We start from the raw sequence: 113,791 nt of genomic DNA, 5'->3' as shown, positions 1-113,791 counted from the left end.
CGCGGGGCACGAGCACGCCCGCATCTTTCAGCATGTCTTTGGTCCGGTTCTTATTGCCGGCCACTTCTACCCCGGCGTGCGAGGTGTAGCTGGTGGTAGTGGCCCAGATGCGCTTCTGGTTGACGCCGTAGCCCAACTGGATGATGTTGCTGTTTTTGAGCGCGATGTAGGGAATGTTGCGCGAGGCCGCTTCGGCCACGATGCTGTAGGTGCTGGGCCCGATGAATTCTTCTTCCCGGATTTCGTGAAGCTCGTCGATGATGGGCTTCAGCTCAACTTTCTCCTTTTTGCAGGCCGCCTCCACAATCTCCACGGCCGCCTCGATGGCCCGGCGGCCGGCGCGCTCCTCCTGGTAGGCAAACACCACGTACTCCACGCCCTCTTCCCGGGCCGGGTACGACTTGCCCCAGTACACCGGCATGCCGGCCAGGCGCTGCAGCTCCAGGGCAATGTGGTAGATAACGTGGCCCAAGGGCTCGCCGTCGTTGAGCTGGTCCAGGTCCAGGGGCGGGCGCTTGGCCAGCTGCTTGCCGCCGCTCATGCCGTTGGGCTGCGGCTGGCCGATGTTGGGGAACAGCTTCATCAACCGGCCGCCCAGCCCAGGCACCGTATTCGACCACTTCCCGGCGAATTCTTCCAGGTCAACTTTGGCAACAATAAGCTTGGTGTGTTTTACCGACCAGTAGCTTGGTCCGCGCATGGTGCGCAGGTCAATAATTTTCATATTCAGAAAGAAGAGGCGTTTGGAGCCGCGTACGTAAGTACGTCGGGCTTGGCTGCTAAATTTAGGCATTAAAGCGGCTAAAACGCTTAGTTTCCTTTTCCCACAGTTTGCTTTGGCCACAAAAAAGCCCCGAATGCGCTGAGCAAACGGGGCTTCTTCCTTGGTAATCAGAGGTGACGGGCGGATTCGAACCGCCGTAGGAGGTTTTGCAGACCTCTACCTAGCCACTCGGTCACGTCACCAGTAGTGGTCTTTTGGGAGCGCAAAGGTAAGCAGCCGGTTTGGGGTGGGCAAGGCAAAAGCACAAAAAAGCCCCGGCGTTGCGGCCGGGGCTTTTTCCTTATGCGAAGCTAAGCGTTAGGCTTTGGCTTCGTCGTCCTTTTTGTCGGCGTCGTCACCAGCAATCAGGTCTTTGGCTTTGTCAACCAAGTTGCCGGCTACATCTGAAGCTTTTTCGAAAGCAGCAGAGTGGGTTACGGCGTCTACAGCGTCGGTTGCAGCGTGCTTCACTTTGTCGAAGGTTTCGGTGTTCGAAACAGCTTCGGCAGCGTCAGCGGCTACTTCCTTCACTTTGTCGAAGGCAGCGGTAGCAGCACCGGCGATGCCAGCGAGCAAACCACCTTCTTCAGCAGCGGGAGCTTCTTCGGCCTTAGCAGCCTTGGCCTTAGGAGCCTTGGCAGCAGGAGCTTCTTCAGCAGCGGGCTTGGCAGCAGCAGCGGCAAGCTTCTGCTCACCGGCCTTGCGCTCGTTGCCCATCATCTGGTCGCGCAGGGCGCTCAGGGCGTCGAGGTCGCCGAGGGTCGACTTCTCGTCGTTCTTCTTCAAGTCGCTGATTTTGCCTTCACCCTGGGGCTCGCCCGCTTTGGTGTTGGTTTTCTTCTTGAACTTGGCGTTGCGGCTGTCGTCTTCTGCAGCAGCTTCTTTGTTGAAGATAGCCGTGTGCGACAGTACAATGCGACGGTCATCCTTCGAGAACTCGGTTACGCGGAAGTCCAGCTGCTCGCCGTTCTCGGCGCTCGAGCCGTCTTCCTTCACCAACGACTTGGGGTAAGCGAAGCCCTCGATGCCGTACGGCAGCTCGAGTACTGCGCCACGCTCCGACTTCTCGGTGATGGTAGCCTTGTGTACCGAGCCGGGGGTGAACACCGTCTGGAAGGTATCCCAGGGGTTCTCCTCGAGCCTGCTTGTGGCCCAGTGCCAGGCGACGGGCGCCCAGGTCCAGCTCCAGAACAACTACATCCAGCTTGTCTCCCACCTTCACCATTTCCGATGGGTGCTTGATTTTCTTGGTCCACGACAGGTCCGACACGTGCACGAGGCCGTCTACACCTTCTTCCAGCTCAACGAACAGGCCGAAGTTGGTCAGGTTGCGCACGAGGCCGCTGTGCTTGGTGCCCACGGCGTACTTGTCGCCGAAGTCGCCACGCGTCCAGGGGTCTTCGGTGAGCTGCTTGATGCCGAGGCTCATCTTGCGGTCTTCGCGGTCGAGCGTCAGAATCTGCGCTTCTACCGTGTCGCCCTGCTTGATGAAGTCCTGCGGGTTGCGCAGGTGCTGGCTCCAGCTCATTTCCGAAACGTGGATGAGGCCTTCTACGCCCGGTACCACTTCCATGAAAGCGCCGTAGTCGGCCACGTTCACGATGCGGCCCGATACTTTCGAACCCGGCTGCAGGTCGGCGGGCAGCGAATCCCATGGGTGGGGAGTCAGCTGCTTCAAGCCCAGCGAAATACGCTTCTTGGCTTCGTCGAAGTCCAGAACCACGATGTTCAGTTTCTGGTCCAACTGGAGTACTTCGCTCGGGTGAGCGATGCGGCCCCACGAGATGTCCGTGATGTGCAGCAGACCGTCGACACCGCCGAGGTCGATGAACACGCCGAAGTTGGTCATGTTCTTAATGTTGCCTTCCAGAATCTGGCCTTTCTCCAGGTTGTTCAGGATGGCCTCACGCTGCTTCTCGAGGTCTTTCTCGATGAGTACTTTGTGCGAAACCACTACGTTGTCGAAAGCGGAGTTGATTTTCACAACTTTCACTTCCATGCGACGGCCAACATAAATATCGAAGTCGCGGATGGGCTTCACGTCGATTTGCGAGCCGGGCAGGAAGGCTTCTACGCCGTCGAGCTCCATGATGAGGCCGCCTTTGGTGCGACGCTTCACTACGCCTTCGAGGATGGTATCCAGCTCGAGGGCATCGTAAATGGCCTTCCAGGCCTGCTTGATTTTAGCTTTCTTGCGGCTCAGGATGAGCTGGCCGTTGGCATCTTCCTGGTCTTCGATGAACACCTCTACCTCGTCGCCGATTTTCAGGTCGGGCAGGTCGCGGAATTCGGTAATCGACACCAAGCCATCGGATTTGAAGCCGATGTTCAGGATTACGTCGCGGTCGGTGATGCCAACCACGGTGCCCTTCACTACTTCTTCTTCCTGTACGGTCGTGAGCGTGTCGCCGTACATTTTCTCCATCTCGGCACGCTGGTCAGCCGAGTAGTTTCCACCAAAACCGGTGGCTCCGACATTATCCCAGTCGAAATCGTCAATCAATTCTGCCATAAATAGCTGTTGGGCACCTCTTGGATAAACGTAGCGGCCGATGCCCGGGCCATTACGCGGTTCTTGTTGAACACCTTGCCGTTGTGGAGCAAGGCCCGCCACCCTGGCGGGGCCGCAAAGGTAGGAATTTTAGGGCGTTTTTGCTAACAACAATCACCTTAGGTTGAGCTGGAATAGCCACTATTGGACCATTGGGCCCTTTATAAGCTGGCCTGGACGATTATATCACCAAGGTTACCGGGCGGCGATGGGAGCAATGCAGCCTGTTTTTTGAAGCAAGCCCATTCGCATTCTCGCTCTGAAAGCAGAAGCGCACTACGAATGCTACCTGGAATGGGACTGGTTTGCCTTGGTAGATGGCTGGCAAGAAGCTTAATGAAACTGGCTCCAAGGCGCGGATTACTTCATTGCCCAGCGTAGTGCTCGAAGCATTGGTGACCTTTCCATCTACCACATTTCCCTTCTCATCAATTTTAACAGTGACAATGACAGTCCCCGAAGTACGGGCGCGCATATCCCCCATCGGATAACGCAGTCGCCGCTGTAGCACCGAAAGAACTTCTGATTTGCTCCCAATCAGGCGCGGGGCACGACTCGGGTGCACTAGCTGCCACCTGCCATCTATTTGCACCAAGTACCGACTTGTATCAGGCCGTACATATTGAGCCCGACCGGAATCATAATCGAAGCGCAACCCTAGGTCTTTGCCATCATAATATTCCCATACCCCCACGGGCTTTTTGTCTTTCAGTTTACCCCGTTGTGACTGGCCTTGAGCTAAAAGTGGATGAAATAATATGGCAGACAGGAATGCACAGAGTATCAAACGCAGCATAAATGACAAGAACGAGGGGTAGTAATTAGTGAAAATCGTCGCAACCTACTCGCTTATTGTCGCAAGTCATAATCTTAACCACACCCAGAACAACTTCACCTAGCGCCATGTAGTAGAGAAAGAAGTTTATTCATCTATAACTCCTCTCACGCATGGCCATCCTAAAAGCAGGAACCGATACCGCCGGGCATCCGGTGAACATTTTTTACGAAGACTGGGGCCAGGGCAACCCCGTGGTGCTGATTCACGGCTGGCCGCTCGACCACACCATGTGGGAACACCAGATGGTGGAGCTGCCCAAGCACGGCCTGCGCGTGGTGGCCTACGACCGGCGCGGTTTCGGCAAGTCGTCGCGGCCTTGGACGGGCTACGACTACGACACGCTGGCCGCCGACCTCAACGCCCTGCTCGAAGAACTGGACCTGAACAACGTAACGCTGGTGGGCTTCTCAATGGGCGGCGGCGAAATAGCCCGCTACATCGGCACTTACGGCGACGCCCGCATTGCCCGGGTGGCCTTCGTCAGCGCCGTGACGCCGTTCATGCTCAAAACCGACAACAACCCCGAAGGCGTGCCGCAGAAGGTATTCGATGGCATGGCAGATGCTATGAAAAAGACCGGTTCGACTTCCTGCAAACCTTCGCCAAGAGCTTTTACGGCGTGGGCATGATAAGCCACCCCGTGAGCCAGGGCGTGCTGGATTGGAACTTCACGGTGGCCTCGCTCGCCGCGCCAAATGCCACGCGCGATTGCGCCACGGCCTTTTCCAGCACCGATTTCCGGGCCGATTTGCAGGAAATAAAGGTACCCACTCTGGTGATTCACGGCGACGAAGACGCTACCGTGCCCATCGAGGCCAGCGGCGCCCGTACCGCCAAAATGATTCCGCAGGCGGAATACAAAGTGTACAAAGGCGCGCCCCACGGCCTGTTCTTCACCGACAAAGACCAGCTGACGGTGGACTTGCTGGCATTTGCCGGGAGGTAATGAATTAAGAACGTCATGCTGAGCGCAGTCGAAGCATCTCGCCTGTGGTAGTAACTCAATCGTTGAACGATGAGAGCGAGATGCTTCGACTGCGCTCAGCATGACGTTTCTAATTAAAAAAGCCCCGACGCAGCTGCGTCGGGGCTTTTGTTTATCAGTTTAGCTCAATTTAGGCGGCGCGGCCCATCTGGCGGAGGAAGCCGACGTGCGAGGCGATGGCCGAGCGGGTGTGACGGTAGTTGTTGTACGTCACGTCGAACTCGCTGCATACCTGCTGCACAATCTTGCTGATGGCGGGGTAATGCACGTGCGAAATCTTGGGAAACAAGTGGTGCTCAATCTGGAAGTTGAGGCCGCCCACGAGCCAGCTTACCACTTTGCTGTCGGTAGCAAAGTTGGCCGTGGTGCGCACCTGGTGGATGGCCCACTCGTCTTCGAGCTTGGCCGTGACGGGGTGAGGAACCGGGAAGGCCGCATCCTCTACGGTGTGGGCCAGCTGGAACACCATGCTGAGCACCAGCCCGGCTACCGACGTGCTGAGCAAAAAGCCCGCGAGCCACGGCAGGAAACCAACCATGTAAATGGGCAGAGCCACGTAAAGCACCAGGTTCAGGGCCTTAAAACCCCAGAAGCTCACGTGCTCACCGGTGTTCATGGGCTTGAGGCCGATGGCACCGATTTGGCGGGTGAAGTACTTCTGGTAGTCCATGGCAAACACCCAGGACAGGTAGAGCAGGCAATACAGCACCCAGAAATAGAAGTGCTGGTAGCGGTGCAGCGCGTGCTTGGGCTGGTCGGGCGTCATGCGCATCCAGGGGCGGATGTCGATGTCGTCGTCGTGGCCGTCAATGTTGGTGTAGGTGTGGTGGATGAGGTTGTGCTTGGAGTTCCACATGTAGGGACTGCCGCCCAGCACACCCAGCGTGTACGCGGCCAGCTTGTTCATCCAGGAATAGCGCGAGAAGGTACCGTGGGCGCCGTCGTGCATCACGTTGAAGCCAATGGCGGCGATGGTGCAGCCGGCCAGCACGCATTCGAGCAGGGCCCAGCCCGTGGCCGGCGTAAAGAACACCAGGTGCACGTAGAAGGCCACCAACAGGCCCACCAATAGGATGGCTTTTATCAGGAGGCTGGTATCACCCGTCATTGGCCGGCCCGTCTCCTCAAAGTATTGATTAATGCGAGTTTTTAGCTCGGTATGAAAGGAGCGGGTAGCAGCGAATCTGGGTAAGGCCATGGGCGGGATGATGGGGGAGAAAGCACAAAGGTACCCTTCCCCAACGGCGCACGGTCCAACTTAGTTTAAACTTACTGCTCAGCTCAATTCAGATAGGCGTGCCAATTCTGGTCGATGGTGCCCGCCGAGAGCTTGAGAAAGCCGGCCAGCGTGGGCTTCTTGGGCTGCTGCCGAATGGCGAGCCCGGCCTCGTGGGGCGTGCGGTGGCCCTTGGCGTGGTTGCAGCGAGCACAGGCCGTGAGCAAGTTAGTCCACGACGACTCGCCGCCACGTGAGCGCGGCACCACGTGGTCGAGCGTCAGGTTTTTGGTTGAGCCGCAGTACTGGCACTCGAAATGGTCGCGCTTAAAAATATTGTGGCGGCTCAGCGCTATTCCTTTGTAAGGCACGCGCACATAGCGCTGCAAGCGGATGATGCTCGGCTTGGGATAGGCGTGGGAAATGGTGCGCAAGGTGCCGTGCTCCGACTTGGCCACCATTTCAGCTTTGTCGAGGTAGAGGAGCACAAACGCCTTTTGCACGCTGCACAGGGTGATGGCGGTATAGTCGCCATTCAGCACTAACACTTTTTGGTCCATACACGCTTTTGGGCTCGGATAACCCGCCGAAAGCTAGCGGTTTCCAAGCAAATAAACAAGCGGTATTGGGTTAAGTTCAGTGAAGCGGAGGACTGAAAAAAGAACGTCATTCAGAGCGCAGCCAAGGGCACCTCACCCCGGCCCCTCTCCCGCGGAGAGGGGAGCCAAGGCATAAAGGTTAGCTCAATTTTAAAGAGAAAGCCAAGCTCAAAATTGAGCTTGGCTTTCTCTTTCGGATTACTATAACGTCAGGCTCCCCTCTCCGCGGGAGAGGGGCCGGGGTGAGGTTTACGCGAGAGGTTTCGCTGCGCGCTGCATGACGGTCAACCAGAATGACAGCTCAATGGCCCTCCCCTACTCCGGCAGCAGGCGCTTGAGCAGGCGCAGCTTGTGCGAGTAGCGCTGCCGGTCGCGGTTGTAGATGCCGTTGTGGTCGAGGGGGTCGAGGCGCACTTCGCCGTGGGCGTGCAGGATTTGGCCTTCATCCATCACCATGCCCACGTGCACGATGCGGCCTTCGGCGTTGTCGAAAAAGCTAGGTCACCGGGCTTGGCCTGGGCCACGAAGTGCACGGGCTGGCCATGGTCAATCTGCTGACGGGCGTCGCGCGGGAGCTGAATGCCGACCATGCCGTAGAGCTGCTGGCACAGGCCCGAGCAGTCGAGCCCGAAGACGCTTTTGCCGCCCCACACGTACGGCGCCTTCAGATACAAAAGGGCCATTTTGCGCAGCAGCGCGGCCTGGCGTACCGGGTCGGGCGCCGCGGCGGGGTTGGTAGCAGCGCCGTTGAAAAAGAACTGCCGGTGGCCGAGGCGCAGGTTCATGCCGTCGAAAAACGGCAGGCGACTGCCCAGCGTGAGCGGGATTTTGGTGGTGGCATCGCTCACGGCCTGTACCACGTCGAGCACGCGCGGGTGGTCCTGAGCGCACCAATCGTTGTAGTATTCCGTCGAAACGGGCGTGTGCTGCTTGGCATCCATCCAGCCCACGTAGCCGTCGGCGGCAAGCTGCACCTGCAGCCAGCTTTCCTGGGTGACCAGCACCTGGTAGCACTCGCCAAAAATGAGTTGGGTAACCAGGCTCGGCCCGGTCGTTGGGCTCAGCGCGGGCGGGGACAGCGCTCAGGGCGCAGATACCGGGATTCAAAAGAGTGACGGAGTGAAAAAGTGACGGAGTAGCGAGTGACTGAGTGCCAGAGCGACTAAGTGATTTATGGCAAAGAAAATTATTGCAAAGAAAAGCGAAAGCCCGATGCGGCCCGACGACTGAGCGGTATAAGCTCCACTCAGTCACTCAGCCGCTCAGCCACTCCCTAGAGGCGTTCCATGTCGCGCTTTTGGGCTTTTTCCTTGAGGTCGTTGCGCTTGTCGAAGAGCTTTTTGCCCTGGGCCAAGGCGATTTCGATTTTGGCAAAGCCGCGGTCGGTCACGAAGAGGCGTAGGGGCACGATGGTCAGGCCCTGGTCCACGCTTTTGCCGGCCAACTGCTTGAGCTCGCGCTTGTTGAGCAGGAGCTTGCGCTCGCGCATGGCGTCGTGGTTGTTGTAAGTACCTAAGGAATAGGGCGCGATGCGCACGCCGTGAATCCAGAGGCTGCCGTCGGTGTGGAACAGGCAGTAGCCGTCCTGCAGGTTCACGTTGCCGTCACGGATGCTCTTGATTTCGGTGCCTTGCAGCATCACGCCCGCGTCGTACTTGGCCAGGAAGGTGTATTCGTGGCTGGCGCGGCGGTTTTTAATATTGATAATGGCGGGTTTATCGTCTTTGGCCATGCTAGTGGTTCGGTTCAGGATGTGCGGGGGCCGCGGCTTCGGCTTGCAGCGCGGCGAAGCGGGCCGCTAGTCGGGCGCGGTTCACGATGCGTTGGCCGGTGTGGCCGGTGGCTACGAGGCGTGGTCCCACCCGGGCTTCTACGGCACAACGCAACGCGGGGCCGTCGAGGGCTTCAAAGGTAGCCGTCAGCACGACGGTTTCGCCCACGAAGGCTGGGGCGTGGTGCTGGATGAATAATTCGGTGCCGATGCCTTCTTCGTCGGCCTCCTTCATTTCCAGCACAAAAAGCCGGGCGGCCCACTCCATTTCGCGGCCCAAGGCAAACGTGCTGAGCACGGCATGCACCAAGCCGCCGGTAGTGGGCCCGAAATCCGCAAAGTCTTCGGGCCGCACGGTGTAGCGGTGAACTTTGGTGGCACCGGGGAGAAATGAATTGGTCATAAGAAGTAGCGCGGACTTTGTAGTCCGCGTCCCTGACAGAAACTCGAACGACCGCCAAGTTGCGCGGAGACTTGAACTACAAAGTTCGCGCTACGTCAGCTTCAGGCGCGGGTCGGGGCTGGTAAGCTGGGTGGCAAAGTCGCCGGCCTCGTACTGAAAATGCGCCGTCATGGCCACCATGGCCGCGTTGTCTGTGCAGAAGGCGAAGTCCGGGATGAATACCTCCCAGCCCTGGGCCACAGCTTCGGCCTCCAGCGCCGTACGCAGGCCGGAGTTGGCCGCTACGCCGCCGGCCAGGGCCACTTGCGTGAGGCCCGTATCGGCGGCGGCGCGGCGGAGCTGGCGCAGTAACGTGGCCACGATGGTATGCTGAATGCTGGCGCAGAGGTCGGGCAGGTTTTCGGCCACGAAGTCGGGGTTGGCAGCCGTTTCCTTCTTCAGGAAATACAGCACTGAAGTTTTCAGCCCACTGAAGGAGAAGTCGTAGCCCGGCATGGCCCCGACGGGGAAGGCAAACCGCTGCGGGTTGCCCTGGCGGGCCAGTTTGTCGAGGTGCGGGCCACCGGGGTACGGCAGGCCGAGAAGCTTGGCGGTTTTGTCGAACGCCTCGCCGGCCGCGTCGTCGATGGTCTGGCCCATCACCTCCATTTCCAGTGCTGATTTTACCACCACCAGTGGGTGTGGCCGCCGCTCACGGTGAGGCAGAGGAATGGGAAACTGGGCTTGGGGTCGCGCAGGAAGTGAGCCAGAATGTGGGCCCGCATGTGGTTCACGGCAAGCAGGGGCTTGTCGAGGGCCAGGGCCAGCGTCTTGGCAAACATCCCCCTACTAATAAGGACCCCAGCAGGCCGGGGCCCTGGGTCACGGCCACGGCGTCGAGGTCGTGTTTGGTAATGCCGGCTTGCTGGAGGGCGGCAGTGACCACGGGCAGCATGTGCTGCTGGTGGGCGCGCGAGGCGAGCTCGGGCACCACGCCGCCGTACTGCTCGTGTACTTTTTGGGTGGCCACCACGTTGCTCAGGAGCTGGCCGCCGGCCAATACGGCCGCGCCCGTGTCGTCGCACGAAGATTCGATGGCAAGAATGATGGGATGAGCGGGCATGGGCAGTAGCGCTAAGGAAAGCTTAGCAGGCTCAACAATCGGTAAGAAGAAAGATTCGAACAGGCGCCACCCAAACTCGTGGGCAATGCACGGCGGGAGATGGCCTTTTCGGTCCTGCAAAGGTAGCAGCGGGGCCGCACGGGCCAGCCCACGGGGGTGAACCCGCTCCTATCTTGGGCCGTTCCCTTGGCGTGATAGTTGGTTGAACTGTTTTGCGGTTGTCGCAAACAACTAAAAAACCGCAACTTTGCGGATTGCCCCGCGTTTCTCGCTTCATTCCCTCCTGCCCCGGTGCGTAGTTTCTTCTCCGTTTTGCTAAAAGTGCTGCTGGGCCTCGTCTTGGTGGTGGTGCTGGCCATCGTGGGGGCGCTGGTGGCGCTGCGGGTGCCCAGCGTGCAAACCCGGCTGGCCCACAAGGCGGCCGAGGTGCTTTCCAGGAAGTTGGGGCAGCGCGTCACGATTGGGCGGGTGGATGTGCGGCCGTTTTCGCGGGTGCTGCTCGACGGCGTACAAGTGCAGGACCGGCGCGGCGGCGAGCTGTTCAGCATTGGCCGGGCCGACGCCGACATTTCTTTGTTCTCGGTGTTTGACCCGCGGCACCTGCACGTGAGCAAGCTCACGCTCAACGAGCCGCGCTTTGTGCTCAAGAACCTGGCGGGCCAGCCCGACTCCACCACGTTCAACCAGTTTATGGCGGCCGTGAAGCGGCTGATGGGCCCTTCCGACACCACCAAATCGGCCCCTTTCGACTTTAAGATTGCGGCCGTGGCCCTGCGCAACGGCCACTTTGCCATCGAAAAGCAAGACGTGCCGCGGGCGAAGACCTACGGCAAAAGCATCGATTACGACCACTTGGTGGTGGACAGCATCTACGCCGACGTGTCCAAAATCCACCTGGGCGACACGCTGGGTTTGCGCATCAGCAACCTGCACGCCGTGGAAACGCCGTCGCGAACGCAGCTACGCGAAATCACGGCCGACATGCTGTACCACCCGCATTTCTGGGAGTTCAAGAACCTGAGCCTGCGTGTGGGCCGCAGCCAAATCAAAGACTATCTGCGCTTTGAATACCGCGTGTTCAGCAACTTCACCGATTACAACGACTCGATGAAGACCATTACCCGGCTGCGCGGCTCGGAGGTCTTCACCGACGACATTGCCAAGTTTGCCCCGCAGCTGGCCACGCTGCACGAGTCCATCAAGATTTCCGGCGACGCCTCGGGCTACGTGCGCGACTTCAAGGTAAACAACCTGGATTTGCGCTACGGCAAGGGCACGCACATTGTGGCCAAGCGCGCCCACGCCGACAACCTGCCCAACTACAAGGAAAGCTTTATTGACCTGCGCCTGATGCCGTCGGTGGTACTGGCCAGCGACCTGAAGCCCTGGCTGCCGGCCTCGGCCAATAAGATTGTGCAGCGCCTGGGCCGGGTGAAGCTGCAGGGCCAGGTGCTGGGCTTCTACAACGACTTTGTGGCCAATGCCTCCTTCGACACGGCCCTGGGCTTCGTGGCCACCGATGTCAACCTCAAGACCAAGACCGACCTCATGCACGCCGCCTACAAGGGCACGGTGCGGGCCAATGCCTTCCAATTGGGCAAGTTTCTGGGCGATGAAAGCGTGATTCGGGACGTGACGCTGAACGGCAGCGTGGCCGGCGTGGGCTTTGTGCCGCCCTACGCCCGCGGCCAGGCCAAGGCCACGGTGCCCAGCATCTGGCTCAACGGCTACCGCTACCGCAACATCGATTTCGACGGGGACTACCACCAGCGGGCCTTCAGCGGGCACATGCGGGTGAACGACCCGGCGCTGCGCATGCACGCCGACGGCCGCATCGACCTGGACCGGGCGCACGAAGACGTGGACATCAAAACCAAAATTGAGCACGCCAACCTGCGCACCCTCGGCCTCACCTCCCAGAACTTCACCATCGCCACCACCGGCGAAGTGAAATTCCGCGGGGTGCAGCTTGACTCGCTTATCGGCCACGCCTACCTGCGCAAGTCCCGCTTTACCCTCGACGGCCGTCGGCTCAACCTCGACACGCTCGACGTGGTGAGCACCCGCAACAGCCGCAACGAGCGCCGCGTGACGGTGCGCTCGGAGGCGCTCGATGCCAGCGTGGCCGGCACCTTCAACACCTCCGACGTGGTGCGCGACGTGCAGACGCTGCTCACCGAGTACCGGCTCAACTTCGAAAGCAACGCCACGGCCACGGCCAACTACTACCGCCGCAAGCGCCAGCGGGTGCTGCCGGTGTATCAAATTGACTTACAGCTCAATTTGAAGAAGTCTAATCCGGTGCTGACGCTGTTTGTGCCCGAGCTGCGGGTGGCCGACGGCAGCCGCATCGACGGCTCGTTTCGGAGCGGCGAAACATCGATTTTCCAGCTGGGCGGCCACCTCGACAGCCTGCGCTACGGCCCCGTGCGCACGGTGAACACCGACTTCGATTTCCTGACCTCGAAGCTGCCCTACAAGCCCGACATCCTGGCCCAGGCCAGCATCACGAGCGACCAGCAGGTGCTGCCCACGCTGGGGCGCACCGAGAAATTCATCCTGGAAGGCGTGTGGGACCAGCAGCGCATCAACTTCTCGACCTCGCTGGCCCAAACGGGCACCACCAACAAGGCCACCATCAACGGCTCGCTCGGTTTTTGCCGCGCGCCATCGAGGTCGTGTTTCGGCAGTCGGCCCTGCACCTGCTGGACAAAGACTGGACCATTGCGGCCAACAACTCGGTGCGCATCAGCGACTACGGCCGCGAGTTCGATATTAAGAACCTGACGTTCAGCAACGGCGTGCAGTTTGTGGGGGCCCAAGGGTTCATCTCGCCCGATGCGAGCAAGCCGCCGCTGGAGCTGCTGGTGAAAGACTTTGAGCCTGGCCACGCTGAACACCCTGACCGGCCAGCGCCTGGGGGCCGCGTGAACGCCCAGGGCACCATGAAGGGCGTGTACGGCCCGCTCACCATCAACAGCACGCTGGGCGTGGACTCGCTCACGTACGACGGCACGCTCATCGGGCAGGTGGCCGGGCGTGGCGACTGGGACAATACCGCCAGCAAGCTGCGCGTGAACCTGGACGTGGCCCGCGCGGGCCAGTCGGTGCTGACGGTGCTGGGCGACATTGCCCCGAGGGACGACACCAACCAGTTCAACCTCACGGGCACCCTTAACGATGCGCCCATCGTGCTGGCCCAGCCCTTCCTGGGCACGCTGTTCCGGAACCTGGGCGGCACCGGCCGGGGCGAGTTGCGGCTCACCGGCAAGTTTGCGGCGCCCAACCTGCTGGGCCGCGTCGACGTGAGCAACGGCCGCCTCACCTTCGGGTACCTGGGCACCACCTACACCTTCGCCGACCGCATCACCTTCACCAACCGCTCCATCGAGTTCCGCAACATCCGGCTGCGCGACGTGCTGGGCAACACCGGCACCGTGGACGGCGTGGTGAGCCATCGCGGCTTCAAAGACATGAGCCTGGATATTGCGGCCAGCTTCCGTAAGATGCAGGTGCTCAACACCACGCGCAAAGACAACGAGCTGTATTTCGGCACGGCGTACTCCACCGGCACGGCCCGCATCACCGGCCCCACCGACGATTTGAACATCACCGTGCGGGCCAGCAGCGAGGCGGGCACGCGCATTTCGCTGCCGCTCGACAACGCCGCCCGGGCCCAGAAAGCCGGCTACATCAGGTTCGTGAACAACAACATTGTGGGCGATACCGTGCTGCTGAGAAAAGTGCAGGCGGCGTCGGCGCAGGAGAAAATCGACCTCTCCGGCATCACGCTCAACATGAACCTGACCATTACGCCGGAAGCCTACCTGGAAATCCTGCTCGACGAAAGCACCGGCGACGTGATTCGGGGCTCGGCGGCCGGGCAGCTGCGCATGGCCATCGACACCCGCGGCGAGTTCAACATGTTTGGGCAGGTCGAAATCGTGCGCGGCGCCTACAACTTCACGTTGCAAGGCCTGATTAACAAGGAGTTTGTGGTACGGCCCGGCGGCATCATTTCCTGGAACGGCGACCCGCTGGCCGGCGAGATGAACGTGACGGCTATTTACACCCAGCGCACCTCGCTGGCGCCCGTGCTGGAAACCGGCTCATCAGGCAGCGTGGCCGTGGTGCCCGTGACGGCCGTGATGAACCTGACCGGCCCGCTGCTGCTACCGGCCATCAGGCTGAACCTGGAGTTCAACGACGCGCCGGGCACTTTGCAGGGCGAACTGGCCGCTTTCGTTGCCTCCCTGCGCAACGATGAGCAGGAGCTAAACCGACAAGTATTTAGTTTGCTGGTATTTAAGCAACTCTCGCCCCGCGGCAGCTCGCTGGGCAGCACCATTTCGCTGAAAGGCCAGGACAACTCCGTGCAGAACAGCCTGGGCCAGATTCTGAGCACCCAGGCTGGGCCTGCTGACCTCGCAAATTGACCAAAACCTGGAAATCGACTTCAACATCAACGGCCTCACCGCCGAGCAGCTCCAGGCCCTGCAGGTGCGCCTGAGCTACTCCTTCATGAACGGGCGGCTGCGCGTGACCCGCGAAGGCGGCTTCACCAGCAACGCCAACCTGGTGAATGCCGGCTCCACGACGCCCACCTCCGGCAACACGGCCGGCCAAGCCTCCCTCCTAGGCGACCTGAGCCTGGAGTATTACCTGCGGCCCGACGGCAAGTTCCGGACCAAGCTGCGCTACGAAACCACGCCCCGCGACCTGGAAACCATCAACCAGCCCCGCGCCGGCCTCTCGCTGCTGCACACCGAGCAGTTCAACACGTTCGGCGAGCTGTTCAGCCGCAAAAACCCGAAGAAGCGCGAGCGCAACACCCAAAAAGCCCGCGAAGGGCGCGAAGTGCTGAACGTAGACGAGGACCCGCGGACGAATTTGTAGGCGGTCAACTCCCCTTCTCAGTTGAGGAGGGGACGCTCAACTGCCAAGTTGAGTGGGGTGGTTGCCCTCGTTGAACGATGCTAGCCCAAGCCGTTCTGTGGCTAGTCGTTCGGGTATCGTTCAACGAGGGCAACCACCCCGTTTGAGCTGAAGCTCAAACATCCCCTCCTCAACTGAGGAGGGGAGTTGTCGTTCGGTTCTCTCTCATCGCCTCTCCGCCCCTACCTTTGCCAAAATATGGCCACTCTCACCACCCGCAAGAAAAAGCTCGGCTCTTACCCTACTTTACTCGTGGTGTTCAGCATCACGCTGGCGCTGGTGGTCATTGGCTTGTTTGGGCTGCTGCTGCTTCATGCCCAAAAGCTGTCGGAGGTGGTGCGCGAAAACCTGGAGGTGCAGGTGTACCTCGACCGCGACCTGCCCGAGACGGAGCTGCTGCGCCTGCAGCAGGACCTGGGCCAGCAGCCCTTCGTGGCCGAGAAAGCCGGCCGGCCCCAAATCCGGTTTGTGAGCAAGGAAGAAGGCGCCCGCCAGCTGCTGCAAAGCACCGGCGAAGACTTCCGCCAGTTTCTCGGCGACAACCCGCTGCGCGACGCCTACGTGCTGAAAATCAAACCCGAATACACCGACACCATGCACCTGCGCCAGCTGGAGCGGAGCATTGCCACCCAGCGCGGCGTGTTTGAGGTGCAGTACCCGCAGGACCTGTTTACGAGTATCAACAACAACCTGACCCGGGTGAGCCTCGTGCTGCTGGGCTTCGCGGCGGTGCTAGTGCTGGTGGTGGTTATTCTGATAAATAATACCATTAAGCTGGCGCTGTTCTCGCAGCGCTTTCTTATCCGGTCCATGCAACTGGTGGGCGCTACCCGCCTCTTTATTCAGCAGCCGTTTTTGCGGCGCGCCACCTGGCAGGGCCTGGCCAGCGGGTTGCTGGCGGCGCTGCTGCTGGTGGCGCTGCTGCAGTACGCCTACCTCGAAGTTGAGCCGCTGCGCCTGCTGCGCGATGACTTCCGGTTAGCTATTCTGTTGCTTTCGGTCATTGCCCTGGGCGTCATCATCGGCTTTCTCAGCTCGGTTCGGGCCGTGCACAAGTACCTCAACATGTCGCTCGACGACCTCTATTAATTTTTTAGTTGTCGGTTTCTGGTTGCTAGTTGTTGGTTTTTAGCACTTATCGCTGACAATGAACATCTAACAACTGCCAACCAGCAACTAGCAACCAGCAACTAACATATGACCCCCAATTCCCCCGCTCCCCGCTTCGCCTTCGGCCCCCGCAACTACCGCCTGATGTGGATTGGGCTGGCCGTGCTGGCCGCCGGCTTCATCACTATGATGTTTGGCGACAAGGAAAACTACGGCGAGGATTTTGTCGGCATCACGCTGGGGCCACTGCTGCTCATCGCTGGGTTCCTGGTTGAATTTGCGGCCATTATGGTGCGTGATAAATCTCTGGTTGCGCCAGCCCCAACAGCAACTGCCGCGACGCCCGCTCAAGTGGCGACGCCCGCCGCCACGACCGCCCCGGCCCCGGCTGCTCCGGCTTACAAGCGCCTGTAATTACCCTCCTGCATGACTTATTGGGACGCGCTGCTCCTCGCCATTGTCGAGGGCATCACCGAGTTTTTGCCCGTATCGAGCACGGGCCACATGATTATTGCCTCGGCGCTGCTGGGCATTCCGGCCACACCCTTCACCAAGCTGTATCTGGTGGTGATTCAGCTGGGGGCCATTCTGTCGGTGTTTGCGGTGTACTGGCGCCGCTTTTTTCAGAGCTTCGACTTTTACCTCAAGCTGCTGGTGGCCTTTCTGCCGGTGGTGGTGGTGGGGCTGCTGCTCAAGAAGTACATCGACGCCCTGCTCGAATCGGTGGGCGTAGTGGCCTTTATGCTGGTGCTGGGCGGCGTCGTGCTGCTGTTCATTGACCGCTGGTTTCCGCAGGAAGACCCGAACGAGGGCGGCCACCCCGTCACGAACCCGGGCTGGCGCGAGGCTTTCGTGATTGGCGTGTTTCAGTGCCTGGCCGTGGTGCCGGGCGTGAGCCGCTCGGCGGCCACCATCATCGGCGGCCTCACCCAGAAGCTCACGCGCCGTGCGGCGGCGGAGTTTGCCTTTTCCTGGCCATGCCCACCATGGCGGCCGCGGCGGCCAAAGACCTTTACGATTTCTACAAAGACAGCCAGGTTGGACTGTCGATGGTGGAAGTCAAGCAGCTGCTGTTCGGCAATGCGGTGGCGTTTGTGGTGGCGCTGCTCGCCATTCGGCTGTTCGTGGGCTTTGTCACGAAGTACGGCTTCCGGGCCTTTGGTATTTACCGCATTATTGTGGGCGGCATTCTGCTGCTTATGTTGGGTCTGGGCATCAACTTACAATTGGTATGAGCACGAAAACCTTAGCCGATTACGATTTTGAGGCGGGCGAAGTCCTGCTGCTCGACAAGCCGCTGACATGGACGTCGTTTGACGTGGTGCGCAAGGTGAAAAACGCGCTGCGCATCAAGAAAATCGGCCACGCCGGCACCCTCGACCCCTTGGCCACCGGCCTGCTCATTCTGTGCACAGGGAAGAAAACCAAGGAAATTGACCTGATTCAGGCCCAGGAAAAAGAGTACGCCGGCACCTTCCGCCTCGGCGAAACCACGCCCAGCTTCGACCTGGAAACCGCCGTGGACATGGCCCGTCCCTACGCGCACCTCACGCCCGAGCAGATTGTGGCGGCCACCTTGCCATTTGTGGGCACCATTCAGCAAACGCCGCCGCTGTTCTCGGCCGTGAAAATCGACGGCAAGCGCGCCTACGAAATTGCCCGCAACGGCCAGGAAGCCGAAATCAAGGCCAAGACGGTTGAGATAAAAACGTTTGAGATTACGCGCATTGAGCTGCCCGAGGTGGACTTCCGGGTGGTGTGCTCCAAGGGCACCTACATCCGCAGCCTTGCCCGCGACCTGGGCGTGGCCCTAGGCTGCGGCGCTCACCTCACCCGGCTGGTGCGCACACGCATTGGCGAGTACCGGGTAGAAGATGCGTTTTCGCTGGAGGCCATCGAGGCCCTGCGCCCGCCCCGCCCCGAAGGCGAAGCTTCTCCCCGGCGGCCCCGCATCGAGCGCCCGCGTACGGCCCCCAACCGGGCTGGCCTGCAGTACTATGCGGCTCTCCAGGCCGATGCCCTGGCCGCCAAGCACAACCACGAGGAAGCCGACTCGGCGTCTACGCCGCTGGAATCGGCGCCGGAATAAGCCAGCGCCCTGACTCCGTAGCCCACAGTAGCGAGGTGCTTAGTTGCCCTCGTGGCGGCGCGCAGTTCGGGGTAGCGCCCGTTACCTTCGCGGCGCTACTTTTCTCATCACACGCTTTCCGGCGCCCCCATGCACGTCATCCGCGACCCGGCTCAATTTCCTTTTCTTGGCAATGCCGTCGTCACGAGCGGCACCTTCGACGGGGTGCACGTGGGGCACCAGCGTATTCTGAGCCGGCTGCGCGAGGTGGCGCAGGCCAGCGGCGCGCCGTCGGTGGTTATCACCTACTGGCCGCACCCGCGGCTGGTGCTGGGGCCGCCACCCTCGCACCCCGAGCTGCTGGAGCTGCAGCTGCTCAATACCTTAGACGAGCGGATTGACAAGCTGGCGCACTTGGGCGTAGACTACCTGCTCATCGTGCCGTTTACCAAGGAGTTTGCGCAGTGGACCTCAGAGGAATACATCCAAAAGCTGCTGCTGCAGACCGTGGGGGCCAAGCAGCTCGTCATCGGCTACGACCACCGCTTTGGCAAAAACCGGGAAGGCGGCTTCGATTACCTGAGCCAAAACGCCGACCGCTACGGCCTGACGGTAGAGGAAATCCCGCGCGAAGACGTGGACGCCGTGGGCGTGAGCAGCACGCGCATCCGGCAGGCGCTCCGCCAGGGCGACATCGCCACCGCCAACCGCTACCTCGGCTACCAGTACCCGCTCACCGGGCTGGTGGTGCACGGCCAGAAGCTGGGCCGCACCATCGGCTACCCCACGGCCAACCTGGCCACCACCGAGCCGCTGAAGCTGGTACCGGCCCGCGGCATCTACGCAGTGTGGGCCATTACGGCAGCCGGCACGCGGCACCCGGCCATGCTCAGCATTGGCGTGCGGCCCACCATTGGCAACGATTTGGCGCAGACCATTGAAGTGAATCTGCTCGACTTCAACGGGGACTTATACGACCAACTGCTGACGCTCGAGTTTGTGGCCTGGCTACGGGCCGAAGAAAAATATGATGGCTTGCATGCGTTAACGGCACAATTATCGTTGGATGCGCAAGCTACTAGGGCGGCGCTGGCGTAATCCGCCTCTCGTCCGTCATCACTTTATCAGATTATCAATGAGTTATTTCCGGTTATTGCTAATGTGCTGCTTGTGGCTCGGGGCCGCGGGCGCAGCCCAGGCCCAGGGGAAACTGAGCGGCGTGGTCTTGGATTCGGTAACGCACGAGCCGCTGGCGTTTGCCAGCGTGTTTCTGGCCAACACCACCCTGGGCGCTACCACCACCGAGCAGGGCACCTTTGAGTTTCCGCGCGTGCCGGCCGGGACTTACGACGTGGTGGGCTCCTACGTGGGCTACCGTCTGGCCAAGCAGAGCATTACCGTGGGCCCCACGCCCCAAAAGGTGACGCTGAACCTGGCCCCCACCGGCAACCAGGCGGCCGAAGTGGTGGTGAAGCCGGAGCCCAACAAGCCGAAAGACTACAAGAAATTCGCGGACCTATTTCTGGGCGGCTCCTCGTTTTCGGAGCAGTGCCACATCAGCAATCCCGACCAGGTGCGGGTGATGTACGACGAGGATACCAAGGAGCTCACGGCGCGGGCCAAGCAGTTTGTGCAGGTCGACAACGACGCCCTGGGCTACCGCCTCAAGTACTACGGAATGGAGTTCGCCTACAACGCCGAGGACCAGACCATTTCCTACTACGGCGAGCCGGTGTTCGAAGAAATGACCCCGCGCGACGACAAAGAGCGGGAGAAGTGGCTGGAAAACCGCGCCACGGCCTACACGGGCTCGTTTATGCACTTCCTGCGCAGCGTGTACACGAACCGCCTGCAGCCCGAAAACTTCCTGGTGCAGCAGGTGCGCGTGGGGCCCACCCCGGCTACGAGCGCGCCCAAAGCCGCCGCAAGGCCCTGCTGGCCCGCCGCCCCAACGGCGGGTTTACCAAGGCTGAGAAAGACTCCCTGGCCCGCTGGGACCGCCTCACCGCCGTTGCGGCTCGGCTCAACCCCACTCCGCTGCCCATCGACAGCATCCGCCGGGTATCGCCCGACGGGCATACTTATTTGCGTTTCACGGGCGAGCTGCAGGTGGCCCACTTCGGCGAAGCTCCCGACCCGCGCTACAAGCAGCGCATGGCCTCGCTGGGCCCCTCACGCACGCCTTATCCCACCAAGCGGCAGGTTTCGCGGCTGAAACTGCAGGAAACCGAAGCCGAGATTCAGCCCAACGGCTCGCTCACCAACCCGCTGGACGTGTACAACGGCGAATACTGGGGCTTCGAGCGCGTCGGCGAGTTTCTACCGGTCGATTACGTGCCCCCACTGCCGGCGCTTCGGCCCCGGCCAACCCGTAAGCCGGCGGCCTGATGCGCTTTTTCCCACTGTTTGTTTTGCTGCTTGGGCTGTTTTTGCGGCCCAACTTGGCCCAAGCCCAGAGCAGCATCAGCGGAATAGTGCAGGACTCGGTGACGCGCCAGCCGCTGGCGTTTGCGAGTGTGTTTCTGGCCAATACCACTTTGGGGGTGACCACCACCGAGCAGGGCACCTTTGAGTTTCCGCGCGTGCCGGCGGGCACCTACGACGTGGTGGGCTCCTACGTGGGCTACCGCCTGGCCAAGCAGAGCATCACCGTGGGCCCCACGCCCCAGCAGCTCATGCTGCGGGCCCGACGGCCAGCCAGGCGGGCGAAGTAGTAGTGCGGCCCAATCCGAACCGGGCCAGCGACTACCAGAAATTCGTGGAGCTGTTTCTGGGCCGCACCACGTTTTCGCGCCAGTGCCGCATTCGCAACCCCGACGACGTGCTGGTCGATTTCGACCCCACCGAGAACGAGCTGACGGCCTCGTCCTACAAGTTTGTGCAGGTCGCCAACCAGGCCCTGGGCTACCGCATTAAATACTACGGGCTGCGCTTCGTCACGAACTTCAAGCAGAACGTGGTGAGCTTCTACGGCCAGCCGGTATTTGAGGAAATGACCCCGCGCAACGAGCGCCAGAAGCGGCTTTGGGAAGCCAATCGGCTGGCGGCCTACCGCGGCTCGCTCACCCATTTCCTCAAGAGCGTGCATGATAACCAAGTCACCACCGAAGGCTTCCTGGCGCAGCGGCTGCGCATTGTGCCCAACCGCCGGTTCCCGCAGGCCGACAGCCTGCGTCGCGCGCTTTTAAGACGCCGGCTCAACATGGTGCTCACGTCCGCCGAAAACGATTCGCTGGCCCGTTGGGGCAAGGAGCCGCCGGCTTTTTCGATACTCTACACCAAGCCACGGCCCATCGACAGCCTGCGCCGGGTATCGGCCGATGGCGCGCACGTCTTCCTGCGCTATACCAACCACCTGCAGGTGAGCTACTTGCGCGAATCCCCAGACCCGCTGTACCGGTTGCCCGCGGCCAGAATAGGCGTGGCGCCCGTAGCTCCGCCCCGCGACCGGCAGGTGTCGCAATTGATGCTAATGGCCCGCGAAATCGAGATTCAGCCCAACGGCCAATTGGTGAATCCGCTGGGCGTATTTACCGACGAATACTGGGGGTTCGAAAAAATGGGTGAATTTTTACCCGTGAATTACCTGCCGCCGGCGCCGTGCCCGGCTCCACCCCATCCCACCCATGATAGATAAAACCGTTTCGAACTCCCAAGAGGCCCTGCAAGGCATCGCCGATGGCATGACCCTGATGCTCGGCGGCTTCGGCCTCTGCGGCATCCCCGAAAACTCCATTCAGGAGCTGCTCCGCCTCGGCGTAAAAACCTTACCTGCATCTCCAACAACGCGGGCGTCGACGACTTCGGCATCGGCCTGCTGCTGCAAACCAAGCAGGTCAAGAAGATGATTGCCAGCTACGTAGGCGAGAACGCCGAGTTTGAGCGGCAGCTGCTCAGCGGCGAGCTAGAAGTAGAGTTGATTCCGCAGGGCACCCTGGCCGAGCGCTGCCGGGCGGGCGGCGCGGGCATTCCGGCGTTTTTCACCCCGGCCGGCTACGGCACCGAGGTTGGTGAAGGCAAGGAAAGCCGCGAGTTCAACGGCAAGATGTACCTCATGGAAACCGGCCTCATCGCCGACTTTGCCTTCGTGAAAGCTTGGAAGGGCGACACGGCCGGCAACCTGATTTACAAAGGCACGGCTCGCAACTTCAACCCCATGATGGCCACGGCCGGCAAAATCACGGTGGCCGAAGTAGAAGAGCTGGTGCCCGCCGGCGAGCTGGACCCCAACCAGATTCATACGCCGGGCATCTTCGTGCAGCGCATCTACCAGGGCGAGCACTACGAAAAGCGCATTGAGCAGCGCACCGTTCGGCAGAGTTAACCCCAGACCGTCATGCTGAGCGTAGTCGAAGCATCTCGCCCGCTTCGTTGAGCTGGCACAATCGTCTGTCATGCTGAGCCCGCGAAGCATCTTATGGCAGATGAACAAATCGTTAAGCCGTGATAAGATGCTTCCTCCGTCAGCATGACAGACGATTGGTTAACTATTGAGGCAGAGATGCTTCGACTACGCTCAGCATGACAGTTCGTTTATCAGCATAAGGGTTCTATTTTTTAATTAACCTATGAAAAAGACTGCCTCCCTTGCGGTACTGCTGGCGCTCAGCAGCTACAGCGCCTTTGCCCAGGTGGCGGCCCCGGCGGCCCGGCGGCCCGCCAAGGCGGCAGTTTCGGCTGCCAAACCGGTCAGCCTGCCGCTCGTTGACCAGCTTTTGCAAGAATACACCGCTGACACCGGCGTGCGCGGTGACATTGCGAAAGTTCTGTCCGACGGGAACGTGGTATACCGCGCTGAAAAGCGCGTGCCCGGCGCCATTGCGCTGGTCATGCGCGACGGCAAAGTAATCTACCGCAAAGCCTTCGGCGTAAACGAAATGGGCTCCCAAACGCCCCTACAAGCCGACGCCATCGTGCGCATTGCTTCCCAAACCAAGGCCGTGACCAGCGTGGGCCTGATGCTGCTCTATGACGAGGGCAAATTCCAGCTCGACGACCCCATTTCGAAGTATTTGCCGGCCTTCCGCGCCCCCAAGGTGCTGACGACTTTCAACGCGAAGGACTCGACTTACACCACCGTGCCGGCCCGGGGCGAAATCACCATCCGGCAGCTGTTTACCCACACTTCGGGCATCAGCTACCCAGTAATTGGCAGCGCGGAGGCCAAGGCCATTTACGCTAAGGCGCACATTCCGAGCGGCATTGGCACGCCCGCCGGCAACCTGGCTGCCTCCATGGATGCCCTGGGGGCGCTGCCGCTGATGCACCAGCCCGGCGAGCGGTTCACCTACGGGCTGAGCGTGGACGTATTGGGTCGCCTGATTGAGGTGCTCTCGGGCCAGTCGCTGGACCAGTTCCTGCGCGCCCGGCTGTTTGAGCCGCTGAACATGCGCGACACCTATTTCTACTTGCCCGCCGCCAAGCACGCGCGGCTGGCGGAGCTGTGGACCGAAAGCGTCGCTAAGAAAACTGCGTTCATGATGCCCCAGGGCGGTATGGTGCCCGACTACCCCAAGGCGCGGGGCACGTACTTTTCGGGTGGTGCGGGCCTGTCGTCCACCATCGACGACTACGCGACCTTTTTGCAAATGCTGCTCAACAATGGCACCTACAACGGGCACCGTCTGCTCAAGCCCGCCACCGTGGTACTGATTACCCAAAACCACATCGGCGAGCTAAACCAGGGTAACAACAAGTTCGGCTTGGGCTTCAGCATCACCACGGCCGAGGTGGCTGCCGCCAAGCAGCCGGGCCTGTCGGAAGGGTCCTACGAATGGGGCGGCATTTTCGGCACCACGTACTGGGTCGACCCCAAGCAGAAGTTGGTGGCCCTGATTTACACCAGAAATACCCCAGCAGCACCAGCCGCGACCTGGCCGACAAATTCAAAGCTGCCGTTTACCAATCCTTCGCGCCCGACCAGAAATTGCCGGCGGCAGCTTCCGCGGGCGCCGCCGGCGCTAAATAAGCTCCTGCCCTCTCCTATTTCCCACCCACAAAATCCGCGACCTCCGGCCAATCGGCCGAATCCCTGGTTCAGTTAATTATGCTCGACAAACACGGCATCGCCAAAAGAATAGCCCAGGAAGTAAAAGACGGCTCGTACGTCAACCTCGGCATCGGCATTCCCACCCTAGTGGCCAACTACATCCCGGCCGGCATCAACGTGGAGCTACAGTCCGAAAACGGCTTGCTCGGCATGGGCCCCTTCCCCGCCGAAGACCAGGTCGACCCCGACCTCATCAACGCCGGCAAGCAGACCGTGACCACTCTGCCCGGCTCCAGCCTCTTCTCTTCGGCCGATTCGTTCGGCATGATTCGCGGCGAGCACGTGGACCTCACCATCCTCGGCGCCATGGAAGTATCGGAGAACGGCGACATCGCCAACTGGAAAATTCCCGGCAAAATGGTGAAAGGCATGGGCGGCGCCATGGACCTCGTGGCCTCGGCCAAAAACATCATTGTGGCCATGCAGCACGTGGCCCGCGACGGCTCGAGCAAGCTGCTGCCGAAATGCAGCCTGCCCATCACAGGCCTGCACTGCGTGAAAAAAATCGTGACCGAACTGGCCGTGCTCGACGTGACGCCCGACGGCTTCGTGCTACGCGAGCGCGCTCCCGGCGTGAGCGTGGAGCAGATTCAGGCGGCCACGGCCGGCAAGCTGGTGGTGCCCGAAGGCGAGGTACCCGAGATGCAAGGCGTATAGGCGGGCCTTTTAAGGAATGTCCTGCTTAGAGAGTAATTAGGTGATGGAATGGTCATGCTGAGCACTGTCGAGGCTTCTCTCCTGAAATGCCATTTCAATCATCTGTCATGCTGAGCCTGCGAAGCATCTTATCAGGTCAGGACTAATCATTGGACCGGGAGAAGATGCTTCGTGCCTCAGCATGACAGACGGAATGGTAGAGATGCTTCGACTGCGTTAGTAAGACCGCCGTTTTAACCCTGCCCAACTAAAAAGCGGCTTCAGTTATTAAGTTAACTGAAGCCGCTTTTGCTTGCTGCACTGCTTCATCCTTAGCTCATAAAAAGCTCAGCATCGCGCTATGCGGGAGTATTTTCCTTCAAACTGCACCGTTCTGCCTAGATTTTCGTTTAGCTACCCATTGACATACCCTGCCGCCGGTTTTTTAAACGGGTAATTTTGACGAACTGGTATTCGTCTGGTGGCCGACGTGGTGCATGCGTGCAGAACGCCGGCCACTGCTTACCACTTACCAACAACTGATTTCCAACATGGCCACTTCTTCAAACGGCAAAGCCTCCGCTTCTGCCACTTCTAACGATAAAACCTCTCCCGGTGGCGCCCACGCCAAAAAGGTAGGTAAACCCAGCCCCCGGTGGAGCGCCTCACGCCTACCGCCGTGCCGGCCCACAAGCTGGTGCTGCGCACGCTGCGGCGCTCGGACTTCAAGGCCGTGAAGGAAATCATGGACAAGGTGTATTCCAACATGGAAGGCGCCTGGGCGGCCGATGAGTTTGCGGCGCTGCTGCGCAAGTTTCCCGAAGGCCAGATTGGCATTGAAGACAACGGCACCTTGGTGGCCGCGGCTCTGGCCATCATTGTGCAGTACAGCGACTTCGGCGACCGCCACACCTACGCCAAAATCACGGGCCACGGCAAGTTCAACACCCACAACCCCGACGGTGACACCCTCTACGGCGTCGACGTATTCGTGGACCCCGAGTACCGCTCGCTGCGCCTGGGCCGCCGCCTCTACGACGCCCGCAAGGAGCTGTGCGAGAACCTGAACCTGCGCGCCATGGTGGCCGGCGGCCGCATTCCCGGCTACGCCGCCTACGCCAACGAGATGACCCCGGCCAAGTACGTGGAAATGGTGCGCAACAAGGAAGTGGTAGACCCCATCCTCACGTTCCAGCTCTCGAACGAGTTTCACGTGCGCAAAATCATCCGCGGCTACCTGCCCTACGACTCCGAAAGCAAGGCCTTCGCCACGCTGCTCGAGTGGATTAACGTGTACTACGAGGAAGAGGAAAAGCTTATCGGCAACACCAAATCCAACGTGCGCATCGGCATTGTGCAGTGGCAGATGCGCGCCACCCGCAGCCTGGAAGACTTGCTGCAGCAGATTGAGTTCTTCGTCGACACCGTAAGCGGCTACAAGTCGGACTGCGTGATGTTTCCGGAGTTTTTCAATGCCCCGCTCATGGCCCTCACCAACGAGGACTCGCCGGCGGTGGCCATCCGGGCCATGGCGGCGTTCACCGAGCCCATCAAGGCCAAGATGATGGAGCTGGCAGTGAGCTACAACATCAACATCGTGGCCGGCTCGATGCCGGTGTACGAGAACGAAAAGCTGCACAACGTGGCCTACCTCTGCCGCCGCGACGGCACCGTGGACGAGCAGTACAAGCTGCACGTCACGCCCGACGAGGCGAGCTACTGGGGCATGCGCGGCGGCGACAAGCTCAAGTGCTTCGACACCGACTTCGGCAAAATCGGCATTCTGGTGTGCTACGACGTGGAGTTCCCCGAGTGGCCCGCATGCTGAGCGAGGAAGGCGTGAAAATCCTGTTCGTGCCGTTCTGGACCGACACCAAAAACGCCTACCAGCGCGTGCGCATTTGCGCCCAAGCCCGGGCCATCGAAAACGAGTGCTACGTGGCCATCACCGGCTCGGTGGGCAACCTGCCGCGCGTCGAGAACATGGACATTCAGTACTCGCAGAGTGCCGTGTTCAGCCCCTCAGACTTCGCCTTCCCGCACGACGCCATCGTGGCCGAGGCCACGCCCAACACGGAGATGACCCTCATCGCCGACCTCGACCTGGACCTGCTCAAGGACCTGAACACCAGTGGTGCCGTGCGTAACCTGCGCGACCGACGCCACGACCTGTACTCGTTGAGCTGGACAATAAAGAAGAACGAGCGCGACGAAGAGCTGCTGGAACAAGGCGCAGACCGGACGCCGCGCGTAAGCCGCCGCAAGGCCATTGCCGCCGGGTAAGCACCTGGGCTAATGCAATAGCAGCAGCCTTTTCGAAAGAGAAAAGTCTGCTCAGCAGTGGAACCTCACCCCCGGCCCCTCTCCCCAGGAGAGGGGAGCCACGGCACAAGCTCTGGCTCAACCTTTAAAATTAGAAAGCCCCGGCTCAATTGAGTTGGGGCTTTCTGCTTGATTACCATGAGGCTCCCCTCTCCTGGGGAGAGGGGCCGGGGGTGAGGTTCCTTCGGCTCCGCTCTGCATGACCGTCTTATTGTTGTTTCCTTTTCTAACGGGCTTTATTGAGCTACTGCAGAAGCTTCAGACAGCAGCTTGTAGTACACCACCGTGGCCTGCAACTCGCCTGCCTCGTTTTTGACGTAGGCCGGAATGATGCCCGCCCGCTGGTACTGCATGCGCTGGTAAAGCTGCTCCGACACGTCGCCCTCCCGCGTATCCAGCACGAGCGTGGTGCGGCCCAGGCTGCTGCGCCAGTTGCTCTAAGGCCACCAGCAACTGCCGGCCAAGGCCTTGCCGACGCGCCTTGGTGTGCACCAGCAGCTTCATTACTTCGGCCCGATGCGGGGCATTGGGCTTGGTGGCCAGGTCCAGCTGCACGGTGGCCAGCGGTTCATGGTTGGTGGGGTGTTGAGCCACCAGTAGCCTGCGGTGCCCGGCCGCCACGGCTTCGGCCACGCCAGCCCAATATTGTTCGGCTTCGGCATAAGCGAGCGGGGCCAAGAAGCCAAGCGAAGCGCCCGAGTCGACGGCATCCTGTAATAGCTCAACTAACGCGGGCAGCCGCAGGCGCGCATCGGCGGCGTTGAGTTCGGAGATGACAACTTGCATGGGATGTCGGCAGTAAACAGTTGAGCTGGCAAAGCACACCACCAAGCGGTGTATCTGCAAAAGCGTTGGGGTTCGGTCAATGGGTTTCAGATAAGCTTTTGTGCGTAAACTGCAGCCCTAAACTCACTTTCTGCTTCTCATTCTTCCTTAAAAAACATGCGCGCTTTCATCACCGGAGCCAACCGGGGCCTGGGCCTCGAGCTAACCCGCCAATACCTGGAGCGCGGCGACCAAGTGTTTGCCGCCAGCCGCAACCCGGCCGAAGCCACCGAGCTCCAGCAGCTGCACCAGCAGTACGCCGACCGCCTCGTGCTGCTGCCCCTGGATGTGACCAATGCCGCCTCCATCGCCGCCGCGGCAAAGACCGTGAGCGACAACACCGACGCCCTCGACGTGCTGATAAACAACGCCGGGGTATACCCGCACGCGGGCTCCGGCGATGCCCACCAGCGCCTGGGCCAGCTCACCCACGACGACGCCATCGAGACCATGCAAGTGAATGCCATTGGGCCGCTGCTGGTGTCGCAGGCGCTGCTGCCGCTGCTGCGCGCCGGGCGCAAGGGCCGCATCCTGAGCATTTCGTCGGGCCAGGGCTCCCTCACCTGGAAGGCCACCGGCGACCCTTACCACTACAGCGCCAGCAAAGCGGCCCTGAACATGTACATGCGCAGCCTGGCCGCCGAAATTGGGCACATGGGCCTGATTTCGGTGCTGGTGGACCCGGGCTGGATGCGCACCGAGATGGGCGGCGACCACGCCACCCAGGAACCCGCCGACTCGGCCCGCGGCATCATTCGCCTCGCCGAGCAGCTGCACGCCGAAGAAAACGGCAGCTTCGTAACCTGGCAGGGCCAGCCCGTGCCCTGGTAGGCCCGGGCGTCTACTTCAGAGCACGTCCCCATCAAGTCTGCGGGTCCTTCCGGTTGAGGTATCACCGGAAGGACCCGCTTTTTTGTGCCTTTATTTAACCAGGGGCCAATACTGCTGCTAAGGCATTAATGCATTGGAACTTCGCCGGCACCTACGGTGGCGGTAAAACGCAACCTATCTTAGGGCTGCATCCATCGAATGAAGGTTTAATGACCCGCAGCTGCCCTCGCTGAATGCCATTTTCACCCTTTGATAACCACAGTACATAGCTGAATTACGATTATTTCAATTATCTGTTTGTCATAATCTTATCTAAACAAGGCTTTTATTCAGGCATTTTATTTCTTGACTCACAACACCGTTGTGCTGTTACTGCCACTACATTAGCATCATAAGTTCACTCACCACTCAATTAAAAAGCAACCACATGAGAAGAGTTTTACTGTTATTTCTTTCGCTGGTCATGGCCTTTGCGGCGCATGACCTGCAAGCACAGAGCCGGACGGTTTCTGGGGCGGTAGCGGGCTCTGATGGAGCCTCGATACCCGGGGCCACCGTGATTGTGAAAGGTGGAAGCCAGGGCACCTCCACCGATGCCGACGGCAAGTACACGCTGTCGGTTCCGGAAACGGCCAAAGCGCTGGTGTTTTCCTTTGTCGGCTACGACAGCAAGGAAGTGGCCATCGGCGACCAGTCCACCATCAACGTGACCCTGAAGGTGAACACCACCGGCCTCGACGAGGTGGTGGTGGTGGGCTACGGCACCCAGGCGCGCCGCGACCTGACGGGCAGCGTCGCCTCCGTGAGCGGCAAGCAAATCGCCACGGCGCCGGTGCAAAGCTTCGACCAGGCCTTGCAGGGCCGGGCTTCGGGCGTGAACATCACTACTCCCAACGGCGTGCTGAACAACCCGCCCGTAATCCGCATCCGCGGCGTGAACTCCATCAGCCTGAGCTCGGGCCCGCTCATCGTTATCGACGGCATTCCCGCGTTCAGCGGCAACTCCTCGGCGGTGGGCAGCGTGCCCAACAACCCGCTCAGCAACCTGAACCCGGCCGACATCGAAAGCATGGACGTGCTGAAAGACGCCTCGGCCACGGCCATCTACGGCTCGCGCGCGGCCGGCGGCGTTATCCTGGTAACGACCAAAAAAGGCCGCAGAGGCCAAAGCCACCTCAGCTACGACACCTGGGTGGGCTGGTCGAAGCCCGTGCGCCTGTACGAGGTGCTGGGCGCGCAGGACTACGTTACCATCAAGAACGAAGCCGTGCGCAACTTGAACGCCAACCGCAAGTCGGTGGGCGCGGCGGCCACCAACGTGGAAGGCTTTAAGCTGACCGATGCCAACGGCGTCAGCGCCGACACCCGCTGGTACGACTACATCTACCGCACGGGCTTCGCGCAGTCGCACAACCTGAATTTTTCGGGCGGCACGGAGAAAACCACGTTTTACTCGTCGGTGGGCTACACCGACCAGAAGGGCATGATTGTGAACAACGCCTTTCAGCGCGTTTCGGCCCGCCTGAACGTCGACCACAAAGTGTTCAGCAACTTCAGCGTGGGCATGCGCGTGGGCTACTCCAACACGCACAACTCCTCGCCCAACACGGGCTCGGTGGGCGACAACTCCTTCGGCTCGGCCGGCCTGGGCCGCGTGCCCATCCTGCTGCCGCCCAACCTGGCCCCCTACAACCCCGACGGCACCCCCAACGCCAGCGGCCCCAGCATCGGGGCAGGACCCAACATCAACCCCGCGACGGGCGGTCCCTTCGTGATTGGCTTCATCAACCCGGTGGTAGACCTGGCTGGCAACCGATTTAATTCGGATGGCAGCGAAATCCAGGGCAGCGTATCGGCCGATTGGGAAGTTATCAAGGGCCTGAACCTGCGCACGCAGTACGGCATCAACAACATCGCTTTTGAAGACCAGGCCTTCTACACCTCGCTGGCCGGCACCCTGAGCAACCCCGGCGGCGAAGCCGACAACTACTACCGCACCAACAAGCGCACGAACTGGCAGAACACGGCGCAGTACGACCGCAGCTTTAACGAAAAGCACAACTTTTCGCTCCTGCTGGGCAACGAGCAGCAAACCACCAACGTGCAGCGCTGGGGCGCCGTGCGCACCGGGGTAGCCGACCCGTTCTTCACCACATTTCAGGGCAACTTCACCACCATCACCCCGTCGGGCAACTTCCAGGGCGCCAACTACCTGGTGTCGTTTTTCGGCCGCCTGAACTACAACTTCGACCGCAAGTACCTGGCTACCGTGAACGTGCGCCGCGACGGCTATTCGGCTTTTGCCAAGAAGTACGGCAACTTCTACGGCGCCTCGCTCGGCTACGTGGTGTCGGAGGAAGGCTTCTGGAAGAACGCGGCATTTGCCCAGGCCTTCTCGCTGCTTAAGATTACGGGCAGCTTCGGCAAAGTCGGCAACAACCAGGGCATCGACGACTTTGTGTCGCTGAATACCTATGCCTCGGGTTTCTACGGGGCCAACTCCACCCTGTACTTCAGCAACGCCGGCAACCCCAACCTGGCGTGGGAAGTGAGCAGGAAGTCTGACATAGGAGCCTCGTTTGGTTTTCTGCAGGACCGCCTGCGCGGCGACTTCTCCTACTACAACAACCTCGTGGACGGCCTGATTCTGAGTGTGCCCCAGGCACCCTCGAAAGGTATTCCGCTTGACCGAATCCTGGGCAACGTGGGCTCGATGCGCAACACCGGCGTGGAGCTCAACCTCACCTACAACGCCTTCCAGGACAAGGCCTTCAACTGGACGGTGAGCGGCAACGTGACGACGCTCAAAAACCGGGTGCTGAGCTTGGCCACCGAAGGCCAGCGCCTGCCAACCTCGACGGGCGGCCTCGAAACCGCCAACTTTACCCAGGTGGGCAACTCGGCCGGTCAAATCCTGGCTGTGAAGTCGTTGGGCGTGAACCCCGCCAACGGACAGCGCATGATTCAGAAAGCCGACGGCACGGTGGCTCAATACAACCACTCGGGCCTGGGCTGGACCAACGTGGCCGACGGCAAGCCGACCGCAGCCCCCAACCAGCTAACCGACGGCGTGTACTACGGCCCCGTACTGCCCACCTTCTACGGCGGCTTCGATAACACGTTCCGCTACAAAGGCCTCGACCTGGGCTTGTTCGTGCAGTTCTCGGGCGGCAATTACATCTACAACGGCACGAAGTCCGGCCTGCACGACCAGCGCTTCTGGAACAACGAAGTGGACATCATGGACCGCTGGACCGAAACCAACACCAACGCCAAGTGGCCGCGGGTGGTGTACACCGACAACGTCTCGAACGGCTCGGCCCTGGTGATGTCGTCGAACGTGGAGAAAGGCGACTTCGCCCGCTTGCGGCAGGTGTCGTTGGGCTATTCCATCGCCCAGCCCCTGCTGGAGCGCGTGAAGGTGGCCAACGCCCGGATTTACGTGCAGGTGCAAAACGCCGCCCTGCTGACCAAGTACTCGGGCATCGACCCGGAGATTTCCACCAACGGAGCCAATAACACCGGCGCCGGCGTCGACCGCAACTCGGTGGGCCAGGCCCGCACCTACACCGTGGGCTTCAACATCGGCTTCTAACCTCCTTGCTTCAATCCCCCATGAATATATCGATAACCAACAAAGTGGCCATCGCGGTGTGCTGCTCTTTTCTGGCGATGGGCATCGTAGCCTGCCAGCCCGACAAGCTGGACCCGAAGCCCGAGATTCTGTTTTCTGACCAGGTGGTATTCAGCTCGCCTGCCCGTATCGAGCTGCAGGCCAACAACATGTACGCCTACGTAAAGTCGGGCACTTTTCTGGGTGGCCGCTTCCAGATTTACAACGACATCCGGGCCAACGACTTCATCAACCTGCGGTCGAACGGCGTAACCGGCACGGGTGTCTGGAACCACACGCTCACCGAAACGTCGCAGAACGACGTCATCAACACCTGGGGTGCCGGCTATCAGGCCATCAACCAAATCAACGTGTTCCTCGACGGGCTCGACGCCAACGAATCCAAGTTTATAGCGCCGACGTTTCCCGCCAATTATGCCGCTAAGGCCAGCAACTACCGGGGCGAGGGCCGGCTGCTGCGGGCGCTGTGCTACTACTCGCTGCTGCAGCTGTACGCCCGGCCCTACGTGGACGGCAACGGCAGCAAGCCCGGCTTGCCGCTGCGCCTGAATGGCCAAAAGGACGATAAGGGAAACGACCTGGCGCGCAGCTCGGTGGGCGACGTGTACAAGCAAATCCTCGAAGACCTGGACTTTGCTGAAAAGAACCTGCCGCTGAACAACGGCTCGGCTACCCTGAACGTGACCCGGGCGCACCGCAACACGGCCATTGCGCTGAAAACGCGGGTGTACCTGAGCATGGCCAAGTACGACGACGTGATACGGGAGGCCAACAAACTGGTGCCGGCTGTGGGGCCGTTCGTGGCTCCAACCGGCGTGCCCAACGCCCTGAATGCCTCCGTAGCTGCCGTGTTTACGGGCACGCAGGAAACCACGGAAAGCATCTTGTCTTTCCCCTTCACGTCGCAGGACCAGCCCGGCACCCAAAACCAGGCGGCCTACTACTACCTGCCCCAGAACGGCGGCGGCAATGGCGAGTACTCGCTGAACTCCGGGGCCGGCGGCATTCTGAGCAACGCGGCCTGGGCTGCCACCGACGCCCGCCGCACCAGCTTCGTGCTGGTATCGGGCACCGAGTCGTACCTGAAGAAGTACCCCACCGGAGCGCCCGCTCCCTACACCGACAAGGCCCCGGTGATTCGCTATGCGGAAGTAATGCTGAACCTGGCCGAGGCCCGGGCGCGCACCACCAGCGGCGTCGACCCGCAGGCCCTGTTGCTGCTGAATGCTGTGCGCGGCCGCTCCAATGCTGCCGGGGTGTACACCGCCGCGGGCTTGACCTCGGCCACGGCCCTTGTTGATGCCATCCTGCTGGAGCGGCGCATCGAGTTTTTGGGCGAAGGCATTCGCAACATCGATATCATGCGTCTCAACGCTCCCATTCCCGGTAAAGGCTCCATTTCGGCCGTCAATCCAACCGATATGAACTATGTGTGGCCCATCCCCTTCACGGAGCTGGCGACCAACAAGCTGATGACCCGCAACTAAGGACTTCGGTCATACTGCGGAATAAAAAGCGGCTTGCCCAATTTGGGCAAGCCGCTTTTGCGTTTTGGACCACGTGCTAAGCTTCCTGGATTTGCTGTCCTTAGTGCCCGCGTGGAAAGGGCCGCTCCACAACTCCGCCGGATGGGTCAAATCCCTACCCCGCCATGTCTATTAAATGGTAAAAGAGGTGGTTTTTGGAAAGAAAACGTCTTTTATCACTAGGCATTTCGAACGACTAACTTATCCTTTATTATCAGCACATTAAAAGGACATTAAAGCAATCCGGAAGGAAGTGCAACCTCGTAACATTGATGACTAACTGCGGTCAGGATTCAACGCTTCACGACACTTTACTAACACTTCTTTCTCATGCGCTCAAAATCTACTTCTCGCGCCTCTACCCTTTGCGGTTCCCTGCTGGGGCTAGCCACACTGGGCCTCTCCGCTAGCGCGGCTCATGCCCAGACCGTGTACGGGCTGTCCATCACCAGCAGCCCGGCCGTTTCGAGCCTGGTTACGTTTGACACGGCTATGCCGGGCACGTTTACGGCCACGGTACCGCTGACGGGTTTCACGGCCGGCCAAGCCATTGTCGGCATCGACGTACGACCCAATACCGGCCAGCTGTTTGCGCTGGGGTACGACCCCACCGGCACGCAGGCCCAGGTGTACATTGTGAACCGCACGACGGGTGTGCTGACAGCGGCCGGCCCCGCCCTCACGCTCAACCTGGGAACGGGTACTTCGCGCATTGGCTTCGACTTCAACCCGACCGTGGACCGCATTCGGGTCACGAGTGCGGCCGGCACCAACTTCCGGCTCAACCCCAACAACGGCGCCCTGGCCGCCACCGATGGAGCATTGGCTTATGCTACCACCGATGTTAACACTGGGCAGACGCCTGGAATTGGCTCTTCGGCCTATACCAACAGCTACATTGGCTCCACCGCCACCACGCTGTACAATCTTGACGAAAGCAACAGCCGGCTGGTAACGCAAAACCCGCCCAACAACGGCACCCTGAACACCGTGGGCCCTTTGGGGGTGGCCACCAACGGCGTCAGCCAGGCGTCTGACCTTGATATCTACTTTAACCCGACTACCGGCGCCAACGTGGCGTACTTGGTCAGCGCTATTTCTACCAGCGCTGCCGCCGCTACTTCGACGCTCTACACGGTGAATTTGCAGACGGGCGCTGCGACCGCAGTGGGCGCGCTGGGCACCGGCCCGCTGGTGGCCGTCACGGATATCTCCTTTGCCATCGACCGCCCGGCCACGCTGCCGGCCGTAACCGGCAATTTGGCTTACGCGCTGGCCGGCACCAACCTGCTGACCTTCGACACGGCCCAACCAGGCCTCATTCGCACCTCCGTGGGCATTACCGGGGTTGATGCGACCCAGGCGGTGGTGGGCATGGACATTCGCCCCACTACCAACTCGCTCTATGCCCTGGGCTACAACGCCACGGCGCAAAGCTACCAGCTGTACACCATCAACTCGCAGACCGGAGCCGCGGCAGCCGTAAACGCCACGCCCATTGCCCTGGCCTTGGGCACGGGCAAGGTGGGCTTTGACTTTAACCCCACCGTGGACCGCATACGCGTGACCAGCAGCAACCGCCTGAACGTGCGCCTCAACCCTGTCGATGGCACCGTGGCCGCCACCGACACCCAGGCTGGCCTACGCCACCACCGACGCTAACAGCGCCGCCACCCCCAACATTGGCGCCGTGGCCTACACCAACAGCGTATCGGGGGCTACCGCCGCCACTACTGCGCTCTACAACTATGACCTGAGCCTGAACATTCTCACCACGCAAAACCCGCCCAACAACGGTACCCTGAACACCACGGGAGCCACCGGCATCGCGGTGAATACGACCACGCCCAACGTGGACCTGGATATTTATTCCCCGGCCGCAGGAACCAACACGGCCTACCTAGTGGCCAACACTGGCACGGCCGCCAACACCAGCCTGTACACCGTGAACCTGACCACGGGCGCCGCCACGCTGGTGGGCGCCATCGGCAATGGCATCGCGGCCCGCGACATTACGGTGGCCAGCGGCACCGGTGTGGCCACCGCCGTGCGCGAGCGCGCCGACCTGGCCTCGGGCTTCGGCCTCTACCCCAACCCTGCCCGGGGAAGCGCCCGCCTCACGTTCACGTTGGCCCGGGCCAGCCGCGTAGAGCTGGGCGTGTTCGACGCCACGGGGCGCCGGGTGGCCACCCAGGCCGCCGGAATGCTGCCCACGGGCCCGCAGGCCTTGTCCTGGAACGCCGGCAACCTGAAAGCGGGCTTGTACTTCGTGCGGCTCGTGGTGAATGGCCAGCCAGCTGCCACCCGCCAGGTAGTGATTGAATAGCTAGAAAGCTTCGCATAGAAAAGGCCGCCGTGAACGTTCACGGCGGCCTTTTCTATGCGAAGCACTGGCGCCTAGCTTCCGCTGGAGGATAGATGCGCGTGGTCGCGCAGCACGGTCTTGAGAAACGCGCTGTCCTGCAGGTCGGTACTGATGCCGGTGATGGCTTTTACTTTGTTGGCTACCTCGTTGATTAGCACATAATTTTCCTGCTTCGAGCCGTGGAACAGGAGCTTGCGGATAAGGGCGACGTCGTGGTCGGACAAGGCGGCGGCCTGGGCAAATACGGGCTGGTAGTCGGCGTGGGCCACCATGTCGGCTGCCAGGGGTGTGCTGTGGTCGGGCCGTTTTTTGAGGCTGATGACGACGGTGCCCGCGGCCAGGTCGCCGAGGCGCTGGCCCCGGCCGTTGAGCAGAATGGTGACCATCGCCAGCGCGCCCATGGTCATGATGATTTCGATGGGCCGCAGCAGCCAGCGCAACACGTAGTCGCCCACGCTGGCCCGGGTGCCATCGAGGCGCACCACGCGCAGGTGGCGGGCTTTTTGCCTATCGTCTGGCCATTGAAAAACACTTCGCTGACCAAAAAGTAAAACGTGGTGGGCAGCAGAATGAGGTAGAAGCCCACCTTGCCATCGCCCGCAATGTGGAGCTGCCGGTTGAGTACGCTCCAGGCAATAAACCAGGTGATGTACAGCCCGTAGTCGATGAGGGCGGCCACAATACGGTCGCCGACGCTGGCAATCTCATACTCGAGGCTGACGTTCTGGGTGGTGTGGATGCGAATCGTACTCATGAGCCTGGGGCGGGGAGGAAAAGGGCCGGGTAGGCAACCAGCGTCGAAAATACGCCGGGGCCGGCCTTTCCGCGCCGTTGAGCCAACGCGGCGGGCACCGCCGGGGCAGGTGAATTATTGAGCTAACAACCGCTCCCGCCCAGCTGCCACCGTCAGGCCCGGACTTGGGTGCGGCTCGCTACCTTTAAGGCCCTAACCACGCCCCATGCGCGAAGCTCTTTTCCTGCGGCAAAACCAGGCCCGCTGGCAGCAGTACGAAACCACGCCGGCGGCCAATCCCGACGAGCCTGGCCGCCCGGTTTGTGGCCCTCACCGACGACCTGGCCTACGCCCAAACCTTCTACCCCGAATCGCCGACCACGGCCTACCTCAACGCCCTCACCGGCAAGCTGCACCAGGCCATCTACAAGAACAAGTCGGAGGCCCGCGGGCGCTTCGGCCACTTCTGGGTGCGCGAGCTGCCCTTGGTGGTGGGCCGCCACCACGTGGTGCTGGGCTGGGCGCTGGCATTTTTTGCGCTGTGCACGGCCCTGGGCGCGCTCTCGGCGGCATACGACGACACCTTTGTGCGGTCCATCCTCGGCGACGATTACGTGAACCGCACCCTGGAGAACATCCGGCGCGGCGACCCCATGGCCATCTACAAGAGCGCTGACTCCACGTCGATGTTTCTGCAAATCACCTTCAACAACATTCGGGTGGCGCTGCTCACTTTTGCCATGGGCATCACGCTGGGCGTGGGCACGGGCTACATGCTGTTTTCCAACGGCCTGATGCTGGGCGCTTTCCAGTACTTCTTCTACCAGCAGCACGTGCTCAAGGCCTCGGTGCTCACCATCTGGATACACGGCACGCTCGAAATCTCCTCCATTGTGCTGGCCGGCGGTGCGGGTTTTGTCATGGCGCGGGGCTTCCTGTTTCCGGGCACGCACAGCCGGGCCGAAGCCTTCCGGCACGCCGCGCGCGAGGGCGGCAAGCTGGCTATGGGGCTGGTGCCCATTTTCATCCTCGCCGGCTTTCTCGAAAGCTTCGTAACGCGCCACACCGAGATGCCCGTAGCGGCCAGCCTGGCTATCATTGGCGGGTCGGCGGCCTTCATTTTCTGGTATTTTGTGTGGTACCCGCGGCAGCTGCGGCGCGCAGCCCCGGCGGTATCCGTTCGGTCTTAATTTTTTTCACCCTTCACTCCTACGCATGCGTCTACGCTTTACCCAGGAATCCGATTTCCGCCAACAGCGGGATTTCGGCCAAAAAATATCTGCTACGTTCGAATTCATCAGTGCCCACTGGCGGGGTCTGGGCCGGGCCCTGCTCTACATCGTGCTGCCGGCCGCCATTTTGCAGGGCATTCTGGCCGGCCTGATGCAGCGGCAGCTACTGATGACGGGGCTGCGCGATGCCCAAACCCACGGCACCCGCGTAGGCCTGTCCGAGGGCCTGCTGATGTTCACCCAAATGACGCAGTCGCCTTATTACTCGCTCACCATCATCATGAGCGGCATTTTCATTACGCTGCTCATACTCACGGTGTACTCGTACATCAGGCTCTGCTTGCACCCGTCTTCTTCGGACGAGCCTATCAGCGTGGGCGCGGTATGGGCCGGGGTGAAAAACGAGTTTCTGAGCTCGTTCCTGTCGTATTTCGGCCTGTTGCTGATGGTCATCGTTGGCTATCTCTTCCTCCTGATTCCGGGCATTTATCTATCGGTGGCACTGAGCATTTTCTTCGCGGTGAAGCTGATGGAGGGCACCGGCTTCGGCGCTTCGGTGAGCCGCAGCCTGCGCCTCACACGCGGCAAGTGGTGGTCCACGCTTGGGCTGTTGTTCATCATGGCATTCTTGCTGGCTATTTGCAGCGGCACGATTGGAGCCGTAATTGGTGCCATTGTGGGTGGCATCGGCGCGGCGCTGGGGCTGTACAAGACGGGCGACCCAGGTACGGCGGTGGGCTTGTTTGCCGTAATCACCTCTTCCCTGGGCAGCTTGTTCAACCTGTTGATTTATCCGCCGCTGCTCATCGCACTGGCGTTCCAGTATTTCAACCTGGTAGAACGCCACGACGGCGTGGGCCTGCGCAACATGGTGAGCCAGCTCGGGCAAGCCCCAGTCACCGTCCCCAATTCCGCCTACCGCCCCGATGAGGAAGGCGAATACTAGGTGTGTGGACAATCGCCGACCTTTGGGTGGTGCGACGCTATGAACTCAAAGATGCCGATTGGGCGCGATTAGCGCCCCTGTTGCCGGGCAAAGCCGGCGATGCCGGCCGCTCGGCGGCAGACAACCGCTTGTTTTTAAACGCCGTGCTCTGGATTGCCCGCAGCGGCGCGCCGTGGCGCGATTTGCCCGAGCGGTTCGGGCCGTGGAACTCCACGTACCGCCGCTTCCGCCGCTGGGCGCAGAAAGGCGTCTGGCAACGCGTATTCGAGGCCGTACAAGACCCGGACCTGGACTGGGCCATGCTCGATTCCACCAGCGTGCGGGCCCACCAGCACGCCGCGGGGCAAAAAAGCAGTGCCCTAGCCGAAGCGCTGGGCCGTTCGCGCGGCGGGTTCACCAGCAAGCTCCACGTCGTCGTAGACGCGCTGGGCAACCCGCTGCGCTTGCGGTTGACGCCTGGACAGCAGGCCGATTGCACCGTGGCCGCGGACTTGCTGGCCGGATTGGCGGTGGGGGCCGTGCTGGCCGACAAGGCCTACGACACCGATGCCCTCGTGGCCGGCTGCGCCCAAACCGGCGCGGCCCTCGTCGTGCCCAGCAAGCGCAGCCGGCGCGTGGCGCGGGTGCTGGACCGCAACCTCTACGCTGACCGCAACAAAGTCGAGCGCTTCTTCAACCGCCTCAAGCAGTACCGACGCCTGGCCACGCGCTATGAAAAAACGGGCGCCTCCTTTCTCGCTTTCGCGCATTGCGCCGCTACTCTCGTCTGGTTGCTCTAATTGTCCACACACCCTAGAGCGGTTGTGCCAGTTGACTTTACGGCTTACCGCTGGAAAAAGTATGATAATCGGTGGTGTTCAGATAATCGTCTGTCATTAATCGGCTGTCACGCAGAGCGCAGCGAAGCATCTTTGCCTCAGTGCTAAACCCAATCGTCTGTCATGCTCATCTAGCGTCCGCTTGCGAAGCATCGTATCAGGTCAGCACGAATCGTTGAGCCGTGAGAAGATGCTTCGCAAGCGGACGCTAGATGAGCATGACAAAAGGCGCGGGGAAGCTGCTCAGCTCAGCCGACCTTCGTTTTGCGGCGCTCTCCACGCCTGGCTTTTCCGCTCCTTATGAAGTTCCTGGCCTTAATTTTCACATCCTGATTACGTAAATTCCGCAGTGGCTTTTCTGTCCTTTTGGTTTCGGGTGCTGCTGGTGCTGACTGTGTTCGGCTCAGTACCGATGGCTGTGGGCGCCCCTCCCAACCAAGCAGTGAGCACCCGCCCGTTGCCGCCCGACCAGGGCCCGGCCCCGCGCCTGCGGCGCCCCGATGCCGCACGGCTCCAGGAGCTGCGCGGGCAGCGCGAATTCCAGTACGTGGAACCGGTGAACCGGCAAGAGCAAAGCGCCTGGGAGTTATTCAAAGCACGGGTGTGGGAGGCCATTGCCAACTGGCTAGACAGCCGCAGCTACAGTCACTTCTGGCGCTGGGTGTTCTACGCGCTGTTTTTGGTGGTGGGCGTGTTTGTGGTGCTCAAGCTGATGCAGATAGACCTCACGGCCATGCTGGGGCGCACTCCCCGGCGGGCTACGCTGGCCTACGAAACCGCCGCCGAGAACATCCACGAAGTAGATTTCGCCAGCCGCCTGGCCGAAGCCGAGGAGGCCGGCAATCTGCGCCTGGCCGTGCGCCTGGGCTATTTGCAGCTGCTCAAGACGCTCACCGACCGCGGCCATATCCAGTGGCAGCCCGACAAGACCAACCACGACTACCTGGCCGAGCTGCCTCCCGCCGGGCCGTTGCGGGAGGCCTTTCGCGAAATCACCCGGCAGTTTGAATTTGTGTGGTACGGCGAGCTGGCCCTGACGGGCGCGCTCTACGAGCAAGTCCGCGCAGGGCACCGGGCCTTTCTGGGCCAGGTTGCGGGGGTAAATTCCACCCGCCGCGCCGCCTGATTTATCTTTCCAACCCCATGACCTCCACCTTTCGCTGGTACATCGCAGGCTTGCTGGCCTTGTTCGGGGCCTACGTGGCGCTGGAATACTACCGGCCCAAGCCGCTGGACTGGCGCCCCACGCTCAGCAACAAAGACAAAATCCCCTACGGCACCTACGTGCTGTACGACCAGCTGCCGCGCCTGCTGGGCACCGACTCGGTGGAAACCATCCGCCTGCCCATCTACAACCAGCTCACCGGCCTGCCCCTGGCCGTAACCGACGCCATGGCAAAGGCCGAAACGGTGACCATGGAGGCCGACACAGTAAGCGAGCAGGCCGCCGATGATGAGGTCCGAGAGAATACTACCAGCTCAATTCCTGAGAATGAGACTGCCGCGGCCAAAGAGCCAGTAGCAGACTCTACCGAAGTACAAGCGGCGGCTGATTCTATGAGCTCCGATTCTACCGCCGTCGCGCAAAGCGTCGAAGAGCCGGAAGAAGAAACCGAAGACGACGAAGCCAGCTCAACTGAGCAGCGCCTCATGTCCGCGCGCGCCAATTATCTATTCGTCAACACCCGGTTTCGAGTGGCTCGGCCGATGCGCCGGCCCTGCTGCGCTTCATTGCCTACGGCAACGATGTATTCATTGTGGCCGAGGATTTTGGCGATTCCACGTCAGTTTTCCTGGATTCGCTGGGCGTGCGCACCCGTTCCATTAAAATGAGGGTCCACGCCGGGCCCAAAGGGCTGCCTGTGGTCGATTCGGTCACGGTGCACTTCACCAACCCGGCCCTGGCGGGCCCGCGCTACCGCCTGCCGGGCGCCGATGCCAACGTGCACTTTGTGGTCGATTCGGGCCGGGTGGGCCGCGCTCTGGTCGTCGACGACGCTGGCCGGCCGCTGCTGGTGCGGCTCAACTACGGCCGCGGCCACGTGTACCTGTGCTCGGTGCCCATTGCGTTTACCAACCAATTTGTGCTGCAGCCGGCTACCAGCCAGTTCGCGGCCACGGCCCTCTCCTACCTGCCCGCGCGCCCCACCTGGTGGGATGAGTACCAGAAGCAGGGCCGCCGCGGCGACCAGTCGCTGCTCCGCATCGTGAGCAGCCACGAAGCCCTCAACACGGCTTTTTACCTGATGCTAATCGGCGGGCTACTCTTCGTATTGGTGGAGGCACGCCGTCGGCAGCGCATCATTCCCACCATCAAGCCGCTGCCCAATACCACGCTGCAGTTTACGCGCACCGTGGCCAGCCTCTACCGCCACGGCAGCAGCCACTCGCTCATTGCCGAGAAAAAGTCGGTTTATTTATGGATTACCTCCGCACGCGCTTCCAAGAGCCCAGCCCCGATTTTGGCGATGCCGACTTTCGGGAGCGGCTCAGCCAGAAGTCGGGCGTGGCCCGGCCCCGTGTGGACGAGCTGCTGCGGGTGGTGAATTTTGCCCGCACCGCTCCCCAGATGAATGACCGGGAGCTGCTGTCGCTCAGCAAGGCGCTGAGTGATTTTAAGCGGGAAGCCAGCCGCTAAAACCCTTTTTGCACTGTACTCAGAAACGCTCTTTTTCTATAATTGTACTATCCCAACAAAGTGGCTTTGGGCCTAATCTGAGCCACTTTTTAGCCCAATTTTCGGCCTCTGATTCGCTTTTTCTCCCCTTTTCCTACTGCCTGGCTTCGTCGTATGCTTACCGTTGAGAAACTGCGGCTTCTGATAAATTGCAACTGGGACGAAGACCTTTTCGCACGAGCCGCGTCAGCCCGTCAGAAAGCGCTTTTAGCCGACCTCAATTGGGGCAAATATGTGTCGCTGCTGCAGGATTTGGTGCTCGTCACCAAAAATTTAGCCTCGAAAGAATACTCCCAAAAAATTCATCAGCAGCTGCTCGCCGCCTGCGCCGATGAGGAAACCGCCCAGACGTTTATTGGCTACGCCAGCACCTTATAGCTTCATGGAAAACGAAACCCCGGACTTCTCCCCTACCTCTCCGGCCCTGGCCGCGCTGGAAACGCCCCCTGCCCCCGAAACGGCCTTTACCCCGCGCGCCGACTTCGCCCGCCTCACGGCCCAGACCGAAGCCATTCGGACTGAAATCGGCAAAATCATCATCGGCCAAACCGATTTGCTGGAGCTGCTGCTCACCGCCGTGCTCGCCGATGGGCACGTGCTGCTGGAAGGCGTGCCCGGCGTGGCCAAAACCCTGATGGCAAAGCTGCTGGCCCGCACCCTGGAAGTGCCGTTCAGCCGCATCCAGTTCACGCCCGACCTGATGCCGTCCGACGTGCTGGGCACCTCAGTTTTCCGGCAGCACAAGTCGGACTTCGAGTTTCGGCGCGGCCCCATTTTCGCCAGCGTGGTGCTGATTGACGAAATCAACCGCGCCCCGGCCAAAACGCAATCGGCTCTGTTTGAGGTGATGGAGGAGCGCACTGTAACCCAGGACGGCACCACCTACCCCATGGCCGAGCCCTTCCTAGTGCTGGCCACCCAAAACCCCATCGAGCAGGAAGGCACCTACCGCCTGCCCGAAGCCCAGGCTCGACCGCTTCCTGTTCAAGCTGCACGTGGGCTACCCCAGCCTGGCCGAAGAAGTGCAGATACTCACCGGCCACCACGCCGGCCAGGGCAGCACCAACCTCGACGCCGTGCAGCCCATCCTCTCGGCCGCCGACTTGCACGCGTTGCGCCAGCAGGTGCGCGAGCAGCGCGTAGAAGCCAATATCCTCGAATACATCGCCAAGCTGGTGGGCCATACCCGGGCCCACAAGTCGCTGTACCTGGGCGCTTCGCCGCGGGCTTCGCTGGCCCTGCTCAACGGAGCCAAGGCGCTGGCGGCCCTGCGCGGCCGCGACTTCGTGACGCCCGAAGACGTACAGTTTCTGGCCCCCAGCGTGCTGCGCCACCGCATCACGCTCACGCCAGAGCGCGAGATGGAAGGCGGCACACCCGATGAGGTAGTGAAGCAGATTATGCAGGCCATTGAGGTGCCCCGCTAGCGCGCAAAGTTTCGCAAAGTTTGAAATAAAGTCTCGCCAAGGCAATGTGGATAGGCTTTTACCCTTAGCGATACTTCCCTTTTAAACTTCGCGAAACGTCGCGCGACATGTCCGTATTTCTGACCAAAAGGTTCTTTATTCTCATTGCCGGTCTCGTGGCGGGCTTCGTGGTGGCCTTTTTTCTGCCGTGGCTGCTGGGGCCCATGCGCATTGCGTTGGGGCTATTTGTGGTGCTCTCGCTGCTGGATACCCTGCTCCTTTACGCTCCGGCGAAGAATAACGCGGCACCTGTTTTTGGTCGGCGGGTGATGGGCGAGAAACTCGCCAATGGCTCCGACAACGACATTCAGATTTACATTGAAAACAACTACCGCTTTCCCATTCAGGCGCAGACGATTGATGAGATTCCGCATCAGTTTCAGCGTCGTGATGTGCTGTTTAACACCACCATCAAGCCGGGCGAAACGCAGATAATCAACTACCAGCCTGCGGCCCACCAAGCGCGGCGAGTACCATTTTGGGGCGGTGAACATCTACGTGGCCTCGCCGCTGGGGCTGGTTCGCCGGCGGTTCCGGTTCGACCAGAACAAGACGGTGCCGGTGTACCCATCGTTTTTGCAAATGCGGCAGTACGAGCTGCTGGCCATTCACAACCGGCTCACAGAAGTAGGCGTGAAACGCATTCGCCGGGTGGGCCACAGCCTGGAGTTCGAGCAGATTCGGCCCTACGTGCCCGGCGACGACCCGCGCAGCATCAACTGGCAGGCCACCGCTCGCCGGGCCGGTACGGGCGCGGCCGATGCCTTGGTCATCAACCACTTCCAGGACGAGCGTGCCCAGCAGGTGTACTGCCTCATCGACAAAGGCCGGGTGATGCGCATGCCCTTCGACGGCCTGAGCTTGCTCGACTACGCCATCAACGCCACGCTGGTGGTGAGTAACATTGCCCTGCTCAAGCACGACAAAGCCGGCCTGCTAACGTTCTCGAACCGCCCCGGCGCAGCCCTGGCTGCGGACCGCAAGCCCGGGCACCTGCTCAAGCTGCTCGAAATTCTGTACCGCCAGAAGACCCGCTACCTGGAATCCGACTTTGAGCTGCTCTACGCCACGGTGCGGGCCCGCATCAAGCAGCGCAGCCTGCTGGTCTTGTTCACCAATTTTGAGACCCTGCACGGCATGCAGCGGCAACTTCCTTACCTGCGCCGCCTAGCCAAAGACCACCTGCTGCTGGTCATTTTCTTCGAAAACACCGAGCTGCGCGAGTACCTGAACGCGCCCGCGGCCACCACCGAAGACGTGTACAATCAAACCATTGCCGAGAAATTCGCGCAGGAAAAGCGGCAGATTGTGCTCGAGCGCAGCGTTACGGCATCTACTCCTTGCTGACGGCTCCGAAGGATTTGACGGTGAACACTATCAACAAATACCTGGAGTTCAAGGCCCGGGGCTTAATCTAGCGGCCTACTCATCAAACGCCGCCAGCCGGGCATTGTCGAACTGGACGGCGGCGCGGCCGTGGTGCACGAACACCACCGTGATGTGGTCGAACTCTTCGCGGGGCGCTTTGATGTAAAAGCTCATTTCCTGCGTCCAGTTGGGCTCCAGCACCCGCTGGAAATGAACGGTGCGCTCCCGCACCACGCGCGGTCCCTGGCAAAAACGCACCACGAACTGCGTCATTTGGCCTTCCGTTCGCTCAGTGGCAGTAGTGCTTGCCACGGCGCTGCCCTGCACCCACTCGAACTGCCCGGGCCGCGCCGGAATGGTGTATTCGGGGCTGCGCGGGTGGGCCGCATCCAGCAGCAGCGAGCACTGCCCTTGCAAGGCCGGCTGGGCGCAGTCGGCACTCCCGGCGGCAGCTTCAAAATCCTGCTGCCACAGCAGGCGGTGGTGGCGGGGAGTGCCCGTAAAATCGTAGTCGGTATCGAGCAGCAGGCGCGTTTCGGCGGGTACTTCGTAGCGCCCCAGCACGCGCCACCAGTAGGACCGGCTCATCTGGCCCACCACCAGCAGGCCACCGCCGTGGGCCTGGTAAGTCAGCCACACATTATAGTAACAGCCCACCGCCGCCAGCCCAAGATAAGCGAGCAGCCAGGGGCGACGCGCCAGCAGCCACCGGTGCGCCGCCGCCATCGGCCAGGCCAGCACCGCGTAGCTCTGCACCATGGCGCGGATGCCCAGCGAGCCGCCGTACAGCCACTCGTCCCAGGCAAACGTGACGTAGATGAAAAGGATGATGAAGACCAGGCAGGGCCAGAACGCGGCGGGCTGCTGGCGCCGCAGCCCAATAAAGCCCACCAGGGCCACCACCAGCAACGGCGAGTAAACCAGCCAGCCGCTTTTGAAGCTGAAAATACCCACCCACAGGTGTGGGCGCAGCCAGCTAAAGCCCTGGTTTTGGTAGCTGTACACCACCCAGTCGCCACTCACGTAGTGCCAATACAGCGGCTGAATGCTCAGCACGACGGCGCCAGCCAGTGCGGCCCCGAGCGCCAGCGGCCAGTGCTGCCGCCAGAACGCCAGCCGCTCGCGCACCACGCTTGCCGCCGGGCGCAGGCCCCAGAGCAAGGGAATGAGCACCGCCAGTATCTCGGTGGGCCGCGTGAGGACCATGATGCCGACCGTGTCCCCGATGGCCAGTGCCCGACCCCAGGTGGGCTGCCGGTAAAAAGCCGGTGTGAGCAGCAGCAGCCCGGCGTACCAGGCAAAAAGCCAGCTGTGCGTCATGGCCCCGCCGGGCCCGGCGTAGTTGAGGTAATTGGTGCCCAGCACCAGGATTAGCAGCGTGAGTGCTGTGGGCCACTCGCCGAAGCGCGGCAGCAAGGCGCGCCGCACCAGCCCCAGCCCGATGGCAGCCACCAACACGCTGGCCAGCAGCAGCGCCAGCTGGTAGGGCGGCGAAAACCCATCGGATGGATAGCCCAAGGAAGCGGCCACGGCGTGCGCCACCACAAAGAACGGCAGGTACTGCAGAGCCATGCCCGCCGTGTACTTCATGACGTAATGCCCGCTGCCCGGATGCAAAAATGCCTGCTGAAAATCGGGCGTGGGCGCGTAGTCGCGCAGCAGCCTGCTCGTGAAAGCGCAGGTCCTGCAGGTCGTGGTGAATGAACGCGGCCGGCAGGTAGAGGTAGTAGCCCGAAACATCCCACACAATCACCCGCGCCGGGCTTTTGCCAGTTGAGCCAAACCCGATGTTGTGGCTGGCCAGGGCCGCGCCCAGGACAAACAAGCTGCTGAACAGCCAGACCAACCAGGAAGGAGACTTCATACGAGCGTGTGCAGAGCGAAATTTTCGCAATTTGAGCACGGGCGGCCAACCCCGACACTAACCGGTGCCGTACTTTGCCGGGATGATGCGATTCTGGATTTGTTTTAGCGTACTGCTGACACTACTGAGCCCCGCCGTGCTCCTGGCCCAACCAGCCCACCAGGCTCATGCCCGTGCCCGCGGAAATGCGCTGGGGCAAGGGCCGCCTGAGCCTGAAAAACCCGCTGAAGCTGCAGCTGCAGTCCTCTTCGGACCCCATTGTGGAAGCCGCGGCGCGCCGCCTGCTCACCCGACTGCAGGGGCTTAAGGAACCCGCTACCGGCCCAACACTCCAGATTCGCTACGGCCGGCCCGGCAGCCCCGAGAAGTTTGACGAGGAGCGCTACAGCCTGCGCGTGACGCCCATGGGCGTGACCATCGACGCGCCCACCAGCCTGGGCGTGCTGCGGGCGCTGGCCACCCTGGAGCAGCTGCCCGTCGCCGAAAAAGCAGCGCTACCTGCCCGAAGTTGATATTCAGGACCAGCCGCGGTTTGCGTGGCGCGGCCTGCTGATGGACCCCGCGCGGCACTTCCTGCCGGTGTCGGTTATCAAGCGCAACATTGATGGCATGGCGGCCGTGAAGCTCAACGTGCTGCACTGGCACCTCACCGACGACCAAGGCTTCCGGGTGGAGAGCAAGGTGCTGCCGCGCCTGCACCAGGTAGGCGGCGCCGACGGCTACTACACCCAGGCCGAGGTGAAAGACGTGCTGGCCTACGCCACGGCCCGGGGCATTCGGGTGCTGCCCGAGTTCGACGTGCCCAGCCATGCCACCAGCCTGGATTGCCTCCTACCCGCGCCTGGCGTCCAACGACTCCACCTACGGCGTGTACCGCAGCTTTCGCACCTCCAACATTGCCATCGACCCCACCAAGGAAACGACTTATACTCTGCTCGACTCGCTGTTTACGGAAATGACGGCCTTGTTTCCGGACCCGTATTTCCACGTGGGCGGCGATGAGAACGACGGACGGTACTGGCGCCGCAACCCACGCATCGTGGCCTTTATGCGCGAGCGCGGCATGGTGAAGGCCGACGGCAAAACCGTGGACAAGCACCACTGCAAACCTACTTCAACCGCCGCGTGCTGGCCATGCTCCAGAAGCGCGGCAAAATCATGGTGGGCTGGGACGAAATACTGGGCCCCGACCTGCCCAAGGAAATCATCATCCAGAGCTGGCGCGGCAAAAAGTGGCTGCTTGACGCCGTGAAGCAAGGCCACCCCGCCCTGCTCTCCGAAGGCTACTACCTCGACCTGAACTACAGCGCCGCCGCCCACTACCTCCCCGACCCGCTCCCGGTGGGCACGCCGCTTACCCCGGCTCAACAAAAGCTGGTGCTGGGCGGCGAAGTGGCCATGTGGTCGGAATTTGCCGATTCGGTGATTGTGGATTCGCGCATCTGGCCCCGCGCCGCCGCCGTAGCAGAGCGGCTGTGGTCGCCCCAGGCCACCACGCAAAACGTGGCGGATATGTACCGTCGGCTCAACCTGGTTTCGGTGAAGCTGGAGGCCCTGGGCCTGCGCCACCGCAGCGCGCCCGCCCAGGCTGCTCGCCCAGATGGCTGGCTCCTACGACGTGGGCCCGCTGCGCACCCTGGCCGAAGTAATTGAGCCGGTGAAGGAGTACAAGCGCCATTTCCAGGGCATGACTTACACGCCCCAAACACCCCTGAACCGGCTGGTGGACGCCGCCCCGGCCGAGTCGGAAGTGGCGCGGCGCTTCGCGACGCTGGTGGACAGCGTAGTAGCGCCGGGCAGCGTGACGCCGCCGCGCCCGGCCGTGTCGCTGCGGCAGCTGGCCGCGCTGCGGGCCCAGGCTGCTTTTGTGGCAGACCAACAACACCCAGCTGCAAATGATGCTGGTGCTCAAGCCTGCCTTGCGTGAGTACGGCCCCCTTTCCACCCAGGCTGGCCGCCGTTTCCAAACTCCTGCTCGAGCGCCTCAACCAATTGCAAACCGGGCAAGCGGCGTCGGTTGGGTGGCTGGCTAGGGCCCGCACCACTCTCGAGGCCGCCCAGGCCCCGGCCGGCCAGGCCGAGCTGGCCATTGTACGCGCGGCCCGCAAGCTGGCCGGCATCTGAGTTTCGTTTCTATCATCCAGCTTCACGTTTTGCTTACCACTTCCAGGCTGCGCACGCTTTTTCTCCGCCTGAGCCTGCTACTGGCGCTGGCCCCGTTCCTGATGCTCACGGCCTACAATCAGCCCTTTTTCGACGACTTCCGCAACGCCTACTGGACGCGGGCGCACGGCATGTGGGGCGTGCAGGAATGGCTGTTCCAGACCTGGACCGGGCGCTTCACCTCCACGTTTTTCATGACCGTGCTCAACCCCGTCACCTACGGCTGGCTGGGCGGCGTGAAACTGGTGGCGGCCGTGTTCTTTGTGCTGCAATGGGCCAGCATTGCCCACTTGCTGCGGGCGTTGCTGCACACCGTGCTGCGGGTGGCCTTTTCGTGGGGCGCGGCCTTTTGGTCCGCGGGGCTGCTGCTGGCCTTATTCTGCAACGCCGCGCCCGCGCCCTTTTCCTTTTTGTATTGGTTTTGCGGCGCCATCGCCTACCGCCTGCCGCTGATTGGTCTGCTGAACTTCACGGCCCTGGCGCTTAGGGTAGGCTGGGGCCCCGGGCCCCACAAATGGCGGTACGCCGCTCTGGCCTGCGGCCCGCTGGTGCTGGCGCTGGTGGGCAACGAGCTGACGCTGGTGCAGGCCCTGCCGGTGCTGGCCTTGTTGGGCTTTGCCCTGCCCCGCGCCGCCCGCCCCCAGTGGTGGCTGTGGGTAGCCGTGGGTGGCGTGGCCGCGGCCGTGGCCACCGTGGCACCCGGCAACTGGGCCCGCGCCCGCGCCATGGCTCCCGATGATGCCCTCCACGCCTACCGCTGGCTGGTGCTCTGGCCCCGCACGGCGTATTCCGCGGTGCTTTTCTCGCCCGCCCCATGACCGGGTTGAGCCTGTTGGCGGCGGCCGGCGCGGGCTGGTGGCTGGGTATCCAGCACCGGGCTGTTTCTGGGGTTTCGCTGCGGCTTTCGCGACGCCAGTGGTGGGCGGTGGTGCTGGCTTTTGTGGTGCTGAATGGCATTGGGTTCCTGCTATTCCGCTACCTGATAGTGGGCGCCCCGCTGATGCGGGCTCAAAACGAAATCCTGCTGGTAATGCTGCTTTCTGTGGCGGCTTTGGCGTGGCTGGCGGCCCAGCATGTGCCGGAAACCGTGAACCGAGTACCGCTTCTGCTGCGCCAGGGCAGCTTGCTCGTTTTGTTGCTGGTGGGCTTGTTCGCGACCGGGCATGTGCCCGAAGCCTGGCGCGAGCTGCTGACCAGCGCTTCTTCCTTCGACACCCAAATGCAGGCGCGGTTCGCGGTACTGCGGGATGCCCACCAAGCCAAAGAACCGACCGTGACACTGCCGCCCTTGCGCCTGCCTTACGGGCACGTGCTCATTCCGCTGCGCCAGTTCAGCGATTTTATTGAGTTCGATATTGACCTGACGACTGGCTGCGAAGGCAACATTAACGGCGTGATGGAGCGCTATTTCGAGGTGCCGGATGTGTGCTGCACGCCCTCCTCGCCGCCGATTGTGGTGAAGAAATAACGGCCCGGGCTGCCTGTAGCTCCGCTGTTGGCGGTTATCTTGGCCCTATGCAAGCAGAAATTACCCACGCCCTGGCAGAGCTCAACTTCACGGCCATCGACTTTGAAACCGCCAACGAGCGCCGGTCCAGCGCCTGCGCCGTGGGTGTGGTGCGGGTGCGCGGCGGCCAGATTGTGGAGACCTACCAAACCCTGCTGCGGCCCCGCGAGCTGCGCGTCGACTGGCGCAACTATCAGGTGCACGGCATTGCCGAAACCGACCTGCACGACGCGCCCACCCTGGCCGACGTGTGGCACGAGCTGCTGCCCTACCTGCACCGCCAGCCCGTGGTGGCCCACAATTCGGCCTTCGACGTGAGCGTGCTCGAACACACCCTGCGCGACTACGACCTGCCGACGCCCGCCTTTCACTGCCTGTGCTCGGTGAAGCTGAGCAAAGTGGCCTGGCCGCAGCTGGAACGCCACAAGCTCGACCACGTAGCGGCCTACTTTGGCATTCCGCTCAACCACCACGACGCGCTGTCCGACGCCCGCGCCTGCGCCGAAATCACCGTGCAGGCCTTCCGCTCCAGCGCCTATCTGCCCCTGTGCTTCAAGCAGCGGGAGCTCACTGCCGGTTTGGCCCGGCGCGCAGCCAAACCAGGTTTTTCGGTGGCGAGATAAGCCGTACAATCATTTGCCGCTACTTCAGCTGCTCAAAAATCAGAGGCCCTGCCTGGTTTTGGCTAAGAACTAGCTTCCTGAATCAGGTGCTTTAGACAGCTATGAGGTAACATTTTGCCGCTGTAGTAGCAGCGAAACCAGCTCAACGGCTCAGCCAAACCGGCGCGGCTGCAGTAGCTTGCTGCTCTCATTTCCCCCTTTTCTATGAAGCGTCCCCTCCCGGTCTATTGGGTTAGCTTGTTTCTGGCGCTGCCCCTGTGGAACGCCTGCCAATCCTCGAAATCAGAAGAGCAGTCCACGAGCGGAGCCGCCAAAACGCCGTTAGCCGAAGCGGCTCAGACCCCGAATGCCACGCAAGCCGAGGCGCTGGCCCAGCGTTTCAGCCCAATTATCAGGGGAGCGTGGGTAAGCACAGACTATCTGGCCGCGGTCCAAAAACGAAGTCGCCGCTCAAAGCCGCCGCTTCAGTGGGCGAGGTATCCGAAATCCACATTAACCCCGCGGCCCGAACCGGCGACAGCCTGGTGACGGAACTGGGCCTGGGCAACCACGAGGGCGGCAACATGACGCTGTACTTCCGGGCCGGCCAGCAAGCCAACGCCCTGCCCACCAGCTTCCGCAACTACGACTCGCCGGGCAGCTTTGCCGAGTTGAGCTACCGGGTCGGGGGCCGCGACACCACGCTGCAGCTCACCACCTTCAGCCAGGAGCGCAAAGTATTGTCCCGGGCATCTTACCAGCGCGTGGCAGGCGCCCGCCCGGGCACGCTGGGGGCGCTAAACCGGGCCGTGAACAAGCTGCTTTTCGCCGGCAGCTACACGGGCGTTGATTCCCTGGGCCGGCCGGTACGGATGCAGTTCGAGGCCGATGGCCGTTTGAAAGGGCTCAAAGGCTTCAAGAGCTACTCGGTCAACACGGACTTCAGTGGCGGGCCCGGCGCCGACATCGACCACCTTGTGCTCGACCCGCAGACTCCGCACCGCAAGCTGATGGGCTACCACCACCGCGCCGACACGCTGCGCCTGTACGCGGCCAAGCTGGTAGAGCCCCGGCTGGTGGCCGGCTCCCAGGACGACTATACCCTACCCGAACTAGTGCGCGGGCGGCTGCTCTTCACCCTGGTGCGGCGCTAGTAGTAGCCGCAGCGGGCTGCTTAAAACAGCACCGCCACCTGCATGCGGCCGGTGTGCACGGTGTTGAGCCGGCTGGCTTTGCGGCCATCGTAAGCTACGCTGATGTTCAGGCCGTTGCTCAGGCGCTGCTCCACGTTCAGGGTCCAGGTGTAGTTGCTGCCGGGCCGCAGGGCGTTGAGGATTTCGGTGGCCACCACGGAATTCGGGTTCGTGCCGGCAAACTGCACGCGTGTGTACCGGGTGGCCGCCGTGATGGTACGCTTGCTAACCTGACTGAGGCGGGTTTCTAGGCCCAGGCTCGTCGAAGATGCCGGGGTTGAGCTCGGCGTCTTTGATGTCCAGCGTGTTTTGCTTGCAGGTGTGCAGGTAGGTGCCCGTGAGGCGCAGCGAGGGCGTGGGCTGGTAGCTGATTTCGGGCTGCACAGCATAGACCAGCAGGCGGTAGTTGCGGGTGGGGAGGTAGGTGCTGTTGGATTCGCGGATGTCGCGCGTGCCGGTGAGCCGGCCGGTGAACGACGTGGCCAGCGTGCGGCGCAGCAGCAGACTCTGGGTGCTCAGGTTGCGCAGGTCGGAGCCCTGCGCGAGCAGGCTTTTCTGCTGGGTTTGCTGCACGGTGAGCTCGGCCCCGAAAATGGGGTTCGAGCGGTTGAAGTAGAGCGTGTTGCGCACCAGGCTGGTTGAAGGCCAGCAGCTGCTCGTCTTCCTTGTCGTAGCTGAAGGGGCTGAGGCGCGAAATTAGGGAAGTATCAGTGGTGCGGCGGTCAACGGTGATACTGGTGAGCGTGGCAAAGCGGGACGCTGCGGCGCGCCAGCCGCCGGCCTCGCGCCAGCCGCGCGGGGCCGCCGTGGTGAGGCGGTAGCTCAGGCGGTTGGTGAAGGCAATGAGGTAGTCGGCCGTGGGCAGATACACCTTGATGTAGGTGCGGTACTGCGCATCGGGGGTTTGAGCCTCAAAAAACTCGTCCTTGTCCTGCTGGCCGTCGCCGTCGGCGTCGCCGCCGTAGTAGTGCGTGCCCTGCCCCACCGCCGGTACCGGCAGAAACGAAAAGTCACGCTTGAGCTCGCGGCCGGTGGCCACGCTGTAGCTCAACTCCGAGCGGATTTGGTTTTGCAGCAGGCTGGCGTTGTAAAACACCTGCCCGAGCACCGTGCGGTTGCGCGCCAGGCCCAGGGAGTCGAGGTCGCGGTAGGTGGCTAGCAGGCGCAGGTCCTGGGTTTTGCCCAGGCGCGAGGCCAGCGTGCCCTGCCAGGTTTGGGCGGTGCCGCGCCGGCGCAGGGCGTTTTGCTCGGCGTTGGGGGTTTGGTCGCGGCGGTAGCTGTAGTCGAGGCGGTACTGGGTGCGGGCCGAGTCGCGGCTCTGGATAAAGACGTTGTGCTCGTCGAAGTAATTGGCCGAGCGGATGGTGTCGGTGGTGGCGGAGCTGACGCGGTTTTTGTCGAAGCGGTAAGTATAGCCGGGCACGATTTTGCCGCTCACAAACCGGCCGGTGGCCTCGCCCCTGGCCCAATTGGAATGGAAGCGGCCAGCGTCGGAGTTGAGCACAAACAAGGAACCCCGCATTTCCAGGTTGCCCACCTTTTGGGCCGCATCCACCCAGTGCTGCAGGCCACTCACCTCACCGGACCGGAAGCGCCGGCTGAGCCGGTAATTGACCCCGTTGTTGACGTCCTTGGCCAGGCCCACGCTGAAATTGAAGATGTTGTCGGAGCGCGAGGCCGGGCCGGCGGCGGTGCCCTGCGCCGAACTCACGGCGCTCCAGTTGCGGTCAAACTCGATGTCGCGGTAGCGGTCGATGGGCGCAAAGTGCCGGGCCGTGTACTCGTAGTCGAGGGTGGAGCGCAGGCGGTAGTTGCGGAGCACGCCCCCGGCCAGCGCGGCGGGCAAGGCGCGGTCGCGCACCACGTAGCCCATGCGCATGGCCCCGTCCTGGGCGCTTTCCGAGGAGAAGCGGTTGCGGTCAAGCCGGGAGCGGGCGGCGTCAAAAAACACCGTAGTGCTGCTATCGAGCCGGTAGCTCACCCCGCCCGACAGCATCTGCTTGAGCAGCGGCGTAGGCACACGGCGCACCGGCTGGTAGCGGCCTAGGCCTGGCCCCACGTACTCGTACACGCGCCCGTTGCTGGTCACGTCGGTGGTGCTGAGGCGGTAGTCGCCGTTGCCCTGGCCCAGATCGGTGAAGCGTACCGAAAACACCTGCCCCAGCGTATCGGCCCCCACGGCTCGGCGGAAGCTGCCATTGGCAGTATCGCGGCGGTAGAGCACCTGCGTGCGGGTGTAGGGCACGGCCTCGGCCCCGGGCGCCACGGCAAACGCCACGTTTCCGGCCCGCTGCAGCTCGGCGCGCAGGGTGTCGTTCAGGTTAAGATTGGGCGCATTGTTGGGGTTGTCGGCTTCCTGGTAAAAGTTGCCGCGCACGCTGAGGCGGCCCAGGCTGCTGGTAGTGGCTGGCGGCCACCAGCGAGCGGGCATAGTTGAGGTCCGAGTATTCGAAATCAATCTTAATCCGGGAGTTGCGGGTGATGAGGTGGCGCGGGGTAAAGGTGACCTCGGCCAGGTTGTAGTCGATGGTGTAGTCGGCGTCGAAGCCCCGGGTTTGCAGGCGGCCGTCGAGGTAAACCCGCTCCGAATTGGCCAGCACAATGATGAACTGCTCGCCGTTGGGCCCGCTGAGGCGGTACGGGCCCTGCACGTTTTCGATGGGTGCCACGTCGATGCTGGCAAACTTGCCCTTGGCCACCCCACCGGCTACGGAAGTAGAGGACTGCCACCGGAGCCCATTGCGCACGCCCGAGCTGCGCACGGTGGTGCTGGTCATGGCGGCGGTGTCGCCGAGCGGCAGGGGCACGCCCGCCCCGGGCACCTGGCGGTTGGGGTCGGTGAGTTGGGGCTGGCTGATGGCCGGCGGGTTGAGCGTGGCCGGCGAGGGCCCGGTGGGGAACTGATTGGGCGGACCGCTGGGCGCCTGCCCGGCCTGCCCGTTCAGAAACACGGCATTCGACACGCCAGGCGCCGCGCCCAGGCCCGCCAGACCTACGATGGGCGGCCCAAAATTGGCCTCGGCCGCCGCGCCCTGTATGTTTTTGTAGTAGCGCAGGAAGTAGTCGGGCTTGTTGCGCAGCACCACGTCGCCGGCCGTCAGGTTCCAGTTGGGGTTGGTGAGGGTGATGTAGATTTTGTCGAACTGCTGCAGCTGTTGGGTGTTGCCCTCCGGCTGAAACGGCACGTTCTGGTCGGAGATGGCGGCCGTGAGGTTGATGTTCTCAGTCAGCTTGCCTTCCAGCTGCAGGTTGAGCGCCGAGTTCACAAACACGTTCTGGGTGTTGCCAAAGCTGATGCCCCGCGCCAGGTTGCCGGTCTTGCTGATGCCGGGCGTGCTCAGAATCTGCTCTTTCACCGAGAAATCCTCAAACCGCATGGGCCCGCGCCGAAAGCCCAGGCTGTCCATCTGGCTCAAGGGCCGCCGGAAGCGCGCCGCCGACAAGCGCAGCGGCAGCACCCGGTAGCAGAGCAGCAGCGAGTCGGGCATCGGCAGGCCGCTGGTATCGCGCGGGGCCGGCCGAATCCAGCGGTACTGGTCGGTGCGGGCATCGTAGGCCACAGCACGGCCGTTGGCCGTTACCGACGAGGGCACCACGGTCAGCGTATCGGATAGGGCAAAGTTGGTAGTATCGCGGCCCGGCACAAGCTGCACGTAGCGGCAGCGGCGGCTGCTGGGCGGCGGTTCCTCGCCGCGCACAGGCGGTTTCACCTGCGCATTGGCCCGGCCGGTAAAAAACAATAGCGCCGCAATGAGCAGGCCCGCAAAGGGGAAGCACAGGCGTAAACGGCGAATCATGCAGTAAAGGTCGGGTGTGGCGGGTAACGACAACGGCGGGCAGTTTCGTGCCGTGGCGCTTAGCGCCGGGCGGCTTTATCCGGCCCGGGGCAGCTCAATAAAGAAGTCCGTGCCCTCGCCCACCCGCGTTTCAAACCAAATCTGCCCGCCGGCGCTCTCAATCCCCCGCTTGGCCACCGCCAGCCCAATGCCGGAGCCGGTTTCCTTGGTCGTAAAATTGGGCACAAACACCTTATCCCGCACGTCGTCGGGAATGCCGGCGCCGTTGTCGGAAATGGTCACCCGGATGCGGCCGTTCTCCAGTCCGGCCAACGCCACCGTAATGTGGGGCAGGCGACTTTCGGGCACGGCCTGGCGGGCGTTTATCAGCAGGTTGTTGAAGGTGCGAACCAGCAGGTTTTCATCGGCAAACACCACATAGCAACCTGATTCGGCGTCCGGGGCCAGGTGCAGCTCCAGAGAGCCGTCGTTGGCATCGGGCTGGTAGAGGGCGGCGCAGCGGCGCAGGATGGCCGCCACGTCGAGCCGCTCGGGGCGCATAGCGGGCAGGTTAGTAAAGGTGCTGAAGGACGTGGCAATGTCGGTGAGCACGTCAATCTGCGTGATGAGGGTTTGCGAAATCCGCCCGATGAGCTCCTCGGCATTGGGCCGGCGCTCGGCAATGGCTTTCTGTAAGTACTGCAAACTCAGCTTCATGGGCGTGAGCGGGTTCTTGATTTCGTGGGCCACCTGCCGGGCCATCTCGCGCCAGGCCGCTTCCTTTTCCTGCGCGGCCAGCTCGCGCTTGCTGGCCTCCAGCTTGGTAACCATGGTGTTGTACTCGCGCACCAACAGCCCAATTTCGTCGTCGGAGCTGCGGTAGTCCAGCAGCTCGTTTTCGCCCGTCAGCGTGGTTTTTGTGAGCTTTTCGGTGATGAGCTTCAGGGGCGCCGTGAGGTGGCGCGCCGCCACAAAAGCCAGCGCCAGGAACAAGAGGAACATCAGCGTGAAGATGTTCAGAATGGTGGTAAACAGCTCGGTGAGCTTGGTATTGAGGTCTTTCTCTGAGTCGAAAAAGGGAATACCAATGTAGCCCAGAATGGGGCCGGTGGGCAGGGCCGTGTCGTCGGCCGCGGTTTGGTCGTAGCCCACGGGCAGGGGCAGCAAGGCCTTAGGCGGGCGGGCCGGCGCGGCGCGGCGCCGCCCGCTACCCGGCCCGATGGCGTGCCCGGCCAGGTCGGCCACCACCGTTTCGCCTACGCCGGCGCGCACCGGTAGGTACAGCGCATTGAAGGAGAGGGAGCCGGCCCGCTCGGTGAGCAGGGCGCGCTGGCGGTTGTGTTCCCGCAGCGCCACCAGTGCGTGCGGGTTGAGCAGTGGCCCCAGCAGCCCGGCCTCAAAAATGAGGGGCTGGCTGCTGGCCAGCAGCTCGCCGTGCACATCGTAGAGGTTCAGGTCGGTTTCGGTGAGGCCGGCTACGTTTTTGGCCAGCGCGGCCAGCGTGGGGCGCGCGGTGGTGTCCGACAGCAAGTGGCGCTGGTGGCGCAGGCTTTCCAGCGCCAGCTGCCCCCGCCGCTCGTAGGTGCGGGACAGGTCGCGCTGGTACGAGGCAATGAGCTGGCTGGCCGTGGCCACGCTCACCACCAGCAGTGGCACCACAATGCCCACGTTGAGCAGCAGCTGAATGCGCGCGCTAAAGTTGAGCCGCAGGTTCAGCGCTTCGCGGCCCCGCAGCAGCAATAGCAGCCCGCTCATCAGCAGCCAGAAAAACGAGGAAAGCAGAAACTGGAATGAAAAATTGGCCAGCCAGTCGCCCGGGGAGTACGTGGCCGTGGTCACCACCACGGTTCGGTCGCGGGAGCCGCGCACGGCGTAGTGGTGGTGGCCTTTGCGCACGATGCCGCTCTCGTAGAGGCGCGGGTCCGTGAGCAGTTCGGCCGGCAGGCGATTGGCGTAGTCGAAATCGCCCTCGCTATACACCGCCTGGCCTTTGTTGTAGCCGGCGTAGCTCAACTCGGTGGCCAGGCTGGGCTGAAAAACTTCTGGTCGACCAGCAGCTCGGGCAGCACGCTGTAGGTGGTGAGCTTCTTGAGCGTGAGCTCCACGCGCACAGCCCCGAGTGGCAGCCCGAAGCCGCTCACGCGCGTGCCCGGCACCGTGATTTGGGCCACGTAGCGCCGCGAGCTGAACGGATTGCCCGAGTTGAGTAGGTACACCCCTTGCTGGTCGGTGGGCGTGGCCACGCGTTCGAGGGCAGCGCGGGCCTCCACCAGGCTGGGCGTGCCGGGCAGCGCGCCCAGAGGCTGGCCGGCCTCGTCGTACAGGGTAATATTGCTCTCGTACTTATCGAAATAGTCGCTCAGGTACTGCCGGGCAATGCGCTGGCGCACCGCCTCCGGCTGCCCAAAGGCGGCCGAGAGTGATTTGCGCACAAAGGGGTCGCGGGCTATTTCCCGCATCCGCTCGCCCAGCAAATACTCTCCCTGCAAATCATTATCAATAAGCAGGTTGCCGGCCAGGCGCTGCTTATCTACCAGCAATTGTTTTTCGAACTGCGCGTACAAGGCCAGGGCACCGGTGGCCGAGGCCAACGCCAGCAGCAGCACAATCAGAACTGAGGCCTGGTAGCTGCCCGTGATGGGCCTGGCCCGCAGCCCGGCGGCCCGCACCAACCAGGCAAACAGCAGCAGCACGCCCACCAGCAGCACCCACGGCTCGCCCAGGGCCAGCCCCACGCCCAAAACCGGGACCGCCCCCACGGCCGGCACCAGCAGCAAGGCCCTGCGCGACACGTGCTGCAGCAATGCCCCGGCCAGCTGCGTGAGGCCAAAAAGCCCACCAGCCACGCGGCCGTGTGCAGCAGCACAGCCAGCGCGAGCACCACCCAGAAGCCTGAAATCTGCAGGTTGCGCGTCACGTCCAGGCTGAGCTGCGAGCTGCCAAAAGCCGTGGTGTAGTACTGAAACAGCAGCCCCAGCCACAGGCAGAAGGCCACGCCCACGCCCGCCAGCGCCACGCCCTGCTCGCCCAGCGTGCGCGCCGGCCGCACCCTCGCCAACACGCCCGTGCTGCGCCACAGCGCCATGCCGCCCGCCGCCACGAGCAAGGCCGTGAGCGAGTTCAGCAGCAAGTCGCCCAGCGACGGGGCCCACCACGACGCGGCGTACACGCGGGGTCGAACAAAGGCAGTTCGATAAAAGAATAGGGCAGCCCCAGGTAGAGCAAGCCCGCGCGCAAGGCCAGCAGCGGCAAGACCAGCGCCGCCACCGCGGCCTTCTTCCACCGCACCTGCCACCAGCGTCGTGCCAGCAGCAGCCACCCGGCCGCATACAGCAAGCTGCCCAAGCCCAGCAGCACCAGCGGCACATACTGCCCGGTCAGGGGGTTGGGCCGCAGTCGCTTGATGGAAAACAGATATCGGCCATTAGCAGCTTCGAAACGCGCGAGGTCCTTGGCCGTGCTATCGGCCACTACTTCCAGCTCAAGGCCCCGAAACAGGGCCTGCTCCCCTCCTTCCCGCAGGTAGCGGTTGCTGATGCCATAGTGCCGCTCCAGGGGCACGTAGGTCAGGATGAGGAAGCGGCCGGCTCCGCGGCGCAACAGCAGATAATGCCCTACGGACGTCTCAATTACCTGTTCCGGGCTGGCATTCGTCACTTCTGCCTCGGGCCGCAGCGTGGCATCGGACCAGTAGCGCAGCTCCCCGTTTTCGAACACGCAAGTCGGAAAAGTAGTCTGGTCCAGCAGCTTTTGGAAGCTGTAGTTGCCGCGCGGCAGTTGCTGGGCCACCGAATCGGCCTCGCGTTGGGCCTTGGCTTCTGCCTCTTGCACCAGCTGCTGCAGGCGCGTTACATCGGTGCGCTCTACTACGCCCGGCTCTTGCGCGTAGCGGCTGGCCAGGTACCCGCCCACAAAACACAACGCGGCCGCCAGCAGCAACAGCCAGGGCAAACGACGCCTCGCAGGAAGTTGAACCACGGTTAGCTTGAGTGTTGAGAAACGTGTAGAAAGAGAGTAGCGAAGTGCGGCCCGGCAACCAAAGGGGCTGGCGGAGCTTGGTTTGCCACTTGGCGACAGCAAAATAAAAGCCGAAGAAACGTCAGATTACGCCGCTTTCTCCATTCTTGCTCCATTCTTGGCCCAACGGGTAGTTAGCTCGGCAGTTCAGCTCTTCCGCAAAATCCACGCCTAACAAAAATGCCACCTCGCGGCGGCATCCTTTTCATCGTAGAAAGACGTCTTACGAGGCCTTGCAATAGCGCGAGTCAAAATGCGTGCCTCCGAAAGCGTACAGCATCACCGCGCGGGCATACCGAAACATAAGCGGCGTAAACGCCAGTACGGCCAGGGCCACCACCAGCACATACACCCACACGTCGGGGTCGTGCGCCAGGAAATACAACAGCACGCCCACAATGGCCACGATAAAGGTCGAAAAGCCGTAGCTGATGTACATGGCGCCCCAGTAGAACCCCACTTCCGGTTCAAAGGCCTGCCCACACACGGGGCAGGCGTCTGGCATTTCGTCGAACTTGCGCAAATTCAGGGCCGAATGGGAAAACAGCTTGCCCTGGTGGCAACGGGGGCAGCGCAAAGCCAGCAGCGCAGGCAGCGACGACGGGGTGTCGGCCACTATTTCTTGGCGGCCTTGGGATGCGTGCGGCGGTACCAGAAGTACCCCACGGCGCCCATCAGGATGTACGGCACGGTCATCATGTACACGATGCCTTTGTTCAGGCCAGCCACGTCGTAGTCGTCGCGCTCCTGCCGCGCCGATTCTACCTGCGACTTACACATCACGCACTGGGCACTGGCCGCCAGCGGAGCCAGGCTCAGCAACACGCCCAGCAGCAGGGCAAAAGCGGAGGCAAAAAGAGTCTTTTTCATAGGATTAGAACACGAGGATACAGGCAAAGTTTCTCCTTTGGTTTGTCTTTACCTCTTAAATAAAGTTAGGTGTAATACGGCGAAATCATGAAGTAAACGATAACTCCTGTCACCGAGACATACAGCCAGATGGGGAACGTCCACCGGGCAATGGCCTTGTGCCTGGTGTACTGGCCGGTAAGCGCAAAATAGAGGGTAAACAGCACCAGTCCCACCGTGACCACGGCCAAGGCAATGTGCGTAAGTAGCAGAAAGAAATACACGTAGCGCATCGCGCCAACACCCCCAAAATGAGCACTGTCGGCCTGCGAGTGGTAGGCCACGTACGAGAGCAAAAACAGGCCGCCCAGGGCGAAGGCTGTGCCCATCATGGCGCGGTGGCGCAGCACCTGCTTTTGCCGAATGAAATAGTAGCCCGCCACCAGGCACACTGCCGTCAGGGAGTTGAGCACGGCGTTTACGGCCGGCAGAAACTTCACGTCGACGCCCGGAATGCGGAACAGCTTCGGAAACGAAAACAGCACCGCCACCAGCAGCGGCACCACCACCCCCAGCGTGCCCAGGATGATTTTGTAGCGGGTATAGTCGCCCGGCGCCATCACGGGCCGGTGTAATTCGTCAGTGGGGGTGTTCATAATCGTAAAGCTGCACGGTGACCTCCGTGAGTAAGCGGTCTATCTCGCGGCCGTCGGTGCCGTCGTAAATGCCCCGCACCCGGCGTTGATTGTCAACCAGTAACAGCCGGCCCGCGGGGATGTTGGCAGTATACACCGCCCCCGGCAGCCGTTTGGGGTCGGCGGTGAGCCGGAATTCCTGCAGCACCAGCCGCCGGAGTGTGTCGGCCGGGCCAGCCAGGAAAAACCACTTGCCGGCAATGGTGCCGTATTGTTCGGCCAAGCGGGTCAGGGAAGCGGCTTGCCGGGGGTCAGGGTTGAGCACAAAGGTTACCAGGCGCACCCGGGGCTCGCGCCGGAACTTCTCCTGCACCCGCAGCGCTGCCGCGCCACGCGGGCGCTGGCCGCATCGTCGGCGTAAAACTGCGCGATGTACAAGCCTTGGCTCAACTCCTTGCTGCTAACGTCCCGCCCCGTGGAGGCCGGCAGCTGGAATGGCTCAATCTGGTGGAAAACAGTATCGCGCCGCCACTCCCCGCCCACCTGCGTGGAATCCACGCGGTCGGGCAGGTAAGTGGGCAGCGCGTAACGGTTGGTGCCGAAGCGAAACAGGAAAAGAAACGCCAGTACCGGCAACAATAGCAGCAGCCCCAGCAACAAGGTTTGGCGGGGCCGCATCCGCTATTTGAACATGTTTTGCAATACTTCGCCGATGAACGAGCCTTCGGTAACCAGGGCCACCAGCAACCACACCAGCAAAGCCATGGGGATGAGAATGGTCCAAATCAGGCCCTTTGTCTCGTGCTTGAGGTGCATGAACTCGGCCACAATGAAGAAGGCCTTCAGGATGGTGAGCACAATGAAAATGCTGTTGCGAAGGGTGCTCGGGTCCATGAGGAACACGAACATGAATTCCACGGCCGTGATGCCGACCAGAATGCCAAATACCCGCCAGATCCAAGCGGTATTAGGCTTGGCAATTTCCCCTACCGGGAGGTTTTCGTTAGTTGCGTGAGCAGCCATAATCTTGTTTGTCGTCCTGAGCGCTGCGAAGGACCTTATCACCTTCGCGTCAGTAGAGTTAAAAAAGCGGAGAAACGAAGCCGTGATAAGATGCCTCGTTTCTCCGCATTACAAATTACACCAGGTAAAAGAAGGTAAATACGAATACCCACACCAGGTCTACGAAGTGCCAGTAGAGGCCGATTTTCTCAATCATCTCGTAGTGGCCGCGCTTGTGGAACGTGCCGTTGGTGGTGGCAATGAAGCACCAAATCAGCAGGCAGACGCCCGAGAATACGTGGGTGCCGTGGAAGCCGGTGATGAAGAAAAACAGGTCAGCAAAAAGAACTGGCCCGTATTCGTTCGTGGCTAGGTTCGCACCGTGGAACACCGTGCCGTCGGCCATTAGCAGACCTTTTTCTGAACCGTGGATAAAGTGGCTCCACTCCCAGGCCTGGCTCAACAAGAAAGTGCTGCCAAACAGGATGGTCCACAACAACCACTTCTGCACGTCGTTCTTGTCCATGCGGTGGCCGGCTTCTACGGCCAGTACCATCGTCACGGAGCTCAGAATCAGAATCATGGTCATCAAAGCCACGAAACCCAGCGGCACGTCCATGCCGTGTAAGCCCGGGAAGGCGTTGAACACGCGGTCCGGCACAGGCCACCAGCGGGTGCTGAACACGAACTCTCCAGTGCCGGTAAATACTTCGTGCTTGTGACGAATGAGGCCGTACGTGGTCAGGAATGCGGCAAAGGTGAATGCGTCAGAAAGCAGGAAGAACCACATCATGAGCTTGCCGTAGCTCGCCTTGAAAGGTTCGTTGCCGCCGTCCCAGTTGCCGGTGCGTGGGGCGTCTTGGGTAGCGGAAGCAGCGGGCGGCTGCAAAGTGGTCGGTTGGGCCATAGCGGACAGCGTAACGTCAGTTTTAGTGGTTCAAAAGTAAGAACAAATACAGGTACAGCCAAAGCCCGCCCAGGAAGTGCCAGTATAAGGTTGCATTGCCGATGGAGAGCAGGGCACGCGAATGCACCTGATAATTAAGCACCCGCTTGAGTACTACCGCCAGAAAAATAAGGCCCGTTACCAGGTGAAAAGCGTGCACGCCCATCAGCACGTATACGAACGAACCGGAAGGATTGGCGTCGGCACCGCCAAAGTACGTGTTGCCGGCTACCAGGTCGCCAAAGCTGTAGTACTGGCCTACGAGAAACGCCAGGCCCAAAGCCAGGGTAATGCCCATGGCGGTTTTAACGCGCCCGATTTCGTCCTTGCGCGCTGAGAAATAGGCCCATTGCATGCTGGCACTGCTCAGGGCAATGAGGATGGAATTGATGAGCAGCGACGCCGGCAGGTCAAACTCGCGCCAGTTGCCTTCGTCGCGCCGCACAATGTAGCCGCTGGTGAAGGCCGCGAACATCATCACAATACTGAAAATAAGCAGGATGAGCAGCACCCGCTTGGGGTGCCAGCCGAGGCCTACTTCCTTTTCGGATAAAATTTCGGAAGGGTTCATAAAAAGGAGAAACGTCGGCTTACGTCGGCGCAGGTTTATTGATAAAAATGGACAAGCACATACGCGAGTATGCACTCATTTATAACAGCAAACACCTAGATTTTGTCCAGTACCAGCGCGATTTGTACGATGGGTAAGTACAGAAAAGAAGCAAACATGATGCGCAGGGCCGACTTGCGCGACTGGGTGCGCATTAGATGCACCGTAAGCAGTAAAAACAGCACCCCGCACACCACCGCCACCACCGCCGAAACGCGCCCCGAAATATTAAATAACAGCGGCAGCAAGCTCAGCGGAATTAGGAGCAGCGTGTAGGTCATTATCTGGAAGGCCGTCCGGATGTCCCGGTTGCCGGGCGAAGGCAGCATCTTGAATCCCGCCCGCTTATAGTCCTCATCGGCTACCCAGGCAATGGCCCAAAAGTGCGGAAACTGCCACATAAACTGGATGCCAAACAGCACCCACGCCTCTACCCCGATGTAGCCAGTGGCCGCCACCCAGCCAATGAGCGGCGGCAGCCCGCCGGGAATGGCGCCCACCGCTACGCAAATGGGCGAAATCGTTTTAAGCGGGGTATAAATAAAGCCGTAGAGAATAAGCGACAGCAACGACAGCGCGGCCGTGAGCGGGTTAAAGTAATGGGCCAGCAGGCCCAGTCCGGCCACGCCCAGCAACACGCAAAACACCCATGCCTCGGCTGGGGAGAGAATCCCCAGCGGTAGCGGCCGTTGAGCCGTGCGGGTCATCAGCTTGTCTAGTTCCCGCTCGTGAACTTGGTTGATAATGTTGGCGGAGCCCGTTACGAGCAAGCCGCCCAGCATCACGAGCAGCGCCCGGCTCCAGCTAAAGTCATGCGCTCCCAGCATGTACCCAATGGCGCTGGAAAACGCCACCGTGAGCGAAAGCCGGAACTTGAGCAGCTGAAAATAGGCGCGGGCCTTTACCATTAATACCTCTGAAAATTTCGTCGTCGGGCTCAGCTTATTGAGCCGGGCCCAAACGGGGCCGCAAAGTTACGCAACAACGGGGCGGGCGGCATCCGTGGACGCAATTGTTTCCCGGGTTTTTCGGGCCCTAGCCACGGCAAGCAACGTCAAGAACTGGATGCCGAACAAAACCGTGGCCAGTGTAAGGTGCACCGGCTGCACCGCCGCCGGCAGGGAAAAATACGCCAGAATGATTCCGGCTATAATTTCCAGCCCAAGCAAACTCAGCGCAGCTATAACCAGGCTCCGCAACCGCGCCTGTCCCAGCTGCCACAGCTCGTAGCCCATGTACATATTTAGGAGAACCAAAGCCACGGAAAACATACGATGGAGGCTAAAGGAACTCCCCAATTGAGCCACCCACGTTTCCCGGCCTGCGTAGCCTGCTGCCGCTGATACGATATCGACCTGCTCCCGCACCTGCGTGCCCAGCACAATTTGCCAGAAGGTGAGCGACAGCGCCGCCCAAATCACCCACTGCAGGCCGGCATCGGGCACTTTTAAAGAAGTACCCGTCACTGGACTGTTTACCTCATCTGCGTTCGCAGCCAAGCCCAGCTTTTCCACTCGCCACTGCGCCCGGTCTACGGCATAGAGCAGCATCGCGACAATCACCAGCGCCAACGCCATGTGAATCGTTACCATGACCGGCAGCAGGTTGGTCGAGACCACTAGGGAGCCCAGGTACCCCTGCACGCCGGTGAGCAGAAATGAGCCCAATGCGAGCCAGAAAATTGGCCGGTCGCGGCGCCAGTACGGCAACGCGAAAATAACCGTCAGAAAGACAAAGACGCCAATCAGGGCCCCGAGGAGCCGGTTCACGTATTCAATCCACGTTTTCACCGGATTGAAATCGGTCTCGATGTATTGGGTGGGATGCGCGAAAATGCTGCCGGCGACCTGAGCAAAACCCAGTTTTTCTAGAGTCCGGGCAAGCTTTTGGTTTTTAGCTACTCGCTGAGCCGTGTAGATTTCCTTGTAATTGGCCGGCAACTGGCTGGCCTCAGTGGGTGGAACCCACTGCCCAAAGCACTTGGGCCAGTCTGGGCAACCCATGCCGCTGCCGGTGCTGCGTACCACGCCCCCCACCAAAAACAACAGGTACACCGATACAACCGTCAGGATACCAACCACGCGAAAGCGGCGAGCCTGCTGGACTTATTTGTAAGCTACTCATCATTTTATAAACAACTTTGTCAAGCAATAGTCCCCAGCTTTTGGGAAATATGCGGGGGTATAACAATAAAAAGGGCCGCCGGTGAGGCGGCCCTTTTTGGGACTTACTTAAGCTGCTCGACTACTCTGCCATGTCCTGCTCGTAGGGCAGGTTCGACGAATGGGTTTGCGAGAACGGCACGTTCTGCGGAATGAAATCCACATCGGAGCCGGGCTTGCTGTAGTCATAGGGCCAGCGGTAAACGGCCGGGATTTCGCCGGGCCAGTTGCCGTGGCCGGGCTCGATGGGAGCCGTCCACTCAAGCGTGGTCGAGTTCCAGGGGTTCTGGGTAGCCCGACGGCCGCGGTAGATGCTGTAGAAAAAGTTGAAGATGAAGATGAACTGACCCAGGAAGGCGATGATGGCTGCAATCGAGATGAACTTGTTCATGTCGGCGAATTGCGAGAAGGCATCAAAGCCAGTCCAGGCGTAGTAGCGGCGGGGAAACCGGCAATACCAACGTAGTGCATGGGCATAAACACGAGGTACACGCCAATGAACGTCAGCCAGAAGTGGATGTAGCCCAACTTCTCGTCCATCATCCGGCCGAACATCTTCGGGAACCAGTGGTACACGCCAGCAAAGAGGCCGAAGAATGCCGAGCTACCCATTACCAAGTGGAAGTGAGCCACCACGAAATAGGTGTTGTGCATCTGAATGTCGAGCGTGGCATTGCCGAGGATTATACCCGTCAAACCACCCGAGATAAACAGCGACACGAAGCCGATGGCGAAGAGCATGGCCGCGGTAAAGCGGATGTTACCGCGCCAGAGCGTAGCCAACCAGTTGAACACCTTCACGCCCGAGGGCACGGCGATAATCAACGTCAGGAACATGAAGACCGAACCGAGGAAGGGGTTCATGCCCGTCACGAACATGTGGTGAGCCCACACAACAAACGAGAGCAAGGAAATACCAATCAGCGAGCCAATCATGGCACGGTAGCCGAAGATGGGCTTACGTGCATTAGTAGCCAGTACTTCCGATACCATGCCCATAGCAGGCATAATAACGATGTACACCTCGGGGTGGCCCAGGAACCAGAACAAGTGCTGGAACAACACCGGCGAACCGCCCTGATTGCTCAAAGCCTGCCCGGCAATGTAGATGTCGGACAAGAAGAACGAGGTGCCGAACGAGCGGTCGAAAATAAGCAGCAGCGCGGCCGAGAAAAGCACCGGGAACGACAGGATACCGAGAATAGCCGTCAGGAAGAAAGCCCAGATGGTGAGCGGCAATTTGCTCATGCTCATGCCGCGGGTACGCATGTTGATTACCGTCGTCACATAGTTAACACCGCCCAACAGCTGCGAAACGATAAACAAAGCCATGCTGACCAACCACAAGGTCATACCCGAACCAGAGCCTGGAATGGCCTGGGGCAGCGCGCTCAGCGGCGGGTAGATTGTCCAGCCAGCAGCGGCCGGGCCCGTCTCAATGAACAGCGACGAGAACATAACCACGCTCGACAGGAAGAAGAACCAGTACGAGAGCATGTTCATGAAGCCCGATGCCATGTCGCGGGCACCCACTTGCAGAGGAATCAGGAAGTTAGAGAACGTACCGCTCAAGCCTGCCGTGAGCACGAAGAACACCATGATGGTGCCGTGCATGGTCACCAAGGCCAGGTAGAATTCCGGGTTCAATTTGCCGGCCTGAATCCATTTGCCCAGGAAAGGCGTGAGCCATTCCATTGAGCCTTCGGGCCAGCCCAACTGCAGACGGAACAAGCTCGACAGCGTACCACCCAGAATAGCCCAGAAAATACCCGTAATCAGGAACTGCTTGGCAATCTGTTTGTGGTCCTGGCTGAACACGTACTTCCACAGCCAGTGTTGGTCGTGATGTTCGTGGTCGTCGTGATGCAGGTGGTCACCATGTTCGGTGGTAGGCACCGGAGCGGTACCAATACCGCCCTGCGCTTGCACGCCTGGCGAAAGATTGGGTTTGGCTGCCATGTCTGACATAAAGGGATACCGTTAAGTAGTTATTAGTAGGAAGCAGCCAAGGGGGCAGGTGCGGCTTCTTCGGCTTCGGCAGGCTCAGCTGCTTGTGAAACCAGTGCTTTGGGTTTCTGTTTCAGAGCCGCCAGCACTTCGGGATTTTTCTGCGAGAACGACTGCTGGGCCGCGTACCAGTTCTGGTAATCGTCCGGCTCGTCCACAATTACAGTAGCCTTCATGGCGAAGTGGCTGCCGCCGCATACCTGGTTGCAAGCCAGCTCGTAGTTGAACGAAGGGTTGCCCAATTTGGCGCGCATCTCGTCCGTGGTCATGGTCGGGGTGAACCAGAAACGGGTGGGCATGCCCGGCACGGCGTACATCTGTACGCGGAAGTGAGGCATATACACAGCGTGCAATACGTCGCGCGAGCGAATCTTCATCAAAATCGGAACGCCTTTGGGAACGTGGATTTCGTTGGTGGTGAAGTCGTCCAGGGCCGCCTTATCGCTCAGGTCAAAGCCGAATTCATTCACGGCGTCAATCATGCGGTAATTTACCACGCCTAGCTTCATGTCGCGGCCCGGGTAACGCACCAACCAGTTAAACTGCTTGCCCATTACTTCCACTACTACAGAATTCTTCGGAGCCGGGCCGGTGATGCGCGTCCAGGCCTTCCAGCCGGCAAAAATCAGGGCCGCCATTACAATAGCAGGGATTACCGTCCAGATAACTTCAATCTTGTTATTGTGTGCAAAGAAGTAAGCACGGCGGCCTTCTTTGTGCTGGTACTTATAAGAGTAGATAAAGAGCAGCGCCTGAGTGATAACAAAGGCCACGCCGATTACGCTCATCGTAATCCAGAACATACGCTCCATCTCGTGCCCGTGAATTGAGGCAATGGGCGGGTTCATCTTGCTGAAGTTCTCGACAAACGAGTAAGCGAACCAAGCACCGCCCACCACCATGAACACCAGCATCAAAATAGCATTTACGCTATTGCTCATGCCGATATCCCGGGTGAACGTACCCGAAAAAATAGAAGTCAGAATCTGCAGGCGAAACAGCAGGCCGAACACGACCAGCAGCAGCACCAACACTAGCAAAATAGTAAGAGCCGTCATTGAGTTTTTAGTATTAAGTATTACGTATTGAGTATTGAGAAAGAGTCTGGGCACAGACCCGCTACTCAATACTTCATACTAAAATCTTAGGTAGTGTGGTGAACGCTCTCGTCCAGGAACGGATGATGAACGGGAACGAGCGAAGCAGAAGCCAGACGACGCGTAAACAAAATCAGGAAAGCACCGAGGAAAATTGCGGCTACGCCAATCTCAATTAAGAACCCGTTCTCGCCTTTCAAAGTGCCCGGCATTAGCATCAAATAAAAGTCTGACCAGTGGCCAATTAGAATGGCGATGCAGACGATTTTCATGATAATCATTTGGCGCTTGGCATCGCGGGTCATCAGGCCCAGGAATGGAAATACGAAGTTGATTATCAAGTTGAAAAAGAACATGCCGGTATAGCGGCCTTCAAACCCGCCGAGGCGCTGGTTGTAGTAGACTGCTTCTTCGGGCAAGTTGGCGTACCAAATCAGCATAAACTGCGAGAACCACACGTAGGTCCAGAAAATGCTGAAGCCAAACATGAGCTTGCCCAGGTCGTGCAAGTGGTTGGAAGTTAAAGCGCGCAAGTAGCCCGCTTGTTTCAGGTAAATGGCGGTAAGCGCAATAGCAGCGATGCCCGATACCCACCAAGAGGCGAATACGTACCAGCCAAACATGGTGCTGAACCAGTGGGTATCAACCGACATCACCCAGTCCCAGGCCGACATCGAAGACGTTACGGCGTACAACACGAGGAACAGTGCCGAAGCATTGATGCTCTTGTGGAACCACACCGTGCCACCCAACCGGTCTTCGGCCAGCGAAAGCTGACGCAGCTTCCAGCTGAAGTAGGCCCAGATACCGAGGTAGACAATGGTACGAATGAGGTAAAACGGCAGGTTCAGGAAGCCGCTTTTGCCGGCAATGATGGCGTCATAGTTCGGGTTGCCCTTGTCCATAATGCCCTCGTGGGTCCAATGGAAAATATCATGGCGGCCCAGCAGAAACACCACCAGCATGATTACGGCCCCCGGAATAACCCAGGCACTCAGGGCTTCCGAAATGCGCTTAATCATTACCGACCAACCGGCATAGGCTACGTAGTTGATGGCCATGAACACGGTACCGATGGTCGATACGCCGAGGAAGAATACGTTGCTATGCCAGAGGCTCACCAGCAAACGCTTGAGCCAAACCGGGCTGCCTTCGTGGTGTACCGAGGCACCGGCCCCGTGGCCAGCCGAAGCTCCCAGGTGGCTGGCCGCTTCGCCAGCGGCGGCATGGTGCTCTTCGCCCCAGCCCATGATGGCAGCCAGCAGGCCGATGATAAGCACCACCACGCCAGCTACGATAATCGTAATAAAAGTCTTACGGGCGCCATCCGTAACAACGAGCTGTTCAGCCGTGGCGCTTTCTTGATGCGTCAGAGTTGCCATAGTTATTTGTTGCCGGGAAAGTAGGTGACACCGGAACCATTGGGAGCAACGGTCTTGCCTTGCCCGGGAGTAGCAGAAGCTTTATCGGCCTGAGCCTGGCCAGCGGGGCCTTGATAGGCACGGTCGGTTAGCTCACTTGGGCTAGCGGTGGTGGCGGGGGTGTTGGTAGGACCTTTTGCAATGAGCTTGGTCAGAGCATCTGGGCCTTCGCCGCGCTGCAATACCCGCACATACATTGCAATTTTCCAACGCTCCTCAGGGTTCACGATGGAACCATGGGGCATCATCCGGTTACGGCCCCACTGAATGACGTGGTAAATGTGCCCGTCGTTCATGGTTTTGTAAGCACCTGCCGCGTAGTTCGGTACACCCTTAAACTTCGCTCCTACCGGCCCGTCGCCAGCGCCAGCTTCACCGTGGCAGTGCGAGCAGATGCGGGTATACAGCACCTTGCCCTCTTCCAGGTTGGCCTTGGTGTAAGGGAACGGGTTGCGCAGAGTACGCTCAGCGATGCCGACACTATCCTTCGGAATGTGATTGTAGTAGTCAAGCTTACCCAATGGCACGGTGGCAATGGGGGGCGTGCGCTCGTTGATGCCGAACGCATTGACCTTGTTAAAGCTCGCCTGCTTAAGCGGCTCGTAAGGAATGGGGTCGTACATCTCCGGCGCGTACTGAACGCCCGGGTCGTCGGCGCGAGGAGTACATGACGAGGCTAGCCCTACGGATAACAGCAGCGCCGAAACGCGCAAGCTCAGGTTCAGCGGATGCATCATTATTTGGTGGTCATTTCTTTTTGGTTGACTTCTGAAGCGCCGTTGTCGCGCAGCAGTTGGGTCAGCCGGGGAAATTGCGAGTGGTTGCATCCAACTCGATGGCCATTACGAATTTGTCGTCGGTAGCACGCACATCCATCACCGGCACTTTAAAGCGGGGATACAAGCCCGTGATGGTGAAGAAGGTGATGGCCATCCCGTGACAAGTGAAGAACACTGTCAATTCGAATGCAACTGGAATGAAAGCTGGCAGAGCAATGTGAGGCTTACCGCCGATAATCATCGGCCAGTCGAAACCCAGCATATAAATCTGGAGCCACAGTGCGAAAGACAAGCCGCACAACCCGAAAAAGAAGGCCGCGATTGGCAGGCGCGAGCGTTCGATGCCGAGGGCATCGTCGATGCCATGCACGGGATAGGGCGAGAATACGTCGTGGATTTTCACACCCGCGGCGCGCACGTTTTCAACGGCGTGCAGCAGCACATCTTCGTCTTCGAAGATACCAAGGGCAAAGTGCTTAGTCATGCTTGTTATAGTTTACAGGAGCCGTAGCCGGTGCCCCGTGAATGGCAGGTTGAGGAGCGTGGGCAGCGTGGACGGCCTTCTTGGGGTTGTAAGTCGGGCCGTTGTCCACGGTGTATTTGAGGATGGTTTTCACCTCGGCCATGTTAATCACAGGGAAGAACTTTGCGAAGAGCAGGAACAGCGTGAAGAACAGACCCAAGGTGCCTACATACAGACCGATGTCGATGATAGAGGGCGAGAACATAGCCCAACTCGACGGCAGGTAGTCGCGGTGCAGCGAGGTTACGATGATTACGAAACGCTCGAACCACATGCCGATGTTAACGATAATCGACAGGATAAACGTGAGCGGAATGCTGTAGCGAACGCGGCGGAACCATACCAGCCTGCGGGGTAATCACGTTGCAGGTCATCATCGCCGCATATGCCCACCAGTAAGGACCAGTAGCGCGGTTGATGAAGGCGTACTGCTCGAACTCAACCTGCGAGTACCAGGCAATGAAGAACTCCGTGATGTAAGCCACACCCACGATTGAGCCGGTTACCATCATGATTTTGTTCATGAGGGCAATGTGCTCCAGGGTGATGTAGTCTTCCAGGCGGAACACTACGCGGGTAATCAGCATCAGCGTTAGTACCATGGCGAAACCGGAGAAGATAGCGCCAGCCACGAAGTAGGGAGGGAAGATGGTAGTGTGCCAGCCCGGTACAACCGAGGTAGCAAAGTCCATCGATACAATGGTGTGTACTGAGAGTACCAGCGGAGTCGAAACACCGGCCAGAATCAGCGAAACCGTTTCGTAGCGCGACCAGGCTTTGGCCGAACCCTTCCAGCCGAAGCTCAGCATGGAGTAGCTGAACTTAGCGATGGTGCCCTTGGCACGGTCACGGATGGAGGCGAAGTCAGGAATCAGGCCGATGTACCAGAACACCAGCGACACAGTGAAGTAGGTCGAAATGGCGAATACGTCCCAGAGCAGCGGCGAATTGAAGTTCACCCACAGCGAACCAAACGTGTTCTGGAAGGGGAATACCCAGTAAGCCAGCCACGGGCGCCCCATGTGCAGTACCGGGAACATAGCAGCGCAGATTACGGCGAAAATCGTCATGGCCTCTGCCGCCCGGTTGATTGACGACCGCCATTTCTGACGGAACAGCAGCAGTACCGCCGAAATCAGCGTACCGGCGTGGCCGATACCTACCCACCACACGAAGTTGGTGATGTCCCAGGCCCAGTTTACAGTTTTGTTCAGGCCCCACTCCCCGATGCCGTACCACACCGTGCGGTATACGGAATAGAAAAATATGCCCAGAAAGAACAAGGCTACACTCAGGGCAGCCATCCAACGGATGTTGGGCTTGGCTTCTACCTGATAGCAGATGTCTTGCGTTACGTCGTGTAGCGTCTTACCCCCGGTTACGAGCGGCTCGCGTACGGCTGATACGTGCTGCATAATCTTATAGGTTAGTGATTATTAAGCGTTTTCTTTAGCGAAGAACTCAGATTCTGCGTTCCGAATCTTCGTCAAGTAGGTCACGTTGGGCTGCACGTTGATGGACTCAAGTGCGTGGAAAGCACGCTCGCCGTCTTCGCGGCGCAGCAGCTGGCTCAGGCGGCTGTTCGGGTCGCGCATATCGCCAAACACGATGGCCTCCGTGGGGCAGGACTGCGCACAAGCCGAAACAATCTCGCCATCCATGGGGCGGCGCTTCTGCTTCTTAGCCTCGAGCTTGCCCAACTGAATGCGCTGGATGCAGAACGAGCATTTTTCCATCACACCGCGGGCCCGTACGGTTACGTCGGGGTTCAGCACCATGCGGCCAAGGTCGGTGAACATGTGGCCGTTTACGGTCTCGAACTTCTCGTTGGAATAGTACGAGAACCAGTTGAAGCGACGCACTTTGTACGGGCAGTTGTTGGCGCAGTAACGGGTACCGATGCAACGGTTGTACGTCATCTGGTTGAGGCCTTCCGTGCTGTGGGTGGTGGCCAGTACCGGGCACACCGTTTCGCAGGGAGCGTGGTTGCACTGCTGGCACATCATCGGCTGGAAAATAACCTGCGGGTTATCCGAAGGGTCTTCCATGGCGGCGTATGTGCCAACTTTGCCAACCGTCTCAAACTCGTCCTTGTGGTGGTCCGAGCTATAGTAGCGGTCAATGCGCATCCAGTGCATCTCGCGGCGGTTGATAACCTCCTGCTTGCCTACTACAGCCGTGTTGTTCTCGGTCTGGCACCCAATCACGCACGAGCCGCAGCCAATGCACGAGTTGAGGTCCACAGCCATGCCCCAGTGGTGGTTGTTGTAAGAGTAGTCCTGCCACAGCGAAACCTTGTTGGGTTTCTCCAGGCCATCCGGCGTGGCAACTTTCTCGTATTCGGTTACCTCTTTCGGATTCTTGATGTACTGAGCCAGCGTGTTTTCCTGCACCACCGGCTTGCGGTCCATGATGGTGTGGTGCGTCTGGGTCTGGGCAATGGGCGAGGTCGCGTCGGTTTTCGTCAGCGTCACCACGTTGCTAAACATCAGCCCGTTGGCTGTTGCGGTAGCAAACGGAGCGGCATTGGCGCCTACCTGGTCGCCGGCTTTGCCAGCGCGGGTACGGCCGTAGCCCAGGGCGATGCTCACCGTGTCGTTGGCCTGGCCGGGCTGAATCAGCACCGGCAGCTCAATCGTGTAGCCGTTGGCCGACACCTTCACGACGTCGCCCTGCTCCCACTCATTCTTGATAGCCATCTTACGCGGCACCGCCACGTAGTTGCCCCAAGTTGCTTTCGAAACCGGGTCGGGCAATTCCTGCAGGAAGGGGTTGTTGGCCTCGCAGCCAGCAGCGCCTAGACCTACCTTTTCGTACAAAGCCAGCTCAACGGCATTGCCAGCGGGCTTGGCCGTGCGGCTGAGTTGAGCTACGGCAGCGGCCGGAGCCAGCGCGGCGCTCATCATGGCCGGGGCCGGAGCCAGAGCCGTACCGGTGGCCACTCCGTCGTGTACCACCTTATCCCAAGCAGCATCGGTTGGAGTAATGGCGCGCCAGCTAGCACGCAAGTACTTGTAGTAATTCGTGTTGTTGCCAGCCCAATGCAGCAAGCTTTCCTGGGCCTGACGGGTCGTGAAGAGCGGCGTGATAACCGGCTGAGCCAGGCTCAGGAATCCGCGCTTGGGCTCGTAGTCGTTCCACGACTCCAGCCAGTGACTGTCGGGAGCGGCATACTGGCAAAGCACACCGGTTTCGTCCAGACGGTCATTCAGCGAAATCGTCAGGGGCACTTTGGCAATGCCCGACTTCACTTTCTCACCCAACGGGTGGTTGTAAACAGGGTTGGCGTTGTAGAAAATGACGGCGCCAACGCTGCCGTTGTTCATGTCATTTACCAGGGCAGCCATCCGGGCGTCGTCGCCCTGACGCACGTAGCTCGGGGCAGTCAGGTCAACCGTAGTGCCGAGGTTGCCCAGCGACTGGTTGATGGCCGCTACTAGCGCCTGTACAGCTGGGTCGTTCGAGCCCGATACCACGAGGCTGGCGCCGCGGTTGGCGGTCAGGTCCTTGGCAGCTTGAGCCAGTTTATCGTTTTTGTAAGCAGATGCACCACCGGCACCGGTTACGGCATTGTACAGAGCCAATGCCACAGCACCCATCTCCGACGGCTTAACCGGCACGCGAATGTCGGCGTTGGAGCCGGTCAGCGTCATGGCCGTTTCGAACTGGTAGTGGCGCGACATGCTGCGCTTGTCCCGGCTAATCTTGCGGGTCATGGCATACTGGCGGCTGTATTCTACCGGCGAAATCCAGGTACCGAGGAAGTCGGCGCCCAGGCTCACGATGATGTTGGCCCGGCCGAAGTTGTAGCTGGGCACAATGCCGTTGTTTGCTTGCAGCAGGCCCGTTACTGACTGCGCGTCGTACATGACGTGCGTAGTGTTGGGGTAGCGCGCTGCAAACTCGGCAATTGCCTTCTTGGTAGTGGGGCTGATGATGGTGGGCGATACGATGGCAATGCGGCCAGTCGTTGCCGCCAGCTTGGTGCGGATGGCTTTATCTACCGCCGCAACTTCGGCTTTCTGGTGCTCATTGCCCGACTTAATGGCAAAGTGCTGCAAGCGACCACCGTCGTAGAGGCTCAACACGGCTGCCTGAGCACGCGCCGACAAACCACCGCTGGTGATGGGCGACTCGGGGTTTCCTTCCAGCTTGATAGGACGGCCTTCGCGGGTCTTCACCAAAACCGCGTTGTAGTCGGCGCCGGTGAAGTAGGTGGAGGCGTAGAAGTTGGAAATCGACGGGTCAATTTCCTCGGGTTTGTTGAGGTATGGGATGGCCTTGCGTACCGGGGTTTCGCAAGAGGCCAACGTGGCTGCCGCCACACCAAAACCCATTAGTTTGAGGAAGTCGCGGCGGGGAGCCGAGGTCGCATCGCTGCTCGCATGGCTTTCCTTGACCGGCATGAATTCGGCAAAAGCCGATTGCATGAACTCCGGGGCGCTTTCCAGTTCCTCAATTCCTTTCCAGTACTTCATTTTCGGGGACTTAGGGACTCAGGGTCTTAGGGGCTTGGGGCCGGCTAAGCCGAGAGGTACTTGATTTTTGAGCGGAATTTTCTGTGATGGGGAGTTAGAACCCTGGCTCTTAAAATCGTTAGGGCGACCTTCAGAGCTAGGGTTCTATTAGCCAATTAGTAGTGGCACTTCGAGCACTCGGTGCCGCCGTTCGACGACACGGTGAAGGGAGCGCCGGCATTCTTGGTGTCGTGCAGCTTCACAAGGTTGTCGTAGTACTTGTTGTCCTTCGCGTTGATGGGCATCTCGCGGTGGCAGTTGATGCACCAGCCCATGGTGAGGGCCGAGTACTGGTACACTACTTCCATGTTCTGGATAGGACCGTGGCAGGTCTGGCACTGCAGGCCACCCACTTGAGTGTGCTGGGAGTGGTTGAAGTAAGCCAGGTCGGGCAGGTTGTGAATGCGTACCCACTGAATGGGCTGCTTGCGCTCAATGGCGCGGTAGATTTTCTTGATTTCGGGCGACTCCGTCTTAATCTGCGAGTGGCAGTTCATACAGATGTTGGCCGAAGGGATGTTGGCCGACTTGCTCTTATATACCGAAGTGTGGCAGTAGGCGCAGTTAATCTGGTGCTGACCGGCGTGCAGCTTGTGCGAGAAAGCAATGGGCTGGGTGGGCTGGTAGCCCTGGGTCAGGCCCACAGCCATTACGCTTTGTACACCAGCATATACTAGTACCAGGGCGAATACCACTCCGACAATGCCACGCAGCATGGGCGAACGGTACATCTTGCCCCAGTCGAAGCGCTGCTCGAGAATCTCGACATCGCGGCCGTCTAGGTCCTTGCGGCCCCGCAACACGTCCTTCATCAGGTTGCCAATGATGACCAGTGTCACCACCAGTACAATCAAAACCACGACGAGGACAATCAACAGGATGTCAACGTACTTACCAGCACCGGCTTCGGCGCCACCAGCAGCGGCTTCATCACCGGGTTTACCATCAACGACTGGCTTAGCTTCGGCAGTGGGGCCCGCTTGGCCTTCCTGCGAGGTTACCCAAGCCAGGATGGAGTTAACCTCCTGGTCGGACAGCGCGAAGGAGGGCATCTGCTGCTTGTTGTATTTGTTGAAGATGGCTACGGCGTACTCATCGCCGCTGGCCACCACCTTGCTCGAGTTCTTAATCCAGGGCAGCAGCCACGAGACCGGCCGGCGCTTGGTGATGCCAGCCAGGGCCGGGCCCACCACCTGCTCGTTCACGGCGTGGCACTGCGCGCAGTTGTTCTTAAACAAGGCGTCGCCGGCGGCAATAGCAGCGGCATCGCCACCACCAGCGCCCGGGGCGGTAGCCGTAGCAGGAGTAGCGGCCGCGGTAGCACCAGGCACCACTCCTTCTTTTTCACGTCGGCAGCGGCTCCCGCGCCTTGAGCGGCAGCCTGTTGGGCGCCGGCAAAGGTGAGGAAGAGCGCCAGCAGCAGTTTAGGTAACGAACGAAGTCGAATGCTATTCATAAGAAAATAGACGGTAAAACGAAACGCTAGGGCATTTCAAGGCCACAAATGTAGGTCAGGAATCGTAGGCGGCAAAAAGTGAAATGCAATTTCTGGGTATCCTCGGCTGGCCATCGCGGGCCCGCTTATAAGCTCCCCGCTCCTACTTGCCACTAAAGCCCTCACCGGCAACCCGATTACAGGACTCTAATGCCGCCTGACACCCACACAAGAGCACTTAAAGCAACTTAAGACGCTGAATTACAACCCATGTCAGCGAATTTTGTTGGCTTTAGCCCTACCAAGTACGGATAAACGGGCTTTGCGGCTATGCCGATATCGCGGGTTCATTCCTTCTGCATCAGTAAAGGGCAGCGCTTGCGGCAAGTTATTTCTTGCATGCTGAAGCCGCCTGACCTGGTTCTTGAGGTATTACTATAAGGAAGTGCAAGAGGACCTTTGGCAATCTACCCGAAAGTCAGTACCTTTGCGCCCCAATCAATTTTTTCACCCCTATATTTTCACCCCGTCGTAATGGAAGTAAGAAATTACGAGACGGTCTTCATCGTAACTCCCGTGTTGAACGAGAGCCAGGTGCAAGAGACGGTCGAGAAGTTCACCCAGGTGCTTAAGGAAAATAGCGCCGCCATTTTGTCCACTGAAGCCTGGGGCCTGCGCAAGCTGGCGTACCCGATTCAGAAGAAAAACACAGGCTACTATTTCTGCCTGTCGTACACTGGAAGTGGTAACATTGTTGACGTGCTTGAGCTGGCTTTCCGCCGCGACGAGCGCATCATCCGGTTTTTGTCCACCGTGCTCGATAAGCACGCCGTGGAGTACAACACCCGTCGCCGCAACGGCGAGATGAACCTGCAAAAGGCTGCAAAAGAAACCGAAGGCGTAGCCCAATAATCCAGTAGTAATATGGCAACTCCCGCATACAACCGGAACAACGACCGGTCGGCTATGAACAAGCCGCAGGACACCCGCAAGAAATACTGCCGCTTCAAGAAGAACGGCATTAAGTACGTGGACTACAAAGACCCGAACTTCCTGCTGAAGTTCGTGAACGAGCAGGGCCGCGTGCTGCCCCGCCGCCTCACCGGTACCAGCCTGAAGTTTCAGCGCAAAGTGACCCAGGCCATTGCAAAGGCCCGCCACTTGGCTCTGATGCCCTACGTAGCTGACGCCCTGAAATAAATTATGAGTTATAAGTTTTGAGTTTTGAGTTGCTACTCCTGGCATTTCTTAACTCATCACTCATAATTCAAAACTCATAATTCTGAATAAGACATGGAAATCATCCTCAAAGACGACGTTAAGGGCCTCGGCTACAAGAACGACATCGTGACCGTGAAATCGGGCTACGGTCGCAACTTCTTGTTGCCGCAGGGTTTGGCCATGCTGGCCGACAAAACCAACAAGAAAATCACGGCTGAGAACGTGCGCCAGGCGGCTCACAAAGCCGACAAAATCAAAGGCGATGCCCAAGCCATTGCCGACCAAATCGGTGATGCGTTCCTGGAAATCCGCGCTAAAGTGGGCGAAAGCGGCAAGATTTTCGGCCGTGTAACCACCCTGCAATTGGCCGAAGCGCTGAAAGCCAAAGGTGTGGACGTAGACCGCAAGCGTCTGTCGTTCGACCAGGAGCCTTCGGCTGCCGGCGACTACACTGCTACCGCTAACCTGCACAAGGAAGTGAAGCAGACGATTAATTTCCGCGTTGTAGCCGAGTAGTTCTCGCTCAACCACAATTAGAAAAGCCCCGCCTTTTGGTGGGGCTTTTTATTACACCTACGGGCCCAATACAGCTTTAGGGCTATTTTTGCTTTGATGTTTAGAACCGAACTCTCTATTGCTCCGGCCACGGACCAGTTGCCGCGCACGGCGCGGGTCCTCACCATGGGCTCCTGCTTTGCCGACAGCATCGGCTCGCGGCTGCTGGCCAACAAGGTAGAAGCCTTGGTAAATCCTTTGGCACCGTGTTCCAGCCCTTGGCGCTGGCCCAGCCTGCTGAGGGCGGCGGCGGGCGAAGAAGTGGACTGGCAGCAGCATCTGGTGGAGGCGCGTGGCCGCTGGCAGAGCTACGACCTGCACGGCAGCATTGGTGCCGATTCGCCGGTTGAGCTGCTGCAAGCCATTCAGGAGCCTGGTGCGCCGCACGGGCGAGTTCCTGCGCCAGGCCGATGTGGTGCTGCTCACGCTGGGCACGGCCTGGGCCTACCGCCTGCGCGAAACTGGCGAGCTGGTTAACAACTGCCACAAGCAGTCGGCCGACTTATTTGTGCGGGAGCTGCTCACGCCCGATGAAATCATCAACGCCCTGGCGGAGACGCACGCCTACCTGCGGCGCATCAATCCCAACCTGCGCTTTGTGCTCACGGTGAGCCCCGTGCGGCACCTGAAAGACACGCTGCCGTTGAACGCGGTGAGCAAATCGGTGCTGCGGGTGGCCACGCACATCGTGAGCGACTTGCTGCCGGGCGTGGCATATTTCCCCGCATACGAGCCTGCTGCTGGACGACTTGCGCGACTACCGCTTCTACGCGTCCGACATGCTGCACCCGTCGGAAGTAGCCGAGGAGTACATCTGGGACAAATTTGCCCGGACGTATTTCGACGTGGATTTTGGCCGGTTCCGCAAGGAATGGGCTTCGGTGCGGCAGTCGTTGGGCCACCGCCCGCTGCATGCCGGCGCGCCGGAACACCGCCAGTTCCTGGAAAGCACCCTCGCCAAGCTAGAACAGCTGAGCTTGCGACGAGTACCCGTAACGGACGAGCTAAGCGAGGTGAGCACCAAGCTGGCCGCGCTGCCAGTGCCGATGGAGCCGGAACCAGCCGTGTTGGCGGAGGATGACGAAGAGCGGATTGATATCGGCGAAGGCGCGGCTTCTTCCGAGGCCCCGGTGATGCCGCGGGAGGGTGCGGCCGCGCCGGTTGCTGAAAACCGGCTGCCGCGCTTGTCGCCCGAGGAATTTCGCTCCCAGCGGGCTGCGCGCTCGGGCCGCCCGGAGAGGGGTCGGCGCGATGGCCGGGGCAAGGGTCAGCCTCAAATGCCTGCCGAAAACGAGCAATTTCAGGCTTCGGAAGCTTTCGCGGGCGACCAGGACAGCCTGACTCCTGCTGAGCCGATGGCACTTCTGCCCACCAAGCTGGGCATTTCCGAAGAACTATTGGAGCAAGCCGCTGCGCCTGTCTCTCTTGAGCCTGCTGATGGGAACGAAGCGCCGGCGAAAAAGAAAAAGCGCCGCTCGCGTGGCGGAGCTAAACGCACCGCCCGCAAGAATGCTCTGCGCCTGGCAGCCGGTGAAATTGAGCCAGGCAGCGAGCTAATGCCCGAGCCCGGCAATGTGGCACCAGAGCCCGTAGCTGCTGCTGTAACTGAAAACCCTGACGAACGGCCAGAAAGCAGGAAGTCGTCGGTGATTACCAAATCGGTGCCCGTCAAGCGAGGCCGAGGCCGCAACGACGCAGGCCGAGTACCGCGGGTACCCTTGTTTGCTCCGGCTGACGATGCTTCGGCCAACGATGTATCAAACGATGTAGCCATCAAGGTTTCAGCCCAATCGGTGGATGCAGAAGTGCCCATCGTAGAAGCAGCAGTACCGTTAGTACAAGCCCCGGCGGTGATAACCGAGGCAGCGACAACGCTGACTACGGCCCATTCCAAATCGCGAAATAATCGAAATAGAGGCCGGAAAGGAGCCGTAGAAACTCCCGTTGCGGAAGCGCCGAGAGGGATGATTACTGCTCCTGAATCGTTTGAAGTAGCGCCCCTTCCGGTGATGGGTACTGCTGAGCAGCTTTCCGGTGTGGTTGAGCCAATTGTCAGCAGCGCTGATAACCGCAACCGGCGCGAAAATCTTCCTGTTCCCAGTCCAATACCGGCGGAAGCTGCTGCTGACTCGGTTGCGAATGCCGCCACGAGCCCAGCGCCGGCCCGGCGTTCCAACCGGGCTAAGCGAGTGGTCAGCGGCGGCCGGTCGGAGAAGCCTGCCATTGATGTGCCAGTGGTGCCCATTTCGGACGAGCTACGCACGCAGGTCGCTGCCGGCCGCATGACGGGTTCTTCGGCTACGTTAATTGAGCCAACTGCCGGGCCAGCACCCGCAACGAAGAAGCCAGCGGCTGCGAAAGCAGCTACGCCTAAACAAGCGGCGGCCCCGAAAAAGGCGGTAGCCCCAAAGGCCAAGCCCGCGAAAAAAGCGCCTGTGCCCACAGCCGCCCCTCCGGCAGCCGAGGTCGAGGCGCCCGAAACGGCGGTAGCCAAACCCAAACGGAAACCAGCCGCAAAACCTAAAGTTGCGGCAGCCAAGCCTCCAGCTTCTAAGCCCAAACCGGCGAAAAAGCCTACCAAGCCTGCTTAATTATTTTCCAAACCCGGCCCTCGAAGCCGGGTTTGGCGTTTTATTGCCATTCGTATTCTTTCTGCTATCTGCTATGGCCCACGCTTCACAACCCACGAACCGCCTCGCTGAGGAAACCAGCCCCTACCTGCAGCAGCACGCCCACAACCCCGTGGATTGGTACCCCTGGGGCCCCGAAGCGCTAAACCGGGCCCAAGCCGAGCAGAAACCAATTCTGGTGAGCATAGGGTACGCCGCCTGCCACTGGTGCCACGTGATGGAGCGCGAATCGTTTGAAAACCAGGCCGTGGCGGCGGTGATGAACCAGCACTTCGTGTGCATCAAAGTCGACCGCGAGGAACGACCCGACGTCGACCAGATTTACATGGATGCCCTGCACGCCATGGGTCTGCAGGGCGGCTGGCCGCTCAATGTGTTCCTGACTGCCGATGCCAAGCCGTTTTATGGCGGCACGTACTTTCCAAAGGGAAATTGGGTGAAGCTGCTGGAGAACATCGGCCAGGCTTACGCCGGCGAGCACCGAAGCGAATTGGAGCAGTCGGCCGAGCGGTTTATGGAGGTAATTGGCACCAGCGAGCTGCAGAAATACGGGGCCAGCAAGAAGGCAGAAGCCCAGAATCTGGACGTTCCCACTGCTTCGCTTGGGCTAGGGCTGGCACCTGAAAGCGGCCCCGCCGGTGTTTCCGATGAGGAGTTCAAGCTATTGATATACAACCTGGGCGTCAAGTTTGACCGCGAGCGGGGCGGCATGAACCGTGCCCCCAAGTTTCCGATGCCCAGCATCTGGCGGTTTTTGCTGCGCGCCCACGTCATCAGCGGCAGCAAGATTCTGTTGGACCAAACTGTGCTCACCTTGCGCGAAATGGCCTGGGGCGGCATTTATGACCAGGCCCACGGTGGTTTTGCTAGGTATTCGGTGGATGCCGAATGGCTGGCGCCGCATTTCGAGAAGATGCTCTACGACAACGGCCAGCTCATCAGCCTCTACAGCGAAGCTTTTCAGGTGACGCAGGAGGAGCTTTTCCGGGAAGTGGTGTATGACACCGTTGAATTTGTGCGGCTTGAGCTGACCAATGCCGACGGCGGCTTCTATTCGTCGCTGGACGCTGATAGTGAAGGCGAAGAAGGGAAATTCTACGTTTTCACGAAGGATGAGCTTCGCGACATTCTCGGCGACGAGGAGCCCCTGTTTTCCGATTATTACAACTGCACGGCGCAGGGCAACTGGGAACACGGGCGCAACATCCTGCACCGCCGCCAAACCGACGAAGCGTTTGCGGCCGCTCACGTCTGGCCCCGGCGGCGGTGGCGGAACTGGTAACTGGTTGGAAGCAGAAAATAATGGCGGTGCGCGCCACCCGCGTGCGCCCCGGCCTCGACGACAAAATCCTCACCGGCTGGAACGCCCTAATGCTCCAGGCGCTGACTGATGCCTACCGAGCCTTTGCCGAGCCGGAGTTTCTGGTCGTAGCCGAGCGCAACGCCCGCTTCATTCAAGCCAATCTGCGCGATGGCCAGCGCCTGAACCGGACCTGCAAAAACGGCCGGGCCAGCATCAGCGGCTTTCTGGAAGATTATGCGCTGGTCATTCAAGCCTACATCAGCCTCTACGAAGTCAGCTTCACCGAGACTTGGCTGCGCGAAGCCGAAACGCTGACCGCATACGTGCTTGCCAATTTCTTTGACCCAAGCGAAACGCAGTTTTTCTACACCGACAGCAGCGCCGAGCCGCTCATTGTCCGCAAAAAGGAGCTGTTCGACAACGTAATACCAGCTTCTAATTCGGTGATGGCGCACAACCTGCGCCGCCTGGGCCGGCACCTGGAAAACGCCCGCTACACCGACCTAGCAGCCAATATGCTGGCTCAAGTGCGGCACTTGGTCGTGAAAGAGCCGCAGCACCTTACCAACTGGGCCTCGCTGTACGCGGCGCTGCTGCGGCCCGGCGCCGAGTTGGCCATCATCGGGCCCAAGGTCGAAAGTTTTCGCCAGGAACTTAGCCGGCGTTTTTTGTTTGACACGGTGCTGGCCGGCGCCAAGAAAAGCTCGGAGCTGCCGCTGCTTAAGCTCCTGAAACCCGCGCCGGAAGGCCGCACGGCCGTGCACATCTGCCGCAATCAGGCCTGTTTGGCGCCGCTATATAGCGTTGCCGAGGCCTTGGCTGCTTTGTAGGGCCGGGGCATGGGCCGGCGCTACCGTCGTGCTATCTTTACTATCCGCCCCTACCCTATTGCTGTTTTGAGTCTCGCTCTCGATTTTATTTCCCCGCCGCTGCCCCGGCAGCTGACCGGGTTACGCTGTTTGCCGACGTTATTCTGCCCTTGCCGCTGCCCCGGCTCTACACCTACCGGGTGCCGTTTGAGCTCAACGACAACGTGGTGATTGGCGGACGGGTGATTGTGCAGTTTGGGGCCAAAAAGACGCTCAGCTGCATTGTGGCGGCCGTGCACGAAACTCCGCCGGCCAACTACCAAGCCAAGTACATCCTCGAATTCATCGACGATGCGCCCGTGGTGACCCAGCCCCAGGCTCAAGCTGTTCCGCTGGATGGCCGACTACTACATGTGCACCATCGGCGAGGTGATAAACGCGGCCCTGCCCTCGGCCCTCAAGCTTAGCTCAGAATCGCGCATTCAGCTCCACCCGGCCTTCTCGCGCGAGGAAAACGAGTACCCGCTCACCCCGCAGGAAGAGCTGATTGTGGACGCGCTGGGCAGCACCGAAGAAGGCAAAGCACTAACGTTTACCGAAGTCGGCGACCTATTGGGCATCACCTCGTTTCATAAGGTGATAAAGTCCCTGATGCACAAGGATGTCATCTTCCTCTTTGAGCACACGGCTGATAAGTACGCGCCCAAAGTGGTGAAGAAGGTGCGCCTGGCCCACCATTTTGTATCGGAAGCGTCGATTGAGCAGCTGTTCAACAGCCTGTCCAGCAAGCCCAAGCAGCTCGATGTGCTGATGAAGTACCTGCAGCGCGTGCCGGTGTACCAAAACGAATACTCCAACCAGAACGGGATTGAGAAGGCGGCGCTCACCAGCAGCCCGCACCTCTCGGCCTCGGCGGTGAACACGCTCATCAAAAACGGCGTGCTGGAGCAGTTCGACGTCATCGTGTCGCGCTTCCCTCTCGAGGACGAGCCCACGGCCCAGCTCCATTTCACCCTCACCGAGGCCCAGACCACGGCGCGGGATGAAATAATGGCCCACTTCGGGGAGAAGGAAATCACGCTGCTCCACGGCGTGACTGGCGCCGGCAAAACTGAGATTTACATCGACCTCATCCGCAAGGCACTGGAGGGCGGCGGGCAGGTGCTGTACCTGCTCCCCGAAATCGCCCTCACGGCCCAGATTGTGGGCCGACTGCTGCGCGTGTTTGGCTCTAGACTGGGCGTGTACCACTCAAAGTTCTCCGACAACGAGCGGGTGGAAGTGTGGAACGGCGTGCTCTCGGGCCGCTTCCAGGTGGTGGTGGGCGTGCGCTCGGCGGTGTTCCTGCCCTTCGACAACCTCGCACTTATCATTGTGGATGAGGAGCACGAGTCTTCTTACAAGCAATACGAGCCCGCCCCGCGCTACAATGCCCGCGAAGTGGCCCTGATGATGGCCCATTTCCAGGGCGCCAAAACCCTGCTAGGCTCGGCCACACCGGCCGTGGAAACCTACTACCAGGCCAAGCAAGGCCGCTACGGGCTGGTGTCGCTCACCAAGCGCTTTGGCGAGGCTGGCATGCCCGATATTGAGCTGGTAGACACCCGCAAGGCCCGCGAGAAAAAGACCATGCACAACCACTTCACCGCCGATTTGCTGGGCGAAGTGGAGCGCACGCTGGGCCGGCAGGAACAGGTGATTCTGTTCCAGAACCGCCGCGGCTATGCGCCCGTGGTGGCCTGCCAGGACTGCGGCTGGATACCCAAGTGCACCAACTGCGCCGTGAGCCTGAGCTACCACAAGCACAGCCACGAGCTACGCTGCCACTACTGCGGCTACCACGATTCCATGGTGACGCAGTGCCCCGCCTGCGGCTCCCGCGCCGTGAAAACCCAGGGCTTCGGCACCGAGAAGATTGAGGACGACCTGAAAATCATGCTGCCCCAGGCTAACATCCAGCGCATGGACCTGGACACCACCCGCGCCAAAAACAGCTACCAGCAAATCATCGCCGACTTCGAAAAGCAGGCCACCAACGTGCTGGTAGGCACCCAGATGGTAACCAAGGGCCTCGACTTTGCCAACGTGAGCCTGGTGGGCATCATCAACGCCGACAGCATTATCCACTACCCCGACTTCCGGGCCCACGAGCGGGCCTACCAGATGTTTGTGCAGGTAAGTGGCCGGGCCGGACGCAAGGGCAAGAAAGGCAAGGTGCTCATCCAGACTTCGGACCCCACGCAGGTGATTTTCGACAAGGTGATTCGCAACGATTACGTGGAGTTTTACAACTACGAAATCGTGCAGCGCCACGAGCACGGCTACCCGCCCTTCATGCGCGTGATTAAGATGACGGTGAAGCACGTGGAGCAGGGCCTGGGCGAGCAGGCAGCCATTCTGCTCACTCAGGAACTGGTAGACCGCCTGGGCCGCGCCGCCGTGCTCGGGCCCGAGGCGCCCTACATCTTCCGCATCCGCAATTTTTACCTGCAGGAAATCACCATCAAGCTCGACCGCGCCCACACCGCCCTGAAATGGGCCAAAGAGCAGATTTGCGCCGCCATGGACGTGGTGAAGGACCAGAAAGAGTTCAAGCAAGCCCGACTGGTGGCCGACGTGGACCCAATGTAAACTCACTTTAGCTCAACGAGCTCAACATAAAAAGGCCCCGACTACACCAGTAGCCGGGGCCTTTTTATGTTGAGCTAAATGCGGGACCTACAAGTTATCCAGCAGCCACAGCACGATGAATATCAAGCCAATCAGGACAATAATGCCACCCACCCAGTTGCTAAAAATACCGACAATTAAGCCGATTAGCAGAAGGATGATGCCGGTGCGGAGGTTGCCGCTAATCGCGCTGGTCTCAGAGGTCGAGGCCGTGTTGTCGTGCTGGCGCACGGTGCCTGCGCGCTGCATGAGCTTGTCCACCTTGCGGGTCACTTTGTTCAGGGCTACGCGCTGAAAGGCGTTTGGCTTGGGGGCCGGGGTGGCCACTGCCTGGCTGGATGAGGCTACTGCCTGAGCGGCGGGCGCAGCGGCCTGCTTCTGGGCTGCTGCCTGGCGCTTGGCGGCCTGGGGAGCAGCTGGTGCAGCAGTTGTGGCGGGAGCAGCAGCAGCAATAGCCTCCGGAGCTACGGCCGCAGCTGGAGCAGCTGCCGCAACAGCAGCCGTTGGCCGGGCCTGGGCGGGAACCGGAGTAGAGGCGCGGTTTACGCCATGGTACGAGCCACCCTTGGGCAGCATGGCGTACTCGGCGCGGCTGCAGCTACCCAAGGTGAGGGCGCACGCGGCAACAGCGACGAGCTTGGTGAAGGGAGAAAAAGGTTTTTCATAGTTATGGGGGATAAGAGAATGAGGAAATGCTCGTTCTACGGCCAAAAGTACATACAGGTGAATACTTCTATGGGCTTTTTCAAATTAGCCACCCCCGCTTTCTCCTAAGTGATAGGTTATGCTGCGCATATCGGGCGCTACTGTTGGGCTGAACGCTCTTTTACCGGTTGCTGTTTAATACTGAACTTAAGCCGAATGTGCTTACTTGCGAATTGTATGAGGTACTCTTTTTTAACGTGGCAACGGGCATTAAGTGCAGTGAGCGTGGGTAGCGGGGCCAGTTTGCTGCTCCTGGGCTGCACCCAGCTTCCGGCCGAAACATCGCCTTCTGCTACCGCTACGCAGCGCCTGCGGGCCACCCTGGTATCCGATACCAGTGGCTACGAAATAGCGCCTCCCCGCGACCCCAACGGCATCAATACCTATTACATGGGCCGGCAGATTGCCCACGTCATGGGCCACGAGGGGTCGGGCTGGCTGGAACGCAGCGGCCGGCGCCAGGAAGAAGGCACCGACATTCTCATCAAGGAGCTGAAGCTAAAACCCACCGACGTGGTGGCCGACATTGGGGCCGGCACGGGCTTTTTCTCGTTCCAGCTGGCCAAAAGGGTGCCCAAGGGCCAGGTACTGGCCGTCGATATTCAGCCGGAAATGATTGCCTCGCTGCAAGCCAGCCGGCGCCGGCTCAACGCGCCCAACGTGCGCCCCGTGCTGGGCACCAGCACCAACCCCACCCTGCCCGCCGACAGCGTGGACCTGGTTCTCATCGTGGATGCCTACCACGAGTTTGACCGCCCCCGCGAAATGGGCCGCGCCATTCGGCGCGCTCTGCGCCCCGGCACTGGCCGCCTGGCGCTGGTAGAGTACCGCGCCGAGGACCCGAACGTGCCCATCAAGCGCATTCACAAGATGAGCGTGGAGCAGGCCCGCAAGGAAATGGCAGCAATTGGGCTGGAGTTTGTGGAGTCCATCGAAACCCTCCCGCAGCAGCACCTGCTGTTATTTCGCCGGCCAAACTAGGCGGCAATGACCGGGCCGCCCGACCTTTGCGCCCATGACTGCCCCCACCCGCGCGACCTTTCCATTCACGACTTCACGTATCCGCTGCCCGCCGAGCGCATCGCCGCCGAGCCCCTGCCCGACCGCGCCGCCAGCCGCCTGCTGGTCAGCCGAAACGGCCAGCTGGCCGACAAGTACTTCCGGGACCTGCCGCAAGTACTCCCAGCCGGTGCGCTGCTGATTTTCAACGACACCCGCGTGGTGCGGGCGCGGCTGCTGGCCCGGCGGCCTACTGGCGGGCAGGTTGAGCTGTTTTGCCTCGAACCCGTGGCGCCGCACCGCAGCCTGGAGCTGGCCCTGCAGCAAACCGGCCACTGCACGTGGCGCTGCCTGGTGGGCAACGGCCGCCGCTGGAAAGAAGGCCCGGTTACGCTCGATTTCACGACGGCCGACGGGCAAGCCGCTACGCTTTGGGCCGAGCGCGAGGCCCAGGAAGCGGGCACGGCACTCATCAATTTTCGCTGGCAACCCGCCGACTTGCCTTTTGCAGAGGTGCTACGGGCCGGCGGCCATCTTCCTCTGCCGCCCTACCTGGGCCGGCAGGACACTCCTACTGATGCCGTGCGCTACCAGACGGTGTACGCCGCTGCCGAAGGGGCAGTAGCCGCCCCCACGGCCGGGCTGCATTTCACCCCTGAGCCTGCTGGCCGAGCTGCAGCAGCAAGGCTTCGCTACGGGGCACGTCACGCTGCACGTGGGCGCCGGCACCTTCCAGCCGGTGAAGGCCGACCACATGGCCGACCACCCCATGCACACCGAGCCCATTCTGGTAAGCGCGGCCCTCTTGCGGCAGTTGCTGGCCCACCGGCCCCGGCCGGTGATAGCCGTGGGCACCACCAGCCTGCGCACGCTCGAAAGCCTGTACTGGCTGGGCGTTGGGCTGCTGCAGGGCTGCGACCCTGGCCCCGATGAAGCCGAGCTGCGGGTGACACAGTGGCAGCCGTACGAGCTAGCCGGGGCGGCCGCCAGCATCAGCCCGGAAGCGGCCCTTACGGCGCTGCTCCGGCACCTGGAAGCCACGGGCACCGACACCCTGCAGGCCAGCACCCAGTTGCTCATTGCGCCGGGCTACGAGTTCCGGCTGGTTCAGGGCCTTATCACCAACTTTCACCAGCCGGAGAGCACCTTGCTGCTGCTGGTAGCGGCCCTACTGGGGCCGGACTGGCGGGCCGTGTACGACCACGCGCTGGCGCACGGCTACCGGTTCCTGAGCTACGGCGACAGCTCGCTGCTGCTGCCTGGCACGGTAATGGGAGAAGGAGTGGCCGCAGCCCGGAGCTGAAAACCTCTACTCTGGTGCTGCGTACAACGCTCAACTTTTCCCTTTAAATCGACCTTCTTATGAAAAAGTCCTTTTTGATGCTCGCTGGCCTAGCCCTCTTTACGACTGCCGCCAACGCCCAAGATGTAACTCCTGCCAAGCCCAAAACCGAAGTTGAAGTACGTGACAACGGCACGGTGAAAACCACGACCAAAACCGGCAAAACCAACGCAGGCGCCGCCCTCGATAATACCAAGGATGCAGCAGGCAACGTGCTGCACAAAGCCGGCCATGGCGTGAAGCGCGGTGCCCAAAAGACCGGCCACGTGGTGAAACGCGGTGCCCAGAAGACGGGGCACGCGGTAAAATCCGGTGCCCAGAAGACGGGCAGCACCGTGAAAAAGGGCACACAAAAGCTGGAAGCGAAAACCGAATAGGCTGACCTTCTGGCAGACAGCGAGTTTAGCCCAGCACCCACTGGCACTTTCTTAAAGCCGCTACTGCCCAATTCCCTAAAAAAGCCCCGGCCGCAATGCCGGGGCTTTTTTGCGTTTAAGCCTGCGCTGCTGGCCACCGACGGTGCTGCTTTAGCTCAATAAAAACTACCCCAGCATATCAGTAGGAGGCACTGAGGTTTTCTCCGTGTTCGTCTGCAGTTCGTGGCTCATACGCTCGAGTACGCCGCGCCCAAAGAGGCTCACGCCCGTATTGAGCACCACCAGGGCCGCAGTGCCCGCGGCCACCCACTCCGAAGTGGGCGCGCGCTGGTCTTTCTTGTGGCCGGCCCATTGCACCATGCAAGCCCCGGCCCCGATAGTGACTAGGCCCAACGGAGCAAACAACAGCCATTTGTCTTTGTGAGTCATCGCAAAAGAAAAGTAAGAAGTGGGTGTAATGACAAGCTCAGGGCCACGATGAACCCTGTGGGTTTGGTTCGACGCGTACCTTTCGGCTTTCTGCTTACGCACCACCACCGGCCGTGTTACGGCGGCCCAGCCCGCTCTTTTGCCATGACTCCTTACGAACAGCTCCTGCACCTCGCCTTCACCGCTCCCAACGACGTGAATTATTACCTCACTCCTACCACCCTGCGCGCCTACGACCAGCTGCGCACCGCCCCGCCCGCCGAGCGGCCTTTCCGCTTCGAGCAAGTGCGCCTGGGCGTGGCCATGAGCCTGCTCAAGCTGGTGTCGGAGCTGGGCGAGCACGACGAGAGCCGCCAGGTGCTCGACGTGCTGCACCGCGCCCTGAGCGAGGCGCGCTCGCCGGAAGACATTGACCGCATCGTGGGCCGGGAAGCCCGCCTGTTCGACCGTCTCTACGAAAACCTCTACGTGAACGAAGAAGGTGAAGCGCTGCTCAACCTCTTCGGCCGCACCCTCGACGCGGATGCTCCCGAACTGCTGGAGGAAGTAGCCCAGGAAGGCGTAGACCTCGCCCGAACCCTCGATTTCAGCCCCGACGAAGACGATGACTAACCCGCCTGTTGCACCCATCACTCAAGCCGAAAGCCTGCCCGTACCCGCATGCGTGCACTTTTTCCCATTCAACTCTCTCCCACTTCATTCTTCCCTATTTGACGATGACCCTTACCATTTTAGGTTTCATGCTTTTGATTCTTGGGCTGAATGCTGCCCGATTTTCTGAGCGCCTGGGCCAATTGCGCGGCGGCCTCATCTTTCTGGGCTTCGCATTCCTGGTGCTCGGCATCGTGCTGAGCACGGTGGTGCAGATTGGCGTGGGGCAGGTGGGCGTGCAAACGCTGTTTGGGCAGGTGCAGCCGCGCGTGCTCCAGCCGGGCCTGAGCGTGGTAAACCCGTTGGTTGATATTACGCGCTTCGACACCCGGACCCAGAACTACACCATGTCGGCCCAGCACGGCGAAGGCTCGCAGTCGGGCGACGACGCCATCCGGGTGCTTTCGGCCGACGGCTTGGAAGTCGTGATTGACCTGACGGTGCTCTACCACGTGGTGCCGGCCCAGGCGCCCCGCATTCTGGCCACCATCGGCGAGGATTACCAGGACAAAATCGTGCGGGCCATTTCGCGCACCCGCATCCGCGACAATGCCGTGTATTACGACGCCGTGGCCCTGTACTCCACCCGCCGCGAAGAGTTCCAGACCCGCATTCTCAACTCCATCGAGAAAGACTTCCGCAGCAGCGGCCTGCAGCTCGACCAACTGCTTATCCGCAACATCCAGCTGCCGCAGTCGGTGAAGACCAGCATCGAAAGCAAGATTTCGGCCGAGCAGGAAGCCCAGAAAATGCAGTTTGTGGTGCAGAAAGAGCGCCAGGAGGCCGACCGCAAGCGCGTAGAAGCCCAGGGCATTGCCGACTACCAGCGCATCATCAACACCCAGCTCAGCGACAAGCTCCTGCAGTACGAAACCATCAAGGCCAACCAGGCCATTGCTACCTCGCCCAATGCCAAGGTCATCATCATGGGCCAGGGCCGGGGCAACACGCCGCGCCTGCTCCTGGGCGATAAGTAAGAGCAACCCCACTCAAGGGCAATAAAAAAGCCGCTCTGATAATCGGAGCGGCTTTTTTGTGAGCTTAAACCAGCCGAAGCTTAGTAGCCGGGGTTCTGAATCAGCACCGGGTTAGCGGGGTCGTTCAGGTCGGTTTCGCGCTTCGGGATGGGCAACACCAGGATGTTCGAGGTGATGGGAATTACCGTGCCCGTCGAGGTGGTAATGTTGGTACCCGTCCGCTTCAGGTCGTGGATGCGGAAGCCTTCGAAAGCCAGTTCCAACTGACGCTCACGCAGGATGTCTGCTAAACTCACTGTGCCTGCAAGAGGACTAGGATTACGCACTACAACTCCACCCACACTAACAGTCTTAGGGTTGATTGAATCCGCTTGGGAACGGCTTCTGATTCTGTTAATATCAGCCCAGGGTGTAGCTCCAACAGCCGTACCCGCGCGCTGATTCGTTTCTGCCCGAGTGAGATACATCTCAGCTAGACGAATAACAGGGATATTCTGCCCATAAGCCGTGTACTTGCCGGAACGCAAGGCCACATTGGGAGCAGATACCGAGCGTGCTCCGGTGCTATTGTAAAGTAGTTGAGCCGTCCCACGAGCATCTTTCGGCCCATACAGGTTGGCAAAAGGCGCATCTACCCGTACGTCGCCCCGGCCGAGCCTGGCCGATGCTGGCAAAGTGAGTGGCCAAGCCAGCGTTGGCAGTGCCGGCGTTGTTCTGGTCGTTCTGCTGGATTTCGAACAGCGACTCTGAAGTATTACGGCCTGTAAATACGGCGCCTACCGTGGGTGCCAAGGAACGACCGCTGGTCTTGATAACGTCGTCAGACAGCGTGAGAGCCTGAGCAAAGTTGCTCTGCTGGAGGTACACGCGGGCCAACAGTGCCTTAGCAGCATCTCGGGTGGCGCGGGTACCGTTCGTCTTGGGAAGCAGCGCAACAGCCTTGGTCAGGTCGTCGATAACCTGAGCGTACACCTGGGCCACCGTGGAGCGGGCCACCTTGCGGTTGGCTTCTTCCACCGTACGCACCGGCGTGAGGTTGATGGGCACCCCGAGGTCAGACTGAGCCGTGGTCGCGTTGTACTGCTTGGCGAAGAGACGTACCAATTCGAAGTACATATCGCCCCGGATGAAGCGAGCCTCGCCTTCGAACGTCGCCTTTGAGGTGGCACTCGTCACCACGGGCAGGGCGTCAAGCACTAGGTTGGCTTGGTTGATAGCTTGGTACGCCTCGCGCCAAATGCCTTCCGCAGTGGTATTGTCAACTTTGGTCAGGCGGCGGGAAATGTCGCGTAGGTTAGCAAACGTGCCCTGGAACGTAATGTAGTTGTCGGCCGCCATCAGCTCGGGCACCAGAATCAGGTTGGTGCCGTACAGGTTGGAGTTATCGAGTTCGGGCATACATGCCCACTACTCCGCTACCTACTTTGTCTTCGGAGTTGAGCGCCGTGGTAGCATCTACCGCCTGCGCGGGGTCAATATCTAGCTGCTTGTCGCACGCCGTCAGGCCTAAAGTCAGGCCCAAGGTGAGGAGAGTTGCCGAACGGAAAAAGATATCTTTCATCGGAAGTTATTGCTAAGAATTAAAAGCCAACGTTAACGCCTACCAAGAAAGTCTTGGCCAGCGGCGGCGTGTAGAAGTCATGACCAATGAGGTAGTTGGCGGCGCCGAAAGCAGCCGTGTTTACCTCGGGGTCGTAGCCGCCGTAGTTGGTGAAGGTGAACAGGTTCTGCGCCGAAACGTAGATGCGGGCCGACTTCACGTAGCCGCGCTTAGCCAGTTCCGAAGGCAGGTTGTAGCCGAGCGTCACGTTCTTCACGCGGAAGAACGAACCGTCTTCGATCCAACGCGACGACTGCGAAGTACCGTTGGCACCGTAGAGGCGCAGCTGAGGCACATTGGTGATGTCGCCCTTCTTCTTCCAGGCGTTGAGCTGGTCGAGGGTCTGGTTGTCGAAGTAGTCGCCGCTGGCCGACTGGTAGATACCAGCCGAGTTGTAGATGTCGTTGCCGGACACAAACTGACCTAGCACGCTCAGGTCAACGCCTTTGAACGAGAAGGTGTTGGTGATACCGCCCGTGAAGTCGGGGTTCGGGTTGCCTACTACTTGCTGGGCGGCCAAAGCCGGATTGTTGGTAGTGCCACCTTCTTTGGTATAGTACAGGGCATCACCGTTGTCAGAGTCTACGCCAGCAAACTTGCGGCCGTAGAAAATGCCAATGGGGAGGCCTTCACGCACGCTGCCCAGGTACTGGCTCTGGATGGGCGCCGCCAGCGAGGTGATTTTGTTGCGGTTGAACGACATGTTGATGTTGGTCGTCCACTTGAACTCCTTGTCGAAGTTGCGGGTGTTCAGGCTGATTTCGAGGCCGCGGTTGTTCAGCGCGCCCACGTTCTCGGTCACGATGCTATAGCCACCTACGTACGGCAGCGGACGGCTGAGCAGCAGGTCGGTAGTTTTCTTCTCGTACACGTCCACTTCGCCCGAAATGCGGTTGTCGAAGAAGCCAAACTCCAGGCCCAGGTCGGTCTGAGCCGTGTTCTCCCAGGTCAGGTCGGGGTTGCCCACGGCAGCGCTGGGCTGCAAGCCGGCCAATTCCGCGTATGGAAGGGCAGCGTACAAGCCACGCGAAGCGAAGTTGCCGATTTCGGCGTTACCTGTCACGCCGTAGCTGGCCCGCAGCTTCAGGAAGTTCAGGAAGCGGTTTTCTTTCAGGAAGCTTTCTTCCGAAATAACCCAGCCAATCGAACCAGCACCGAAGTTGCCGTAGCGGTTGTTGGCGCCGAAGCGCGAAGAGCCGTCGCGGCGCACGCTACCCGAAATCAGGTACTTGCTGCGGAAAGCGTAGTTCAAACGAGCGAATTCCGACACGAAGGCAAAGCCGTCGGCCGAAGAAGACGAACCGCCGGTTTTGATGGCCGCGCTGGCCACTTTGGTAAACTCAGCATTCGGGAAGCCGCGGCCTTCGGCAGCAGTGGCTTTCGTATCGGAACGCTGGAACGAGAAACCCACCAGGGCATCGAAGTTGTGGTCTTCGTTGAAGGTGTAGTTGTAGTTGGCCGTGTTGTTGGTGGTGTAGTTGATTACCTGCACCTGGTTGCTGTAGCCGTAGCCGGTGTTGCCCCCGTTCTGGTGCCCGCGGCGCGGTACAGGTTTTCGTTCAGGTTCAGGAAGTCGGCGCCGATTTCGCTACGCAGCGTCAGGTTCTTGATGGGCTGGTAGGTGAAGTACGCCGTGCTGAACGAGCGGTACGTGCCGGCACGGTTGGTGCCTTTTTCCAGCTCGAGCAGGTTGTTGTAGTACAGCGTGTTGTTGTTGAGCTCGCCGGTGTCGGGGTCGCGGATGGGCTGAATGGGCGGCAGCGCGTTGAGCTGCAGAGGGTTGGTAAACGCGTTGTCGTTTGGCGTACGGTCGTTCACCGAGCGGGTCAGCGACAGGTTCAGGCCTACTTTGAATTTGTCGGTGATGGAGTGGTCGAGGTTGATGCGAGCACTGCCGCGACGGTAGCGGTTGCCGATGATGATACCGGTCTGGTCGTTGAACGTCGAGGCTCAGGAAGAAGCGGGTCTTGGCATCGCCGCCGCTCACGTTGAAGTCGTACTGCTCTACCCGGCCTTTCTGGAATGCCTGCGAGGCCCAGTCGGTATCGTACTTCGAGTTGATGTCGAGGCCGTTGCCTTCGAATTCTTCGGCGGCATCGTAGCCCTCGTTTTCGGCTGCTTCGGTGAACAGCTGCTTATACTGGGCAGCGTTCAGGAACTTGCGGCGGCGGGTGGTTTCGCTGGTGCCCACGTAGTAGCCCAGGTTCACCTTGGTCTGGCCCTGGCGGCCTTTCTTGGTGTTCACCAGGATAACGCCGTTGGAAGCGCGCGAGCCGTAGATGGCGGCCGACGAAGCGTCCTTCAGGATGGTGATGGACTCAATGTCGTTCGGGTTGAGGTCGGCAATCGGGTTCAGCGGCTCGGTGTCGGAGCCCACGTCGGTGGACGTCGCCGGAATACCGTCAATCACATACAGCGGCTGGTTGGAAGCCGAAACCGACGACGAACCGCGCACGCGGATTTGCACACCAGCGCCCAGCTTGCCCGAGCCCTGGTTGATTTGCACGCCGGGCGTACGGCCCTGAATGGCCTGCTCGAAGCTTACGGTCGGCACGTTTTCCACGTCCTTGGCCGTGAGCTGGGTTACCGAACCCGTCAGGTCCTGCTTGGTCTGGGTGCCGTAGCCCACTACCACGGCTTCGCTGAGCTCGGTAGCCGCAGCCGCCAGCGTTACGTTAATGGTGGACTGCGTGCCCACGGCTATGGTTTGGGTAGCGTAGCCTACCGAGCTGATAAGCAGCGTGGCGTTGGGCTGCACGGTGAGGCTGAACGCGCCGTCGGCGTTGGTGCTTACGCCGTTGGTGGTGCCACGTTCCAGAACAGTGGCACCGGGCACGGCCCCGCCGTCGGAGCCCATTACCCGGCCGCTGATGGCTTGCTGGGCCCAGGCGGGCACGGCAAATAGCCAGCACGCCAGCAGCGTAAAGAGTTTAAGATGAGTGAATAATTTGTACTTCATGGGAAATTTGGTTTAGGAACCGGTGAGACGAAAGAATTAGAAGAATGTTAAGTTGAAAAGAGCTGGTGAGGTTTAAATAATAGAGTGAGACAGCATTTTGTTACCTGATGCTAAAGCGAAGGTAATTACACACAGCAATTTTATCGTTTTGACCAATATTTTCTTGCACCCTGCCGTAGTTGCCTACCTTTACCGCAGTTAACCCCTTGCCACGCCGGGCCCCGCGCCACGGCTTCGCTTTCGCCTTAATGCCAACCATTCATTACCTCACTACAGCCGACGCTATTGCCGCCGCCGCTGCCCACTTTGCTACCCTGCCGCGCATTGGTATCGACCTGGAATTTGATGACATGCGCCACCGCTACGGCCGTCACCTGGCCCTGATTCAGGTGTTCGATGGCCAGGAAGCGTATCTGATTGACCCACTCCCGCTGCCCGATATGGCCGCTGGCCTCGAGCCCCTCTTCGCGGTGCTGCGCAACCCCGCCGTAGCCAAGGTCTTTCATTCCTGTAAGTCTGACATTCTGCTGCTGGATGAGGTATTCGCCGTGAATTGCCTCAACATCGTGGATACGAGCGTCCAGTTTACCCTTCTGGCGGCCGAAGACAACAACATTTCGCTGGGCCGCCTCATTCAGGCCGAGCCTGGGCTTTGAAGTAGACAAAGGCGAACAGAAATCGAACTGGCTCAAGCGCCCGCTCACCGATGCCCAAATGGAGTACGCTGCCAACGACGTGCTCTACCTTTTGAGCTGACCGACCGCCTCAGCGCCCGGCTGGCCGAGCCTGGGCCGCAGCGAGTGGGCCGCGCAGGAGAACATTGCGCTGGAAGCGGTGCGCTACGGCCGCGACGACCCGCGCCCGTGGTCGCGCAACGCCGCCAAGTACAAGATTTCGCCCTCGGAAATGCCCATTTTCCGCGAGTTATACATGCTGCGTGACACCGTGGCCCGGCAGCTCGACCGCCCGCCCTACCACGTGCTCAGCAACGACCGCCTGGCCGAGCTCGCCCGCCAGCCCATCGAAACGCCGCTGCAGCTCCGCACGGCCAACGGCCTGCACCCGGAGTTGAAACGCTCGCCCTACGCCGAGCAGCCTGCTGGCCATCGGCACCACCGATTTGGCTCCCGATGCGCCGCTGCCGCAGGAGCAGCGCAAGTTTCCGTTCCGCCGCCGGCTCAACGGCCCTGCCGCCGCCCGTGCTGAGGCCCGCGAAACGCTGCTCAACACGCTCAAAACGCACCTCGCCGCCGACCACGGCGCCACCATGGCCAACATGGTGCTCAGCAACCGCCTCATTGCCGAAATCATTGAGATGGGGGCTGCTGCCGCTTTGCGCCCCTGGCAACAGCAGCTACTACGCGAATCGGCCGAGCGCCACGGCGAGGACTTCAGCCTGATAGCCGGCCCTTTCTAAACGGAGACACGACGCTGACGAAATAAAAGAACGTCAGTCTTGCCGAAGCATCTCGGCCGGTAGAACCTCACCCCGGCCCCTCTCCAAAAGAGAGGGGAGCCAGACGTTTACCAATGAAAAAGGCCCGGCTCAATAGTGAGCCGGGCCTTTTCCTTTAAAACTAAGCTAAAGCTGGTGCCGTGGCACCCCTCTCTTTGGAGAAGGGCCGGGGGTGAGGTTCCCCGAGTGAGGTGCCGCGCGCAGCCTGACGTTCTGGTTTTCAGCTTGGAATTTTCAGCTCAACATTGCTAAAACTGGGCTTCTTCGGTACTGCCCACCAGAGCGGCGGTGCTGGTTTGGTTGCTGGTCACCACGTTTTGCACGGCGTCGAAGTAGCCGGTACCCACGAAGGTTTGGTGCTTCACGGCCTGGTAGCCGTCTTTGGCCAGCGCAAACTCCCGCTCCTGCAGCTCCGAATAGCCGGCCATGCCGCGCTGCCGGTACGCCTGCGCCAACTCAAACATGCTGGTATTGAGAGCGTGGAAACCGGCGAGGGTAATGAACTGGAATTTATAGCCCAACCCAGCCAGCTCTTCGCGGAAGGTTTCCATCTGCTCCTTGCTCAGTTTGGAAGCCCAGTTAAACGAGGGCGAGCAATTGTAAGCCAGCAGCTTGCCGGGGAATTTGGCGTGAATGGCCTGGGCAAACTGACGGGCCTGCTCCAGGTCGGGGTGCGAGGTTTCCATCCAGATGAGGTCGGCGTAGGGCGCGTAGGCCAGGCCGCGGGCAATGGCGGCGTCTACCCCGCAGCGGATGCGGTAGAAGCCTTCGTTGGTGCGCTCGGCTTCCTGCAGGATAAAGGGCTGGTCGCGCGGGTCCACGTCGGCGGTGAGCAGGTCGGCGGCATCGGCGTCGGTGCGGGCCACGATGAGCGTGGGCACGCCCATTACATCGGCGGCAAGGCGGGCCGCCACCAGCTTATTGATGGCTTCCTGCGTGGGCACGAGCACCTTGCCGCCGAGGTGCCCGCACTTCTTGGCCGATGACAGCTGGTCTTCGAAGTGCACGCCGGCGGCCCCGGCTTCTATCATCATCTTCATCAGCTCAAACGCATTCAGGTTGCCGCCAAAGCCGGCTTCGGCATCGGCCACAATGGGCGCCAGCCAGTGCACCTTTCCTCGCCGCTGAGGTGCTGTATCTGGTCGGCCCGCAGCAGGGCGTTGTTGATGCGGCGCACCACGGCCGGCACGCTGTCCACGGGGTACAGGCTTTGGTCGGGGTACATGTGGCCGGCCCCGTTGGCATCGGCCGCCACCTGCCAGCCGCTGAGGTAAATGGCCTGCAAACCGGCCTGCACTTCCTGCACGGCCTGATTGCCAGTGAGGGCGCCCAGACCGGCCACGTACTCCTGCGAGTGCAGCAGCTCCCACAGCCGTTCGGCGCCCTGGCGGGCCAGCGAGTACTCGATGTGGTAGGAACCTTGCAGTTTCACCACATCCTCGGGTGAGTAAGGCCGCTGAATGCCAATCCAGCGGGGGTTGTGGGCCCAATCCAGGGCCAGTTCGGCGGTGCGTTGCGTTTGTGGTTTCATGAGCGAGTGAGGGTTGGATTAGGTGATGGTTTGCGGTTTGAAAAGGGCAAAGCGTGGCCTGGCTACCTGTCAGGCGGCTTTTTTGGAGTTCGGAAGTGGGATGTAGCGTGGACTTTGAGAGTCCGCGCCCGTTGGGTTTTGTTCGTTCGAAGCGCGGACTCTCAGAGTCCACGCTACAGCGCATTACGCCAACTGCTCGTAGGCCGGGATGGTCAGGAACTCAACGAACTCCTTGCTCATCACCAGACGGTCGAACAGGCGGGCGGCTTCGAGGTAATGGCCGGTGGAATAGACCTCCTCCCCTACCTGGGCTTTGATTTTCTCCAGCTGCCCGGGTACCAGTGAGCGATATAGCTCGGTGGTGACGGGGCGGCCGTCGGCCAGAGTGGTGCCAGGGGTGTGCAGCCACTGCCACACTTGCGCCCGGCTGATTTCGGCCGTGGCGGCGTCTTCCATCAGGTTGTAGATGGGCACGCAGCCGTTGCCGCCCAGCCAGGAAGCCAGGTACTGAATGGCCACGTCGATGTTCAGCTTCAGGCCGTCTTCGGTGATGTTGCCCTGCGGGGCGCGCACCAGGTCGGCGGCGGTTACCTGCACGTCAAGGCGCTTGTTCTCGATTTGGTTGTGGCCGGGCATGAGACGGTTGAAGACCTCCAGCGCCACAGGTACTAGGCCGGGGTGGGCCACCCAGGTGCCGTCGTGGCCGTTGGTGGCTTCGCGGATTTTGTCCTGACGCACTTTCTCCAGGGCTGCTTCATTGGCTTCGGGGTCGTTTTTGATGGGAATCTGGGCGGCCATGCCGCCGATGGCGTGCACGCCGCGACGGTGGCAGGTCTGGATAACCAGCTGCGAATAGGCCGCCATGAACGGTACCGTCATGGTCACCTCGGCGCGGTTGGGCAGGCGGAACTCGGGGTTCAGCCCCAGCCGCTTGATGTAGCTGAATATGTAATCCCAGCGCCCGCAGTTCAGCCCCGCGCTGTGCTCACGCAGCTCGTACAGGATTTCATTCAGCTCGAAGGCAGCCGGCAGCGTCTCGATGAGCACGGTGGCTTTAATAGTGCATTTGGGCAGCTTCAGCGACCATTGGGCAAAGCCGAACACGTCGTTCCACAAGCGGGCTTCAAGATGGCTTTCCAGCTTGGGCAGGTAGAAGTATGGGGCCGAGCCGCGGGAGCACGCTCGTGGGCATTGTGGAAATAGTAGAGCCCAAAATCAAGCAGCGAGGCGCTGATGGGCTCACCATCGACCAGGATGTGCTTTTCTACTAGGTGCCAGCCGCGGGGGCGCACCATGAGCACGGCGGTCTTCTCGTTGAGCCGATACTCCTTGGTGGGCGTGCTGAGCGAGATGGTGCGGCGCACGGCGTCGCGCAGGTTGATTTGGCCCTGCACCACATTGTCCCAAGTGGGAGCATTCGAATCCTCCAAATCAGCCATGAATACGCTGGCGCCGGAGTTCAGGGCGTTGATAATCATCTTGCGCTCTACCGGGCCGGTGATTTCCACGCGGCGGTCGAGCAGGTCTTGCGGCACGGGGGCCACTGTCCAGTCCTGCTCGCGGATGCGCTTGGTTTCGGGGAGAAAGTCGGGCAGGATGCCAGCTGCGAAATCGGCCTGCCGTTCGGCCCGGCGGCCCAGCAAGGCGCGGCGGGTCTGGTCGAAACGGCGGTGCAGCTCGGCCACAAAGGCTAGGGCCGAAGGCGTCAGGATTTCGGCAAACGCGGGCGAGTAGGCCCCAATGACTTTTACCCGCTCGGGAGCAAGGTAGGTGGGCGGAGGGGCGGGAGCGGTTTCGGTAAAGGACATGGCGGTGGGAATGGAAGTGGAGGATACGAGAATGCGTGGGTAGAGTCAGGTCTTACCCAAATATACGCTGGCGAATTTTATTTGTCTAGCGAATTTTCGCTAATTCCGTAAATTTGCAAAAGCCTGGTAGCTTTGTAGTGCTATGGTTAGGTACCGAAAACACGCTTTCCGTTTGCTGTAAGCCGTTTTGGTTGATGCACGCCGGGCTTCACTGTTGTTAAAGAATTTTCTCTATGCTCAATCATGGCCAGATAGTTCGCCTCATTTTCGGCCTCAAGCTGCGCGAGTTGCGCCAGGAGCGCGGCCTGAGCCCCGCCGAGCTGGCGCGCACCTGCGACGTGTCGGTGAGCTACCTGAACGAGATTGAGAAGGGCAAGAAGTACCCCAAGGCCGACAAGATTCTGGGCCTGAGCCAGGCGCTGGGCGTGCGCTACGACCAGTTGACGTCGCTGGAGCTCCCGCGCCGGCTGGAGCCCATTGCCGAGCTGCTCAACTCCAAGATGCTCAAGGAATTCCCCTTGGACATGTACGGCCTGGAGCCCGCCCGCATTATAGAGCTGATTGCCAATGCGCCGGCCAAGATGAATGCCTTCATCAGCACCATCTTCGAAATAGCCCGCAACTACGAAATGCGCCAAGAGCACTTGTTTCTGGCCGCGCTGCGCTCGTTTCAGGAGATGCACGACAACTATTTCGAAGACCTCGAGCAGGACGTGCGGGCCTTTGTGGGCAGCCACCACCAACACCGCCGCGCCCTTTGACCTGAGCCGCTCGAACGCGTGCTCACGCAAGAGTACGGCTACACCCTCGACCGCGAGACGCTGGGGCAGCACGCCGTGGCCACCCAAGCCCGGTTGCGGTCGGTGTTTCAGCCCAAGAGCCGGCGGCTGCTCATGCGCCCGGGCCTGAGCCTGGGCCAGCAGGCTTTTGTGTTGGGCCGTGAAGTGGCGTTCAATTACCTCAAGCTGACGGAGCGGCCTTACGTGAGCAGCAGCACGCAGGTGCGCTCGTTCGATGAGGTGCTCAACAATTTCAAGGCCTCGTACTTCGCCGGGGCCTTGCTGATGGAGGAAGAAAGCCTGCTGCGCGATTTGCGGAAGGTGTTCAACGCCAAAAAGTGGAACCCTGGCCTGCTGCTGGGCTTAATGGCGCAGTATGACGTGAGCCCGGAGATGTTCATGCAGCGCCTTACCACGCTGCTGCCGCGCCATTTTGGGCTGCAGAGCTTGTTCTTTCTGCGCTTCGACCAAGCCAATGCCGACGCACCCTACGAGCTGACCAAGGAGCTACACTTGGCGCGCCTGCACAACCCCCACGGCAACGAGCCTGCACGAGCATTATTGCCGCCGCTGGGTGTCGCTGCGCCTGCTGGCCGAGGCGCGGGCCTTGCCCGTGCCCGACACTGCGCTGGTGCCCGTGACGGTAGCCGGCGCCCAAAAGTCGCGCTACTTTGGTACAGAAGACGAATATTTATGCTTCACCCTGGCCCGGGCCGGCACCCCTACCCAACCCGCTGTGAGCGTGACCGTAGGCCTGCGCTGCGACGAAGCCCTGCGCAGCCAAGTCCGCTTTTTGGCCGACCCAGCCCTGCCCTTCCGCATCGTAAACGAAACTTGCGAGCGCTGCCCCATCGTTGACTGCGAATCGCGGGCCGCGGCGCCCGTCGAAATACTGCGGCAAGCTGAGCGGGAAGCCTTCGAGGCCGCCGTGGCCGATTTGGTTCAAGGTGTTTAGAATGAGGCGTCCTCTCCTGTTTGGTTTTCTGATTGTATTACTAGTACTGCTGGGCGCGGGCGGCTACGCGGCCTGGCGCGTGCTGTACCGGCCCAACGTGACGGCCTTTGCCGAAGGGCCGGCCTACCTCTACATCCGCACCGGCACCGGCTTCACCGCCGTGCTCGATTCCCTTACCAAGCACCGCCTGCTGCAGGAGCCCGCCACCTTTGCCTGGGTGGCCGAGCAGCAGGACTACCCCACCAAAGTGAAAGCGGGCCGCTACCGGCTCGACCCCAATCTGGGCAACCTAGACCTCGTGAAAATGCTGGCCCTGGGTTATCAGGACACGGTGCAGTTCGAGCTCAAGCCCTTTCATTACCTCGACCGCTTGCCCCGGCAGGTAAGCCGACACCTGGAAACCGACTCGTTTAAGCTGCGCTGCTGCTGGGCAACAACACCAATTTGCGGGCGCGCTACCGGCTCGATACCTGCACCATTCGCACCCTGTTTATTCCGGGCCACTACCGGCTGCTGTGGAACACCGGGGCCGAGGCCTTGCTGGATTCCATGGCCGCCACCCACCGCCGGTTCTGGACCGCCGAACGCCGGGCCCGGGCTGATTCGCTGAAGATGACGCCGGTGCAAGTGAGCGTGCTGGCCAGCATTGTGCAGCGCGAAACCGCCCAGCCCACCGACAAACCCCTCATCGCCGCCGTGTACCTCAACCGCCTGCGCAACGGCCAGCCCCTGCAGGCCGACCCCACCCTGCTCTGGCCCCTGCACGGTCTGGGCACCCGCAAGCGCGTGCTCAACGTGGACAAAAAGGTGAACTCGCCCTACAACACCTACCGGCACAAGGGCCTGCCGCCGGGCCCCATCACCACGCCGCTGCCCAGCTCCCTTAACGCGGTGCTGCGCCCGGCCCACAACAAGAACCTGTTTTTCTGCGCCCGGCCCGACGGCAGCGGCTTTTCGGACTTCGCCGAAACCTATGCCCAGCACAAGCGCAACGCCCGCCGCTACCAGCACCGGCTCGACAGCCTCGGCGTGAAGCGCTAGCCGCCCAAGCGCGACAATCGGGAGCCCATTTTGTGGCTTAACCAATAGCTAAATGAAAGATATTGTGCCAGATGGCGCAATTCCTTTCCTAACAGGTTTTTCCGGGGTGTACTACGGTTGTGCTAGCGATGGGCTGTGTACTTTTGTTTCCCAATTTCCCGCAAAACCGTCCGTATGCGCCTACGTCTCCTCTTTTTACTTCCTCTCTTCTCAGGATACACCGCAGCGGCCAGCGGCTTCGATACGGGCCCGCAGGGTGCCCGCGTGGTGGCCTGGGCGGCGCCAGCACGGCCTACATCGGCAGCATTGCGGGCATCAGCACCAACCCCGGCCTGCTAGGCCACTGGGGCGATTCGCTCGTTCGGGTGAGCACGGGCGGCATGGGCCAAATCCGCCGCTCCTCGTTTATTGGGCAAGACACCTACCAGCGCACCGACCAGGAGCTGGCCATCCTGCCCGGCGGCTACTTCTACGCCACCGGCGCCGTGAGCAAGCGCGTGGCCCTGGGCCTGGCCGTGACCACGCCCTACGGCTACCACACCAAGTGGCCCAACACCTGGGAAGGCCGCTCGGTCATTCAGGAAAGCCAGCTCAACACCGTGTTTGTGCAGCCCACCGTCGGGTTTAAGCTCAACGACAACTTCAATGCTGGCGTGGGCTTGGTGTACGCCTTCGGCAAATACAGCCAGCGGCGCGCCCTGGGCCAGTACGACGGCACCTCGGCGCAGGCGCAGCTCAACAGCAGCGGCTCGGGACTGGGCCTGAACGTGGGCCTCTACGGCCGCACCGGCGACAACCTGGCCTTCGGCATCAGCTACCGCAGCGGCGTGAAGCTGAAAATGAACAACGGCAAGGCCACCACCACCAACATTCCCGAGCGCGACGCCGCGGTGTTCCCGCTCACCTCCGACTACAAAACCGAGTTCAACCTGCCCAGCACGCTTGCCGTGGGCATCGCCGACCGCATCACCGAGAAGCTGGTGCTCACCTTCGACTTCACCCTCAGCGGCTGGAGCACGATGGACTCGCTCAAGCTGGAGGTGGCCCCCAGTGGCTCGGCCCCGCAGCGCCGCGTCACCACCGCCCGCCGCTACGAAGACGCCCTGGCGTTCCGCGTGGGCGCCGAGTACCACCAACCCCAAGCTGACCGTGGTGGGTGGCCTGCGCTACGACGAAACCCCGATTCGCGACGAGTATATCAACCCCGAGTTCATCGACGCCAACCGCCTCGGTGCTTCGGCGGGCCTGAGCTACCGCCTGGCCCCGCGCCTGGCCCTGGAAGCCGGCTACGCCTTCGACTACGGCCACCTGCGCACCGCCCGCGCCAATCAGCTCACCGAGGGCGTGTCCAACGTGAGCGGCACCTACCGCACGGCCACCCACACCGCTTCGGTGGGCGTCGCCGTCGCTTTCTAAAATATAGCCAGTAACTGATAGCCGGCATTTCGCAGGCAGGTTTCGTCCTGCTGACGAGTGAATGCGGGCCACCTTCATCTCGTTTTTCGATGCAGAATTTATATTCGAATCTGTGGAGCCGCGCTGGTTTCGTAGCCGTAGCTTCTTTGTTGCTCAATGCCTGCGCGCCCGGCCAGGACGCGCCCACGCCCACCACCAGCGTGAACGTGAGCCGCTACCTCGCCGTGGGCGACAGCTACACCGCCGGCTACAGCGCCGGCGGCCTCACCCGGGCCAGCCAGGAATACTCCTACCCCAGGCTGATAGCCCTGCAGTTGCAGGACGCCACCAACAACATCAGCTTTACCCAGCCGCTGCTGGAAGCCGGCTCCGGCTCGGGCTACATTAACCTGCTGAGCTTCCCGGCCGTGGGCTTTCCGCGCACCCGCCTCGTGCCGGGCCAGTCCGTGCGGCGCACCGTGATAACGCCCACCGCCTGCGGCGGCCCCGACACCGTGCGGCTGCTCACGCGCAGCGCCACCGCCGCCAGCCTGCCCCAGAACCTGGGCGTGCCCGGCTTATTCCTGAGCCAGATTGAAACCGCGGGCCTGGGCAACGAAGCCACCGCCACGCCCGGCGCCACCTTCAACCCCTACTTCGAGCGCCTGCTGCCCGCCGCCAGCAACACGACCTACCTGCAGGCCGTGACCGATGCGGCCGCAACGGCCACGTTCTTCACCTTCTTCCAGGGCCTCGACAACCTGATGCCCTACGTGCGCAGCGGCGGCGACTGCGGCCCCCTGCCCAACACCACGCTCACCAACCAGATGCGGCAGAATGCCAAGAAGATTCTCGACCGGCTCACGGCCGGCGGGCGCCCCGGCATCATTGCCCGGCTACCATCTCTGGCTACCCTACCCATACTGCGCCTTGGTAAAGGGCTGGCTTTTCAGGCCCGCCTGCGCACGGCCTTCGGCGATACTGCTTCGGTTTACATCGAAAGCCCATTGGGTTTCGGCCCGGCCCAGCTCATTACCGACGAAGACTATGTGCTGGCCAACGTGCTCCCGCGCGTAGGCCAGCTGACCGCCGTGATGGTGGGCACCACCCAACGCATGCTGCCCTATGGCCGCGACATCCGCAATCCGCTGCGCGATGCCGATGTAATCGATAAGGACGAGTTGAGCCGCGTCAGCAGCGTGCTCAACAGCTACAACACCGAGCTCGACCGCCTAGCTTCCCAGGTGTACAACCTGCCCGTCATCAACCCCGCCACCAAGCAAAGCACGCTCGACCTGGACCTGGTACTCTTCAACCAGGTGGCCGATGCCATATCGGTGGCCGGCGTGGTGTATTCGTCGGAGCCCGTGCGCGGCAATTTCTTCTCGCTGGATAACTACTCGCTCACACCCCGCGGCAACGGCTTGGTGGCCAACGCCTTCATATCGGCTTTCAACAAGGGCTACCGGGCCAACGTCTCCGCCGTCGACGTCAACAACCTGCCCACCACTGCCCAGTAAATCGGGCGGCTGCCTCCCGAATTACTGCAGCCGATACAGCCGCAGTGGCAGCGTGTCGGCAGCAGCTTCCCGGCAGGCCGCCAGGGTCTCGGAGTAGCCCAGCCCCGTGTATTCGGAATGTTCCAGAAACAGCAGCGGGCGCTGGAGCTGGGGGCCGGCCACGCGGCAACGGGCGTTTGGCGGCGCAGGGAATCGAAGCGCGCCACCCCAGCCACGCGCCAGTAGCCATCGAGCAGCACGTACTGGTAGCCTAACCGACGCAGGTCGGCTAGCTGGCGTTCATCGGTGATAATCGCCAGCGTTTGCCCCTGCGGCAGATAAGGCGCCAGCCCGTTGCCCACCGCGCTGGCCACTTTGGTGGCGCCGCGCTGCTTGAGCCAGGCTGCCACCTTAGGGTAGGCCGTAGGCAGCGGAGTGTATAGTTCCTGCTGAATCCGGAACAGATTCAGCCCAACAGCCGCGAGCACGACGCCCAGCATGGCCCCACGGGGCAGCACCCGCCGCAAGCTGAGCATCGCCAGCGCCGCCAGGGGCAGGTAAGCGAACAAAAGCCCGCGCGGTGCTTTTATGAGCAGCGACATGCCCACTAGCCAGCAGCTGGTCCACACCAGCAGATAAGCAAGCAGCGGCCAGGATTCTCCCCGCCAACGTGGCTCCTTGCTCCAGGAGCGCCACAGCAGCCAAGCGGAAAGCACCAGCCCAACTAACAATAATGGCGATTCGAAACTTGCCAAATACCGGGGGTAATACAGCAAATCGAGGTGCAACGTGTGCTGCCGGCCGGCCACGTTAGCTGCTTCTGGCACCACCGTGCGCACGTAAAAGCCCAGCCAGCGGTACCAGGGCAGCCCAACTGTAGCCGCGAAGGCAGCAAACAGAACATACGGAGCCGCCAGCACCAATAGCAGCCGCCACCACAGCCCGCACTGCCGCCACAGCCCATCGGCCTGCATCACTTCAAAAGCGGCCAGAATGGGCAGCGTGAACAGGAATTTATAATTGAAACACAGGCCCGCCGCCAGCCAACCGGCCACGCGCAAGGCCGCGGCGGCGCTGGGCTTCTGCAGCCGGGCGAAATAGCTGCGCAGCAACCCGGCATACACCACCAGGCTAACCGAGCTCATCGTAAAATCGCGGCCCGAAAACGTGAGCAGCAGCGAAGTGCCACCCAGCAACACCAGTCCCGCCGCTTCGGGGCCAGTCAAGCGGCCCTGCTGCGTGACCCAGGCGGCGAACAGACCCAGCCCAATAATTCCCAGCAGGGCATTGATGGTTTGAAAAACCACGAAATCCCGCGTGAGGGCCGCTACCGGTACATACAGCAGCAGAAAGCCCGGGCTGCCGTGATGAAACAGATTGGCAAAATCACCTTGAGCCAACTCCTGAATCACCTGCCAGTTGCGCACCGAATCATAGTCGGCCGGGCCGGCTTCAGACAGTCGCCAGAGCCGAACCACGGCCACGGCCAGCAGGGCTGCTAGCAGCCAGAAGGTGCGGCTCGTGGAGTGGTTGGTAGTCGTACCAGCAGGGGAAAGTGGCATAGAAAGTTTCGGCACTGGGCGGCGCGAAGGTCGGCAAAGCTCGTCCAACATCTGCTCAACGTCCTACTTTTGGCAATTGGTGAAACCTACGGCCGGGCTTTTCCGGCCCCGGCACTCACAAACTGGTCCTGACCAAATTCTCATCTCACCCCTCTTTATGCGGCTAGTTATTCAGCGCGTCAGCGAAGCCCAGGTAAAAGTCGAAGGCCAGGTTACCGGTCAAATTGGGCCAGGGCTGCTGGTGCTGGCCGGCTTCGCCCCAACCGACAATACCGCTACGCTCACCTGGATGTGCCGCAAGCTGGTGCAGCTGCGCATTTTCGGAGACGACAACGGCCAGATGAACCGCAGCGTAGTCGATACCGACGGGCAAATTCTGGTGGTGAGCCAGTTTACGCTCCTGGCCGATGCCCGCAAGGGCAACCGCCCCAGCTACATCGGGGCTGCGCCGCCGCCCATTGCCGAACCGCTGTACCAACAGTTTGTAGCCATGGTGGCAGCCGAGTTGGGCAAGCCCGTGCCCACCGGCATCTTCGGCGCCGACATGAAGGTGAGCCTGCTCAACGACGGCCCGGTTACCATTGTGCTCGACACTCCCGCTTAGTCGCGGCTTCTCCAACGCATTTTCATCCTTGCATTTATGACCCTCGAAGAAGCCCAAAAAACCGTCGACACTTGGATTACCACCACGGGCGTACGCTATTTCAATGAGCTGACCAACATGGCCATCCTCACCGAGGAAGTGGGCGAAGTGGCCCGGCTCATTTCCCGGCAATACGGCGAGCAGTCGTTCAAAGAATCTGACAAAGGCCGGGAACTGGGCGACGAGCCTGGCTGACGTGCTTTTCGTAGTCATCTGCCTGGCCAATCAAACCGGCGTCGACCTAACCGAAGCCTTCACGCGCAACCTGGCCAAGAAAACCCAGCGCGACAGCCAGCGGCATCAGGACAATGAAAAATTGAGAATAAAGAAGGAGGAATAGACGAATAAAGCTCCCCTCCTTTTTTAAGGAGGGGACGCTCAACTTTTAAGTTGAGTGGGGTGGTTGCCCTCGTTGAACGATGGGTGAACGACTGGCGGCAGAACGAGTTGGGCTGGAATCGTTCGGGTGTCGTTCAACGAGGGCAACCACCCCCGTTTGAGCTAAAGCTCAAACGTCCCCTCCTTAAGAAAGGAGGGGAGCTTTATCGTTCGCCTACCCCTTCTTTATCTCTCATTCTTAACCCCTTAATCCCAGCGTCCACCAGCCGGTCCGTCTGCCACAGGGGCAGCACGTGGGCGTAGGCGTCTATTCGCAGGCAAAACTCAAAATCATGGCTGGCTTCCAGCGAGTTGAGCCGGCGCACGTGGGCCGACTGCAGCAGGTACGTCGACAATTCGGCTTTACCCTGCTGCCAGAGGTGCAGCGCGGCTAGCGTAGCATCGGTGCTGCGCACGTCGAAATCATCGGCCAGCCGCTCGGCCAGCGCCCCGCCAAATACGGTATCCTCCAGACAGAACTGCCCTTTCCAGCCGGCGCATACCACCAGCACGTCGCGGCCCTGCCGGCGCGCGAAATCTGCTACGGCGGCCAAGTTCAGAAATGCTCCGACCACCACGGCCTCGGCGGCCAGGGAGCGGCGCAGGGCCGTGGTACCGTTGGTGGTGCTGATGGTGAGGGCCCGGCCACGCACCGGGCGTGCGCCGTCCAAGAACCCGAAGGGCGAGTTGCCCAGGTCGAAGCCAGCAGCCGGCAGTCCGTCGCGCTCGGCGGCGGTAAGGCAGCCGTACTCCTGCCCGTAGGCGGTGCATTCTGCCAGCGAGGCCACCGGGAAAACGTGCGTCACGCCCTCTCCTAGCGCCGTCACGATGGTGCTGGAAGCCCGCAGAATGTCGACGATAACGGCTACCTGCCCGCGCAGGTCATACAAAGGGAGCAACTCGGGCGAGAAACAGATGTCAAGTTTGGGCACTCTTGGAGTTATGAGTTTTGAGTTATGAATTTTGAGTTTAGCGCTACGAGTTCCAGAATTATCTCACGACCAACTCAGCACTCATAATTCAAAACTCATCATTCTATTCCGCGCCCTTGGTCAGGGGCAGCTTATTGACGGTAGCCGGCAGGTTTTTGCCGCGAATCTGCACGAAAATCTGGGTGCCGGGCGCGGCATATTCCGACTTCACGTAGCCCATGCCGATGCCCTTGCCAAGCGAAGGCGACTGCGTGCCGCTGGTGACATCGCCGATTTTCTGGCCTTCGGCATCTACCAGGCTCGTAGTGGCCGCGCGGAATGCCCTGGCCGTCCATGATGAAGGCCACGAGCTTCTTGGTTACGCCGGCTTCCTTCTGCTTCTTGAGATTTTCGGCGTTGGTGAAGTCCTTTGTGAACTTGGTAATCCAGCCCAAGCCGGCTTCGAGAGGCGAGGTGGTGTCGTCAATGTCGTTGCCGTAAAGGGCAAAACCCATTTCGAGGCGCAGGGTGTCGCGGGCGCCCAGGCCGATGGGCTTGATGCCGTAGGCCTGGCCGGCAATCATGATTTTGTCCCACACCTCGGCCGCGTGCTCGTTGGGAACATACAGCTCAAACCCGCCCGCACCGGTGTAGCCAGTGGCCGAGATGATGACATCGGGGGCGCCGGCGAAGGTGGCTTGCACGAAGGAGTAGTACGGAATGCTGCTCAGGTCCACGTCGGTCAGGGTTTGCAGGGCGGCGATGGCCTTGGGGCCCTGCACGGCAAACAGGCTGGTGCGGTCGGAGATGTCTTCCATCTCCACGCCCTGCGTGTTGTGCTGCTTAATCCAGTTCCAATCTTTTTCGATGTTGGAGGCGTTCACCACCAGTAGGTAGTCCTCATCGGCCAGCTTGTACACGAGCAAGTCGTCCACGATGCCGCCCTGGTCGTTGGGCAGGCAGGAATACTGGGCCTTGCCGTTGGTTAGTTTGCTGGCGTCGTTGCTGGTCACGCGCTGAATCAGGTCGAGGGCGTGCGGGCCGCGCACCCGAAATTCGCCCATGTGCGACACGTCGAAAATGCCCACCGCGCGGCGCACCGTGTGGTGTTCGTCCAGGTCAGAAGAATAGCGCACCGGCATGTCGTAGCCAGCAAAAGGCACCATTTTAGCCCCGAGCTTGCGGTGCGTATCGTTGAGGGTAACGGTTTTCAGGGAAACGGTCATAAGAGTGGCTGAGTGGCGGAATGACTGAGTGGGAATGTACTTGGCGGTGCAAAGGTGCGGCAAAAGAAAAGCCGCTTCAGCATGAAGCGGCTTTTTCCTAACATCGGCAAAATAGAGGCATTCACTCAGTCATTCTGCCGCTCAGTTACTCACTAAACGCGCACCATCCAGTTGTGCACGTCGGCGCCTTCGCCTGTGCGGATGGCGTTGAGGGCCGCGCCCACACGCTTCGAGAAGGCATCGGGTGCTACCACGGGCAGGTCATAGTCGTGGCCTTCGTAGCCGATGGTGGCAATGGGCGCAATGGTAGCGGCCGTGCCAGCGCCGAAGGCTTCCTCCAGCTTGCCAGCGGCCAGCGCCTCCATGATTTCGCGGCTGCTCACCTTGCGCTCTTCCACCGTGATGCCCATGTCGCGGGCCAGTTGCAGCACGCTGCGGCGCGTCACGCCGTCGAGGATGGACGTGCTCAGGGCGGGCGTCACCACCTTGCCGTCGATGACAAAAAT

Annotated in this window: 105 protein-coding genes, 1 tRNA gene and 19 pseudogenes (2 of these 125 running past the window's edge); 71 read left to right on the top strand and 54 right to left on the bottom strand. The window is 60.8% G+C overall.

Annotated features, from left to right (window positions below; genetic code table 11):
* The 4 genes and pseudogenes from ACFQT0_RS11965 to ACFQT0_RS11950 form a co-directional block, all read right to left on the bottom strand.
* Positions 1–724, bottom strand: the 5' portion of a protein-coding gene (locus ACFQT0_RS11965; RefSeq protein WP_380203002.1) for a cyanophycin synthetase family protein. Its footprint begins 305 nt before the window's first position; only the first 724 of its 1,029 coding nucleotides appear in the window; it begins with the start codon at positions 722–724; the stop codon falls past the left edge of the window.
* A gap of 171 nt (positions 725–895) precedes the next feature.
* Positions 896–966, bottom strand: a tRNA-Cys gene (locus ACFQT0_RS11960).
* A 502-nt stretch (positions 967–1,468) separates the two neighbouring features.
* Positions 1,469–3,275 (bottom strand): annotated as a pseudogene (gene rpsA, locus ACFQT0_RS11955) (30S ribosomal protein S1); the annotation flags it as partial.
* A gap of 220 nt (positions 3,276–3,495) precedes the next feature.
* Positions 3,496–4,110, bottom strand: coding sequence for an energy transducer TonB (locus tag ACFQT0_RS11950; protein ID WP_380205994.1), 615 nt, complete (start codon positions 4,108–4,110; stop codon positions 3,496–3,498).
* A gap of 152 nt (positions 4,111–4,262) precedes the next feature.
* Here ACFQT0_RS11950 and ACFQT0_RS11945 point away from each other — a divergent pair, with 152 nt between their 5' ends.
* Together ACFQT0_RS11945 and ACFQT0_RS11940 are read left to right on the top strand one after the other, a co-directional pair.
* Positions 4,263–4,781 carry an alpha/beta fold hydrolase gene (locus ACFQT0_RS11945; protein WP_380203000.1) on the top strand — a complete coding sequence of 173 codons (519 nt, stop codon included), beginning with the start codon at positions 4,263–4,265 and terminating at the stop codon, positions 4,779–4,781.
* The gene (locus ACFQT0_RS11940) at positions 4,778–5,098 is read left to right on the top strand and encodes an alpha/beta fold hydrolase (RefSeq protein WP_380202998.1); all 321 of its coding nucleotides are present in this window, start codon (positions 4,778–4,780) and stop codon (positions 5,096–5,098) included. The genes ACFQT0_RS11945 and ACFQT0_RS11940 overlap by 4 nt, the downstream gene beginning before the upstream one ends.
* Before the next feature lie 169 nt (positions 5,099–5,267).
* Here the strand turns inward: ACFQT0_RS11940 and ACFQT0_RS11935 are convergent, their stop codons facing one another.
* The 7 genes and pseudogenes from ACFQT0_RS11935 to tsaD form a co-directional block, all read right to left on the bottom strand.
* Positions 5,268–6,335, bottom strand: coding sequence for a fatty acid desaturase family protein (locus ACFQT0_RS11935; RefSeq protein ID WP_380202996.1), 1,068 nt, complete (start codon positions 6,333–6,335; stop codon positions 5,268–5,270).
* A gap of 83 nt (positions 6,336–6,418) precedes the next feature.
* The gene (locus ACFQT0_RS11930; RefSeq protein WP_380202994.1) at positions 6,419–6,913 is read right to left on the bottom strand and encodes an HNH endonuclease; all 495 of its coding nucleotides are present in this window, start codon (positions 6,911–6,913) and stop codon (positions 6,419–6,421) included.
* A 354-nt stretch (positions 6,914–7,267) separates the two neighbouring features.
* A complete protein-coding gene (locus ACFQT0_RS11925) occupies positions 7,268–7,420 on the bottom strand; it encodes a hypothetical protein (protein ID WP_380202992.1) in 153 nt (50 codons plus the stop codon).
* The gene (locus tag ACFQT0_RS11920; protein ID WP_380202990.1) at positions 7,402–7,956 is read right to left on the bottom strand and encodes a C40 family peptidase; all 555 of its coding nucleotides are present in this window, start codon (positions 7,954–7,956) and stop codon (positions 7,402–7,404) included. Before ACFQT0_RS11920 ends, ACFQT0_RS11925 begins: the two co-directional genes overlap by 19 nt.
* A gap of 269 nt (positions 7,957–8,225) precedes the next feature.
* Complete coding sequence (gene smpB, locus ACFQT0_RS11915; RefSeq protein WP_068192980.1) at positions 8,226–8,684, bottom strand: SsrA-binding protein SmpB; 459 nt, start codon at positions 8,682–8,684, stop codon at positions 8,226–8,228.
* Position 8,685: 1 nt separating this feature from the next.
* Positions 8,686–9,126 carry a thioesterase family protein gene (locus ACFQT0_RS11910; RefSeq protein ID WP_380202988.1) on the bottom strand — a complete coding sequence of 147 codons (441 nt, stop codon included), beginning with the start codon at positions 9,124–9,126 and terminating at the stop codon, positions 8,686–8,688.
* Between the two features lie 90 nt (positions 9,127–9,216).
* A pseudogene (tsaD, locus tag ACFQT0_RS11905) lies at positions 9,217–10,228 on the bottom strand (tRNA (adenosine(37)-N6)-threonylcarbamoyltransferase complex transferase subunit TsaD).
* 291 nt (positions 10,229–10,519) lie between these two features.
* Here tsaD and ACFQT0_RS11900 point away from each other — a divergent pair.
* From ACFQT0_RS11900 to ACFQT0_RS11825, 16 genes and pseudogenes are all read left to right on the top strand, one after another.
* Complete coding sequence (locus ACFQT0_RS11900; protein ID WP_380202986.1) at positions 10,520–13,015, top strand: DUF748 domain-containing protein; 2,496 nt, start codon at positions 10,520–10,522, stop codon at positions 13,013–13,015.
* Positions 12,907–14,664, top strand: a complete 1,758-nt coding sequence (locus tag ACFQT0_RS11895) for a translocation/assembly module TamB domain-containing protein (RefSeq protein WP_380202984.1) — start codon at positions 12,907–12,909, stop codon at positions 14,662–14,664. Before ACFQT0_RS11900 ends, ACFQT0_RS11895 begins: the two co-directional genes overlap by 109 nt.
* Positions 14,665–14,728: 64 nt before the next feature.
* Entirely contained in the window at positions 14,729–15,124 is a 396-nt protein-coding gene (locus ACFQT0_RS11890; protein ID WP_380202982.1) for a hypothetical protein, read from the top strand.
* Between the two features lie 237 nt (positions 15,125–15,361).
* On the top strand, positions 15,362–16,252 hold the full coding sequence (locus ACFQT0_RS11885) for a cell division protein FtsX (protein WP_380202980.1): 891 nt from the start codon (positions 15,362–15,364) through the stop codon (positions 16,250–16,252).
* A 108-nt stretch (positions 16,253–16,360) separates the two neighbouring features.
* Positions 16,361–16,687 carry a DUF3098 domain-containing protein gene (locus tag ACFQT0_RS11880; RefSeq protein WP_380202978.1) on the top strand — a complete coding sequence of 109 codons (327 nt, stop codon included), beginning with the start codon at positions 16,361–16,363 and terminating at the stop codon, positions 16,685–16,687.
* 12 nt (positions 16,688–16,699) lie between these two features.
* Positions 16,700–17,508, top strand: a pseudogene (locus ACFQT0_RS11875) (undecaprenyl-diphosphate phosphatase).
* A complete protein-coding gene (gene truB / locus ACFQT0_RS11870; RefSeq protein WP_380202976.1) occupies positions 17,505–18,362 on the top strand; it encodes a tRNA pseudouridine(55) synthase TruB in 858 nt (285 codons plus the stop codon). The pseudogene ACFQT0_RS11875 and the gene truB overlap by 4 nt, the downstream one beginning before the upstream one ends.
* A gap of 129 nt (positions 18,363–18,491) precedes the next feature.
* Positions 18,492–19,439: a bifunctional riboflavin kinase/FAD synthetase gene (locus ACFQT0_RS11865; RefSeq protein ID WP_380202974.1), complete on the top strand. Its 948-nt coding sequence runs from the start codon at positions 18,492–18,494 to the stop codon at positions 19,437–19,439.
* 61 nt (positions 19,440–19,500) lie between these two features.
* The gene (locus ACFQT0_RS11860) at positions 19,501–20,556 is read left to right on the top strand and encodes a carboxypeptidase-like regulatory domain-containing protein (RefSeq protein ID WP_380202972.1); all 1,056 of its coding nucleotides are present in this window, start codon (positions 19,501–19,503) and stop codon (positions 20,554–20,556) included.
* Positions 20,496–20,729, top strand: a complete 234-nt coding sequence (locus ACFQT0_RS11855) for a hypothetical protein (protein ID WP_380202970.1) — start codon at positions 20,496–20,498, stop codon at positions 20,727–20,729. Before ACFQT0_RS11860 ends, ACFQT0_RS11855 begins: the two co-directional genes overlap by 61 nt.
* A complete protein-coding gene (locus ACFQT0_RS11850; protein WP_380202968.1) occupies positions 20,729–21,055 on the top strand; it encodes a carboxypeptidase-like regulatory domain-containing protein in 327 nt (108 codons plus the stop codon). The genes ACFQT0_RS11855 and ACFQT0_RS11850 overlap by 1 nt, the downstream gene beginning before the upstream one ends.
* A 2-nt stretch (positions 21,056–21,057) precedes the next feature.
* Positions 21,058–21,978 carry a hypothetical protein gene (locus tag ACFQT0_RS11845; protein WP_380202966.1) on the top strand — a complete coding sequence of 307 codons (921 nt, stop codon included), beginning with the start codon at positions 21,058–21,060 and terminating at the stop codon, positions 21,976–21,978.
* Positions 21,968–22,665, top strand: a pseudogene (locus ACFQT0_RS11840) (CoA transferase subunit A). Before ACFQT0_RS11845 ends, ACFQT0_RS11840 begins: the two are co-directional and overlap by 11 nt.
* A 244-nt stretch (positions 22,666–22,909) precedes the next feature.
* Complete coding sequence (locus ACFQT0_RS11835) at positions 22,910–24,385, top strand: serine hydrolase domain-containing protein (RefSeq protein WP_380202964.1); 1,476 nt, start codon at positions 22,910–22,912, stop codon at positions 24,383–24,385.
* Between the two features lie 2 nt (positions 24,386–24,387).
* Positions 24,388–25,047, top strand: a complete 660-nt coding sequence (locus tag ACFQT0_RS11830; RefSeq protein WP_380202962.1) for a CoA transferase subunit B — start codon at positions 24,388–24,390, stop codon at positions 25,045–25,047.
* Between the two features lie 724 nt (positions 25,048–25,771).
* Positions 25,772–27,309 (top strand): annotated as a pseudogene (locus ACFQT0_RS11825) (GNAT family N-acetyltransferase).
* Between the two features lie 297 nt (positions 27,310–27,606).
* Here the strand turns inward: ACFQT0_RS11825 and ACFQT0_RS11820 are convergent.
* Positions 27,607–28,194, bottom strand: coding sequence for a GNAT family N-acetyltransferase (locus tag ACFQT0_RS11820; protein ID WP_380202960.1), 588 nt, complete (start codon positions 28,192–28,194; stop codon positions 27,607–27,609).
* A gap of 96 nt (positions 28,195–28,290) precedes the next feature.
* Here ACFQT0_RS11820 and ACFQT0_RS11815 point away from each other — a divergent pair, with 96 nt between their 5' ends.
* The 5 genes from ACFQT0_RS11815 (at position 28,291) to ACFQT0_RS11795 (ending at position 36,490) form a co-directional block, all read left to right on the top strand.
* Positions 28,291–29,004, top strand: coding sequence for an SDR family oxidoreductase (locus ACFQT0_RS11815; RefSeq protein WP_380202958.1), 714 nt, complete (start codon positions 28,291–28,293; stop codon positions 29,002–29,004).
* Positions 29,005–29,467: 463 nt separating this feature from the next.
* Entirely contained in the window at positions 29,468–32,599 is a 3,132-nt protein-coding gene (locus tag ACFQT0_RS11810) for a SusC/RagA family TonB-linked outer membrane protein (RefSeq protein ID WP_380202956.1), read from the top strand.
* Positions 32,600–32,619: 20 nt separating this feature from the next.
* A complete protein-coding gene (locus ACFQT0_RS11805) occupies positions 32,620–34,125 on the top strand; it encodes a RagB/SusD family nutrient uptake outer membrane protein (RefSeq protein ID WP_380202954.1) in 1,506 nt (501 codons plus the stop codon).
* A 369-nt stretch (positions 34,126–34,494) separates the two neighbouring features.
* Positions 34,495–35,826: a DUF4394 domain-containing protein gene (locus ACFQT0_RS11800; RefSeq protein WP_380202952.1), complete on the top strand. Its 1,332-nt coding sequence runs from the start codon at positions 34,495–34,497 to the stop codon at positions 35,824–35,826.
* Positions 35,771–36,490, top strand: coding sequence for a DUF4394 domain-containing protein (locus ACFQT0_RS11795; RefSeq protein WP_380202950.1), 720 nt, complete (start codon positions 35,771–35,773; stop codon positions 36,488–36,490). The genes ACFQT0_RS11800 and ACFQT0_RS11795 overlap by 56 nt, the downstream gene beginning before the upstream one ends.
* A 71-nt stretch (positions 36,491–36,561) precedes the next feature.
* On the opposite strand, the gene ACFQT0_RS11790 is transcribed toward ACFQT0_RS11795, so the two are convergent.
* Together ACFQT0_RS11790 and ACFQT0_RS11785 are read right to left on the bottom strand one after the other, a co-directional pair.
* The gene (locus tag ACFQT0_RS11790) at positions 36,562–37,014 is read right to left on the bottom strand and encodes an RDD family protein (RefSeq protein WP_380202948.1); all 453 of its coding nucleotides are present in this window, start codon (positions 37,012–37,014) and stop codon (positions 36,562–36,564) included.
* Positions 36,933–37,283: an RDD family protein gene (locus ACFQT0_RS11785; protein WP_380202946.1), complete on the bottom strand. Its 351-nt coding sequence runs from the start codon at positions 37,281–37,283 to the stop codon at positions 36,933–36,935. Before ACFQT0_RS11785 ends, ACFQT0_RS11790 begins: the two co-directional genes overlap by 82 nt.
* Positions 37,284–37,585: 302 nt before the next feature.
* Between ACFQT0_RS11785 and ACFQT0_RS11780 the strand changes: the two genes are divergently transcribed.
* The 8 genes and pseudogenes from ACFQT0_RS11780 (at position 37,586) to ACFQT0_RS11745 (ending at position 44,362) form a co-directional block, all read left to right on the top strand.
* The gene (locus ACFQT0_RS11780) at positions 37,586–38,452 is read left to right on the top strand and encodes a stage II sporulation protein M (RefSeq protein ID WP_380202944.1); all 867 of its coding nucleotides are present in this window, start codon (positions 37,586–37,588) and stop codon (positions 38,450–38,452) included.
* A gap of 25 nt (positions 38,453–38,477) precedes the next feature.
* Positions 38,478–39,440: a hypothetical protein gene (locus ACFQT0_RS11775; protein WP_380202942.1), complete on the top strand. Its 963-nt coding sequence runs from the start codon at positions 38,478–38,480 to the stop codon at positions 39,438–39,440.
* Between the two features lie 29 nt (positions 39,441–39,469).
* Positions 39,470–40,219 (top strand): IS5 family transposase, encoded by a 750-nt coding sequence (locus ACFQT0_RS11770; RefSeq protein WP_380200245.1) that lies wholly within the window; start codon positions 39,470–39,472, stop codon positions 40,217–40,219.
* Between the two features lie 388 nt (positions 40,220–40,607).
* A complete protein-coding gene (locus ACFQT0_RS11765) occupies positions 40,608–41,384 on the top strand; it encodes a DUF4129 domain-containing protein (RefSeq protein ID WP_380202940.1) in 777 nt (258 codons plus the stop codon).
* A 17-nt stretch (positions 41,385–41,401) separates the two neighbouring features.
* Positions 41,402–42,091, top strand: a complete 690-nt coding sequence (locus ACFQT0_RS11760; protein WP_380202938.1) for a hypothetical protein — start codon at positions 41,402–41,404, stop codon at positions 42,089–42,091.
* On the top strand, positions 42,016–42,804 hold the full coding sequence (locus ACFQT0_RS11755; protein WP_380202936.1) for a hypothetical protein: 789 nt from the start codon (positions 42,016–42,018) through the stop codon (positions 42,802–42,804). The genes ACFQT0_RS11760 and ACFQT0_RS11755 overlap by 76 nt, the downstream gene beginning before the upstream one ends.
* A 365-nt stretch (positions 42,805–43,169) precedes the next feature.
* Positions 43,170–43,313 carry a hypothetical protein gene (locus ACFQT0_RS11750; protein WP_380202934.1) on the top strand — a complete coding sequence of 48 codons (144 nt, stop codon included), beginning with the start codon at positions 43,170–43,172 and terminating at the stop codon, positions 43,311–43,313.
* Between the two features lie 133 nt (positions 43,314–43,446).
* Positions 43,447–44,362: pseudogene (locus ACFQT0_RS11745) on the top strand (AAA family ATPase).
* Between the two features lie 221 nt (positions 44,363–44,583).
* On the opposite strand, the gene ACFQT0_RS11740 reads toward ACFQT0_RS11745, so the two are convergent.
* Positions 44,584–44,895 (bottom strand): hypothetical protein, encoded by a 312-nt coding sequence (locus ACFQT0_RS11740; protein ID WP_380202932.1) that lies wholly within the window; start codon positions 44,893–44,895, stop codon positions 44,584–44,586.
* Here ACFQT0_RS11740 and ACFQT0_RS11735 point away from each other — a divergent pair.
* Positions 44,888–45,748, top strand: a complete 861-nt coding sequence (locus ACFQT0_RS11735) for a DUF58 domain-containing protein (protein ID WP_380202930.1) — start codon at positions 44,888–44,890, stop codon at positions 45,746–45,748. The genes ACFQT0_RS11740 and ACFQT0_RS11735 overlap by 8 nt on opposite strands.
* Before the next feature lie 75 nt (positions 45,749–45,823).
* Here ACFQT0_RS11735 and ACFQT0_RS11730 read toward each other — a convergent pair whose 3' ends face one another.
* Complete coding sequence (locus tag ACFQT0_RS11730; RefSeq protein WP_380202929.1) at positions 45,824–47,509, bottom strand: hypothetical protein; 1,686 nt, start codon at positions 47,507–47,509, stop codon at positions 45,824–45,826.
* A gap of 291 nt (positions 47,510–47,800) precedes the next feature.
* On the opposite strand from ACFQT0_RS11730, the gene ACFQT0_RS11725 reads away from it, so the two are divergent.
* The 10 genes and pseudogenes from ACFQT0_RS11725 (at position 47,801) to ACFQT0_RS11680 (ending at position 53,059) form a co-directional block, all read left to right on the top strand.
* Positions 47,801–48,145 carry a beta-N-acetylhexosaminidase N-terminal domain-containing protein gene (locus tag ACFQT0_RS11725; RefSeq protein ID WP_380202927.1) on the top strand — a complete coding sequence of 115 codons (345 nt, stop codon included), beginning with the start codon at positions 47,801–47,803 and terminating at the stop codon, positions 48,143–48,145.
* Positions 48,132–48,464, top strand: a pseudogene (locus ACFQT0_RS11720) (family 20 glycosylhydrolase); the annotation flags it as partial. The gene ACFQT0_RS11725 and the pseudogene ACFQT0_RS11720, both read left to right, overlap by 14 nt.
* Positions 48,442–48,645: pseudogene (locus ACFQT0_RS11715) on the top strand (family 20 glycosylhydrolase); the annotation flags it as partial. The pseudogenes ACFQT0_RS11720 and ACFQT0_RS11715, both read left to right, overlap by 23 nt.
* Positions 48,646–48,650: 5 nt before the next feature.
* On the top strand, positions 48,651–49,286 hold the full coding sequence (locus ACFQT0_RS11710; RefSeq protein ID WP_380205993.1) for a family 20 glycosylhydrolase: 636 nt from the start codon (positions 48,651–48,653) through the stop codon (positions 49,284–49,286).
* On the top strand, positions 49,234–49,560 hold the full coding sequence (locus ACFQT0_RS11705; protein ID WP_380202925.1) for a hypothetical protein: 327 nt from the start codon (positions 49,234–49,236) through the stop codon (positions 49,558–49,560). The genes ACFQT0_RS11710 and ACFQT0_RS11705 overlap by 53 nt, the downstream gene beginning before the upstream one ends.
* Positions 49,557–49,757, top strand: coding sequence for a hypothetical protein (locus tag ACFQT0_RS11700; RefSeq protein ID WP_380202923.1), 201 nt, complete (start codon positions 49,557–49,559; stop codon positions 49,755–49,757). The genes ACFQT0_RS11705 and ACFQT0_RS11700 overlap by 4 nt, the downstream gene beginning before the upstream one ends.
* 29 nt (positions 49,758–49,786) lie before the next feature.
* On the top strand, positions 49,787–50,614 hold the full coding sequence (locus ACFQT0_RS11695; protein ID WP_380202921.1) for a hypothetical protein: 828 nt from the start codon (positions 49,787–49,789) through the stop codon (positions 50,612–50,614).
* Positions 50,611–51,264 (top strand): hypothetical protein, encoded by a 654-nt coding sequence (locus ACFQT0_RS11690; protein ID WP_380202919.1) that lies wholly within the window; start codon positions 50,611–50,613, stop codon positions 51,262–51,264. The genes ACFQT0_RS11695 and ACFQT0_RS11690 overlap by 4 nt, the downstream gene beginning before the upstream one ends.
* Before the next feature lie 47 nt (positions 51,265–51,311).
* Positions 51,312–51,926, top strand: a complete 615-nt coding sequence (locus ACFQT0_RS11685; protein WP_380202917.1) for a 3'-5' exonuclease — start codon at positions 51,312–51,314, stop codon at positions 51,924–51,926.
* A 467-nt stretch (positions 51,927–52,393) separates the two neighbouring features.
* A complete protein-coding gene (locus tag ACFQT0_RS11680) occupies positions 52,394–53,059 on the top strand; it encodes a hypothetical protein (protein WP_380202915.1) in 666 nt (221 codons plus the stop codon).
* A 20-nt stretch (positions 53,060–53,079) separates the two neighbouring features.
* On the opposite strand, the gene ACFQT0_RS11675 is transcribed toward ACFQT0_RS11680, so the two are convergent.
* From ACFQT0_RS11675 to ACFQT0_RS11560, 24 genes and pseudogenes are all read right to left on the bottom strand, one after another.
* Entirely contained in the window at positions 53,080–53,286 is a 207-nt protein-coding gene (locus ACFQT0_RS11675) for a hypothetical protein (RefSeq protein WP_380202913.1), read from the bottom strand.
* Between the two features lie 59 nt (positions 53,287–53,345).
* On the bottom strand, positions 53,346–55,529 hold the full coding sequence (locus tag ACFQT0_RS11670; protein ID WP_380202911.1) for a hypothetical protein: 2,184 nt from the start codon (positions 55,527–55,529) through the stop codon (positions 53,346–53,348).
* Positions 55,420–56,895 carry a hypothetical protein gene (locus ACFQT0_RS11665; RefSeq protein ID WP_380202909.1) on the bottom strand — a complete coding sequence of 492 codons (1,476 nt, stop codon included), beginning with the start codon at positions 56,893–56,895 and terminating at the stop codon, positions 55,420–55,422. Before ACFQT0_RS11665 ends, ACFQT0_RS11670 begins: the two co-directional genes overlap by 110 nt.
* Before the next feature lie 75 nt (positions 56,896–56,970).
* Entirely contained in the window at positions 56,971–58,887 is a 1,917-nt protein-coding gene (locus tag ACFQT0_RS11660; RefSeq protein WP_380202907.1) for a sensor histidine kinase, read from the bottom strand.
* Positions 58,884–59,609, bottom strand: a complete 726-nt coding sequence (locus ACFQT0_RS11655; RefSeq protein ID WP_380202905.1) for a hypothetical protein — start codon at positions 59,607–59,609, stop codon at positions 58,884–58,886. The genes ACFQT0_RS11660 and ACFQT0_RS11655 overlap by 4 nt, the downstream gene beginning before the upstream one ends.
* Before the next feature lie 385 nt (positions 59,610–59,994).
* On the bottom strand, positions 59,995–60,825 hold the full coding sequence (locus ACFQT0_RS11650) for a hypothetical protein (protein WP_380202903.1): 831 nt from the start codon (positions 60,823–60,825) through the stop codon (positions 59,995–59,997).
* Positions 60,826–61,114: 289 nt separating this feature from the next.
* Positions 61,115–61,507, bottom strand: coding sequence for a DUF983 domain-containing protein (locus ACFQT0_RS11645; RefSeq protein WP_380202901.1), 393 nt, complete (start codon positions 61,505–61,507; stop codon positions 61,115–61,117).
* Positions 61,507–61,761 carry a hypothetical protein gene (locus tag ACFQT0_RS11640; RefSeq protein ID WP_380202899.1) on the bottom strand — a complete coding sequence of 85 codons (255 nt, stop codon included), beginning with the start codon at positions 61,759–61,761 and terminating at the stop codon, positions 61,507–61,509. Before ACFQT0_RS11640 ends, ACFQT0_RS11645 begins: the two co-directional genes overlap by 1 nt.
* Positions 61,762–61,826: 65 nt before the next feature.
* Positions 61,827–62,396: a DUF420 domain-containing protein gene (locus tag ACFQT0_RS11635; protein ID WP_380202897.1), complete on the bottom strand. Its 570-nt coding sequence runs from the start codon at positions 62,394–62,396 to the stop codon at positions 61,827–61,829.
* Positions 62,380–62,748: a hypothetical protein gene (locus tag ACFQT0_RS11630; protein ID WP_380202895.1), complete on the bottom strand. Its 369-nt coding sequence runs from the start codon at positions 62,746–62,748 to the stop codon at positions 62,380–62,382. The genes ACFQT0_RS11635 and ACFQT0_RS11630 overlap by 17 nt, the downstream gene beginning before the upstream one ends.
* The gene (locus tag ACFQT0_RS11625; RefSeq protein ID WP_380202893.1) at positions 62,706–63,053 is read right to left on the bottom strand and encodes a hypothetical protein; all 348 of its coding nucleotides are present in this window, start codon (positions 63,051–63,053) and stop codon (positions 62,706–62,708) included. The genes ACFQT0_RS11630 and ACFQT0_RS11625 overlap by 43 nt, the downstream gene beginning before the upstream one ends.
* A 3-nt stretch (positions 63,054–63,056) precedes the next feature.
* On the bottom strand, positions 63,057–63,398 hold the full coding sequence (locus ACFQT0_RS11620; protein ID WP_380202891.1) for a cytochrome C oxidase subunit IV family protein: 342 nt from the start codon (positions 63,396–63,398) through the stop codon (positions 63,057–63,059).
* A 115-nt stretch (positions 63,399–63,513) separates the two neighbouring features.
* On the bottom strand, positions 63,514–64,284 hold the full coding sequence (locus ACFQT0_RS11615) for a cytochrome c oxidase subunit 3 (RefSeq protein ID WP_380202889.1): 771 nt from the start codon (positions 64,282–64,284) through the stop codon (positions 63,514–63,516).
* A 22-nt stretch (positions 64,285–64,306) separates the two neighbouring features.
* Positions 64,307–64,894 (bottom strand): cytochrome c oxidase subunit 3, encoded by a 588-nt coding sequence (locus ACFQT0_RS11610; RefSeq protein ID WP_380202887.1) that lies wholly within the window; start codon positions 64,892–64,894, stop codon positions 64,307–64,309.
* Positions 64,895–64,989: 95 nt separating this feature from the next.
* Entirely contained in the window at positions 64,990–65,841 is an 852-nt protein-coding gene (gene cyoE / locus ACFQT0_RS11605; protein WP_380202885.1) for a heme o synthase, read from the bottom strand.
* A gap of 66 nt (positions 65,842–65,907) precedes the next feature.
* On the bottom strand, positions 65,908–67,014 hold the full coding sequence (locus ACFQT0_RS11600; RefSeq protein WP_380202883.1) for a COX15/CtaA family protein: 1,107 nt from the start codon (positions 67,012–67,014) through the stop codon (positions 65,908–65,910).
* A gap of 163 nt (positions 67,015–67,177) precedes the next feature.
* A pseudogene (locus ACFQT0_RS11595) lies at positions 67,178–69,054 on the bottom strand (cytochrome c oxidase subunit I).
* 32 nt (positions 69,055–69,086) lie between these two features.
* On the bottom strand, positions 69,087–70,136 hold the full coding sequence (locus tag ACFQT0_RS11590) for a cytochrome c oxidase subunit II (RefSeq protein ID WP_380202881.1): 1,050 nt from the start codon (positions 70,134–70,136) through the stop codon (positions 69,087–69,089).
* A 110-nt stretch (positions 70,137–70,246) separates the two neighbouring features.
* Positions 70,247–71,581, bottom strand: coding sequence for a quinol:cytochrome C oxidoreductase (locus ACFQT0_RS11585; RefSeq protein WP_380202879.1), 1,335 nt, complete (start codon positions 71,579–71,581; stop codon positions 70,247–70,249).
* Between the two features lie 2 nt (positions 71,582–71,583).
* Positions 71,584–72,243 carry a c-type cytochrome gene (locus tag ACFQT0_RS11580; RefSeq protein ID WP_380202877.1) on the bottom strand — a complete coding sequence of 220 codons (660 nt, stop codon included), beginning with the start codon at positions 72,241–72,243 and terminating at the stop codon, positions 71,584–71,586.
* A gap of 175 nt (positions 72,244–72,418) precedes the next feature.
* Positions 72,419–72,883: a DUF3341 domain-containing protein gene (locus ACFQT0_RS11575; protein ID WP_380202875.1), complete on the bottom strand. Its 465-nt coding sequence runs from the start codon at positions 72,881–72,883 to the stop codon at positions 72,419–72,421.
* Positions 72,876–74,337 (bottom strand): annotated as a pseudogene (nrfD, locus tag ACFQT0_RS11570) (NrfD/PsrC family molybdoenzyme membrane anchor subunit). The gene ACFQT0_RS11575 and the pseudogene nrfD overlap by 8 nt, the downstream one beginning before the upstream one ends.
* Positions 74,338–74,358: 21 nt before the next feature.
* Positions 74,359–77,400 (bottom strand): TAT-variant-translocated molybdopterin oxidoreductase, encoded by a 3,042-nt coding sequence (locus ACFQT0_RS11565; protein ID WP_380202873.1) that lies wholly within the window; start codon positions 77,398–77,400, stop codon positions 74,359–74,361.
* 155 nt (positions 77,401–77,555) lie between these two features.
* Entirely contained in the window at positions 77,556–78,770 is a 1,215-nt protein-coding gene (locus tag ACFQT0_RS11560) for a cytochrome c3 family protein (RefSeq protein WP_380202871.1), read from the bottom strand.
* Positions 78,771–79,408: 638 nt separating this feature from the next.
* On the opposite strand from ACFQT0_RS11560, the gene rpsF reads away from it, so the two are divergent.
* From rpsF to priA, 10 genes and pseudogenes are all read left to right on the top strand, one after another.
* Positions 79,409–79,786, top strand: a complete 378-nt coding sequence (gene rpsF / locus ACFQT0_RS11555; RefSeq protein WP_380202869.1) for a 30S ribosomal protein S6 — start codon at positions 79,409–79,411, stop codon at positions 79,784–79,786.
* Between the two features lie 54 nt (positions 79,787–79,840).
* Positions 79,841–80,074, top strand: coding sequence for a 30S ribosomal protein S18 (gene rpsR / locus ACFQT0_RS11550; protein ID WP_035561439.1), 234 nt, complete (start codon positions 79,841–79,843; stop codon positions 80,072–80,074).
* 93 nt (positions 80,075–80,167) lie between these two features.
* A complete protein-coding gene (rplI, locus tag ACFQT0_RS11545) occupies positions 80,168–80,611 on the top strand; it encodes a 50S ribosomal protein L9 (protein WP_092677482.1) in 444 nt (147 codons plus the stop codon).
* Positions 80,612–80,707: 96 nt separating this feature from the next.
* Positions 80,708–81,127 (top strand): GSCFA domain-containing protein, encoded by a 420-nt coding sequence (locus ACFQT0_RS11540; RefSeq protein WP_380202867.1) that lies wholly within the window; start codon positions 80,708–80,710, stop codon positions 81,125–81,127.
* A pseudogene (locus ACFQT0_RS11535) lies at positions 81,027–81,329 on the top strand (GSCFA domain-containing protein); the annotation flags it as partial. The gene ACFQT0_RS11540 and the pseudogene ACFQT0_RS11535, both read left to right, overlap by 101 nt.
* Before the next feature lie 70 nt (positions 81,330–81,399).
* Positions 81,400–83,241, top strand: a complete 1,842-nt coding sequence (locus ACFQT0_RS11530) for a GSCFA domain-containing protein (protein WP_380202865.1) — start codon at positions 81,400–81,402, stop codon at positions 83,239–83,241.
* Positions 83,242–83,314: 73 nt separating this feature from the next.
* A complete protein-coding gene (locus tag ACFQT0_RS11525; protein WP_380202863.1) occupies positions 83,315–84,562 on the top strand; it encodes a thioredoxin domain-containing protein in 1,248 nt (415 codons plus the stop codon).
* Complete coding sequence (locus ACFQT0_RS11520; RefSeq protein ID WP_380202861.1) at positions 84,547–85,413, top strand: hypothetical protein; 867 nt, start codon at positions 84,547–84,549, stop codon at positions 85,411–85,413. Before ACFQT0_RS11525 ends, ACFQT0_RS11520 begins: the two co-directional genes overlap by 16 nt.
* 149 nt (positions 85,414–85,562) lie before the next feature.
* Complete coding sequence (locus ACFQT0_RS31645; protein WP_449272062.1) at positions 85,563–85,859, top strand: primosomal protein N' family DNA-binding protein; 297 nt, start codon at positions 85,563–85,565, stop codon at positions 85,857–85,859.
* Positions 85,789–88,023 carry a replication restart helicase PriA gene (gene priA / locus ACFQT0_RS11515; RefSeq protein WP_449272061.1) on the top strand — a complete coding sequence of 745 codons (2,235 nt, stop codon included), beginning with the start codon at positions 85,789–85,791 and terminating at the stop codon, positions 88,021–88,023. Before ACFQT0_RS31645 ends, priA begins: the two co-directional genes overlap by 71 nt.
* 87 nt (positions 88,024–88,110) lie before the next feature.
* Here the strand turns inward: priA and ACFQT0_RS11510 are convergent, their stop codons facing one another.
* A complete protein-coding gene (locus tag ACFQT0_RS11510; protein ID WP_380202859.1) occupies positions 88,111–88,668 on the bottom strand; it encodes a hypothetical protein in 558 nt (185 codons plus the stop codon).
* Positions 88,669–88,992: 324 nt separating this feature from the next.
* On the opposite strand from ACFQT0_RS11510, the gene ACFQT0_RS11505 reads away from it, so the two are divergent.
* The 5 genes and pseudogenes from ACFQT0_RS11505 (at position 88,993) to ACFQT0_RS11485 (ending at position 91,485) form a co-directional block, all read left to right on the top strand.
* Positions 88,993–89,748, top strand: a complete 756-nt coding sequence (locus tag ACFQT0_RS11505) for a class I SAM-dependent methyltransferase (protein WP_380202857.1) — start codon at positions 88,993–88,995, stop codon at positions 89,746–89,748.
* Positions 89,749–89,754: 6 nt separating this feature from the next.
* Positions 89,755–90,369: pseudogene (locus ACFQT0_RS11500) on the top strand (S-adenosylmethionine:tRNA ribosyltransferase-isomerase); the annotation flags it as partial.
* Between the two features lie 112 nt (positions 90,370–90,481).
* Positions 90,482–90,589, top strand: a pseudogene (locus ACFQT0_RS11495) (hypothetical protein); the annotation flags it as partial.
* Between the two features lie 15 nt (positions 90,590–90,604).
* Positions 90,605–91,069: an S-adenosylmethionine:tRNA ribosyltransferase-isomerase gene (locus tag ACFQT0_RS11490; RefSeq protein WP_380205992.1), complete on the top strand. Its 465-nt coding sequence runs from the start codon at positions 90,605–90,607 to the stop codon at positions 91,067–91,069.
* A 59-nt stretch (positions 91,070–91,128) separates the two neighbouring features.
* Positions 91,129–91,485 carry a hypothetical protein gene (locus ACFQT0_RS11485; RefSeq protein ID WP_380202855.1) on the top strand — a complete coding sequence of 119 codons (357 nt, stop codon included), beginning with the start codon at positions 91,129–91,131 and terminating at the stop codon, positions 91,483–91,485.
* A gap of 165 nt (positions 91,486–91,650) precedes the next feature.
* On the opposite strand, the gene ACFQT0_RS11480 is transcribed toward ACFQT0_RS11485, so the two are convergent.
* Entirely contained in the window at positions 91,651–91,914 is a 264-nt protein-coding gene (locus ACFQT0_RS11480; RefSeq protein WP_380202853.1) for a hypothetical protein, read from the bottom strand.
* Between the two features lie 144 nt (positions 91,915–92,058).
* On the opposite strand from ACFQT0_RS11480, the gene ACFQT0_RS11475 reads away from it, so the two are divergent.
* Both ACFQT0_RS11475 and ACFQT0_RS11470 read left to right on the top strand, forming a co-directional pair.
* Positions 92,059–92,526 (top strand): hypothetical protein, encoded by a 468-nt coding sequence (locus ACFQT0_RS11475; protein WP_380202851.1) that lies wholly within the window; start codon positions 92,059–92,061, stop codon positions 92,524–92,526.
* Positions 92,527–92,630: 104 nt separating this feature from the next.
* The gene (locus ACFQT0_RS11470) at positions 92,631–93,542 is read left to right on the top strand and encodes a prohibitin family protein (RefSeq protein ID WP_380202849.1); all 912 of its coding nucleotides are present in this window, start codon (positions 92,631–92,633) and stop codon (positions 93,540–93,542) included.
* An 80-nt stretch (positions 93,543–93,622) separates the two neighbouring features.
* Here ACFQT0_RS11470 and ACFQT0_RS11465 read toward each other — a convergent pair whose 3' ends face one another.
* The 6 genes and pseudogenes from ACFQT0_RS11465 to ACFQT0_RS11440 form a co-directional block, all read right to left on the bottom strand.
* Positions 93,623–93,805 (bottom strand): hypothetical protein, encoded by a 183-nt coding sequence (locus ACFQT0_RS11465; protein WP_380206161.1) that lies wholly within the window; start codon positions 93,803–93,805, stop codon positions 93,623–93,625.
* A gap of 9 nt (positions 93,806–93,814) precedes the next feature.
* Positions 93,815–94,009 (bottom strand): annotated as a pseudogene (locus ACFQT0_RS11460) (RagB/SusD family nutrient uptake outer membrane protein); the annotation flags it as partial.
* A 97-nt stretch (positions 94,010–94,106) separates the two neighbouring features.
* Positions 94,107–94,940 carry a RagB/SusD family nutrient uptake outer membrane protein gene (locus ACFQT0_RS11455; RefSeq protein WP_380202847.1) on the bottom strand — a complete coding sequence of 278 codons (834 nt, stop codon included), beginning with the start codon at positions 94,938–94,940 and terminating at the stop codon, positions 94,107–94,109.
* Complete coding sequence (locus tag ACFQT0_RS11450) at positions 94,924–95,103, bottom strand: hypothetical protein (protein ID WP_380202845.1); 180 nt, start codon at positions 95,101–95,103, stop codon at positions 94,924–94,926. Before ACFQT0_RS11450 ends, ACFQT0_RS11455 begins: the two co-directional genes overlap by 17 nt.
* 19 nt (positions 95,104–95,122) lie before the next feature.
* A pseudogene (locus ACFQT0_RS11445) lies at positions 95,123–96,661 on the bottom strand (SusC/RagA family TonB-linked outer membrane protein); the annotation flags it as partial.
* A gap of 69 nt (positions 96,662–96,730) precedes the next feature.
* Positions 96,731–98,101, bottom strand: a complete 1,371-nt coding sequence (locus ACFQT0_RS11440; RefSeq protein ID WP_380202843.1) for a TonB-dependent receptor plug domain-containing protein — start codon at positions 98,099–98,101, stop codon at positions 96,731–96,733.
* A gap of 248 nt (positions 98,102–98,349) precedes the next feature.
* Here ACFQT0_RS11440 and ACFQT0_RS11435 point away from each other — a divergent pair, with 248 nt between their 5' ends.
* The 4 genes from ACFQT0_RS11435 (at position 98,350) to ACFQT0_RS11420 (ending at position 99,518) form a co-directional block, all read left to right on the top strand.
* Positions 98,350–98,757: a hypothetical protein gene (locus ACFQT0_RS11435; protein ID WP_380202841.1), complete on the top strand. Its 408-nt coding sequence runs from the start codon at positions 98,350–98,352 to the stop codon at positions 98,755–98,757.
* Positions 98,672–98,857: a hypothetical protein gene (locus tag ACFQT0_RS11430; RefSeq protein WP_380205991.1), complete on the top strand. Its 186-nt coding sequence runs from the start codon at positions 98,672–98,674 to the stop codon at positions 98,855–98,857. The genes ACFQT0_RS11435 and ACFQT0_RS11430 overlap by 86 nt, the downstream gene beginning before the upstream one ends.
* Positions 98,858–99,007: 150 nt before the next feature.
* Positions 99,008–99,307, top strand: coding sequence for an HRDC domain-containing protein (locus tag ACFQT0_RS11425; protein WP_380205990.1), 300 nt, complete (start codon positions 99,008–99,010; stop codon positions 99,305–99,307).
* Entirely contained in the window at positions 99,222–99,518 is a 297-nt protein-coding gene (locus ACFQT0_RS11420; RefSeq protein WP_380202839.1) for a hypothetical protein, read from the top strand. The genes ACFQT0_RS11425 and ACFQT0_RS11420 overlap by 86 nt, the downstream gene beginning before the upstream one ends.
* A 287-nt stretch (positions 99,519–99,805) precedes the next feature.
* On the opposite strand, the pseudogene aceA reads toward ACFQT0_RS11420, so the two are convergent.
* Positions 99,806–101,088 (bottom strand): annotated as a pseudogene (gene aceA, locus ACFQT0_RS11415) (isocitrate lyase).
* A 186-nt stretch (positions 101,089–101,274) separates the two neighbouring features.
* Positions 101,275–102,921: pseudogene (locus tag ACFQT0_RS11410) on the bottom strand (hypothetical protein); the annotation flags it as partial.
* Positions 102,922–103,129: 208 nt separating this feature from the next.
* Between ACFQT0_RS11410 and ACFQT0_RS11405 the strand changes: the two are divergent.
* The 6 genes from ACFQT0_RS11405 to ACFQT0_RS11380 all read left to right on the top strand — a co-directional run bounded on the left by ACFQT0_RS11405 (position 103,130) and on the right by ACFQT0_RS11380 (position 108,586).
* The gene (locus tag ACFQT0_RS11405; protein ID WP_380202837.1) at positions 103,130–103,657 is read left to right on the top strand and encodes a helix-turn-helix domain-containing protein; all 528 of its coding nucleotides are present in this window, start codon (positions 103,130–103,132) and stop codon (positions 103,655–103,657) included.
* An 18-nt stretch (positions 103,658–103,675) separates the two neighbouring features.
* Positions 103,676–104,533: an ImmA/IrrE family metallo-endopeptidase gene (locus ACFQT0_RS11400; protein WP_380202835.1), complete on the top strand. Its 858-nt coding sequence runs from the start codon at positions 103,676–103,678 to the stop codon at positions 104,531–104,533.
* A gap of 98 nt (positions 104,534–104,631) precedes the next feature.
* Positions 104,632–105,240, top strand: a complete 609-nt coding sequence (locus ACFQT0_RS11395; protein ID WP_380202833.1) for an endolytic transglycosylase MltG — start codon at positions 104,632–104,634, stop codon at positions 105,238–105,240.
* The gene (gene mltG / locus ACFQT0_RS11390) at positions 105,123–105,671 is read left to right on the top strand and encodes an endolytic transglycosylase MltG (protein WP_380205989.1); all 549 of its coding nucleotides are present in this window, start codon (positions 105,123–105,125) and stop codon (positions 105,669–105,671) included. Before ACFQT0_RS11395 ends, mltG begins: the two co-directional genes overlap by 118 nt.
* Before the next feature lie 143 nt (positions 105,672–105,814).
* Complete coding sequence (locus ACFQT0_RS11385) at positions 105,815–107,101, top strand: OmpP1/FadL family transporter (RefSeq protein WP_380202831.1); 1,287 nt, start codon at positions 105,815–105,817, stop codon at positions 107,099–107,101.
* Positions 107,102–107,176: 75 nt separating this feature from the next.
* A complete protein-coding gene (locus tag ACFQT0_RS11380) occupies positions 107,177–108,586 on the top strand; it encodes a hypothetical protein (RefSeq protein ID WP_380202829.1) in 1,410 nt (469 codons plus the stop codon).
* On the opposite strand, the gene ACFQT0_RS11375 is transcribed toward ACFQT0_RS11380, so the two are convergent.
* Entirely contained in the window at positions 108,529–110,142 is a 1,614-nt protein-coding gene (locus tag ACFQT0_RS11375; protein WP_380202827.1) for a hypothetical protein, read from the bottom strand. The two genes, ACFQT0_RS11380 and ACFQT0_RS11375, sit on opposite strands and share 58 nt — an antisense overlap.
* A 142-nt stretch (positions 110,143–110,284) precedes the next feature.
* Here ACFQT0_RS11375 and dtd point away from each other — a divergent pair, with 142 nt between their 5' ends.
* On the top strand, positions 110,285–110,731 hold the full coding sequence (gene dtd, locus ACFQT0_RS11370; protein WP_380202825.1) for a D-aminoacyl-tRNA deacylase: 447 nt from the start codon (positions 110,285–110,287) through the stop codon (positions 110,729–110,731).
* Between the two features lie 36 nt (positions 110,732–110,767).
* Positions 110,768–111,110, top strand: a pseudogene (locus ACFQT0_RS11365) (nucleotide pyrophosphohydrolase).
* Between the two features lie 202 nt (positions 111,111–111,312).
* On the opposite strand, the gene ACFQT0_RS11360 reads toward ACFQT0_RS11365, so the two are convergent.
* From ACFQT0_RS11360 to ACFQT0_RS11350, 3 genes and pseudogenes are all read right to left on the bottom strand, one after another.
* A complete protein-coding gene (locus tag ACFQT0_RS11360; RefSeq protein ID WP_380202823.1) occupies positions 111,313–112,080 on the bottom strand; it encodes a 2-phosphosulfolactate phosphatase in 768 nt (255 codons plus the stop codon).
* A 103-nt stretch (positions 112,081–112,183) separates the two neighbouring features.
* Positions 112,184–113,285 (bottom strand): annotated as a pseudogene (gcvT, locus tag ACFQT0_RS11355) (glycine cleavage system aminomethyltransferase GcvT).
* Positions 113,286–113,437: 152 nt separating this feature from the next.
* Positions 113,438–113,791 carry the final stretch of a branched-chain amino acid aminotransferase gene (locus ACFQT0_RS11350; RefSeq protein ID WP_380202821.1) on the bottom strand. Its footprint extends 711 nt past the window's final position, so the window shows 354 of its 1,065 coding nt (coding positions 712–1,065); its start codon lies off the right edge, out of view; the stop codon is at positions 113,438–113,440.

The sequence above is a fragment of the Hymenobacter humi genome (assembly GCF_042665855.1).
Taxonomy (GTDB): domain Bacteria; phylum Bacteroidota; class Bacteroidia; order Cytophagales; family Hymenobacteraceae; genus Hymenobacter; species Hymenobacter humi.
Note: the sequence above shows the minus strand (reverse complement) of the source record. Positions and strands in the feature narration are given on the sequence as shown.

Coding starts and splice junctions, on each gene's coding strand:
- ACFQT0_RS11565 (WP_380202873.1), bottom strand. CDS start 77,400: ATGAAGTACTGGAAAGGAATTGAGGAACTGGAAAGCGCCCCGGAGTTC.
- truB (WP_380202976.1), top strand. CDS start 17,505: ATGAGCACGAAAACCTTAGCCGATTACGATTTTGAGGCGGGCGAAGTC.
- ACFQT0_RS11880 (WP_380202978.1), top strand. CDS start 16,361: ATGACCCCCAATTCCCCCGCTCCCCGCTTCGCCTTCGGCCCCCGCAAC.
- ACFQT0_RS11395 (WP_380202833.1), top strand. CDS start 104,632: ATGAGGCGTCCTCTCCTGTTTGGTTTTCTGATTGTATTACTAGTACTG.
- ACFQT0_RS11740 (WP_380202932.1), bottom strand. CDS start 44,895: ATGTTCACCGCCCCAAAATGGTACTCGCCGCGCTTGGTGGGCCGCAGG.
- ACFQT0_RS11855 (WP_380202970.1), top strand. CDS start 20,496: ATGGCCTCGCTGGGCCCCTCACGCACGCCTTATCCCACCAAGCGGCAG.
- ACFQT0_RS11485 (WP_380202855.1), top strand. CDS start 91,129: ATGAAAAAGTCCTTTTTGATGCTCGCTGGCCTAGCCCTCTTTACGACT.
- ACFQT0_RS11865 (WP_380202974.1), top strand. CDS start 18,492: ATGCACGTCATCCGCGACCCGGCTCAATTTCCTTTTCTTGGCAATGCC.
- ACFQT0_RS11665 (WP_380202909.1), bottom strand. CDS start 56,895: ATGATTCGCCGTTTACGCCTGTGCTTCCCCTTTGCGGGCCTGCTCATT.
- ACFQT0_RS11610 (WP_380202887.1), bottom strand. CDS start 64,894: ATGAACCCTTCCGAAATTTTATCCGAAAAGGAAGTAGGCCTCGGCTGG.
- ACFQT0_RS11830 (WP_380202962.1), top strand. CDS start 24,388: ATGCTCGACAAACACGGCATCGCCAAAAGAATAGCCCAGGAAGTAAAA.
- ACFQT0_RS11800 (WP_380202952.1), top strand. CDS start 34,495: ATGCGCTCAAAATCTACTTCTCGCGCCTCTACCCTTTGCGGTTCCCTG.
- ACFQT0_RS11815 (WP_380202958.1), top strand. CDS start 28,291: ATGCGCGCTTTCATCACCGGAGCCAACCGGGGCCTGGGCCTCGAGCTA.
- ACFQT0_RS11475 (WP_380202851.1), top strand. CDS start 92,059: ATGACTCCTTACGAACAGCTCCTGCACCTCGCCTTCACCGCTCCCAAC.
- ACFQT0_RS11810 (WP_380202956.1), top strand. CDS start 29,468: ATGGCCTTTGCGGCGCATGACCTGCAAGCACAGAGCCGGACGGTTTCT.
- ACFQT0_RS11615 (WP_380202889.1), bottom strand. CDS start 64,284: ATGGCCCAACCGACCACTTTGCAGCCGCCCGCTGCTTCCGCTACCCAA.
- ACFQT0_RS11940 (WP_380202998.1), top strand. CDS start 4,778: ATGATAAGCCACCCCGTGAGCCAGGGCGTGCTGGATTGGAACTTCACG.
- ACFQT0_RS11670 (WP_380202911.1), bottom strand. CDS start 55,529: ATGCCCGCTCGCTGGTGGCCGCCAGCCACTACCAGCAGCCTGGGCCGC.
- ACFQT0_RS11525 (WP_380202863.1), top strand. CDS start 83,315: ATGGCCCACGCTTCACAACCCACGAACCGCCTCGCTGAGGAAACCAGC.
- ACFQT0_RS11805 (WP_380202954.1), top strand. CDS start 32,620: ATGAATATATCGATAACCAACAAAGTGGCCATCGCGGTGTGCTGCTCT.
- ACFQT0_RS11575 (WP_380202875.1), bottom strand. CDS start 72,883: ATGACTAAGCACTTTGCCCTTGGTATCTTCGAAGACGAAGATGTGCTG.
- ACFQT0_RS11910 (WP_380202988.1), bottom strand. CDS start 9,126: ATGACCAATTCATTTCTCCCCGGTGCCACCAAAGTTCACCGCTACACC.
- ACFQT0_RS11380 (WP_380202829.1), top strand. CDS start 107,177: ATGCAGAATTTATATTCGAATCTGTGGAGCCGCGCTGGTTTCGTAGCC.
- ACFQT0_RS11450 (WP_380202845.1), bottom strand. CDS start 95,103: ATGAAAGATATCTTTTTCCGTTCGGCAACTCTCCTCACCTTGGGCCTG.
- ACFQT0_RS11455 (WP_380202847.1), bottom strand. CDS start 94,940: ATGCCCGAACTCGATAACTCCAACCTGTACGGCACCAACCTGATTCTG.
- rpsR (WP_035561439.1), top strand. CDS start 79,841: ATGAACAAGCCGCAGGACACCCGCAAGAAATACTGCCGCTTCAAGAAG.
- ACFQT0_RS11950 (WP_380205994.1), bottom strand. CDS start 4,110: ATGCTGCGTTTGATACTCTGTGCATTCCTGTCTGCCATATTATTTCAT.
- priA (WP_449272061.1), top strand. CDS start 85,789: ATGGCCGACTACTACATGTGCACCATCGGCGAGGTGATAAACGCGGCC.
- ACFQT0_RS11860 (WP_380202972.1), top strand. CDS start 19,501: ATGTGCTGCTTGTGGCTCGGGGCCGCGGGCGCAGCCCAGGCCCAGGGG.
- ACFQT0_RS11705 (WP_380202925.1), top strand. CDS start 49,234: ATGGCTGGCTCCTACGACGTGGGCCCGCTGCGCACCCTGGCCGAAGTA.
- ACFQT0_RS11635 (WP_380202897.1), bottom strand. CDS start 62,396: ATGAACACCCCCACTGACGAATTACACCGGCCCGTGATGGCGCCGGGC.
- rplI (WP_092677482.1), top strand. CDS start 80,168: ATGGAAATCATCCTCAAAGACGACGTTAAGGGCCTCGGCTACAAGAAC.
- ACFQT0_RS11930 (WP_380202994.1), bottom strand. CDS start 6,913: ATGGACCAAAAAGTGTTAGTGCTGAATGGCGACTATACCGCCATCACC.
- ACFQT0_RS11835 (WP_380202964.1), top strand. CDS start 22,910: ATGAAAAAGACTGCCTCCCTTGCGGTACTGCTGGCGCTCAGCAGCTAC.
- ACFQT0_RS11935 (WP_380202996.1), bottom strand. CDS start 6,335: ATGGCCTTACCCAGATTCGCTGCTACCCGCTCCTTTCATACCGAGCTA.
- rpsF (WP_380202869.1), top strand. CDS start 79,409: ATGGAAGTAAGAAATTACGAGACGGTCTTCATCGTAACTCCCGTGTTG.
- ACFQT0_RS11640 (WP_380202899.1), bottom strand. CDS start 61,761: ATGAAAAAGACTCTTTTTGCCTCCGCTTTTGCCCTGCTGCTGGGCGTG.
- ACFQT0_RS11850 (WP_380202968.1), top strand. CDS start 20,729: ATGCGCTTTTTCCCACTGTTTGTTTTGCTGCTTGGGCTGTTTTTGCGG.
- cyoE (WP_380202885.1), bottom strand. CDS start 65,841: ATGGTAAAGGCCCGCGCCTATTTTCAGCTGCTCAAGTTCCGGCTTTCG.
- ACFQT0_RS11440 (WP_380202843.1), bottom strand. CDS start 98,101: ATGAAGTACAAATTATTCACTCATCTTAAACTCTTTACGCTGCTGGCG.
- ACFQT0_RS11775 (WP_380202942.1), top strand. CDS start 38,478: ATGCGTCTACGCTTTACCCAGGAATCCGATTTCCGCCAACAGCGGGAT.
- ACFQT0_RS11690 (WP_380202919.1), top strand. CDS start 50,611: ATGACCGGGTTGAGCCTGTTGGCGGCGGCCGGCGCGGGCTGGTGGCTG.
- ACFQT0_RS11540 (WP_380202867.1), top strand. CDS start 80,708: ATGTTTAGAACCGAACTCTCTATTGCTCCGGCCACGGACCAGTTGCCG.
- dtd (WP_380202825.1), top strand. CDS start 110,285: ATGCGGCTAGTTATTCAGCGCGTCAGCGAAGCCCAGGTAAAAGTCGAA.
- ACFQT0_RS11470 (WP_380202849.1), top strand. CDS start 92,631: ATGACCCTTACCATTTTAGGTTTCATGCTTTTGATTCTTGGGCTGAAT.
- ACFQT0_RS11435 (WP_380202841.1), top strand. CDS start 98,350: ATGCCAACCATTCATTACCTCACTACAGCCGACGCTATTGCCGCCGCC.
- ACFQT0_RS11945 (WP_380203000.1), top strand. CDS start 4,263: ATGGCCATCCTAAAAGCAGGAACCGATACCGCCGGGCATCCGGTGAAC.
- ACFQT0_RS11480 (WP_380202853.1), bottom strand. CDS start 91,914: ATGACTCACAAAGACAAATGGCTGTTGTTTGCTCCGTTGGGCCTAGTC.
- ACFQT0_RS11405 (WP_380202837.1), top strand. CDS start 103,130: ATGCTCAATCATGGCCAGATAGTTCGCCTCATTTTCGGCCTCAAGCTG.
- ACFQT0_RS11425 (WP_380205990.1), top strand. CDS start 99,008: ATGCCCATTTTCCGCGAGTTATACATGCTGCGTGACACCGTGGCCCGG.
- ACFQT0_RS11620 (WP_380202891.1), bottom strand. CDS start 63,398: ATGGCTGCTCACGCAACTAACGAAAACCTCCCGGTAGGGGAAATTGCC.
- ACFQT0_RS11725 (WP_380202927.1), top strand. CDS start 47,801: ATGCCCGTGCCCGCGGAAATGCGCTGGGGCAAGGGCCGCCTGAGCCTG.
- smpB (WP_068192980.1), bottom strand. CDS start 8,684: ATGGCCAAAGACGATAAACCCGCCATTATCAATATTAAAAACCGCCGC.
- ACFQT0_RS11685 (WP_380202917.1), top strand. CDS start 51,312: ATGCAAGCAGAAATTACCCACGCCCTGGCAGAGCTCAACTTCACGGCC.
- ACFQT0_RS11785 (WP_380202946.1), bottom strand. CDS start 37,283: ATGAGTACGATTCGCATCCACACCACCCAGAACGTCAGCCTCGAGTAT.
- ACFQT0_RS11585 (WP_380202879.1), bottom strand. CDS start 71,581: ATGGCAACTCTGACGCATCAAGAAAGCGCCACGGCTGAACAGCTCGTT.
- ACFQT0_RS11625 (WP_380202893.1), bottom strand. CDS start 63,053: ATGCGGCCCCGCCAAACCTTGTTGCTGGGGCTGCTGCTATTGTTGCCG.
- ACFQT0_RS11885 (WP_380202980.1), top strand. CDS start 15,362: ATGGCCACTCTCACCACCCGCAAGAAAAAGCTCGGCTCTTACCCTACT.
- ACFQT0_RS11760 (WP_380202938.1), top strand. CDS start 41,402: ATGACCTCCACCTTTCGCTGGTACATCGCAGGCTTGCTGGCCTTGTTC.
- ACFQT0_RS11730 (WP_380202929.1), bottom strand. CDS start 47,509: ATGTTTCGGGCTACTACCTCTACCTGCCGGCCGCGTTCATTCACCACG.
- ACFQT0_RS11580 (WP_380202877.1), bottom strand. CDS start 72,243: ATGTACGACCCCATTCCTTACGAGCCGCTTAAGCAGGCGAGCTTTAAC.
- ACFQT0_RS11795 (WP_380202950.1), top strand. CDS start 35,771: ATGGCACCGTGGCCGCCACCGACACCCAGGCTGGCCTACGCCACCACC.